Source organism: Terriglobia bacterium (assembly GCA_035712365.1).
Taxonomy (GTDB): Bacteria; Acidobacteriota; Terriglobia; order UBA7540; family UBA7540; genus SCRD01.
Genome location: DASTAW010000041.1, coordinates 1 through 115,343 on the forward strand (window position 1 = coordinate 1; position 115,343 = coordinate 115,343).

The 115,343-nt window shown below is 58.3% G+C and carries 102 protein-coding genes and 1 other RNA gene (1 of these 103 running past the window's edge); 52 read left to right on the plus strand and 51 right to left on the minus strand.

What is annotated here, in order from left to right; translation table 11 throughout:
* Positions 1-765, plus strand: a 765-nt coding sequence (locus VFQ24_12860) for an Ig domain-containing protein (GenBank protein HET9179240.1), incomplete at its 5' end; no start/stop codon positions are given.
* A 489-nt stretch (positions 766-1,254) separates the two neighbouring features.
* Here VFQ24_12860 and VFQ24_12865 read toward each other — a convergent pair.
* From VFQ24_12865 to VFQ24_12890, 6 genes are all read right to left on the minus strand, one after another.
* Positions 1,255-1,866 (minus strand): OmpH family outer membrane protein, encoded by a 612-nt coding sequence (locus VFQ24_12865; GenBank protein HET9179241.1) that lies wholly within the window; start codon positions 1,864-1,866, stop codon positions 1,255-1,257.
* 71 nt (positions 1,867-1,937) lie between these two features.
* Positions 1,938-4,997: an outer membrane protein assembly factor BamA gene (gene bamA, locus VFQ24_12870; GenBank protein ID HET9179242.1), complete on the minus strand. Its 3,060-nt coding sequence runs from the start codon at positions 4,995-4,997 to the stop codon at positions 1,938-1,940.
* Positions 4,998-5,185: 188 nt separating this feature from the next.
* A complete protein-coding gene (locus tag VFQ24_12875; protein ID HET9179243.1) occupies positions 5,186-7,624 on the minus strand; it encodes an ATP-dependent Clp protease ATP-binding subunit in 2,439 nt (812 codons plus the stop codon).
* 62 nt (positions 7,625-7,686) lie between these two features.
* Positions 7,687-8,373, minus strand: coding sequence for an ABC transporter ATP-binding protein (locus tag VFQ24_12880; protein HET9179244.1), 687 nt, complete (start codon positions 8,371-8,373; stop codon positions 7,687-7,689).
* Positions 8,374-8,593: 220 nt separating this feature from the next.
* A complete protein-coding gene (locus VFQ24_12885; protein HET9179245.1) occupies positions 8,594-11,095 on the minus strand; it encodes an ABC transporter permease in 2,502 nt (833 codons plus the stop codon).
* Positions 11,096-11,466: 371 nt separating this feature from the next.
* Entirely contained in the window at positions 11,467-12,696 is a 1,230-nt protein-coding gene (locus VFQ24_12890; protein ID HET9179246.1) for an ABC transporter permease, read from the minus strand.
* 253 nt (positions 12,697-12,949) lie between these two features.
* Here VFQ24_12890 and VFQ24_12895 point away from each other — a divergent pair, with 253 nt between their 5' ends.
* Both VFQ24_12895 and VFQ24_12900 read left to right on the plus strand, forming a co-directional pair.
* Positions 12,950-13,417, plus strand: a complete 468-nt coding sequence (locus tag VFQ24_12895; GenBank protein ID HET9179247.1) for a DUF4142 domain-containing protein — start codon at positions 12,950-12,952, stop codon at positions 13,415-13,417.
* 32 nt (positions 13,418-13,449) lie between these two features.
* Positions 13,450-13,989: a hypothetical protein gene (locus VFQ24_12900; protein HET9179248.1), complete on the plus strand. Its 540-nt coding sequence runs from the start codon at positions 13,450-13,452 to the stop codon at positions 13,987-13,989.
* Between the two features lie 432 nt (positions 13,990-14,421).
* Here the strand turns inward: VFQ24_12900 and lysS are convergent, their stop codons facing one another.
* A complete protein-coding gene (gene lysS / locus VFQ24_12905) occupies positions 14,422-15,993 on the minus strand; it encodes a lysine--tRNA ligase (protein ID HET9179249.1) in 1,572 nt (523 codons plus the stop codon).
* 354 nt (positions 15,994-16,347) lie between these two features.
* Between lysS and VFQ24_12910 the strand changes: the two genes are divergently transcribed.
* Complete coding sequence (locus tag VFQ24_12910) at positions 16,348-17,085, plus strand: hypothetical protein (protein ID HET9179250.1); 738 nt, start codon at positions 16,348-16,350, stop codon at positions 17,083-17,085.
* A gap of 152 nt (positions 17,086-17,237) precedes the next feature.
* Here VFQ24_12910 and VFQ24_12915 read toward each other — a convergent pair whose 3' ends face one another.
* The 8 genes from VFQ24_12915 to rimP form a co-directional block, all read right to left on the minus strand.
* Complete coding sequence (locus VFQ24_12915) at positions 17,238-18,284, minus strand: 6-phosphofructokinase (protein HET9179251.1); 1,047 nt, start codon at positions 18,282-18,284, stop codon at positions 17,238-17,240.
* Positions 18,285-18,486: 202 nt separating this feature from the next.
* Entirely contained in the window at positions 18,487-19,101 is a 615-nt protein-coding gene (locus VFQ24_12920) for a hypothetical protein (protein HET9179252.1), read from the minus strand.
* 129 nt (positions 19,102-19,230) lie between these two features.
* Positions 19,231-20,148 carry a tRNA pseudouridine(55) synthase TruB gene (gene truB, locus VFQ24_12925; GenBank protein ID HET9179253.1) on the minus strand — a complete coding sequence of 306 codons (918 nt, stop codon included), beginning with the start codon at positions 20,146-20,148 and terminating at the stop codon, positions 19,231-19,233.
* An 81-nt stretch (positions 20,149-20,229) separates the two neighbouring features.
* A complete protein-coding gene (gene rbfA / locus VFQ24_12930) occupies positions 20,230-20,583 on the minus strand; it encodes a 30S ribosome-binding factor RbfA (GenBank protein HET9179254.1) in 354 nt (117 codons plus the stop codon).
* Positions 20,584-20,622: 39 nt separating this feature from the next.
* The gene (locus VFQ24_12935) at positions 20,623-20,901 is read right to left on the minus strand and encodes a DUF503 domain-containing protein (GenBank protein ID HET9179255.1); all 279 of its coding nucleotides are present in this window, start codon (positions 20,899-20,901) and stop codon (positions 20,623-20,625) included.
* 17 nt (positions 20,902-20,918) lie between these two features.
* Complete coding sequence (gene infB, locus VFQ24_12940; protein ID HET9179256.1) at positions 20,919-23,552, minus strand: translation initiation factor IF-2; 2,634 nt, start codon at positions 23,550-23,552, stop codon at positions 20,919-20,921.
* 85 nt (positions 23,553-23,637) lie between these two features.
* A complete protein-coding gene (nusA, locus tag VFQ24_12945; GenBank protein ID HET9179257.1) occupies positions 23,638-25,209 on the minus strand; it encodes a transcription termination factor NusA in 1,572 nt (523 codons plus the stop codon).
* An 84-nt stretch (positions 25,210-25,293) separates the two neighbouring features.
* Positions 25,294-25,827 carry a ribosome maturation factor RimP gene (gene rimP / locus VFQ24_12950; protein ID HET9179258.1) on the minus strand — a complete coding sequence of 178 codons (534 nt, stop codon included), beginning with the start codon at positions 25,825-25,827 and terminating at the stop codon, positions 25,294-25,296.
* A 396-nt stretch (positions 25,828-26,223) separates the two neighbouring features.
* Between rimP and VFQ24_12955 the strand changes: the two genes are divergently transcribed.
* On the plus strand, positions 26,224-26,844 hold the full coding sequence (locus tag VFQ24_12955) for a class I SAM-dependent methyltransferase (GenBank protein ID HET9179259.1): 621 nt from the start codon (positions 26,224-26,226) through the stop codon (positions 26,842-26,844).
* A gap of 248 nt (positions 26,845-27,092) precedes the next feature.
* Here the strand turns inward: VFQ24_12955 and VFQ24_12960 are convergent, their stop codons facing one another.
* The gene (locus tag VFQ24_12960; GenBank protein ID HET9179260.1) at positions 27,093-27,311 is read right to left on the minus strand and encodes a hypothetical protein; all 219 of its coding nucleotides are present in this window, start codon (positions 27,309-27,311) and stop codon (positions 27,093-27,095) included.
* 353 nt (positions 27,312-27,664) lie between these two features.
* Here VFQ24_12960 and VFQ24_12965 point away from each other — a divergent pair, with 353 nt between their 5' ends.
* From VFQ24_12965 to VFQ24_12985, 5 genes are all read left to right on the plus strand, one after another.
* Positions 27,665-27,805, plus strand: a complete 141-nt coding sequence (locus VFQ24_12965; GenBank protein HET9179261.1) for a hypothetical protein — start codon at positions 27,665-27,667, stop codon at positions 27,803-27,805.
* Between the two features lie 102 nt (positions 27,806-27,907).
* A complete protein-coding gene (locus tag VFQ24_12970) occupies positions 27,908-28,879 on the plus strand; it encodes a sugar kinase (protein HET9179262.1) in 972 nt (323 codons plus the stop codon).
* 78 nt (positions 28,880-28,957) lie between these two features.
* Complete coding sequence (locus VFQ24_12975; protein ID HET9179263.1) at positions 28,958-29,818, plus strand: class I SAM-dependent methyltransferase; 861 nt, start codon at positions 28,958-28,960, stop codon at positions 29,816-29,818.
* A 206-nt stretch (positions 29,819-30,024) separates the two neighbouring features.
* The gene (locus tag VFQ24_12980; protein ID HET9179264.1) at positions 30,025-30,969 is read left to right on the plus strand and encodes a hypothetical protein; all 945 of its coding nucleotides are present in this window, start codon (positions 30,025-30,027) and stop codon (positions 30,967-30,969) included.
* A gap of 95 nt (positions 30,970-31,064) precedes the next feature.
* Positions 31,065-31,889, plus strand: a complete 825-nt coding sequence (locus VFQ24_12985; GenBank protein HET9179265.1) for a transporter — start codon at positions 31,065-31,067, stop codon at positions 31,887-31,889.
* Between the two features lie 211 nt (positions 31,890-32,100).
* Here VFQ24_12985 and VFQ24_12990 read toward each other — a convergent pair whose 3' ends face one another.
* From VFQ24_12990 to VFQ24_13005, 4 genes are all read right to left on the minus strand, one after another.
* Positions 32,101-32,787 carry a hypothetical protein gene (locus VFQ24_12990; protein ID HET9179266.1) on the minus strand — a complete coding sequence of 229 codons (687 nt, stop codon included), beginning with the start codon at positions 32,785-32,787 and terminating at the stop codon, positions 32,101-32,103.
* Positions 32,788-33,080: 293 nt separating this feature from the next.
* Positions 33,081-34,931, minus strand: coding sequence for a peptide-N4-asparagine amidase (locus VFQ24_12995; protein HET9179267.1), 1,851 nt, complete (start codon positions 34,929-34,931; stop codon positions 33,081-33,083).
* Positions 34,932-35,272: 341 nt separating this feature from the next.
* On the minus strand, positions 35,273-36,424 hold the full coding sequence (locus VFQ24_13000) for a carboxypeptidase-like regulatory domain-containing protein (GenBank protein ID HET9179268.1): 1,152 nt from the start codon (positions 36,422-36,424) through the stop codon (positions 35,273-35,275).
* A gap of 196 nt (positions 36,425-36,620) precedes the next feature.
* On the minus strand, positions 36,621-37,337 hold the full coding sequence (locus tag VFQ24_13005) for an SAM-dependent methyltransferase (protein ID HET9179269.1): 717 nt from the start codon (positions 37,335-37,337) through the stop codon (positions 36,621-36,623).
* A 108-nt stretch (positions 37,338-37,445) separates the two neighbouring features.
* On the opposite strand from VFQ24_13005, the gene VFQ24_13010 reads away from it, so the two are divergent.
* Entirely contained in the window at positions 37,446-39,335 is a 1,890-nt protein-coding gene (locus tag VFQ24_13010) for a CocE/NonD family hydrolase (GenBank protein HET9179270.1), read from the plus strand.
* A gap of 606 nt (positions 39,336-39,941) precedes the next feature.
* On the opposite strand, the gene VFQ24_13015 is transcribed toward VFQ24_13010, so the two are convergent.
* From VFQ24_13015 to VFQ24_13025, 3 genes are all read right to left on the minus strand, one after another.
* Entirely contained in the window at positions 39,942-40,328 is a 387-nt protein-coding gene (locus VFQ24_13015; GenBank protein ID HET9179271.1) for a hypothetical protein, read from the minus strand.
* A gap of 521 nt (positions 40,329-40,849) precedes the next feature.
* Positions 40,850-41,236, minus strand: coding sequence for a hypothetical protein (locus tag VFQ24_13020; protein ID HET9179272.1), 387 nt, complete (start codon positions 41,234-41,236; stop codon positions 40,850-40,852).
* Positions 41,237-41,264: 28 nt separating this feature from the next.
* Entirely contained in the window at positions 41,265-41,729 is a 465-nt protein-coding gene (locus VFQ24_13025) for a hypothetical protein (protein HET9179273.1), read from the minus strand.
* 685 nt (positions 41,730-42,414) lie between these two features.
* Here VFQ24_13025 and VFQ24_13030 point away from each other — a divergent pair.
* Positions 42,415-42,630 (plus strand): hypothetical protein, encoded by a 216-nt coding sequence (locus VFQ24_13030; protein HET9179274.1) that lies wholly within the window; start codon positions 42,415-42,417, stop codon positions 42,628-42,630.
* A gap of 309 nt (positions 42,631-42,939) precedes the next feature.
* On the opposite strand, the gene VFQ24_13035 is transcribed toward VFQ24_13030, so the two are convergent.
* The gene (locus tag VFQ24_13035) at positions 42,940-43,362 is read right to left on the minus strand and encodes a hypothetical protein (GenBank protein HET9179275.1); all 423 of its coding nucleotides are present in this window, start codon (positions 43,360-43,362) and stop codon (positions 42,940-42,942) included.
* 210 nt (positions 43,363-43,572) lie between these two features.
* Between VFQ24_13035 and VFQ24_13040 the strand changes: the two genes are divergently transcribed.
* The 3 genes from VFQ24_13040 (at position 43,573) to VFQ24_13050 (ending at position 45,487) form a co-directional block, all read left to right on the plus strand.
* Positions 43,573-44,085, plus strand: coding sequence for a hypothetical protein (locus tag VFQ24_13040; GenBank protein HET9179276.1), 513 nt, complete (start codon positions 43,573-43,575; stop codon positions 44,083-44,085).
* A gap of 315 nt (positions 44,086-44,400) precedes the next feature.
* Positions 44,401-45,030 carry a hypothetical protein gene (locus VFQ24_13045; GenBank protein HET9179277.1) on the plus strand — a complete coding sequence of 210 codons (630 nt, stop codon included), beginning with the start codon at positions 44,401-44,403 and terminating at the stop codon, positions 45,028-45,030.
* 1 nt (position 45,031) lies between these two features.
* A complete protein-coding gene (locus VFQ24_13050) occupies positions 45,032-45,487 on the plus strand; it encodes a type II toxin-antitoxin system VapC family toxin (protein HET9179278.1) in 456 nt (151 codons plus the stop codon).
* 77 nt (positions 45,488-45,564) lie between these two features.
* Here the strand turns inward: VFQ24_13050 and clpB are convergent, their stop codons facing one another.
* The 3 genes from clpB to VFQ24_13065 form a co-directional block, all read right to left on the minus strand.
* On the minus strand, positions 45,565-48,201 hold the full coding sequence (clpB, locus tag VFQ24_13055; protein HET9179279.1) for an ATP-dependent chaperone ClpB: 2,637 nt from the start codon (positions 48,199-48,201) through the stop codon (positions 45,565-45,567).
* Positions 48,202-48,415: 214 nt separating this feature from the next.
* Complete coding sequence (locus VFQ24_13060; protein ID HET9179280.1) at positions 48,416-48,865, minus strand: Hsp20/alpha crystallin family protein; 450 nt, start codon at positions 48,863-48,865, stop codon at positions 48,416-48,418.
* A gap of 97 nt (positions 48,866-48,962) precedes the next feature.
* Positions 48,963-49,445, minus strand: a complete 483-nt coding sequence (locus VFQ24_13065) for an Hsp20/alpha crystallin family protein (protein ID HET9179281.1) — start codon at positions 49,443-49,445, stop codon at positions 48,963-48,965.
* Between the two features lie 336 nt (positions 49,446-49,781).
* Between VFQ24_13065 and VFQ24_13070 the strand changes: the two genes are divergently transcribed.
* Together VFQ24_13070 and VFQ24_13075 are read left to right on the plus strand one after the other, a co-directional pair.
* Complete coding sequence (locus tag VFQ24_13070; protein HET9179282.1) at positions 49,782-50,396, plus strand: peroxiredoxin; 615 nt, start codon at positions 49,782-49,784, stop codon at positions 50,394-50,396.
* 56 nt (positions 50,397-50,452) lie between these two features.
* Positions 50,453-50,926, plus strand: a complete 474-nt coding sequence (locus tag VFQ24_13075; GenBank protein ID HET9179283.1) for a peroxiredoxin — start codon at positions 50,453-50,455, stop codon at positions 50,924-50,926.
* A 46-nt stretch (positions 50,927-50,972) separates the two neighbouring features.
* On the opposite strand, the gene VFQ24_13080 is transcribed toward VFQ24_13075, so the two are convergent.
* The 4 genes from VFQ24_13080 to VFQ24_13095 all read right to left on the minus strand — a co-directional run bounded on the left by VFQ24_13080 (position 50,973) and on the right by VFQ24_13095 (position 55,977).
* Positions 50,973-52,157, minus strand: a complete 1,185-nt coding sequence (locus VFQ24_13080; GenBank protein ID HET9179284.1) for a hypothetical protein — start codon at positions 52,155-52,157, stop codon at positions 50,973-50,975.
* A 54-nt stretch (positions 52,158-52,211) separates the two neighbouring features.
* Complete coding sequence (dcd, locus tag VFQ24_13085; GenBank protein ID HET9179285.1) at positions 52,212-52,769, minus strand: dCTP deaminase; 558 nt, start codon at positions 52,767-52,769, stop codon at positions 52,212-52,214.
* The gene (locus tag VFQ24_13090) at positions 52,770-53,012 is read right to left on the minus strand and encodes a hypothetical protein (protein ID HET9179286.1); all 243 of its coding nucleotides are present in this window, start codon (positions 53,010-53,012) and stop codon (positions 52,770-52,772) included.
* Between the two features lie 187 nt (positions 53,013-53,199).
* The gene (locus VFQ24_13095) at positions 53,200-55,977 is read right to left on the minus strand and encodes a UPF0182 family protein (GenBank protein ID HET9179287.1); all 2,778 of its coding nucleotides are present in this window, start codon (positions 55,975-55,977) and stop codon (positions 53,200-53,202) included.
* Between the two features lie 164 nt (positions 55,978-56,141).
* Here VFQ24_13095 and VFQ24_13100 point away from each other — a divergent pair, with 164 nt between their 5' ends.
* Both VFQ24_13100 and VFQ24_13105 read left to right on the plus strand, forming a co-directional pair.
* Positions 56,142-56,519, plus strand: coding sequence for a BlaI/MecI/CopY family transcriptional regulator (locus tag VFQ24_13100; GenBank protein ID HET9179288.1), 378 nt, complete (start codon positions 56,142-56,144; stop codon positions 56,517-56,519).
* Positions 56,516-59,110, plus strand: coding sequence for a TonB family protein (locus VFQ24_13105; protein ID HET9179289.1), 2,595 nt, complete (start codon positions 56,516-56,518; stop codon positions 59,108-59,110). Before VFQ24_13100 ends, VFQ24_13105 begins: the two co-directional genes overlap by 4 nt.
* Before the next feature lie 25 nt (positions 59,111-59,135).
* Here the strand turns inward: VFQ24_13105 and queF are convergent, their stop codons facing one another.
* Positions 59,136-59,543: a preQ(1) synthase gene (gene queF, locus VFQ24_13110; protein HET9179290.1), complete on the minus strand. Its 408-nt coding sequence runs from the start codon at positions 59,541-59,543 to the stop codon at positions 59,136-59,138.
* A gap of 333 nt (positions 59,544-59,876) precedes the next feature.
* Here queF and dnaK point away from each other — a divergent pair, with 333 nt between their 5' ends.
* From dnaK to VFQ24_13160, 10 genes are all read left to right on the plus strand, one after another.
* Positions 59,877-61,826 (plus strand): molecular chaperone DnaK, encoded by a 1,950-nt coding sequence (gene dnaK, locus VFQ24_13115; GenBank protein HET9179291.1) that lies wholly within the window; start codon positions 59,877-59,879, stop codon positions 61,824-61,826.
* Positions 61,827-61,889: 63 nt separating this feature from the next.
* Positions 61,890-62,114, plus strand: coding sequence for a hypothetical protein (locus VFQ24_13120; protein ID HET9179292.1), 225 nt, complete (start codon positions 61,890-61,892; stop codon positions 62,112-62,114).
* Between the two features lie 172 nt (positions 62,115-62,286).
* Positions 62,287-63,483 (plus strand): molecular chaperone DnaJ, encoded by a 1,197-nt coding sequence (gene dnaJ, locus VFQ24_13125; GenBank protein ID HET9179293.1) that lies wholly within the window; start codon positions 62,287-62,289, stop codon positions 63,481-63,483.
* 37 nt (positions 63,484-63,520) lie between these two features.
* Positions 63,521-63,919 carry a helix-turn-helix transcriptional regulator gene (locus VFQ24_13130; GenBank protein ID HET9179294.1) on the plus strand — a complete coding sequence of 133 codons (399 nt, stop codon included), beginning with the start codon at positions 63,521-63,523 and terminating at the stop codon, positions 63,917-63,919.
* A gap of 133 nt (positions 63,920-64,052) precedes the next feature.
* Positions 64,053-64,835, plus strand: coding sequence for an ATP-binding protein (locus tag VFQ24_13135; protein ID HET9179295.1), 783 nt, complete (start codon positions 64,053-64,055; stop codon positions 64,833-64,835).
* A 110-nt stretch (positions 64,836-64,945) separates the two neighbouring features.
* Entirely contained in the window at positions 64,946-67,006 is a 2,061-nt protein-coding gene (locus VFQ24_13140) for a 30S ribosomal protein S1 (GenBank protein HET9179296.1), read from the plus strand.
* An 89-nt stretch (positions 67,007-67,095) separates the two neighbouring features.
* Entirely contained in the window at positions 67,096-67,461 is a 366-nt protein-coding gene (locus tag VFQ24_13145; GenBank protein HET9179297.1) for an HU family DNA-binding protein, read from the plus strand.
* Between the two features lie 25 nt (positions 67,462-67,486).
* Complete coding sequence (locus tag VFQ24_13150; protein HET9179298.1) at positions 67,487-67,975, plus strand: HIT domain-containing protein; 489 nt, start codon at positions 67,487-67,489, stop codon at positions 67,973-67,975.
* A 194-nt stretch (positions 67,976-68,169) separates the two neighbouring features.
* Positions 68,170-69,303 carry a UvrB/UvrC motif-containing protein gene (locus tag VFQ24_13155; protein ID HET9179299.1) on the plus strand — a complete coding sequence of 378 codons (1,134 nt, stop codon included), beginning with the start codon at positions 68,170-68,172 and terminating at the stop codon, positions 69,301-69,303.
* A gap of 134 nt (positions 69,304-69,437) precedes the next feature.
* Positions 69,438-71,876, plus strand: coding sequence for a PBP1A family penicillin-binding protein (locus VFQ24_13160; protein HET9179300.1), 2,439 nt, complete (start codon positions 69,438-69,440; stop codon positions 71,874-71,876).
* A gap of 42 nt (positions 71,877-71,918) precedes the next feature.
* Here the strand turns inward: VFQ24_13160 and thiL are convergent, their stop codons facing one another.
* Positions 71,919-72,938 carry a thiamine-phosphate kinase gene (gene thiL, locus VFQ24_13165; protein ID HET9179301.1) on the minus strand — a complete coding sequence of 340 codons (1,020 nt, stop codon included), beginning with the start codon at positions 72,936-72,938 and terminating at the stop codon, positions 71,919-71,921.
* 125 nt (positions 72,939-73,063) lie between these two features.
* Here thiL and VFQ24_13170 point away from each other — a divergent pair, with 125 nt between their 5' ends.
* From VFQ24_13170 to VFQ24_13185, 4 genes are all read left to right on the plus strand, one after another.
* Positions 73,064-75,316, plus strand: a complete 2,253-nt coding sequence (locus VFQ24_13170) for an alpha/beta fold hydrolase (protein HET9179302.1) — start codon at positions 73,064-73,066, stop codon at positions 75,314-75,316.
* Between the two features lie 162 nt (positions 75,317-75,478).
* Positions 75,479-76,363, plus strand: coding sequence for a M23 family metallopeptidase (locus VFQ24_13175; GenBank protein ID HET9179303.1), 885 nt, complete (start codon positions 75,479-75,481; stop codon positions 76,361-76,363).
* Between the two features lie 229 nt (positions 76,364-76,592).
* The gene (locus tag VFQ24_13180; protein HET9179304.1) at positions 76,593-77,111 is read left to right on the plus strand and encodes an MEDS domain-containing protein; all 519 of its coding nucleotides are present in this window, start codon (positions 76,593-76,595) and stop codon (positions 77,109-77,111) included.
* Between the two features lie 58 nt (positions 77,112-77,169).
* Positions 77,170-77,994 (plus strand): SDR family oxidoreductase, encoded by an 825-nt coding sequence (locus VFQ24_13185; GenBank protein ID HET9179305.1) that lies wholly within the window; start codon positions 77,170-77,172, stop codon positions 77,992-77,994.
* 199 nt (positions 77,995-78,193) lie between these two features.
* Here the strand turns inward: VFQ24_13185 and VFQ24_13190 are convergent, their stop codons facing one another.
* From VFQ24_13190 to VFQ24_13255, 14 genes are all read right to left on the minus strand, one after another.
* The gene (locus VFQ24_13190) at positions 78,194-79,231 is read right to left on the minus strand and encodes a matrixin family metalloprotease (GenBank protein ID HET9179306.1); all 1,038 of its coding nucleotides are present in this window, start codon (positions 79,229-79,231) and stop codon (positions 78,194-78,196) included.
* 71 nt (positions 79,232-79,302) lie between these two features.
* Positions 79,303-80,136 (minus strand): hypothetical protein, encoded by an 834-nt coding sequence (locus VFQ24_13195; GenBank protein HET9179307.1) that lies wholly within the window; start codon positions 80,134-80,136, stop codon positions 79,303-79,305.
* Between the two features lie 10 nt (positions 80,137-80,146).
* Positions 80,147-80,992, minus strand: a complete 846-nt coding sequence (locus VFQ24_13200; protein HET9179308.1) for a hypothetical protein — start codon at positions 80,990-80,992, stop codon at positions 80,147-80,149.
* A gap of 338 nt (positions 80,993-81,330) precedes the next feature.
* Entirely contained in the window at positions 81,331-81,525 is a 195-nt protein-coding gene (locus VFQ24_13205; protein ID HET9179309.1) for a hypothetical protein, read from the minus strand.
* A 379-nt stretch (positions 81,526-81,904) separates the two neighbouring features.
* Positions 81,905-82,816 (minus strand): hypothetical protein, encoded by a 912-nt coding sequence (locus tag VFQ24_13210; GenBank protein HET9179310.1) that lies wholly within the window; start codon positions 82,814-82,816, stop codon positions 81,905-81,907.
* Positions 82,779-83,366, minus strand: coding sequence for a hypothetical protein (locus VFQ24_13215; protein ID HET9179311.1), 588 nt, complete (start codon positions 83,364-83,366; stop codon positions 82,779-82,781). Before VFQ24_13215 ends, VFQ24_13210 begins: the two co-directional genes overlap by 38 nt.
* The gene (gene pilO / locus VFQ24_13220; GenBank protein HET9179312.1) at positions 83,363-83,911 is read right to left on the minus strand and encodes a type 4a pilus biogenesis protein PilO; all 549 of its coding nucleotides are present in this window, start codon (positions 83,909-83,911) and stop codon (positions 83,363-83,365) included. The genes VFQ24_13215 and pilO overlap by 4 nt, the downstream gene beginning before the upstream one ends.
* A gap of 7 nt (positions 83,912-83,918) precedes the next feature.
* Positions 83,919-84,509, minus strand: a complete 591-nt coding sequence (locus VFQ24_13225) for a hypothetical protein (protein HET9179313.1) — start codon at positions 84,507-84,509, stop codon at positions 83,919-83,921.
* A gap of 2 nt (positions 84,510-84,511) precedes the next feature.
* On the minus strand, positions 84,512-85,420 hold the full coding sequence (locus tag VFQ24_13230) for a hypothetical protein (GenBank protein HET9179314.1): 909 nt from the start codon (positions 85,418-85,420) through the stop codon (positions 84,512-84,514).
* A gap of 82 nt (positions 85,421-85,502) precedes the next feature.
* Positions 85,503-87,125, minus strand: a complete 1,623-nt coding sequence (locus VFQ24_13235) for a GspE/PulE family protein (protein HET9179315.1) — start codon at positions 87,123-87,125, stop codon at positions 85,503-85,505.
* Positions 87,125-88,330 carry a type II secretion system F family protein gene (locus VFQ24_13240; GenBank protein ID HET9179316.1) on the minus strand — a complete coding sequence of 402 codons (1,206 nt, stop codon included), beginning with the start codon at positions 88,328-88,330 and terminating at the stop codon, positions 87,125-87,127. Before VFQ24_13240 ends, VFQ24_13235 begins: the two co-directional genes overlap by 1 nt.
* A 2-nt stretch (positions 88,331-88,332) precedes the next feature.
* Positions 88,333-88,776, minus strand: coding sequence for a prepilin-type N-terminal cleavage/methylation domain-containing protein (locus tag VFQ24_13245; GenBank protein HET9179317.1), 444 nt, complete (start codon positions 88,774-88,776; stop codon positions 88,333-88,335).
* Positions 88,763-89,248 (minus strand): type II secretion system protein, encoded by a 486-nt coding sequence (locus tag VFQ24_13250; GenBank protein HET9179318.1) that lies wholly within the window; start codon positions 89,246-89,248, stop codon positions 88,763-88,765. The genes VFQ24_13245 and VFQ24_13250 overlap by 14 nt, the downstream gene beginning before the upstream one ends.
* Positions 89,249-89,253: 5 nt before the next feature.
* Entirely contained in the window at positions 89,254-91,059 is a 1,806-nt protein-coding gene (locus VFQ24_13255; protein HET9179319.1) for a secretin N-terminal domain-containing protein, read from the minus strand.
* A gap of 182 nt (positions 91,060-91,241) precedes the next feature.
* On the opposite strand from VFQ24_13255, the gene VFQ24_13260 reads away from it, so the two are divergent.
* A complete protein-coding gene (locus VFQ24_13260; GenBank protein HET9179320.1) occupies positions 91,242-91,424 on the plus strand; it encodes a DUF1059 domain-containing protein in 183 nt (60 codons plus the stop codon).
* Between the two features lie 118 nt (positions 91,425-91,542).
* Here VFQ24_13260 and VFQ24_13265 read toward each other — a convergent pair whose 3' ends face one another.
* Positions 91,543-91,752: a hypothetical protein gene (locus VFQ24_13265; GenBank protein HET9179321.1), complete on the minus strand. Its 210-nt coding sequence runs from the start codon at positions 91,750-91,752 to the stop codon at positions 91,543-91,545.
* 528 nt (positions 91,753-92,280) lie between these two features.
* Here VFQ24_13265 and VFQ24_13270 point away from each other — a divergent pair.
* The 9 genes from VFQ24_13270 (at position 92,281) to VFQ24_13310 (ending at position 99,413) form a co-directional block, all read left to right on the plus strand.
* Positions 92,281-92,724, plus strand: a complete 444-nt coding sequence (locus tag VFQ24_13270) for a cytochrome c maturation protein CcmE (GenBank protein ID HET9179322.1) — start codon at positions 92,281-92,283, stop codon at positions 92,722-92,724.
* Between the two features lie 92 nt (positions 92,725-92,816).
* Positions 92,817-94,841 (plus strand): heme lyase CcmF/NrfE family subunit, encoded by a 2,025-nt coding sequence (locus VFQ24_13275; GenBank protein ID HET9179323.1) that lies wholly within the window; start codon positions 92,817-92,819, stop codon positions 94,839-94,841.
* On the plus strand, positions 94,831-95,310 hold the full coding sequence (locus tag VFQ24_13280; GenBank protein HET9179324.1) for a cytochrome c-type biogenesis protein CcmH: 480 nt from the start codon (positions 94,831-94,833) through the stop codon (positions 95,308-95,310). The genes VFQ24_13275 and VFQ24_13280 overlap by 11 nt, the downstream gene beginning before the upstream one ends.
* A 42-nt stretch (positions 95,311-95,352) precedes the next feature.
* Positions 95,353-95,805 (plus strand): hypothetical protein, encoded by a 453-nt coding sequence (locus VFQ24_13285; GenBank protein ID HET9179325.1) that lies wholly within the window; start codon positions 95,353-95,355, stop codon positions 95,803-95,805.
* A gap of 58 nt (positions 95,806-95,863) precedes the next feature.
* Positions 95,864-97,114 carry a carboxypeptidase-like regulatory domain-containing protein gene (locus tag VFQ24_13290; GenBank protein HET9179326.1) on the plus strand — a complete coding sequence of 417 codons (1,251 nt, stop codon included), beginning with the start codon at positions 95,864-95,866 and terminating at the stop codon, positions 97,112-97,114.
* Positions 97,089-97,823, plus strand: a complete 735-nt coding sequence (gene ccmA, locus VFQ24_13295) for a heme ABC exporter ATP-binding protein CcmA (GenBank protein ID HET9179327.1) — start codon at positions 97,089-97,091, stop codon at positions 97,821-97,823. Before VFQ24_13290 ends, ccmA begins: the two co-directional genes overlap by 26 nt.
* The gene (locus tag VFQ24_13300) at positions 97,816-98,493 is read left to right on the plus strand and encodes a heme exporter protein CcmB (protein HET9179328.1); all 678 of its coding nucleotides are present in this window, start codon (positions 97,816-97,818) and stop codon (positions 98,491-98,493) included. Before ccmA ends, VFQ24_13300 begins: the two co-directional genes overlap by 8 nt.
* Positions 98,494-98,541: 48 nt before the next feature.
* Entirely contained in the window at positions 98,542-99,240 is a 699-nt protein-coding gene (gene ccsA, locus VFQ24_13305; protein ID HET9179329.1) for a cytochrome c biogenesis protein CcsA, read from the plus strand.
* A gap of 2 nt (positions 99,241-99,242) precedes the next feature.
* The gene (locus tag VFQ24_13310) at positions 99,243-99,413 is read left to right on the plus strand and encodes a CcmD family protein (protein HET9179330.1); all 171 of its coding nucleotides are present in this window, start codon (positions 99,243-99,245) and stop codon (positions 99,411-99,413) included.
* Between the two features lie 190 nt (positions 99,414-99,603).
* On the opposite strand, the gene VFQ24_13315 is transcribed toward VFQ24_13310, so the two are convergent.
* Positions 99,604-100,335 (minus strand): hypothetical protein, encoded by a 732-nt coding sequence (locus tag VFQ24_13315; GenBank protein HET9179331.1) that lies wholly within the window; start codon positions 100,333-100,335, stop codon positions 99,604-99,606.
* 310 nt (positions 100,336-100,645) lie between these two features.
* Between VFQ24_13315 and ffs the strand changes: the two genes are divergently transcribed.
* The 4 genes from ffs to recR all read left to right on the plus strand — a co-directional run bounded on the left by ffs (position 100,646) and on the right by recR (position 103,537).
* Positions 100,646-100,744: signal recognition particle sRNA small type (gene ffs / locus VFQ24_13320), an RNA gene on the plus strand.
* Positions 100,745-100,832: 88 nt separating this feature from the next.
* On the plus strand, positions 100,833-102,581 hold the full coding sequence (dnaX, locus tag VFQ24_13325) for a DNA polymerase III subunit gamma/tau (protein HET9179332.1): 1,749 nt from the start codon (positions 100,833-100,835) through the stop codon (positions 102,579-102,581).
* A gap of 3 nt (positions 102,582-102,584) precedes the next feature.
* Entirely contained in the window at positions 102,585-102,899 is a 315-nt protein-coding gene (locus VFQ24_13330; protein HET9179333.1) for a YbaB/EbfC family nucleoid-associated protein, read from the plus strand.
* A 38-nt stretch (positions 102,900-102,937) separates the two neighbouring features.
* The gene (gene recR / locus VFQ24_13335; GenBank protein HET9179334.1) at positions 102,938-103,537 is read left to right on the plus strand and encodes a recombination mediator RecR; all 600 of its coding nucleotides are present in this window, start codon (positions 102,938-102,940) and stop codon (positions 103,535-103,537) included.
* Positions 103,538-103,640: 103 nt separating this feature from the next.
* Here recR and VFQ24_13340 read toward each other — a convergent pair whose 3' ends face one another.
* Positions 103,641-104,690: a 2-oxoacid:ferredoxin oxidoreductase subunit beta gene (locus tag VFQ24_13340; GenBank protein ID HET9179335.1), complete on the minus strand. Its 1,050-nt coding sequence runs from the start codon at positions 104,688-104,690 to the stop codon at positions 103,641-103,643.
* Between the two features lie 2 nt (positions 104,691-104,692).
* Positions 104,693-106,540 carry a 2-oxoacid:acceptor oxidoreductase subunit alpha gene (locus VFQ24_13345; GenBank protein HET9179336.1) on the minus strand — a complete coding sequence of 616 codons (1,848 nt, stop codon included), beginning with the start codon at positions 106,538-106,540 and terminating at the stop codon, positions 104,693-104,695.
* 627 nt (positions 106,541-107,167) lie between these two features.
* Here VFQ24_13345 and VFQ24_13350 point away from each other — a divergent pair.
* The 5 genes from VFQ24_13350 to VFQ24_13370 form a co-directional block, all read left to right on the plus strand.
* Entirely contained in the window at positions 107,168-109,831 is a 2,664-nt protein-coding gene (locus VFQ24_13350) for an AMP-binding protein (GenBank protein ID HET9179337.1), read from the plus strand.
* Between the two features lie 68 nt (positions 109,832-109,899).
* Positions 109,900-111,771 carry a SpoIVB peptidase S55 domain-containing protein gene (locus VFQ24_13355; GenBank protein ID HET9179338.1) on the plus strand — a complete coding sequence of 624 codons (1,872 nt, stop codon included), beginning with the start codon at positions 109,900-109,902 and terminating at the stop codon, positions 111,769-111,771.
* Positions 111,772-111,830: 59 nt separating this feature from the next.
* Positions 111,831-114,119, plus strand: coding sequence for a hypothetical protein (locus tag VFQ24_13360; protein HET9179339.1), 2,289 nt, complete (start codon positions 111,831-111,833; stop codon positions 114,117-114,119).
* A 147-nt stretch (positions 114,120-114,266) separates the two neighbouring features.
* Complete coding sequence (locus tag VFQ24_13365; GenBank protein HET9179340.1) at positions 114,267-114,905, plus strand: sigma-70 family RNA polymerase sigma factor; 639 nt, start codon at positions 114,267-114,269, stop codon at positions 114,903-114,905.
* A gap of 4 nt (positions 114,906-114,909) precedes the next feature.
* Positions 114,910-115,343, plus strand: partial view of an anti-sigma factor gene (locus tag VFQ24_13370; protein HET9179341.1) — the 5' portion only. 265 nt of this gene lie beyond the right edge of the window; only the first 434 of its 699 coding nucleotides appear in the window; its start codon is at positions 114,910-114,912; its stop codon lies beyond the right edge, outside the window.

Genomic DNA, 115,343 nt, shown 5'->3' on the forward strand with positions numbered 1-115,343 from the left:
GGTTCCTATACCTGGTCGATCAGCGCTGGCAGTCTGCCGGCAGGGTTGACCCTGAATACCTCGACGGGCGCCATCACCGGCACGCCTACCACCGCAGGCACCAGCAACTTTACCGCCAAGGTGACTGACTCGAACTCCCGGACCGCCACCCAGAACCTGAGCATCACGGTCAATGCCGCGCTGTCGATAACGACTACTTCCTTGCCCAGCGGCACCGTGGGGACGGCCTACAGCTCGACGCTTGCGGCCACCGGCGGCACGGGTTCCTATACCTGGTCGATCAGCGCTGGCAGTCTGCCGGCAGGGTTGACCCTGAATACCTCGACGGGCGCCATCACCGGCACGCCTACCACCGCAGGCACCAGCAACTTTACCGCCAAGGTGACTGACTCGAATTCCCGGACCGCCACCCAGAACCTGAGCATCACAATCAATGCCGCGCTTTCCGGTGACTTCTCGATGAGCGCGTCGCCGGGCAATCTGACATTGAAGAATGGCCAGAGCGGGAGCTACACGGTCAGCGTGAGCCCATCGGGTGGCTTTACAGGTTTGGTTGACCTCACCGTGTCCGGATGTCCCAACAATACGACGTGCACCTTCCTCTCCTCAAAAGTGAACATAACCGGAACGAGTGGAGTATCAAGCCAGCTCGCGGTGGCCAACAATGGAGCGGCGCGTACCAGCAGCACATTGACAATTACTGGAAAGAGCGAAGCCAACCCGAATCTTATGCACTCAGTGTCCGTGAACCTGAGAACCCGCTAACGTAAGAGTGGCGGCGCTGACGGACCAGACCAGTCCGGCGGAGAGGACAATTCTTCTTCAACCTTCAGCGCCGCAGCCCTTTTGCCGACTTCCGACGATAGCCCGGCAAGTGAAATGCTGCGCGGCCAAAAATGTCCACGCAGATCGCGGTCGCTTTTATCGCGCGGTTCGGGCCGCGGGTGCTTCACCGCCGTTTGAGCGCTGAAATCCACCTCGCGGTGGTTGTGGCAGGTTGCCCCGAATAACTTCCGAAGCGTAGGTTCCCTCAAAGGGCGACCATCACCTGCAGTGCCATCAACACAATGGAAATCGAGTGCTGGTAGAGGCCAGAACCGGGTGGCCCGGCATTCTTTGCCACCAAAACAAAAACCCCAGCCTCCATCGCTCTCTTACAACAGCAAAGCGATGAAGGCAGGGGTTAATGCTGGTAGTCGCCGGCCTGATTGGGCGATGAAGGCTGCCCGGGACGCGAACGATTCCCCCTCATACTCAGGGATTGGGCTTGGGCGGAGCCTTGGGCGCGACCGATGAACCGGAAGCGCCCGGGGACGTCGAGGCCCCCTCCGCAGGATGCGAGGAGTCATAGAGCTTGACGATCTCCGGCGTGATATCAACCCCCTTCGCGGCATAATAAACAGGCACCTGGCTGCCATCGATCACCAGCGCGTAGCCGTGCGCTGAGGCGTACTGGTCGATCACTTTCACCATCTTTTGCCCCAGGTCCCGCATAACCGTGTCGCGATCGTACTGGAAGGATGATTGCGCATCCTGCTCCAGACGTTGCAGGACGGTCTGCTTCTCCTGAAGATCGTGCTGCATCCGGCGCTGTTCATCGGCGCTCAAGGTTGTCATCTGCTTCTGCAGTTGTTGCTGCAGGTTCTGCACGTCGTCCTGCCGCTGGTTGATTTCCGTCTCACGCGGCTGGTATTTCTTCTGAAGGTCCTGCAATGCCTGTTTCCCTTCAGCAGTGCCGATAATGGCCTGCTGGATGTCAACGACGGCAACTTTGTCGCCCGCCGCCGCTGGGCCTTGCGCCCTCAGAAACATCGGATAGACCGCCAGGGTCATCGCCACCATCAACAACCATACGCGATTTCTCATTCTTGCGTACTCCTTTACCATCAATAAAAACTCCGATTTATCTTGCCACTGTCCCCCGAACAGCTGTCAAGCTAAAAAGTTCTCGCCACCGTAAACCCAAGCCGCGTCTTGCGCTCTTCGTACCGGAAGCTCTGGAAGAACGGCAATGCCCCAAGATACGTCGGCGTGTTCGGGAAGAGCGCCTGAATGTCTGCTGACGTTTGCGGCGGCGTAATCACATCATTCAGCCGCAGCAGGTTGTAACCGTAATAAAGCCGAAACGGAATGTTAAAGTGCGGCACGATGACCTGCAGCTCTATCCCCGCTGAACTGCGCGGCTGATAGTTGGTTCCCGCGGCCAATTGCAATCGGGTTGGAGGATTGAAGAACGGGAACTGCTGCGTCAGGGACGTCAGGGCGTTGGGCCGCAAATTCAGCTCGTCCTTGTGCCAGATGAAGTCCATACCCGCGTCAAAGAACGGAGCCACTGCCACAGGGCCAATGATCGGTATCCGGTATTCAAAGTTTGTATACCACTGCGTGTCGCCCCCCGGAAAAATAACGGTGTTCACCGGAAAACTCGTGGATGAACCGCAGGCCCCGGTGGGCTTCCCATCTGACCCCAGGGCAGGTATGACGTTGCCGGTGGCGTCGCGATTGCACACTGACCCGACGGTGGGGAAGAAAGCGACCGGACTGATCGAATAGATATCGAAGCCGCGGATGTCGTTTTCGCCGCCCATGTAGAACCGCGCAAATGGCGGCGGAACTTTGCCGTCGTATCCGCTGATCGTAGAGGCCGTAAGGTGCAAAGCCAGCGTGTTACGGCCGTGATTTATAGGGTGGTAATACTTGAAGTCAAGAGTCGGCGTGATCGTGTTGACATTGCCGCCCAGCACGCTGCCCGCAAACTGCAATGATGCATAGATGGACTTCCCGTAATGCGGTTCAAGATAATTCGGTCCGACTGTGTTGTAGGTACAGGTCGGCATGATCGAACTCGTCTTGATTCCCGTCAGCGAATTGGGTCCCTGGGTTATGTTCTGAAAGTTGAGGGCCTTGAAGTACTGCTGCGAGGCCAGACTGAAGGTCTCCAGGCTGCTGGTTGAAAAACTGTAGGTCAGTCCCACGCGCGCAAAATGCCGGCGAAGTGGATTGCTAATGAATGCTGTGAAGCCCGTGGAGTTTTGCGCGAAATTCTGGAACGAAGTGGCTCCAAACGCCGAAGCCAGCGCCGTCTGGCTGACGCCGGAAAATATGCTGGTCTGCTGAAGCTGATTGAAATTGATGTCACTCTTGAAGACAGTGAACCCGGTGGTAATGGGGCGGTCCATCAGATAGGGCTCCGTGAACCCAAACGTGTAGAGCTTTTCATACTGCCCTGTCTGCACTCCCACGCTCAGGGTTTCGCCCAGCCCCATGAAATTGTTGGTGGAATAATTAAACCCGAAGAAGTTGCCGGCAAAACCGCTGACGCCTCCCGAGAAGCCGATCGAGTTGCGCCCCTTCTCGTGGACCTTCAGGTCGATATCAACGGTATGGTTTTTGGCGTTCTGGGTGATCGTATAATCTTCTTTCTTGATTTCCTGGAAAAATCCAAGCTGGTTCACCTTCAGGATGCTCAGGTCCCAGTACCGCGTGTTAAACATCTCGCCTTCGTTCACCAGCAGTTCGCGCCGGACCACTTTGTCGCGAGTTTTCGTATTGCCCGAAAACTCGATGCGATGAATGTAAAACTGGCGTCCTTCGTCAAAATCGAAGGTCAGGTTGACCTCATGGCGGCTTCGGTTGGGTTCGGGGTCTGGAGTGGCGACAAAGTTGATGTAACCGAACTCGCCGTATAGCTTGGTGAGATTGTCAATCGCCTTGCGCATCTTCGAAACGTCAAAGATGTCACCGGATTTCATGCCCAGTATGGGCATCAGTTGCTGCGTCTTGAAAAGCTTATTGCCCCGGATGTTGAACTTCCCCAGCCTGTACTGCTGCCCTTCCTCCACCGGAATCGTAACATCCACGGCTTTGCCATGACCCCAGCTCCAGAAGAAAAATGGCCAGTGGTGGGCCGTATCCTTCATCTTGACCACCGGCTCTCCAGGCAGCGCGTAAAAATATCCGTGATTCTGATACAATTCGCGCACTTTTTCGAGGTCATACAGCACCTGGTCGTGATCGTAGGTCTTGTGAAACCAGTAAAAAAACGGAGGAGCTCCGCCGGGCCGTGACAACTTCATCTGGCGCACCAGTTCGCCATTCCGGAAAACTGTGTTGCCGGTGAAGTGGATGCTGCCAATCTTTACTTTGGGACCTTCATTCACAATGAAAGTGAGCGCTACCGAGTTCGGAGGAATATTGCGCGTGCGGTGCCGGACGGTCGCAAACTGCCGCCCATGGGCGCCCAGCATCTCCTGGAGAACGACTTCCGCCCGCTTGATGACCACGGGGTCGTACTGCGAATCCATCGTCAAGCCGACCTTCTGCTTCTGGAAAGCATCCAGCACGTCGGATTGTTCCACCGAATGGAGTCCTTTGTAGGTGATCGCCCGGATCAGTTTCTTTTCGCGGACGTAGAAGACAACAATTTTGCCGGTCTTTCCGTCCTGGACCTCCAGCCGGATGTCATCGAAATAGCCGGTGTTCCACAGAGCCATATAGTCGCGCTCGAGCGAACTCTCGTTATAGACATCACCCGGGCGCGTAAAAATCTGAGACTGCAGCCGCGAAGAAGGAATGCGCCGGTTGCCCCGGAATTCGACACGTTCAATCAGCACCTGCTGCTGGGGCCTGGCCGGTTGGCCCTGCTCCTTGGGCGCCGGTTTTCCGGGCGTAGGCGCCGGCGGGGTTGTCAGTTGAGGATTGGTCAACTGGGGAGTGGTAAGTTGGGGCGTCGTGAGTTGCGGTTGCTGGGGCTTCGCGGGAGCCGGATTAGGAGGTTGCTGCTTTTCCTGGCCCTGCTGTCCTTTTTCCTGCCCTTGCTGTTGTTTCTCCTGGGCTTGTTGCTGTTCACTCGGGGCAGGTGAAGGCGTCTGGTTTTCCTGGCCCTGAGATGGTGGACCCTGGGCCCGGAGCCCGCCCCCCGCCAAAATGAGAACCAGAACTGCGGCTGCCAGCGTCGCACCGGCGGGCTGGTCCTGCCTTTTACGCCTACCTGTCAACAGCCTCAAGAAACAGCCTTTCCCCCGCGCTCCGATGTGAGAGCTTAAGCATCTCCGATGCAGCAAACTCCCCTAAAGTTGGCTGGCATTTCCCACGCCGGGGGAAGCCGGCCGACAAGCTATTGTATCTGAGGATGCGTTGGATTATCAGGTTACTCGCGGATTCCCCTGCCCCCGAAGGAGTCGCTCTAGTGAGAAAGTGGCGTGGCCGAAACCAGCTTGTCATTCACAGGGCGATAATACAGAGATTCATTCTCTACGACAACCTCCAAAACCGCCGGAGGCTGGATTTCACCCTGAATCAGGGCTTCCGAGAGCGGGTCCTCGATGTATTTCTGTAACGCCCGCCGCAACGGCCGGGCCCCGTATGACCGATCTGAACACGTCTTCTCCAGTATCCACTTTCCGGCTTCGGGGGAAAGGGTCAGGGAGAGGTTCCTCTGCGCCAGATGCTGGTTCATGTTGTTGACCAGCAGATCGAGGATCTGTAGCATGTCATTGTCGTTCAAGGCATTAAAGATAATGATTTCGTCGAGCCGGTTCAGGAACTCCGGATTGAACAGCCGTTTGACCTCGCCCATAACCAGGTCGCCCAGCTTTTTGTCCGTTGCCCCCTCCGTCGCTGACTGGAAGCCCAGATTCGAGCGCCGCTCCAGATACCTGGCCCCGATATTCGAGGTCATGATAATAATGGTGTTCTTGAAGTCGACCGTATTTCCCAGCCCGTCCGTCAACTGCCCGTCTTCAAAAACCTGGAGAAGAATATTGAAGATGTCGGGGTGGGCTTTCTCAATTTCGTCCAGCAGGATCAGCGAATAGGGTGAACGCCGCACCCGCTCCGTCAACTGCCCGCCTTCCTCGTACCCCACGTAGCCCGGAGGCGAGCCAATCAGCTTGGACACGGAGTGCTTTTCCATAAACTCCGACATGTCGAAACGTATCAGCACCCGCTCGCTGTTGAACAGGATCGCTGCCAGCGACCTTGCCATTTCCGTTTTCCCGACGCCCGTGGGCCCTAGGAAGAGGAACGAACCCACCGGCCTGCCGGGGGGCTTCAGCCCGGCCCGTGAACGGCGGATGGCCCTTGCCAGCGCCGCAACCGCCGAATCCTGGCTGATGATGCGCTTGTGCAGCTCATCTTCCAGCCGTAGAAGCTTGGTCATCTCCTCTTCTTTGATCGAGCTGACAGGAATGCCCGTCCAGCGCGCGACAACGTCTTCAATGTCCGCCTTGGAAACCGAGCCGGTCGCCGTTTCATCGATGTTGTACTTTTCGCGCAGCAGCCGCAGGTTCTCGCGCTCCTTGCGCTCTTCGTCGGAATAAAAACGCGCCTTCTCAAATTCGTGGTTCGCGATGGCGTTTTCCATCCTGTGGACTACAAACTTGATCCGCTTCTGGACCTCGGTCATTTCTTCCGGCAGGGTGCTCTGGCGCAACTTGACGCGCGCCCCCGCTTCGTCGATCAGGTCAACGGCCTTGTCGGGCAGGAAGCGGTCGGGAATGTACCGGCTGGAGAGGTACACGGAATTCGTAATGGCTTCGTCCCCATACGTCACCGCATGGAACTTCTCGTAGCGTTCCTTGATGCCGAACAGAATCTTGATGGTCTGCCCCTCGTCCGGAGGCGGGACCTTGACCGCCTGGAACCGCCTTTCGAGTGAGCGGTCCCGCTCAATGGACTTCCGGAACTCGGCCGGAGTCGTCGCGCCGATGCATTGGATTTCGCCCCGCGAAAGGGCCGGCTTGAGAATGTTGGCCGCGTCAAGTGAACCTTCGGCCGAGCCCGCGCCGACCAGCGTGTGGAGTTCGTCAATAAAGATGATGGCGTTCTGCGCCTCCATCAATTCTTTCATGATGGTCTTCAGGCGCTCCTCAAACTGTCCGCGATACTTGGTGCCCGCCACAATCAGCGACAGATCAAGGGCCAGAATCCGTTTGTCGGAAAGGAAGGATGGAACGTCTCCTTCGGCGATGCGTTCCGCCAGGCCCTCAACAATAGCCGTTTTGCCAACACCCGGCTCTCCGATCAACACAGGATTGTTTTTCGTTCGGCGGCAGAGAATCTGGATGACGCGCTCGACCTCATTTTCCCGGCCGACCAAAGGATCAAGCTGATTTTCCATCGCTGCCTGGGTCAGGTCGCGGCTGAATTCGGAAAGCAACGAAGTCTCTTTGGCACGGTTCGCAGAAACCTTTTCGCTCTGTGTACGGCTCAACTCTTCCCGTAGCGTGGACAACCGGAGCCCGCGCTCGTGGAGAATCTCCGCCGCAAACGATTTGTCCTCCCGGAGAAGACCCAGCAGAAGATGTTCGGTTCCGATGTGTTTATGGGCCAGGCGCTCGGCTTCTTCGGCGGCGTAGGCAAGCACGCGCTTGCATTCCTGGCTGAGAGGCAGCTCAACGGACGTTGACACTTTTTCCCGAACGGGAATGTGTCCCTCTACCTGCTTGCGAATGGATTCAATGGATGCGTGGGAACGCAAGAAGCGGTTGGTGAGCGCTTTGTCTTCACGCAGCAAACCGAGCAGCAGGTGTTCGGTTTCGATATAGGGGCTTCCAAACTGGCTGGCCTCATATCGGGCAAAGAAAATAACACGCCGGGCTTTTTCTGTGTATCTCTCGAACATAGCTCCTCAGTTTTTCTATAGACCCTGCCCCCTGACTTCATCATATGCCAAAAAGCAGGTTTTCAGTTAAACCGTGGAACTACCACCTCGGTCAGTTGGCCGTCTTCCAGACGCAACGTCCGAGCCGCGCGCTGCGCGAGTTCCATATTGTGCGTGGCCAGCACCGAAGTCAACCCATGGATCCGGTGCAACCGTTCGAGCAGATCCATCACATGCTCCGCGGTCCGGTGATCCAGGTTTCCCGTCGGCTCATCCGCCAGCAGCAACGCTGGCTTGTTGACTAGCGCCCTTGCCAGCGCCACTCGCTGCTGCTCTCCGCCTGAAAGCTCACCGGTTCGGCGTCCCAGGGCATTTTCCAGACCCACCTCCGCCAGAAGTTCCCTGGCGTGACCCCGTGCCTTCTCGAAACCATTTCCGGCGATGAGCTGGGGCAGCATTACATTTTCCAGCGCGCTGAATTCTGGCAGCAAATGATGCATTTGCCAGACAAAACCAATTCGCCGATTCCTATAGTCTGCCTGCTCCTCAAAGCTGAGCTCGGCTAACCTCTTCCCTCCAAAGTATATCTCACCTCTCGTCGGAGTGTCCAGCGCGGCGAGTAGATGCAGCAGCGTCGTCTTGCCGGAGCCCGACCTTCCAACCAGCGCCAGCAGCTCTCCCTGTTCCACTTTCAAGCTGAGGCCATTAAATACAACCACTTCCTGCTCGCCAGAGCGAAAAATCTTGGTCAGGTTTTCAACGCGCAGCATCGAGCCTCAAATTCCAATCCCGAGGCTAACATTAACACAAAACCGCCCCCAGGCAATCACCGTTCGCCTTGATTACCATTCTGTAGCGGCGGCTTTACGCCGCCATTTCCAGGCGAGGCGGTTCGCTCGTGGCACGGCCATCTTGGTCCCGCCCAGGCGGGAGCGGGACGCCCGTGCCACGTCTGCATTGGCGGCTGGGTGTGGCGCGCTAAACGCGCCGCTACTCATATCGTAAGGCCACCATGGGATCAACTTTGGCGGCGCGACGGGCAGGGATGTAACAGGCCGCCAGCGCCACGGCAATCAGAATCGCCGAGACAGCGATGAACGTGGGCGGATCGGTGGGTTTGACGCCGTAGAGCAGGCTTGACAGAAATCGCATGAGCGCGAGCGCTCCGGCAATGCCGATGACGACACCAATCAACGCCAGCTTCAGCCCCTGCCCGACAACCATCTTTAACACGTCGCTCTTCTCCGCCCCCAGCGCCATGCGGATGCCGATTTCTCGCTGCCGCTGCGCCACGGAATACGCCAGCAGTCCGTAGATTCCCAGGCAAACCAGCAGTGCGGCTGCGATGCCAAACAGCGAAGCAAGCACCGCCGTTTCACGATCACCGGAAATGCTGTTATGAACCTCTTCGCTTAGCGTATCGGCAGACCCGACAGGCAGCGAGGGATCGATCGACGTCACTGTTTTCTGAACCGGCACGATTGTGGATCGGGCCGGCATTCGGGTGCGGGCATAGAGCACGAAAGACTGAGCATAGCGGAGATCAGTCATGAGGCCGTAGACCTCGGGACGAACCGGCTCTCGCAACGAGCGATACTTCGCGTCATTCACTACGCCAATGATTTGGCTCTGCGCACGGGCCGGGTCACCCACTCTGCCCGAACCGATTAGTTTGCCAATGGGGTCGGTGTTCGGGAAAAACTGCCGTGCGAGAGTCTGGTTCACAATCACCTTAGCCGGTTCCGTATGCTTTTCCTCCGGCTCGTCATTTGGCGTAAAGTTTCGACCGGCAAGGAACTGCATTCCCATCGTGCTGAAGTAACCTGGCGAGACATCGTTGACGTTGGTGTTCAGATAGTCGGCGCCCGTGATCTGCTGCCCCGCCGGGGCGAGTCCCATGACAATTCCGTGCCCGCGCATCACGCCCACGCGGGCAGCGCCCGCAGAAACGACGCCGGGCATCTCTCCCACGCGGGCTAGCAGTGACTTCAGCAGATTCGGTTGCACGTTCTGGCCCGTCAAATTCACCGTGAAGGTCACCACATGGTTTGGTTCGAAACCGGGGTCAGTTCGGGCCAGATTCCGAAAAGTGCGTACAAACAGTCCCGCTGCCGTGAGCAGGGCGACGCATAGCGCAGTTTGGAGGACGATCAGGGCCTGCCGGCCGCGCAGCCGCGCACTGGCGCGAGACCCGCGAAGCACGGTGTCGAGGTTCGTTCTGGAATTTGCCATCGCTGGAGCCAGGCCGAAAAACAGAGTCGCCGCCATGGCGAGAACCAGCGAAAAGAGAAAGACAACGGCGCTAATGTGAGCATCGAGCGATACGGGCATGGGCCAACCCAGAAGGTCATGGATCGTGGGCAGTTGCCCAGCCGCAATAGGCATAGCCAACCATCCCATCAGCAATCCCCCGGCAGCGCCCATTGCCGTGATCAGCGAACTTTCAGTAAGCATCTGGCGCGCCAGTCGCAGACGCGTTGCGCCCACCGCCAGCCGAACGGCTATTTCCTGCTGGCGTGCGGCATTTCGGGCCAGCAGCAGTCCGGCAATATTTGCACACACGATCAGGAAGAGAAGCCCGACAGAGGCCATCAGCAATTTGAAAACGTCACCGAACTGGCTGCGAACAACTGAAACGCCATGCCCCAGCGGTTCGAGCCAGATGTGGTCCTGAATATCCTTCGAAACTACTTTCGGAGGCAGCTTTAAGACATGTTCATCATAATCCTTCATTACCGGGGTCGAGATCGCCTGGCACTCGGCCTGGGCGGTCTCGGGTTTGACGCCGGGCTTTAAGCGCGCCGCCAATTCAAACCACACCATCTCGATGTTTGTTTGAACCCCGGTGCCCTCCGAGAATAGAGTGGGGAATGCGCGCAATGGAATCCAGAGGTCAGGAGCGGTATCGAGACTTAGACCGCCAAACCCGGGCAGCATGACGCCTAGAACAGCGAAATGCTCGCCATTCACGATGATCGTCCGGCCTTTTACGACATTCGGCTCACCCGCAAAGCGCCGCCTCCAGAAGTTGTAGCTCAGCAGGGCGGGAGGAGACCCCGGCTCTTCGGCGGCATCGGAAGGCGTCAGCACGCGGCCATGTAAGGCCCGCACGCCTAGGGCGTCGAAGAATCCGGGGATCACGGCTTCCAGGGAAACCTCTTCTGCCGGTCCGGGATCGCTCATTGCGAAATGGTAGCCGCCGACCTCTCCAAAGACAGAGTCGAAGCTCTTCGCACGATCATGTAAGGCCCGGAAGTAGGCCAGCGGAAAATCACTGTGGCTCCCGATTTTTGATTCGTGATACACAAGCCTCACCAACTGTCCAGGTTGCCGCACGGGCAGCGGCCTTAGAAACACCGCGTCAAACAGGCTGAATATCACCGTGCTTGCGCCAATGCCGAGCGCGAGTGTCAGCACGGCAACCGCCGTGAATCCCGGGTTGCGGCGGAGCTGGCGCAGGCCGTACTTCAAATCCTGTAGCAGGGTGTTCATTCGCCTCCCAAATTACAAGATACGAATTACTAATTACTGGCACAACGGAAATTATGAATTCTGAAAGATGAAAGAAAGAAACTGATGCGCGCGCATCTTCTTCACATAGCCGGCCCAGGCTGCGGCTATTTCATACTTCATAATTTATAATTCATAATTCTTCTTCAATCATTCAATCACAAATCAGAAATGGCTCGCTAAGCGCGCCGCCGGGTAACTCGTAATTTGTAATTCGTAATTTCTTGTTCCACTGCACCGCAAGCAAAAGGCCGCAGACTGCAAAAACGGCAGTCTGCGCTACCAAGCTTCGTTTCAATCATCAATCGCAACTCGCTCGATCACAAATCAGAGATGGCGCGGTAAACGCGCCGCTACTCGTAACGAAGAATTTCCGCCGAGTCCAGCCGTGCGGCCGAAAAAGAAGGGTAGAAGGCCGCAAGAAAGCTGATGGCCACGACCGCCACACCGATCCACAGGCCATCCCAGGGGCGCGGGATAAACGGCACGAATGACAATCCGTAAACGTCGGCCTGCAAGGGAACCAACTGATAAGCCTCTCCCAGCCAGGAGCCGCCGTACCCCAGCACCAGGCCAAGAATTGTGCCCAGGCAGGCAATCAGAATTCCGTGGAGCGTGAAGACGGTCCAGATTTGCCTGTTCCTCGCTCCCATCGACTTCAGCACGGCGATGTCGCGGTTCTTGTCCATCACCATCATGGCCAGCGTAATAAAAATGTTGAGAGCCGCCACCAGCACGATCAGGCCGATGGTCAGGATGGTAACCAGCCTTTCGAGTTTGAGCGCGCTGAAGAGCGCGTGATTCTGGTCCACCCAGGTGGTGGTGTCAAACCCAGGGCCGGCGGCCTTCTGGATGGTCTCTGCCACCGCGTCAACCTTGTAAACATCGTCGAGCTTGAACTCAATCACGGAGACAACGTTCTTCAAATCGAAAAGGCGCTGAGCAGCGTCCAGATTGGTAAAGGCCCATTGAGCGTCAAAGTCGTAAAAACCTGAATCAAATATGCCCACGACGCGAAAGTGCCGATACTTCGGCACAACTTCGAACGGTGTGAGCGTGCCCTGAGGGCTGGTGACCATCACCGTGTCCCCAACCGAGGCTCCGAGATTTTTGGCCAGTTCCTTTCCGATAATGATCGGGTCCGCGTCGGGAAATGTCTCCGAAAGTCCGTCGAGAGATCCCGAAGAAAGGTGATGGAGCAGGTCACCGACCTTCAGCTCGCGTTCAACATCAACCCCTTTAATCATCACGCCGCCGGACCGTTGACGATTGGAAATCAGGGCCTGTTCATAGAGGGCCGGCGCCGCGGCAACCACGTGCGGCAGATTTGAGAGGCGCCGGGTCAGCGCTTCATAATGCTGGATGCCGTCATTCTGCGAACGAATCAGATTCACATTGGCGGTGGCGCCAAGCAGCTTGCCCTGCAGTTCCTGGCGAAAGCCATTGTTGATGGCCAGCGCGATCACCAGCGCGGCCACACCCGCCGTCACTCCGACCACGGAGATGGCTGTCACTACTGAAATGGCAGCCTGTCGCCGCTTCGCCTTCAGATATCGCAATGCAACAAATAATTCAAACCTCATAGTCCAGAGTTATTATTAGATGATATCGGGTGAAAAGGAAATCTGAAACGCGGGCCGGCCACGGGCTCACCCCTTCATAGATGCGCCAGCCCCGAATCAGTGACTTCGCATGCCATTGCGACTAAAGTTTGCCCTCAAACGTGTCGTCATCGCCGTGCTGGTCACTGCCGGGGTTTTGGCTGCATATTTGAGGGCAGGAAGAACACAAACGCGGCAGCCCATCCCGGTCGTGGGCTCACGGCAGAACGTTAGCATGGAAACGGAGCTTCTGTCGGCCATGCACTCAGCCGACCAGATAGAGATCAGGGCCGGCGAGCTGGCACGGTCAAGGGGGACGATCGGCGAGATACGCAACTTCGGGGTTCTCCTCATGCGCGATCACAGTGAAGCCGACAAGCGCATCCAGAGCGCGGCCAACCAGCAGCACATACGCTTGACAGAGTGGCTGGCCGAGACCCCCGAAGAACAGCACAACATCGAAATGCTCCAACAGGCGCTCGCAGAGTTGGAGTCACTCGACGGGCCGAAGTTCGACAGCACGTTCATCGAGTTCACTGACGAAATCCAGTACAGGCTGCGGCAGACGTTGCAACGTGGCACTCTGCAAGTGAAGTCGTCGCCGGTCAAGGCGCTCATCAGCAAGGAAATTCCCATCCTGCAACAGCACGAATTTCTGTGTAGCTGGTGCCGTGATCACTGCTTGAATCTCAAACTACGTTGATCTACGTGCGGGGCGAACAAGCCGGGGAAGACATGGCAGAAGAAAGCAACATTTCCACCAGAGCGGTACTGCGGGGAGGCATCGCGGGCGGAGTCATCGCCGGCCTACCGATGTTGGCATTTGCGATGGTGCATGCGGAGATCACGGGCGCAGGTTTCTCGAGCCCACTGCGATGGATCGCGGCGTCCCTTGGCGATGTATGCGCATTGATCATGGCCGGTGAAGCAAGGGGCAGCACCAGTACGCCGGGTGTGCTGTTCACGGGTGCGATCATTCACCTTTTGTTTTCGGCGGGCTGGGGCATTGTCTTTGTCAGGCTTTTTCCGCGACTTCGCGGCATCGCCGCATTGGGCGTGGGGCTTTTGTACGGCGTTGGGGTGTGGGTGGTGATGACGTGGGGCGTACTCACGTGGCTGGATCGGCCCATGTATGATCGAGTGCAGCTCGTGGCTGGGGCGTTTTTTATGCAGCACTTAGTATATGGAGGATGCCTTGCTCTGGCACCCTGCCTTGCGCGCCGGTGGCCCGGCAAAGGTCCAGTCAACCCCAGTCTGACGCTCCGACTAAACTAAAATCCAATCCAGGATTAAGTGAAAGTCGTCATGACTGTCGCTGATTATGCCCAAGCCAAGACGTGCTCGGAAATAGGACAGGCCGAAACACTCCCTAGCAGGCTGATCAAAAATGGGCCTAATTAAGAAAAAACGATCGCGGCTGGCGCAGATGCTCGCTGTTTAGCATCTGCAGTCTCGCGAAGCGAGAGGTTATTGTCCGCCGAAGTCTGGCCCTACGGGAATCGCAGGCAAAAACCCGGCGGTTCGCCAGCGCTCGAATCGCGACTGACCGGCTGGTCAGCCTATATACGACTGAACAACCAGCCGGAGACGAACGAAATCAGCCCACGGTGGGCGCCTCTCTCGCCGTGTGGCCTCTGTCAATTTGCGGGAGAGATAAGAGCCGCGAGCCTCAACAGCGGGCGATCGCGCTGCTCCCTCTTCAACTCTTCAGGCCGAAGATTTTTCGGGGCGCAGCAGAGGGAACAGGATCACGTCGCGGATGGAATGCGAATTGGTCAGGAGCATGGTCAGGCGGTCGATGCCGATCCCTTCCCCGCCCGTCGGAGGCATTCCATAGCTGAGCGCGCGGATATAGTCCTCATCGATGGCGTGCGCCGTCAAGTCTCCGCGTTCCCGCAAAAGCTGCTGATACTCAAAACGGTCGCGCTGCTCGGCAGGGTCGTTGAGTTCGCTGAAGGCGTTGGCGATTTCCATGCCGGCTACGAAAAGCTCGAACCGCTCGACAAAATTGGGATCGTCGGGCTTTTGCTTGGACAGCGGCGAAACTTCAAGCGGAAAATCGACAATAAAAGTCGGCTGGATCAGCTCGTGCTCCGCCACGGCCTCGAATAGTTCCTGTAGGGCCGCCCCCGGCGCCAGGCCTTCAGGCGTGGCAAGGGTCGCATACCGCCCGGCCGAATTTTCCGCAAAGCTGTTATAGGTCTTCGCCCATTCGAGAATCGCTTTCGGCTGGGCCAGGCCTTCGACCGAAGGCCCTCCATCGGCCGAAGGCCCTCCATCGGCCTCCTTCGGCCAATAACGGACAATGGCCTCCTTCATGGTGAAGCGCTGGAATTTTTCAAACGTAATATGGTGTTCACCGTAATCAAACTCGAGCGAGCCCACAACAGCCCTGGCCACGTGCTGCATCAGGTGCTCCGTCATGTCCATCATGTCGCGGTAATCTGCATAAGCCTGATAAAACTCCAGCATCGTGAACTCCGGATTGTGCTGGGTAGAAATTCCCTCGTTGCGGAAGTTCCGGTTGACTTCGTAAACGCGGTCGAGCCCTCCCACAATCAGGCGCTTCAAGTAGAGCTCCGGCGCGATTCGCAAATAGAGATTCATATCCAGGGTGTTGTGATGGGTCACAAACGGACGAGCCATGGCGCCGCCAGCCATCGGCTGCATCATCGGTGTCTCGACTTCAACATACCCGTGCGACTCCAGGAACTCCCGCAATGCCTTGATCAGCCGTGAGCGCCGCTCAAAAACGCGCCGGGCTTCTTCATTGACCATCAGGTCCAGGTACCGCTGGCGGTAACGGATTTCAACGTCGGTGAGGCCGTGCCATTTTTCCGGCAACGGGAGAAGGGCTTTGGCAAGAAAATGGAGGTGCTCGGCGTGTACCGTCAGTTCGCCAGTGCGGGTCCGGAACAGATAGCCTTCCACGCCAATCACGTCGCCCAGGTCAAGCAGCTTGTAAAGCTCAAAATCGCGTTCGCCAACGGCGTCCAAGCGCACATAGATCTGCAGTCGCGATCCTTCCCCTTGCAGGTGCGCAAAGCCGGCCTTGCCGTGAGGCCGGATCGTCATAACGCGGCCGGCAACCCTTACCGGGACTTTATTCGCAGCCAATTCCTCGGCCGACTGAGCAGAGTATTGTTCCAGAATCTGCGGAATGGTATGGCTGATACCGAATTTTCTTGGGTAGGGCTCAAAGCCCAGGCCGATAATGGACTTCAGTTTTTTTTCTCGCTGAAGGACCAGGTCCTGGCTCTCATTGTTCGATATTGACAAGATCGTTAACCCCGGCTTCCGGAGCGGTCATGCAGTGCAGTCGCGGCCCCGTCGTAGCTTTCTCAGCAGGAATCGTGACAAAGCAAATCCAATCTTACACCCCAGCCAGTCGATCGCTGACGCAATCGTTCACCGCCTAACACGCAGTATCTTGAAAACAGGCATTATAGGTGCCAGTCCAAAAACGTGTCAAGGATGGAGGCCCGCCGTCAAAACTCATCCGCCCTATTGCCGGTTAACTGGGAAATTAATAGTTAGCCGGATAGATTCCGCAATTCAACAAAGAATTTTTAAAAGAATAGGCTACTTTGCTCTTGAAAAATTCCACGAGTTCACCTATATTGGGGAACGCTTATGGTGTGGATTTTCGAATTCGGAATTCTTTTGGTGGTCGCGGCGGTACTTCGCAGGGCCCTCCATCTGGGGAAAACGCCGGCCCCCAGGCAGCCCGGTCCGCGGTTTCGACGACCCGCCAACAACTCCTTGTGTTCGCCTCTGGTTTCAGAAATCGACGCCCATGCTTCCATTCTTGGTGTGGCGCTCAACGACGCCATCGACGAACTAGCTTCCGGGAAAACTGAGATGGCCCGCTGCATGCTTGGCGTATTCAGCAGCGAGCGGGAGCGACTGGTTGAGCTGGTTATTGATTTGCAAAATCTCTCGCTCAAGTACCTCCCAACGGTCCAGGATCCCATAGAAGGAAGGACCCTTGACCCTGAGTCTTTCCGGTCAGCGCCGGTCAGCGAATTCCTCAAACGCCACAATGTTCTGGAGCAGTTTGTCTTTCGTTCGAAGCTGCGCTTCCAATTGCAACTGCGGCTCCTGCGGCGCGCAACTGCGCTGCTCAACGAGAGCATTGAAGAAAGTATAGGCAATCCAGCACAAGGTACTGCCGGATTCGGCGGGACACTTGCTCAGCTTGACCTGTACTTCCATGATCTCGACTTGTTGAGCAAGGAAACCCTTCTGGGCTTCAGCGCGGAATTGGCCAGCCTTCCCGAGGATGTGCTGGAAGAGGTGAGCGCCGAAATCGCGGCCCTGACCAACCGCAACACCGTGCTGATCCCTCTCGCGTCCGCTGTCCAGCGCTAAGCCGCAAATCCCCTTCAACGCAGCATTCGAGCCGGAAAACTCCTGATGCGGTCCGGCAGGGGCAACCGGCCAGCTCTGACAACAGTTAATCCGGGAGCATCGCACCGGCGAGAACACCGTGACGCCCCCAGGGAACGCGCCTGCGCCCGTCGCTATCCGTAGAAGATTTCCGCCGTCTCGATCAGTTCCTTATCCACAAACTTCAGCTTGGTCATCGCGTCCTTTAGCGGGATGTCCTCGATCTTGTTCCCCCTCAGACAGACCATCGTTCCATATTTACCCTCATGGATGAGGTCAACGGCCTTCACGCCGTACCGGGTGCCGAGCACGCGGTCAAAAGCCGTCGGCGACCCTCCCCGCTGAGTATGGCCGAGGACGGTTACACGGGTCTCATAACCTGTCCGCTTTTCAATTTCGTTGGCGATCACTTCCCCGACTCCGCCCAGGTGAACGTGGCCAAACTGGTCGAGCTTCTGGTTTTTCGTCACAACTTCTTCAACGCCTTCCAACTTGAAGCCTTCAGCCACCACGATAATAGAAAACAGCCGGCCTCTCGAGTGCCGTTTCTGGATGATTTGGCAAATTTCGTCTATGGTCATCGGTTGCTCCGGAATCAGAATGCAATCAGCACCCCCGGCCAGGCCTCCGGTCACCGCGATCCAGCCTGTGTGCCGGCCCATGACTTCGACAACCATCACACGCTGATGCGACTCGGCAGTGGTGTGAAGGCGGTCAATGGCTTCCGTCACGATCGAAACAGCGGTGTCAAAACCGAACGTCTGGTCAGTCCCTTCGACGTCATTATCTATCGTCTTGGGCACGCCTACGACCTTCATCCCATCCGCGGCAAGTTGTCGCGCCACGCCCAGCGTATCCTCGCCGCCGATCGCGATCAGATAATCGATGCTGAACTTTTCCATGTTGGTCTGCAATGCCTTTCGGTCCTCCTCTTTCTTCAGAGGGTTCGTCCTGGAGGTCCCCAGAATGGTCCCGCCACGGGGCAGAATCCCCGAAACCTTCATCAGGTCTAGCGGCTCTATAGTGCCCTTCACAAGGCCCAGCCATCCGTTCTTGATTCCGTATACTTCGTAATTCAGCATGAGGGCGCGGCGGACCACCGCGCGAATCACGGCGTTTAATCCGGGGCAATCCCCGCCTCCGGTTAGAATTCCAATTCTTCCATGACCGTCTGTAGTCATTTCTTCGTTCTCTCCCGATATAAATATGTAGATGCAGGGCAGCAGCAGACCACGCGTGCCTGGCCGTACCGCCCTGCATCCCGTTGAATGCAGAGTCTGTGACTAAAACACTCGAATCTATCAGGAAAGCGGTGTCTCGGTCAAATGATACGTCCTCGTTCGCGACCGCGCAAAAATCGCCGGGGAGCTTGGTTGATAAGGGCTAATGCACAAAATATTCCCGCGCTATAAACAAGAGGCCCACGATGATCAGGAGAGTATTCGCCGCAACAAACAGCAACTTGCTGAACCTCCTGTGCGCTCCTGCCCCCCAGGCCATCAGCCATACGGAAAAAAACGATGCGCCGTAATAGCCGGCTAAACTGCCCACGAAAAACGGCAGAATATGCCAATTACCAACCACCCGGCCTTCGGCGATAATCGGACCTGCCACCGCCAGCCAGTAGACCCACGTTCCCGGATAGCTGGCTTCGACCAGGGTTGCGAGTGTGAGGCTGCTGTAGCTCAGGTTCCACGAGCATCCTTTCTTCTCGGCGTCCGTCCCGCCGTCTCCCCACAACAAATAGGCTCCAAACCCTGCCAATGCCGCCCCGCCCGCATACCCAGTGTAATGGGCGATGCCTCGCGGGATGACTTGAAAGAAGAAAAAGGTGATCAGGAAGAAAACCGAATCGATCAGCGTGGTAGGACCAACCAGTACCCACGCTGCCCGCCCCCAGCGCTTGAGCGTCATCTGCGTCAACGCGATCAGATGCAGGGGAGTGGGAATGAGTCCTCCGACTACTCCCATCCCCAGTCCCAGCAGGAACAGTTGCATATCACTCTCGCAGAACCCTGCCCTGGGGAAAACAGAAACGAAACCAGAATTGCAGCAGCCAGCCGTATGGCCGGACAGGGACGGCGAAGGCCAGTGGTGCTTCCCACAAGGCAATACGGGATAGCCGGACTATACCAGGACGAGGTCAGGATGATAGATGCTGCCTGAAACATGTCGCGCCACGGCGATCAGGCGGTGGTCCGGGTTCATAATCTTAAGGAGAGAAACGGCCTGGGCCCTTCCCCCACCCCGTCCAAAGCGGTCCGTTTGCGCCAACTCAAACTTATGACCGTGGCGGACGCTGCTCTCCTCTCTGCCACGCACGATCAGTTCCGGGCAATCGGGCAAGAGCGCCTCGAGCGAAATGAGGCAGCTTTCCGCTTTCTGCTCACGGACGGCTTCTTCCAGCGCCTCCAGCGTCAGCGATTGCTGCAGCGTAAACTCTGCCACTGCCGTGCGCCGCAAGCTTTCCAGATGGGCGCCGCACCCGAGCCTTTGCCCGATATCGTGAGCAAGGGACCGGACGTATGTACCGCCGGAACATTCCACCGCCAGGCGAGCGCGCTGTCCATCGAATGACTGCAATTCCAGCGCGTAAACTTCCACTTCCACCGGCTCGAGTTGCACCGGCTTTTTCTGTCGCGCCAACTCGTATGCCCGTGTCCCTCCAACCCGCTTGGCGGAAAACGGGGGCGGCGTCTGCATCAACCTGCCCGTGAATTCCCGGAGCAGTTTCTCAAGGGCTTCTGCTTCCACAGTCACTGCGAGCTTCTCAGACGTTGGTGTTCCCGTGCCGTCATAGGTGTCTGTGGAAACACCGAGCAGTACCGTGCCCTCGTAGGCTTTGCGGGATTTAAGGTAGAACTGCGCAAAGCGGGTCGCTTTACCCACGGAAAGCGGCAGAACGCCGGTGGCGAAAGGGTCCAGCGTTCCAAAGTGCCCGATCTGGCGAATCCCCAGCAAGCGGCGCGCGCGAGCTACGACGTCGTGGGACGTCATGTCCGGGGGCTTGTCAATAACCAGAACGCCGGCGATTTGCTGGTCCATAAAAATCGAAGCGGCGCGCGCAGACTGAGTTTCTATGCCCGGCGTGGTATGCCGGTCCTCCGCTTGGCGGCTTCTCGATGCTTATCGGTTCTTGTTGGCCTGGGCGAGCAGGGATTCAATCCTGAGCATGTCCTCGGCGCTGTGGTCAAGCGCAAAAATGAGTTCCGGAACACGCCGCAGCCTCAATCTCAGGCCGAGTTCATGCCGAAGGTACCCGGTGGCTGAGCGAAGCCCATCCAGCGTCCCTACCTGAACTCCCGTTTCACCCTTGACGGAAACCCAGATGTGAGCAGTCCGCAAATCCGGCCGCAAATCAACATGCGTGACGTTGGTGAAGCCTATCCGGGGGTCCTTCAATTCCAGCTCAATCATCTCGGTCAGTTCTTCGCGAATCTGGTCCTGCAGTCTCGTCTGGCGTCGTCCGGGAACCGTCATGGCAAAGCCTTGCACAAACCCGTTTGCAGGCGGCCACTCCTAAAAGAATTCGATGTCATGGCGGACATCATCTCCCAGAATTCGCTCAGACTCGTGGACGACGTCCCGAAAAACTGCATCCAAAAGCTGTTGGCTATCAGAAATGGAAACAACACCGAGCGTCGCAACCTGCCAAACGTCACGATGGTCCAGTTCCGCCACCGCAACATTGAACCTGGAGCGGAGGCGGTCGCGGACTTTGCGCAGGACTGCACGTTTCTCCTTGAGTGAGTGCGAATACGGCAGATGGATTTCGAGGGTAAGAAGGCCGACTGGCATTCTGGCCGGTCACCTCGTCAGGCTATGGCGGGCTCCATCACGCGCTCGACCGTGTACGCTTCCAGCACGTCCCCGACTTTGATGTCGTTAAAGTTCTCGACCGAAATACCGCATTCCGTGCCGAACCTCACTTCAGGGACGTCTTCCTTATAGCGCCGGACAGACCGAACACGGCCTTCGTGGACCACCACGTTGTCCCGCAGCACCCGGACGCGGGACTCCCGCGTGACCTTCCCTTCCTGAACGTAACACCCGGCAATCGTCCCAACTTTGGAGATGCGAAAAGTGTCGCGCACCTCCGCCCGGCCCTGCGTGACCTCTTTGAACACGGCCGAGAGAAGCCCGGACATGGCCTTCTTGATTTCTTCCACGACTTCGTAAATCACCGTGTGCAGGCGAATATCTACATTCTCAAGCTGCGCCAGGTCATTGGCCTTACGCTCGGGCCGCACATTGAACCCGACGATCACGGCGTTCGAGGCCGAGGCCAGCAGGACGTCCGTTTCTGTGATGGCTCCGACTCCCGCATGGATGACCTTGGACTTGACTCTGTCATTGCCCAGCTTGCTCAGCGTATCGGCGAGAACTTCCACCGACCCCTGAACGTCGGCCTTGATGATCAGCGCCAGTTCCTTCACTTCGCCCGCCGCCATCTGCTCGTGCAACTGCTCAAGGGTAAGCCGCGCGCTCTTCGCCAGCGCAGCTTCGCGAAGCTTCGTCTGCCGGTGCGTGGAGATCTGGCGGGCTTTCGCCGTATCCTCAATGGACTGCAGACGGTCGCCGGCCTGGGGAACATCTTCCAGACCCAGAATTTCCACGGGTGTGCTCGGGGGCGCTTCTATCACCGGCTGTCCACGATCATTGAACATGGCGCGGATCTTTCCGTAAATGGCGCCTACGATAAACGAATCAGCGACGCGCAGCGTCCCGTTCTGGACAATCACCGTCGCCACCGGGCCCCGGCCCTTATCCAGCTTGGCTTCAAGAACTGTGCCGGAAGCAAGACGGGCGGGATTGGCCTTCAGCGCCTGCATATCGGCCACCAGCAGAATCATCTCGAGCAAAAGTTCCAGGTTCTTCCGCTGCTTTGCAGAAACTTCCACCGTTACGGTGTCTCCACCCCAATCCTCCGGGCTAAGGCCGCGGTCAGCCAGTTGTTTCTTGACCCGGTCCGGCATGGCTTCCGGTTTATCAATCTTGTTGATGGCCACCACAATGGGGACCTGGGCGGCACGGGCGTGGTTGATGGCTTCCAGAGTCTGGGGCATCACGCCGTCATCGGCGGCAACCACCAGCACCACAATGTCTGTCACCTTGGCTCCGCGGGCGCGCATCAGGGTGAAGGCTTCGTGGCCCGGCGTGTCGAGGAAAACGACCTTGCGGCCCTGCGTCTCAACCTGGTAGGCGCCGATGTGCTGCGTAATCCCTCCCGCTTCACCGGAAGCAACTTTCGTCTCGCGGATCGCGTCCAGCAGCGAGGTCTTGCCGTGATCGACGTGCCCCATCACAGTGACAACCGGCGCCCGCGGCAACAGGTCTTCCTTCCGGTCTTCTTCCTCATTTTCGCGAAAGACTTCTTCTTCAAAGCTGATGACTTTGACTTCCGCGCCAAAGTTCCGGGCAATCTCGGTGGCCGTTTCGCTGTCGAGCGTCTGGTTGATTGTGGCGAAGATCCCTTTTTCCAGCAGCCTCTTCAAAACATCCCTGGCGCGGACTTCCAGCTTCTCAGAGAGTTCCTTGATGCTTACCCCTTCCGTGATGGTGATGGTGCGGGTAATCTGGATCTCTTCGGGCGCCGCAGACGGGGGCGGAGCGGTTGAGTGCCGTTCCATTTTCGGCACCACGATCTTCTTCCGCCCGACAGATCTCACGGTGGTCGCGGCGCCAGGTGCGGGCCGGGCGGTCGGGTGCATCGGGCGAGGCTCGCCGGGCCGGCGCAAGCCGTGGGTGCGGGTGGGCACAGCCTTCGGCAGTCCGGCAGTGGGATAGATGGGCTGTTTGGAGGCCGGTAACTGCGCAGGCCGGGCCGTCTTGGCAGATCTGGCTTCGGGAGCGGCCGGAGCCGCCTCCGGCGGTCTAGCAGGAATTTTGACCGCCAGCGGAGTCAAAGGTCTGGCCTTTTGAACGGGAGGCTCAGAAATTTTCGCAGCCGGCCTGGCAACTCCCGCCCGGGCAGGAACGCCTTGAACAGGCGATCCAGGTGCAACAGCAGACGGTGCCGTGCGTTCTGGCGGCGCCGTGGGTTCGGCCGGCGCCGCTTGTTCAGCCGAGGGGCGAGCAGCCGGGCGGGGCGCTACCGTTTTCCGCGCGGCGGCCTTGATTTCTGCAATCGACTTGGTAAATGACTGGCGGGAAACGGGTGGTTCAACATGCTTCGGAAGCTCTTCAGCAGCGGCGGGCGCAGAGGCGTTGGCGTCTACTGGAGCCGGCTCTTCGTTAGCTGGGGCAGACCTTTCTTCTTTCGGAGCGGTCGCCTTAGCGGGCACTTCACCGCCCCGGAAGTACGCACGCACCTTCTCCGCCGTGTCATCCTCGAGCGCACTGGAGTGCGACTTCTTTTCGGTGATGCCGACCTTTGGGAGACTGTCAAGGATAGCCCGGCTCTTCACTTCCAGTTCCCTTGCCAGCTCATTGACTCGGATACTGCCCATTTCACCTCTTTCCGAGAAACTCTACGCCGTTAAGCCCCGGGGGACGCGACTTTGGCGCCCACCCGAAGCATGACCGGCCACGATGTCAACCTCGTTCTTCGTCTTCCTTCGTTTCCTGGACTTTTCCTCCATCGGCAGACTCGTCGTACTCCGGCGTTTCTTCTTCGGGGGTTTCGGCCCTGGCCGCAGACTCGCCCGTTTCTTCAACAGTCTCGGCCGAAGTCACTTGGCCAGCTTCCTCCGCCTCGGTGGATTCCACGGCTTCTTCCGCCGGTTCGGCTGCCGCAGCAGCCTGCTCAAAGGTTTCAGGAGCTGTCTCTACGGTTTCGGGAGTCGTCAGTAGTTCCGGGACCGCTTCTTCTTCCTCCATGGCAGCCTGCTCAATCGCCTGCTGGCCCTTTTCAAAGTAGTCGGTAACGACGCGCCGGATTCGCTCAATCGTCTTGTCGCCGATACCCTGAATCTGCATCAAGTCTTCAGGGGTCATCTGAGCCAGTTGCTCAACCGTCTCGATGCTGGCCGCGCGAAGCCTTTCCAGCGTCTTCTCGCCCAAGCCTTCCAGATTTGCAATGGGGGCGCCGCGCAGGGCCATGGCGGCCATCTGCGACTCAATCTCCTGCCGCTTTTCTTCTTCGCTCTTGATGTCGATCTGCCAACCCAGCAGCTTGGCGGCCAGACGAACGTTTTGCCCTTTTTTGCCAATGGCCAGTGAAAGCTGCGAATCGTCAACAATAACTTCCAGATGCTTCTGCTCGAGGTCCACGATCGAAACGTGATTGATCTTGGCAGGGCTCAGCGCGTTTGCGGCAAAGGCTACCGGATCTTCGTTGTATTCGATGATGTCGATCTTTTCTCCGCGCAGCTCGCGAATCACCGATTGCACTCGCATACCCTTCATTCCAACGCAGGCGCCCACGCAGTCCACGTCCGGATCACGCGAGTACACGGCCACCTTGGTCCGTTCGCCCGATTCGCGGGCAATGGCCTTGATCACAACCGTGCTGTCGTAGATTTCCGGCACTTCCATTTCAAAGAGTTTCCGCACCAGATTGGAATCAGCCCGGGAAGCGATCACCTGCGGCCCGCGCGCGGCCCTGTCCACCAGAGTGATCACTGCGCGCACGCGGTCGCCGATCTGGTAGGTCTCCAGCTTCGACTGCTCGCGCCGGGGCATGCGGGCTTCGGTCCGCCCCAGGTCCAGGATGACGTCGGGACCTTCCATGCGTTTGACCGTGCAGTTGATGAGCTCGCCGATCCTCTGGCTGTATTCCGCGTAGACCGTGTCCCGCTCAGCCTCGCGTACCTTCTGGAATATAACCTGCTTGGCCGTCTGTGCTGCGATGCGGCCCAGCACGTCAGTGGCCTTTGGAATTTTCACCTGGGACTCGACGGTTATCTCGGGATTCAGTTTGAGAGCTTCTGTGAGCGAAATTTCATGGTCCGGGTCGGCAACCTGATCCACAACCTTCTTAACCGCGCACACTTCCACGTGGCCGGTCTCTTTGTTAAAGTGCGACTCCAGGTCTTCAACGGTTTTGTAATACTTGCGGGTCGCCACCAGGATGGCGTCCTCGACCGCGGCGACTACGATCTCGGGGTCGATGCCCTTCTCCCGGCTCAACTGGTCAATGGTTTGAAAGAGAAGACTGGTCGTCACAATTATCCTCCAGCTTGCCTGCTCCTCACCGGCTCAAGGCCTGGCCAGAGCACAACCGAACCGCCGAGACAACTCATTCCCCGGCTACAGCTCAGGAAGCAGCCTGGCTTTCGAAATGTTTGAAAGCTCAAATTCCGCAACCTGATCGCCGTCGAGGCCCAACTGAACTCGGCCATCACTGAATCCCACCAGCCTGCCTTCAAAAACCTTTTTCTCCTCAAGCGGTTCGCGGAGCACGATCCGTGCCCGGCGCCCCGCGAAGTAACGGTACTCGCGCGGCTTCACCAACTGGCGATCCAGCCCGGGCGACGACACCTCGAGCAGGTAACTACTCGGGAATGGGTCTTCAACATCAAGGATAGCACTCAACTGCTCGCTGACCAGAGCGCAATCCCCGTGGCTAACTCCGCCAGGCTTGTCAATGTAGACCCGCAACAGCGGGTTCGACCTTCCCCCTTTGAGCTCCACATCAATGAGCGTCAAGCCCTCGCTGGCGGCCACGCGCTCGGCGATGGCTTCGATCTTTTCCAGATCAACGATCATTCGTAAGGTGCGGGTGGATTCGCCGTAAGTTGAGAGGCCGGCGGCCAGCCAACGGGCAACCCTGCCTCCCAACAAAAAAGTGGGCTTACGCCCACCGCAACCGCTCTCTAATAAATTATAGACCCTCGACCACAGCAACGCAAGCGAGCGAGGCAGTAGAGTTGCTGATGATTATCGAAACATGTGAGAGTGATCGAGGTAAATCCGGCCCGCGACTTACCAACTCAATGGGCAAAACGGCTGAAGAATCGCATCAATCCCGCTTCCTTATACTTGCCGCTTTTCCCGCAACTAATCTGCCGTGCGCGGCGAACTCCCCTGATACACGTTTTCCCTGAGACAGCCCTGAAATCCATCGAGCGATACCACACTGACCCAGTTGAAGTCAACGGCCTGGAATCTCGGTGACTTTACAAATTGCCATGGTTGCCAAACCCTCGAAAAGGTATAATCCCACCCGCTGAGGTTCTCATGAAAACCAGACGGCATCTGCTGCTGATTGCCCTGTTGCTTTCAGCCATTGCCCTCCCTGTCTGCGGGCAGGACTACAAGGAGGAGTCTGGCCGCCTGGCCCAACTGCTCAACTGGCATGCAGGCAGCGTGGTGGCGGAAATTGGCGCCGGCGCGGGCGAGATGACCCTCGACGCGGCGGCGCGCGTGGGACCTGCCGGGCATGTTTACTCGAACGAGTTGAGCAAAGAGAAGCTGGCGCACCTGAAGGAATTGGCGGCCGGAGAGAGGGACCACAATATCACGGTGCTTGAAGGCTCGCAGTCAGGAACCAACCTGCCTCCTGAGTGCTGCGACTCAATTTACATGCGGCGCGTGTATCACCACTTTACCGAGCCGCAACAGATGGACGCCAGTCTGTTCCAATCGCTCAAGCCCGGCGGAATGCTGGCCGTGATCGACTTTCCTCCGCGCACCGGGCTGCCGCCGGTGGAAGGCGTCCCCGCCAACCGTGGCGGGCATGGCATACCGAAAAAAGTCCTCATCCAGGAACTGACTGCCGCGGGGTTCGAGCTCGTTTCCCAGCCCGCCGACTGGCCCAATGACAACTACTGCGTCATCTTTCGCAGGCCTGAAAGATAGCGCACCGCCCGCTTCGTACGTTCGGATAAAATTGTGGTCCTGTGCGAGTGAAATTCGAGCCAATGCAACGTGACAGCGGCGACATGCACCAGCGAGATCCCGGGCCGCAGTTCTGGTTTTAATGAAAAGGTGCTCACATGCGGGCGACGGTCCGACGATTCTACGGTCGAATGCTCGCCGTTGAAGCGCCCTTGCGAAAGCTGGCGCGACAGAAACTCAGCACGAGTTTCCGCCCGGCAATGGCGGGATCATCTCCCTGGCGTTAGAAAACCCTTCACTGCCTCCGCAACCGTCGGCCATCCAGACTCGACCGATGCAGCGAATACGGCGCCTGCAATGAATAGCGCCAGCACGATCCACAGACCGAGGCCGCGCGGTTTTTTGTCCCACCACTTCTTTTTGGACAGCGGGTCCGGAGCCCCATGAATAAGGATCAAACCGCCTGATTTTTCCAGCCGGATCGCCATTTTCCCCTCCTGCTGCGAGGACGAAACAGTCCACATCAGAGAACCACCCGGGGAGGCCTGCGATGGTCTCCCGGTGGAGCAACCCTCTTCCCCCGGTATGTTCGATAGTAATCTTTGCGCCCGGCAATGCAATCCAGAGGGTACGGGATAGACGCACCCTCCAATGCCTGAATTCGGTGAGGTTATCACCTGATTGAAACCTCCAGGCCCGCCCTGAATTCCCGCGGCGCAGCGACCGGCGCTTGGGTGGCAGCCGAAGCCCGGCGCCCGGCTTGAGCTGTGAGACGGCAACGTGGGAAGGCCGGAGACAGGGCCGGCATAAGATCGCCAGTTGCGGTGGTAAACTAGCCGCTATGGCTTTGGCTCCAATCCGCCTTGGAACGTCAAGCTGGACCGGCGAGGGATGGCTGGGCAAGGCGATGCACTCAGTGGGCCGCCATCCCGGCCAGCAGACGCTTGATTTCGCCGAAAACGGCGGGCCACGGCAAGAGTAGCAGGGGCGCGACATTGCAGGACCTGCAATCTGGACTGTCCGCGCGCCTCAGAAAGCGGAAGTTTTACCCGGGCCTGTAAGGTCCTGACCTGGGGCAAGCCAAATGGCGGAAATCGTTACCTTCGGAGAATTGCTGATCGAGTTTGTCGCAACGCGAACGGGGCAGACATTCGATTCGCCTGGAACGTTTGAGGGCCCGTTCGCCAGCGGCGCTCCGGCCATCTTTGCAGATCAGGCCGCCCTGCAAGGCGCATCGGCCGCCATCGCCGGCTGCGTGGGCCAGGACGTTTTCGGCGAGGCCATCCTGCGTCGCCTGGCAGCAGACGGCGTTTCCCTCACCTGCGTTGCGCGCAGCGCGGACCGGCCCACCGGCACCGCCTTCGTCGCTTATCGAGCCGACGGCGAGCGGCAGTTTGTTTTCAACATTGAGCAGAGCGCCGCTGGGCTGCTGGACGCGAGCGGCATCCACCCTCCGTTGTTCGAAGGCTGCCGCTGGCTTCACATTATGGGATCATCCCTTTACAATGCTGGCGCCATACGCGCGGCCCGGGCAGCCACCGGGGAGGCCCGGCGGCATGGGTGCAAGATCAGCTTTGATCCAAACATCCGCCCGGAGCTGACCGGCCCGCCCGAGGCGCAGCAGGCGCTTCGGCAGACGCTGGAAACCTGCGACCTGTTTCTGCCCAGTGAAGCTGATTTGCGATTCTTTCATCCGAATCTCGCAAGCGAGGATCTCATCCGCCAGATGCTCGATCGGCCGTCGCTGGAAGCGGTGGTCCTGAAGCGCGGCGCCGCAGGAAGCCTGTATGTCAGCCGCAAGCAGCGCATTGAAGCGCGCGCTTTCGAGGTGACCGAAGTCGACCCAACGGGCGCCGGCGACTGCTTCTGCGGCACGTTTCTCGCCGGCCTCGTGCGCGGCCTGCCCGTTCAGCAGGCGCTCGTTCGCGCCAATGCCGCCGGGGCTGTGGCCGTGCTCAAGCGCGGACCCATGGAAGGCAACAGTTCAAAGGAACAACTGGATCGTTTTATCGCGGCGCGTTCATCGAGCCTCCCGCCGATGCTGGCGAGCCGGTAGTAGCTGCTTGAGGCGGCAGGCGTTATAATGCAACACGCCGGCCGGTGGAGCCACACGCGTGGCCTGCGGGATTATGAAATGAGCCTGATTCGCAAAGAGATCGAGGACCATTATTTAGAAGTGCAGGAGTCGGAGCGCCTGTCGTCGGGAGTTGGCGAGCTGGAACGCCTTCGCACCGAAGCGATCCTGACGGCGCACTTGCCTCCGCCACCTGCCGTAATTTACGACGTCGGGGGCGCCGCTGGAGTCTATGCGTTTCCCCTGGCGGAACGGGGATACACCGTCCACCTGGTCGATCCCGTGGAGCTGCACTTGAAACAGGCGCAGGCGCGCGCTTCAGCCTCAGGCTTGTCGCTGGCATCGATCACTTTGGGCGATGCCCTGCTGCTGGGAGCAACTTCTCTCTCGGCCGACGCGGTCCTCCTCTTTGGGCCAATCTATCATCTGATTGACACAGCGGAGCGGCATGAGGCCCTTCGCGAAGCTTTCCGCATCCTCAAGCCTGGCGGAGTCATGTTCGCCGCCGCAGTCTCTCGCTTCGCCTCTCTGATCGACGGATACGTGGAGGGCTTTTTGCAGGACCCCGATTTCCGAAAGATCGTCGTCACAGACCTTGCCTCCGGCCAGCATCGCAACCCGACAGGCAATTCTGCCTATTTCACGACCTCGTACTTTCATCGCCCCGAGGAACTGGCTGCGGAGGTCGCTGAAGCTGGCTTCCAAAACACAAGGGTGCTCGCCGTCGAAGGTCCTGTTTGGAGCGCGGCCCGGTTCAACAAGACCTGGAAAGATGAAGTCCAGCGCAAGACCCTCATGGAGTTCCTGGCGAAGGTTGAGCAGGAGCCCTCCATCCGAGGGGCCAGCGCCCACCTGGTTGCCGTCGCCGAGCGGCCGAAATTAGAGGGAAGCGGCGCTCCCATGGCTCGGGGCGTTTCCTGACGAACCGAGGACCTCGTAACCGGAATTCATCGCCAAACCGACAGGAAGTGGATCGTCTTCCGCTCCAATATGGACGACTGGTATGAAGCATGAGGCGGTCATCAATGTTCAGGGTGCTGCCGATCAGGTTGCACACGCCTCGCCCGGCGGGCGCCGGTTAGTGCCGACTTTTGACCGAGGAATCCCGGGTCGTGAGGAGGACCATCATGAAGCGCAGTTCGCTGCTGAATGTTGGCATCGCCACCTGCACCTTCGCCCTACTGATGACCGGCCACGCTCAACAATCTTCCGCAGATAATCCATGCAAGGCCGAAAGCCACTGGGCAATCGGCATTTATGCGGGACCTTCCCCGCTGCGGCTGTCACCGCAGCCGAAAACGGACGATCCGGTGCTGACAGCAGACCACGTGCATGATCTGAAGAATGCCGATACTCTTGCGCATCCCTTCATTGTGATCGAGGGCTCGCACTACTACATGTTCTTCACCACGAAGTATTTGAAGACGGAAGAAAGCGGCATAGGACTGGGAGAAAGCGACAATGGCCGGGTGTGGCACTACAAGCATCTCGTCATCAAGGAGCCGTATACGCTGGCTTATCCGGACGTATTCAAGTGGCGGAATGACTACTACATGGTTGTGGAATCCTACACCCAGACGTTCGTCCGTCTATACAAGGCGACGGCGTTTCCCGACAAGTGGGAGTATCAAAAAAACCTGCTGACGGGCGACCATTTCATCTCCCCGACGCTGGTACGGTACAAGAACATGTGGTGGATGTTCACCGGCGTGCCGGGAAACGCCTCGCTTCGCCTCTTTTATGCGCGGGACTTCAGGGGACCATGGACCGAGCACCCCATGAGCCCTCTGATCAAGAACGACCTGCATACCGCGCGGCCTGCCGGCAGGCCGTTCATCCTGAATGGAAAACTCTATCGCCTGGGGATGGATTGTTTGCCGGTCTACGGATACCAGGTGCGCGCTTTCGAAGTTACCGACATCAGCACGACAACGTACGCGGAGCAGATGGTTGAAACTCCTGTGGTGAAAGCCTCTGGGCATGGGTGGAACGCCGAGTCGATGCACCATGTTGACGCCCACCAGATCGGCAGGAACCAGTGGATCGCCGCAGTCGATGCGCTTGGTTACTGATCCCGCGAATGCAATGCCAGGACGCACCTTTCGATTCATGCAGCAATGGGGTCTCGCTCTGTGCGATCACCCGCTTAATAATGATGAGAGTAAGCATGAGCTTCAGTCCAAGCTGCGCCGTCCTGCTGCTATGCCTCCTGGCGCCCGCGGGCCTCGCCGCTCAATGCGCAAGCGCGCCGCGGGGAGAAATTCGTGCCAACCCCGACCGGCCCACGGTGGCCGACCCTGCCGACATCACCGAGTATGGCGTGCTGGAAATCGAGTACGGTTGGAACCACTCGTGGCTGGGCCAGCAAACGCATGGAGACGATTTTGGCGCTCTATTGAAATTCTCGGCCCTCTGCGATCTCGAAATCCGCTGGAGCCCGGACACCGTGGTCAGCCAGGGCGGCAATACTGGTTTCGGCGATAATTGGATCGGCGCGCAGTATCGTTTCCATCACCAGAGCCACAGGGCGCCTTCAATGGCAGCGAGCTACATGGTGAAGATTCCCAGCGCCAGCGCCGCTCAGGGCCTCGGGACGGGCCGGGTGGACCAACAGATCAAGTTTCTCGCCAGCAAGGACTTCGGGTCCACGCACTTCGACTTCAACGCCAGCGCGCTGGTCATAGGGCGCCCGGCAGGCGGCGGGCGTGATACCGCTGCTGAGATCGATCTTTCTTTTTCCCACCCGCTATGGAGACATCTGGCATTAACAGGGGAAGTCTACGGTGACACGCGCTTGAGTCGTTCCGTCCCCGGGTACACTTCGACACTGTGGGCGCTGACTTATAGTCTGACGCCCCGCCTGGTTGTAGATGCAGGGATGGATACGGCAGTGACGCCCAACGCCCCGTTTCGCAAACGCTTTTTCATGGGGTTTGTTTATTCCCTGGGTGAACTCTACCCCGGCCTGCGGCGGGGCCTTCAGCGCAGGTGATGTAGAGGATGGCGCCGGGAAGCGGTTGCTCCGCGCAGCAGGTGCAGGCGGCAGAATGAGATTGCTGGCGGCAAATAATCGCGCGCCGCAGCCTCACATCGTCCGAGCGGGCCGCCGTGCGGGATGGGCCGGTTGCCGCAGGGAACAGGCCAAGCCTCGCGGCAAGGGGCCCCTGCAAAATCGGCTGGCGGGGAAGTTCGCTCGCATCAAATCAGCGCCTGAAGTTGCCGTTAATGCTCTGGCCGTTCAGGCGGCCGTCCACGCTGATGTATTCAACTTCATTCCGGTCAGGATTCAGCCTGAAAGTAGCCCTCCCGCTTGCTGGCCCGCGGTCTGAACGGTCGATCTGCATCACGTATTCACGGTCTCCGGCCTGCTGCGTCACGAGGCCGTAGAAGTTGATCTTGAAATCATGTTCGCCGCTCAGCGCTACGGTGACCTGCTGGTCTTCTGTGTTCACCCAGCCGCGGGTGATCCGAACTGAGCTGCCCGCACCGTTGAAGTCACCACGTCCGGAGGTGTCAACGTTGACACTCGGATAATCCACCGCCGGACGCTGGTTCCATCGGCCGCGATTTCCCGCGCCCATTCCGAAGCGGGACCGATTGCCGGAAGTCTCGTTATATTGCCCCGACACAGCGCGGACGAGCTCGCCGGTGGCAGTGTTGAACTCACAGTAGCCGTTGCTGTCGCGCCCGCGCCGCGCGCTCCAGTTCACAATGCGATTTTGGTTGGCCGTGAAAGGGCCAAGTTGTGCAGCCACGTCCAACTGAGAAATATTCAGTTGGTTGGCCACAGCCTGCTGGCATTCCGGGACATATCCATACTGGGCAATAGCGAAACTGGGCAATAGCAGAATCGAAAAGACGGGAATCCATCGTGAAAAAATCAGCCTCATTCGATGCCTCCAGTAGCAGTTTGCTGAAAAACTCCCTGTGCCAAGTCATCCTGGTCCCGTTCGTCCTCCTCTTGCGAACGGCCCTGGTCCCGCGATGCTGGAGAAGGGTCTCACGATAAACTCCGCGAAGGACCTGCCTTTTCATTTCGAGCAAGATACAGCAGATGCTTCTCCCGCTTCGCGGGATCAGCATGACGGGTTGCCTTTTTCAGCGACCGGCTAGAGCCACTGGTAACATGAAACCCTGCCGAAGTAAAGGAGCATTCGTCATCGTCACAGGCATTCTGCCGAGGTCAGTGCTTCACATTTTTGCGCCAACCGAAGCTGTTGGGAGCTCCGGTTGGACGCACGAACCAGTGCATCGGCTTCCCATTGCAACCCTTGCCTTCGGTAAAGCTGCTGACCTTGCCTCCCTGCGCTTCCAGTTCCGCCTTGTAGCAATCGCCCAGCGAGTCACTGAAGGCAAATGTCTGTGTGCTGGTCTGATTTCGATTGCCGGAGAGTCCCACGTGCCCCGCGTTGAAGTTGAAGTTCACCTCATCCGTCGCATCGCGTACATTGTTCACGCCCGCGGTGTAGGGCGGAAGCCCGGCCTCGCGCTGCTCGATGTGCTTGTTGTAAACCTGGTGCAGATGGACCGTCTGGCTGCGGCTGCGGTCGGAATTGGAACGGCGAAGCATGTTGGACGTAAGCGAGTAATCGAGGGACCGCGTGACGGCCCGTCCGGTGGAACCTCCGATAGTGCTGGTGCTCGAGCCCGAGACGCGACCCGATTGCTCCGTCAAGTGGCGCGTGGCCTGCGCCTCGGCAGTGGAGAATTTCTGGTTGTTGTTGAAAGCGAGGTGCTGCTCCACGCGCGTATCGACGCGCCCCGCGGGCGTGTTCACGTAACCTTCGATCAGGTAGCTCTGGTCGGCGCTTGTCAGCACGTTTCCGTTCACCTTGCTGGGGTCGGGACCGAGTGAGCTGGTGACACGAGGCTCAAGCGAGGCGCCCTTCAGTGTGTTGCGAGTAACGGCGCCGCCGGTGTGCCCGGCCTTCGCATTGCGATAGACCAGCAACGCTGCGCCCACCGAGAAATAGTGGTTTGAGCCCAGCACACGCACCGCAACCGAATGCTCGGCCCCGTCACTCATCAGGCCCGCGAATGGAGCGAGGTCAAGCCGGTAGGGGATAAAGTTCAGGGTCTGCACGCCTGGGGTAGGCCGCCACAGGTAGGGATCGATCCCGCCGGTGTAAACCCACGGGAAGACGGGAGCCAGTCCCGCCGGCTGCCCGTCCACCAGCACTTCCACTTCGCGGTAGCTTCCGCCGCTGCAGGCGCGCGGACGCCTGGGCGCACCCTTGTATCCGCGCCGCATGGCGAAGGCCATGGTTTGCTGGATGTATTTGTCGGGCAGGCAGGTGTACCAGAACTCGTCGTGGAACTGGCTTTGCGCGAACTCGTCCAGGTAGACGCGCTCGGTGTTGCGCGGAAAAGTGATCTTGCGCGCAAGCTGGTCGTTGCCAGTTTGCAGGTTGGCTGGTTCATTGGTTGCGTTCAGCGCATAGACGGCATCGGGCGTGCGGGGCGCGGGATGATCGGCGTCGGCAGGGTAGAAATGGATCCGCGCGCTCGCATGGATCACGCTGGCCCGTTGTGTGTCCACCCAGTTGTTGATAAGCGCCGCCCCCTTGCCGGGCGAGCGTAGCAGGCTGGAATAATCCGTGAGGTCTCGCTCCACTTGCCAGTGGGGGCCAAGTTCGGGCGAAGGTTCTTGCGTGGTGCCGAAGTAGATGCTGACACCGCCGAGCCAGATGGACGCGGTGCGGTCGTACTGATGGCCCGGATCGACGGAGAAATCGGCCTGGAGCACCACTTTGGCCCACGGCCCTTTGCAGTTGGCGGGTGGCTCATAGCTGAACGTGTGTGGCACGGAATCCATACGCGTGTTCTCGCCGGCCGGGCCGAAATCTTCTTTGGGAAATAACTGCACCACGCACGGCTTTGTGGACGGCGCCGGGAGAGCCGGGTCGGCAATGGAAACATTCTGCGAACCAACTGCCGGCTTACTCTGTGCGCTGAGCGCGCGGCCCACGGGTAAAATGATTGCGATCACGGCCAGCCACTTGAAGGCCTGCCGGCCAGGAAAGTTCTGAAACATGCCATCAACTCCCTTCTGGAATGGCTGTGGAAAATTTCCGTTCAGTCGGCTTTCGCACGGGTCGGTATGAAGCTAAAGATTGTCTTCAACCGGTGAATTCAATTTCGTTTGAACATCTGCGGCCGAACCTGTCCATTCAAACACGCGGAGAGGGCCGCGTCCAGAATAAATTGCCGTCGGCCACACAAGTCAACGAAGGGAACGGGGCCCCAAGCCCAGCCGCGGTCCTTAAGAGTGGGCGATTAAACGGGGCGCGAGTGAACAGTTTCCGCGCCGCCGGCGCCGCAGTGGTCTGGTAAGACGGCGGGAGATGGCCGGCTGCGCCCAGCAGAAAGAAAGGATCAGTTTCCGGCGGGTTGGGATGCCGAAACGGGCGGCGCCAATTTGGGAATGATAAATTCCTGAATAACGTTGATGACGGCATCCGAGCCAATCCCGATCAGAGTATTCCTGACGAGCAGCGTCACACCACTGCGATTTTGCGCCGGGTAGTAGAGATTTGCGATACCGCCCGCGGCCAGGTTTCCAATGAAAGACGAGTACGCAGGCTGCCAGCGTCCGTTATCGCCTTTCCAGATAACCGCCCGGGTGACCGCATACACAAATCTCGATTGCCAGCTTCCAGTGCCCTTGTAAAAGTAACGCGGGTCCTGCTTCAGGAGCGAAGGCAGCGCGGCGCTTCCGATCATCGTGCCAATGGCACTGTCGGCATAGGCGGCGCCGAAGCGTTTGGCATACCCTGCCGTTCCCTGCCCGAAGCCGCTGTAGGTGTTCAGGTCCTGCTGAACTCCCGCGACGGCCGCAGTCACTCCAAGGTTGACCGGATCGAGAATGGACTTTGCCGCCAGCCGGAATTTTTGTCTGGGGCTTAGAGGAGCAGAGTCCTTAAAGTATGAGACGTAGAAGTTGGGAAAGACGGCAAGCACACGCTGCTTCTCTTCGATTTCCAACTGATATTTCGCCACTTCGGCCGGTGGCGGCGTGACTGTCACTTGAGTCACAACAGGGGGCAAGCCCAGTACAATCGGCGGCGCGGTATAAGCTTCTCCCGGCTGCAGGGTCCCGGATACCGTCTGCGAGGTGAACCCCGGAGCGGTGATCGCGAGCTCGAAACGCCCGGAGCTGAGTCCGGTAAACGCGAATCCTCCGTTGTCGTCGCAAGTCGCCTGGCGGGTCAGGGACCGATCGAGGAGCATAAGCTTCACCTGAGCGCCAGCGATGCCGTGTCCAATCTGGTCGGCCACGGTCCCGGTGATGCTCCCCGTTAAGACTCCCGGGGGCTGTGAGGGAGTTGATGCTGATGTCTGAGGAGTTAGCGGCAGCGACGTTTGTGCTTCGGGAGGGGCTACGGCCTGCTGGGACATTGCCCCCGCTGGAAATCCGCAAATGAAAACCCACAAGGTAAGCCAGGTGAGAACACGGGCGGCAGAGAGCAATCTCATGCTGGGACGGGCCAGGGGCTTCCTGATGGGCTCGTTCATCCTCAAATTCACAATGGACACTCCGTGGCCGTCCCTCTTCTCTACCCAACGGGTCAGAGCAGAGCCCCCTTCGTTTAATCCTAACATCTTCCGCTTGGATGCCATGCGCTTCACAAGCGTTCACTTCTGGCGAAATTTAATTTGCCATGTGCTTCGGTGCGGACGCCAACAGGTCTTTTGAGCGGGAGGCGACGGCCAGGGCCGGGGGTTATTCGCGGTTTCCCGGTGGGAGGGGCGGGCAGACGCGGAGCATTTCATTGCCACCTTTTTGGAATTCATAGGGAACGCGCCGGATTTCACAGGTGTAGCCTTCAGCCCGCAGCAGCTTGATGAGCGGCGCAACATGCGCAGACTGCGAGTTGCTAAAGTTGGGGAGCAGTGGGAAAATGCGGGTTTCGCGGGCGACGCGACAAAGCTCGCGAATTGAATCGAAGTGAAATTCCAACGAGAGCAGGTGCGAGTAGGTGAAGAGCAAATGGGAACACAGCGCCAGATCGAATTCGGCGTCACGGAAAGGAAGCGAAGGGAGCTGAGCAGCACGATACCGGCCCTCGGCGACGCCGACGGAAAGGTCGGCGAGAAACATCTTCATCGCATCCATGCGGGTCCGGCCAAGGTGTTCGGGCGATTTTATCTCTCGCCACACAAAATTCTCGGCGGCTTCCAACGTCTTCTTCATTACCGTTTCATACGTTGCGTCGATGCGGCCGGAAATTTCTTCGCGGGAGAATTCATAGATCGGGTCACAGGACACGACCTTGCGGCCGCGTCCATGCATCTCGGCGTTGAAGCTTGCCGGTCCGCCACCGCAATCAAGGATCCGTGAAGAAAGGTCGCCTTCCGCGAGGTCGAACATGCGGATGTATTCATCGAGCGAACGGCCCCAGGGGATAATCTGCTCCAGATTAGTACCTGCGCATCCCATCCGGCGATCGCCTCCGCACGCGGTCCCATAACTATATCGTAAAGTTTGCTGATGCACGACCGGGCAGGCTTGCCCTTGCCGCAGTGACAATTCGATGGAGGATGCCTGATGCCTGCGAAATCATTTCGGACTGCGTCTGCTCTGCTCTTTGCCGCGATCTTAGTTACTTGTGCCCTGTCTTTGGTCCTGGCCCGAGCCGCCGAGGACGCGCCCGATGTCCATCAGATGTTCACCAGAATGGACGTGATGATTCCCATGCGCGACGGCGTTCGCCTGCACACGGAAATCTACGTGCCGAGGAACGCAACGGCCCCCCTGCCGTTTATTTTTGAACGCACGCCGTACGGCCTGAGCGACGACGATCAGGGTTACAGCCGAAAACTCGAGGGATACAAGGAGCTTATTCGCGACGGGTACATTTTTGTGTTCCAAGACATTCGCGGGCGGTACAAGTCCGAAGGGAAATTCGTGATGATGCGCCCGCCGCGCGATCACAGCGACCCCAAGGCCATCGACGAAAGCACGGACACCTATGACACCATCGACTGGCTGCTCAAGCACGTTTCCAACAACAGTGGCCGCGTAGGCATTCTGGGCGTCTCTTACGGCGGATGGCTCACTACCATGGCGCTGATTGACCCGCACCCGGCGCTCAAGGCCGTCTCTGAACAGGCTTCACCCGCCGACATGTTCCTGGGCGACGACTTCCACCACAACGGGGCCTTCCGGTTGAGCTATGGATTTTTCTATGCCGTCATGATGGAGACCGGGAAGACCAACTTCCACTTCAACTTTGACCGCCACGACGTTTACGAATGGTACCTGCTCGACCTCGGTCCGCTTTCGAATGCCAACCCCAAGTACCTGCACGACTCGATTCCCACCTGGAACGACTATGTCGCGCACCCCAACTACGACGCGTTCTGGCAGAAGCAGGCCGTGACGCCCTACGTGGCAAAGCTGAACCTGACGGTCCCCAATCTGAACGTGACCGGCTGGTGGGACCAGGAAGATTTCTACGGCGCTGTCACTATTTACGAGGCGCTCGAGAAGCGCGACACCAACCATCTGAACTACCTGGTTGCGGGTCCCTGGAACCATGGCGGGTGGTCGCACGGTCCCGGCCGAACTCTGGGCCCACTTAATTTCGACAGCGACACAAGCCAGTACTTTCGCGAGAAGGTCGAGGCGGCATGGTTCGCCCACTGGCTGAAGGACGAAGGTCCTCTGCCTTTCAAGGAAGCGTTGACTTTCCAGACCGGGTCAAACCAGTGGCAGGCCTATGACCACTGGCCGCCCGCGCAAAACGTCACGGACCGCAAACTCTACGTCCATGCCGGCAGGGAGTTGTCATTCGACCCGCCGGGCGCCGCGGACGAGGACCCCGGCTTCGATAGTTACATCTCCGATCCCGCAAACCCCGTCCCCTATCGCGCCCGTCCCATGGACCCCACCTACCCTTGCGGCGACTGGTGTACGTGGCTATTGCAGGACCAGCGCTTTGCCAGCTTTCGTCCTGACACGCTCACCTGGGAGAGCAAGCCTCTTACGGAAGACGTTTCTGTCGCCGGAGACATTGTTGCTCACCTCTTCGTCTCCACCACGGGCGCGGACAGCGACTACATCGCCAAGCTGATCGATGTTTATCCGGAAGACTATCCGAAAGACCCCAAACTGAACGGCTATCAACTGATGATCGCCAACGACGTGTTTCGCGCCCGCTTCCGCAACAGCTTCGTCCACCCGGAGCCGATGACGCCCAACCAGGTGACGCCCATTACCATCGATCTCCACACCAACAACCACCGGTTTCTGAAAGGCCACCGCATCATGGTGCAGGTCCAGAGCACCTGGTTTCCGGTGATTGACCGCAACCCTCAGACCTGGGCGCCGAATATCTTCAAGGCTACGGCGGCCGATTTCAAGAAGGCCATAGAGCGCGTCTACCACACCAGCCGCTACCCCACGCATATTGAGGTTCCGGTGGTTGGGCCCTGAGGAAGCATCACAACGCGCGCCGCCGATGGGAGCCAGAAGTCAGGAGTCAGAAGCGGGTCGCGCATCCGCGCTGGGAACGATCTATGCGGATATTGTTCTGCGTTCAGCCTCCACCCTTTGCACTTATTATTCGCGCCACCGATTTCGGACTTCTGGCTTCTGGCTCCTGTTCTTGCGCCGTTCCGGGGCTCCTGGGGGAGGGCCTCTAATGCCGCCTTCGCGCAGGGATGAAATAAAGGATCTGGCCGGAGGGGCCGAGGGCAGTCACAGACGCACTCACGGGAGTGTGAAAGTCAAAGACACCTGGCTCCTCCGGGAATATTTGCACTTTGTCACACGTCGTCATTAACTGTCAAATGAATTTGGTCAGGACCGCGGCCTTCTTATAACGTGGTGTTGTTTGACTGGCAGGGACCTGTGCGGGACTGGAAATTGAGGATGGAAGGATGAAGAGCGGGTGTGGTTTGAGAGCGGCGGCGGGTATCGTGCCGCTCAAAGACCTTCACAACGCGCCGGACTGGCCCAGACGTCCTGCGCGTTCCCGATCACGCCAGGGCAACGGTGCCACGTGCGCTGGGCCGAAGCGCAGAGCTGCGACGCACTGAACTAGCAGGGCTGCGTTTCGCGCACTGATGCATATCGGTAGCCGGCAAGCCCGAGATGGCATCCGGGAAGACCGCTGAAGAGATATCTCTCAACCAGGGGCGGTGTTTCGGGGCCATTCACCTCTGCCACAATCGTCAGCATCCTTCCCGTCATGCTGGACTGGATTTTACCAACCCCGTGAACGTCGCCCCTGGGCATCTCCCCTGGACACTGCATATCGAGTATCACGGCGTCGTACTGCTCACGCTCCGCGATGGCTGCCACGGCACGCCCCCCTCCGTCCTGCGGATTCTCCAGGGCGAGGTTTCTCATCAGGTAAAAAAGGTTTCGGATCGAAACATCGTCGGTCAGCACCAGGACCTCGCGGTGCAGCGGTACGGAACACATAAACCTAATTCCTTTCACAACCGGATTGACCTGGGTTGAAAGCCGGCCCGCGCAGGCGGACCGGCGCTCCATCTAGCCCCGCCAGCCTCGCATCGATCGAGGCCGGCAATCTCGATGCAGTGATTTGCCCGCAGGCCACGCGCCGGACATCCTTGAACCACCTCTGTCCGATTTCGTCGCGCTTCGCTCTGCGTTCCAAATCCCCCTCCCCCTGCTGCATCGGAGGTCATTCTAAGTGTCCGCCCCTTGCGAGGCAATGTAACTTTGGTACCAATACTTGCAGGGCTATGGAGTGCGGCCGCTTGCCGCCGCTTTGCGTGCAACCCGTTCGGCTGCGCCCCAATTTCCGGCCTTTCCACAAGGCGAACGGCCGGCGAAAGGCAGGTGCAACCTTTCACACTCCCAAGACCGCTTGGCGATAGGTAATCGGAATTACAACGCACTACACTAGTTTCTCTCCCGCTGTCAGGAATGACCGCCGGAGATCAGGAAAAGCTTGCGATGAAGACCGAAACTTTGAGCTACGACAAGCGCCGCGGCTGGGGCGCTTCGTAACGATGGCTGATCAGCCAGAGGAGCGCTCCCGGGAGGCCCTTCAGGATGTATCGTTCGAGCAGGTCAAGGCTTTTCGGTCCGTTGACCTCTACCCCGACAACCAGCAGCTTCCCTACCCTCCCGGCCCGGATCTCGCCGATGCCACGCATCTCTTCCCCTCTCCTCCGGTTCGAGCCCCGCGCGTCAAGGACCACGGCATCAAACCGCTTTTCATCCAGCATCGCCATCAGGACCTTGCCACTCCCGCTAAGAGCGTCTTCGCGGTCAAGATTTTCCAGCAGGCTGCGCAGGTTGTGGATGGACGGCCCGTCGTTGAGGACCAGGATTTTTCGGTGTAACGATACGGGAACCATAGGGAACGCCTTTCGAGCTCGAATCGGTTCAGCCTTCAATATTGGCCTGAGCGGTGGAGAGCGAAGTGACGTTCACCCGCTCTCCCAGTGAATTCGCAAAATACTGGAGGACCGAGGCCAGCCTCAACACGCCCTCTCGCTGGCTGAGGTTGAGGGCCTGGCGGATGGTCAGACTGTACAGCAAAAGATGGAAATAAAGCTCCAAAAGCCTTTGGGTGCGGGCAAGACCTCGCCGCGAGGGACCACCATTCCTCAGCAGATACCGCAGGGTGATGAAATCGCACTTGAGCGCGAAACGCGTCTGCGCGTAATCGAGCGGGCTGCGCGAGGAAACGGAATCCCAAAGCTGCGGGTATTCCAGGCGGAAGGCCTCGACAATTGGTTTGAAGTAGGCCTGGCTGAACTCCCGGCGCAGAGCTTTTTCGCAGATGGTCTGAACGTAGAACAGGAGCAGGGCGCTGGCCATCACCAGCACCAGAACGGACATTAGCACTTTCCCCTCCACCAGGCAACGCACTGGCACTCGTCGCCTATGACCTATTGTCACGCCGAGATAAACATCGGACAATCTGACTTTGGTTCCTGCACTATCCCCAAAAAGTTCTATTTGCACGTTGGGCACCCGGCCGGGAAGCGAATCCCAGCCACAGGATCCCCTGGCGCTGCCACGCACCGCCCTGACTCTGCTTTCCGCCTTCCGCCGTCCGCCTATTGCCCTGGTCAGCCACGCGCGTGGGCACGACTCTTCCTTAGAGGGTCGGAGGTTCAGCTCCGACATTGATCAGTGGCCCTCCAGCCAGGCGGCTTCAGCCGCTGGAGCATCGTCGTCGGTTTTCGCCGATAATTTTGCTTGACTTTTGTTGGCTAGCATGGTAGCCTTTTCTGTATGTGCAGGAGGCGGGCGGCGGCCCGTAGCGCAGGCCCTTGCGGCCTGCGGGGCTTATCTCAAAAGAGCAAAAGCCGCAACGGGCAAGCCGAGCGTGGCGCTTATACCTTGATGGCATCTAGTGGCTGCGAGGCTCGATGGCGGTTTCGCTTCTGAAGGGCGCTTCTTCTGACCTGGATTCCGTTGACGGAGCAGCAGCGGGAATCCTGACCGTGTACGCCGCGCCAAGCCGGAGGCGGAAGGCTAGATAGCTGACTTATTGGGGACAAATGGGACAGTAAAAAGATGTTTTTTGAAAAACAAACCGGAGAAGCTGCTGAAAACAAAAGATCGGCATCCAAAAACAAACCGGAACGAACCGGAAAACAAAGCGGAGAAGTTGTTGAAAATACGTAGCAGCAGAAAAACAAACCGGAACGAACCTAAAAACGAAGCGGGCCATGTTGTTGAAAACACATCGTACCAAGAAATTCGGCGCATCAACCCAATTGGCGCCCGGCAGGGCTAGCGTGCTTGCCTTTGAGCCGTTCCGTTAACGCAGATGGGTCCTCCCGATTTTGCGCCTTGGTGGCTTCGCCTGAGCTTGCTGCCGGGAGAATGAAAACACCCTCACGCCAAGGCGCGGAGGCGCAAGGAAAGCGGCGTGAATGAAAGAGGCCAAAATCAAGTTCGCGCAGTCCATGGCAGGGACTGGGCACAATTTCCCAACAGACCTATAACGGAACACCTCGGGAAAATGACGGGGCACGCGCGCGAAAACAGAGGTTTGCCCTTGGCGAGGACCGGAAATAGGCTCCCCTGGGTTGATGCGGCCTGCTTACCTGGCGACGCCCAGCAGAGGCTGGTAAAAAAAAGGCGGCCGATTATTTCTAACATTACAGACCGGTCGGTAGCGGGCGATCAGGTCGCTCTCAATCCAGCGGCGCTGCGCAGCATTGAGGAGGGGCGTGGGGCAGAATGCCACGTAGGTCCTGGCGGCTCCGCCTGCTTCTCTGGCCCATTCGTCCAGGTGCTCGTGGGTCGCTGTGACGCGCTGGTGGAAGTTGCTGGACTCGCCAAAATAGATCGCACGGAATGGCTGTGGCCGGCATGAAGCATCCGGCGCCAGCACCGCGTAAATACCGGAGGAGACGGGCGGAATGGCCAGAGCAAACGGCGCGGGTTCCGTGAACGTCCGATTGTTGAATCGGATACCTGGGTGCGGCAGTGAGTACGGCTTGATCCAGCCTGTAACCCTCATTAAGACCTCCGGCGCGATTGTAGCACAATATATTGGGTCGCCCCAACGATAAAAATCCATATATTGTAGGCGACTTTTAGTTCACTCCCACGATGGGTGGAGTTCAATTTGACCGGCAAAGACGGCCAAGGGCCGCGCCAGCGAACCCGCTTGTCACATCTATTAACTCATCTTATAATTCCCTAACGAGGGGGTAAACAAGGGGGAAGTATGACAGCACAATTTCACTGGAGCGAGGCCGATTACGTTTCCGCGCAGAAGATCTGGCTGAGGCGCCATCCCTGGGAACACTTGCGAGCATACTGGTTTCCGGTGGTCGTCGCGGCGCTTTCGGCCGCCATCGTAGTCTTCAGACCCGCATCGGGGCTGAGAGGCATGCTGGGCGTCGCGCTGGCTCTGCTCCTGTTTGGCTTCAGTGCCCTAAGGACGCGATGGCGCTGGCATCGGCATTTTCAGCAGACGCCCCTGTGGCACGACGCCGTCAATGCCAGGGTTGACCAGCACGGAGTCAGCCTGCAAAGCGAGAGCTATAACGTTCACCACTCCTGGGGTGAGTGCTCGGACATCTACGAGGCCGCCGGCATTATCATCTTCGAAGCAGCAAACCAGAATTTTGTCTTTCTTCCCAAAAGGGAAATGAGCCGCGCCCAGCTTCTCGACCTCAAATCCGCCATCATGACCTATGCGCGTGTGCAACCCCGCCTGGCCAGCGAAACTGCGTAACCCGGTTGGCAGGAGCATCGCTCTCTGCGAGATCGCAGACGCCGCAGGGCGAGCTTTCCCTCCAGCCACGGAACGTGCTCGCAAGCTGGAACCGCAGCAATTGCAGGAGAGGAATGCATCCGCCCGAGGTCGATCGGAAAATCTAATGAGCGGGAGCTGGCCGGGAGATCTAGCAAGGGCGGCCTCGGACCTGAGCATATTCACCCGTAGATTTCCCTTGACAGCGATGCCACTTATAATATATATATAGCTGGTGAGTATAGTAGAGCGGCCACACACCGCCTAAACTAAATTTATAGAAATTAGGAGATCTACATGAAAATCGTTAAGGACATCGAAGAGCAGGTTGCGGAGAAGGTTTCTAATGCGTTAGCAGAGTTGGATTTAATGCCAGATGGCTATCACTGTGAGGTCCGCCTTCATGGCAGGAAACGAGACAAAAGGCGGAGCGCGGCATTCGAGAAAAATTGGTCCCCTGATACGGATTCCATTCAGATTCGCTTTCAGCGAACGGCCGAGCACGTCAAGCGGGGGACATCTGCGCCTTCAATCGTGCGTGCCGAGCAATCCCGCCCGTTCCCGACGGATCCTCTTTCCGACCTAATTCGCACACTCGATCACGCCGAATCCCGGCCTGGATACAAGTTCGTCTCTCTGAAGTGGTTCCGTGATACGGCTTTGCTGGATGAAGGGTTCGCATGGGCCGGTGACTATTCTGCAAGGCAGATGACCCTGCGCGAAGCCATCGACAAGCGGTTGATCCTTACGAACAGAGTAGAAAACCCGAAGTCTCCGCAATTCCCCGTCACGGCGATACGGCTGAATCGCCTTATGCCGGAAGTGAAGTCAATTCTCGGGAGCGCTGAGAGCATAGTGTCTGATTTCCAGCCGTTACCTATTCGCGGCGAGAACTTGTCCCAGACTGTTCTACGCGACAGGCGTTAAATTGGCGCTTTACTATCTGGAGACAAGCGCGCTGGTCAAGCTGTACGTGCTGGAGCCGGGCACCGAGCGGCTGCTGCGGATTGCATCAGATGTATCGGAGAACCGTCTTGCGGTACTGGCTCTGTCTGTGGTCGAAACGCGTTCCGCAATCAGACGGCGGGAACGCGCCGGGGACATTGATTCGAAGGCGGCGAAGCTCATCCTGGACCGATTTGAGCAGCATATGGAAAGCCGGTTCCTGAGGCAGGCAGTGAGTGATGTTGTGCTCGATGGCGCATTGGAGATGATCGATCGGTATGCACTGCGCGCCTATGACGCAATTCAATTGGCCGGTTGTTTGGCCCTTAAGGCAACGGCCGGGTCGGATTCCCCGATATTTGTCTGCGCCGACCAGCAATTGATCGAGGCCGCCCGGTCCGAGCTACTTACTGTTCTCGATCCTGGCGCCTCTGCTTAGATCAGCTGCAACGAATGGGCGGGTTCTCCAGCCTCTATCCGGTATTAAGTCAGAGAAACGCTCAGACATGGTTGCCCCTATCTCCGCGCGGCTTTGGCCTTGGCGGGTGTAAAGGTCATCTCGCCCTTTTTCGGGTCGGCGCCCACCTCGATGGCTTCGCCGGCCTTGACTTGGCCCTCCAGGATTTTGAGCGCCAGCGGGTCCTGGATGAGGCGCTGGATGGCGCGCTTGAGCGGCCGCGCTCCGAACTGTGGGTCGTAGCCGCGCTCAAAAAGCAACTCGCGCGCCGCAGGCGTGAGTTCGATGGTGAGCTTGCGGTCTGCCAGCAACCCGCGCAGATGGCTGAGTTGCAGGTCAATGATCTTGGTGATCTGCTCCTTGCCGAGCGGATTAAAGATCACAACTTCATCCACGCGGTTCAGGAATTCCGGTCGAAAATTATCCAGCAGCGAAGCCCGAATGCGCTGTTTGAGATCTTCCGAGAGCTTGCCGGTCTCGCCGCCCGCTCCGGTCATCGCTTCGTGGATCATATGGCTGCCGATGTTGCTGGTCATAATGATGACCGTGTTCTTAAAGTCCACCGTGCGGCCCTTGCCGTCGGTCAGCCGGCCCTCGTCGAGAATCTGCAGGAAGATGTTGAACACGTCCGCGTGCGCCTTCTCGATTTCGTCAAACAGAAGGACCGAGTACGGACGCCGCCGCACCTGCTCGGTGAGCTGGCCGCCTTCTTCGTAACCCACGTAACCCGGCGGAGCGCCGATCAGCCGCGCTACGGCGTGCTTCTCCATGTACTCAGACATGTCGATGCGGAGCATGGCTTTCTCATCATCGAACAGAAACTCGGCCAGCGCCCGCGCCAGTTCCGTCTTGCCCACGCCCGTGGGCCCCAGGAAAATGAAACTGCCGATGGGGCGGTTCGGGTCGGAAAGGCCCGCCCGGCTGCGGCGCACGGCGTTGGCCACCAGGTTCAGCGCTTCTTCCTGGCCCACCACGCGCAGCCGCAGGCGGTCTTCCATGCTCACCAGCTTGGCCAATTCGCCCTCCAGCATCTTCGAGACAGGAATGCCCGTCCACTTGGAAACCACGCGGGCCACGTCCTCTTCGTCCACTTCTTCCTTCAGCATGCGCCCGCCTTTTTCCTTGCCTTCGAGTTCGGCGTTGGTCGCGGCAAGCTGCTTTTGGAGCGTCACAAGCTGGCCGTAGCGAATTTCGGCAGCTTTGTTCAGATCGCCTTCGCGAGTGGCGCGCTGCTCTTCCACCTTGGCCTGCTCGATTTCCGACTTCAACTGGCGGATGCGGGTGATGATTTCCTTCTCGGCCCTCCAGCGCAGCTTCAGACGGTCCGACTCCTCGCGCAGGTGCGCGAGTTCTGCTTCCAGCTTCTCGAGGCGCTCGCGCGAAGCAGAATCATCTTCCTTCTTCAGCGCCTGCTTTTCAATTTCCAGTTGCGTGATGCGCCGTTCGATCTGGTCGATCTCCGACGGCATCGAGTCGATTTCAATTCGCAGGCTGGAAGCCGCTTCGTCAATCAGGTCGATGGCCTTATCCGGCAGAAAACGGTCGGTAATGTAGCGGTTCGAAAGCACCGCGGCAGCGACGATCGCCGAGTCCTTGATTCGCACGCCGTGATGAACTTCATAGCGTTCCTTCAGGCCGCGCAGGATGGCGATGGTGTCTTCCACACTCGGCTGGCCCACCAGCACCGGCTGGAAGCGCCGCTCGAGCGCAGCGTCTTTTTCGATATGCTTCTTGTATTCGTTCAGCGTGGTGGCGCCGATGCAACGCAATTCTCCGCGCGCCAGCGCCGGCTTCAGCATGTTGGAAGCGTCAATCGCGCCCTCGGCCGCGCCCGCGCCCACCAGGGTGTGAAGCTCGTCGATGAAAAGAATGACTTGCCCGCTGGACTCTTCGATCTCCTTCAGCACAGCCTTGAGGCGGTCTTCGAATTCGCCGCGATATTTTGACCCGGCTACCAATGCGCCCAGATCGAGCGCCACAATACGCTTTGACTTCAAGGACTCAGGCACGTCGCCCGCTACGATGCGCTGCGCAATGCCTTCCACAATGGCCGTTTTGCCCACGCCAGGCTCGCCGATCAGCACCGGGTTGTTCTTGGTGCGACGCGAAAGCACCTGAATCACGCGGCGGATTTCATCGTCGCGGCCAATGACCGGATCGAGCTTGCCGCGCCGGGCCAGGTCCGTCAGGTCGCGCGCATAGCGTTCCAGCGCCTGGTATTTCGCTTCAGGGTTCTGGTCCGTAACGCGCTGCGAACCGCGAATGGCCACCAGCGCCTTCAATATGGCGTCATGCGTTACGCCCAGGCGATTAAGGATTGCGCCCGCCGCGTCGCTCTTCTTCCTCGCCAGCGCCAGCAACAGGTGCTCGGTGGACACAAACTCATCCTTAAATTGCTCGGTCTCTTTTGCCGCCTGCTCCAGCACATCCTTGAGCGCCGGAGAAAGATAATGGTCCGCCGTCCCGCCCACCTTGGGCAGGCGCTCGATCGCCTTCTCCACTTCCTGGCTTACGACCGAGGGCGCCACGCCCAGCCGCTCAAGAATTGCGGGCACAATCCCTTCCGGCTGTTCGAGCAGCGCCAGCAGTAAATGGACGGATTCCAGTTGCTGGTTGCCGAAACGGCCCGCGACGTCCTGCGTGTTCTGTAAGGCTTCCTGGGCCTTAATGGTGAACTTGTCAAATCGAGTTGCCATATCCATTCCTTCTTAAGATTGATGTAACCTTAAAACCTGGCGCGCCGGCCCCCCCGTCAACGTGTTCTCTACATTATGCTCCGACAAAACAGGCTTTGCAGGCTGCTGAAAAACAAAATCCGGGCTGGCCGGCATCCGCCTGCCAACCCGGAGAAAATCCCGCCGGCACCCTTGCCGCCGACAGAGGGCCGCGGAGGCTTGCGCCTCATCGCCGTCATTTGGCGATGCTGATTTTGATCTTCTTCGCTTTTGCCTCTTCCTTCTTGGGCATGGTCAGTGTCAGGACGCCGTCCTTGAACTCCGCCTGCACCTTATCCGCATCCACGGAGGCCGGTAATTCGAAGCTCCGCGCAAAGCTGCCGTACGCTCGCTCCACGTGATGGTAGCTTTCTTCCTTCACTTCTTTTTCGTACTTGCGCTCGCCCTTCAGATAAAGCGTACCTTCGTGCACGGTGGCTTCAACGTCCTTGGGATCGACGCCGGGCAGTTCCGCCGTCAGCACAACGTTCTGCTCGGTCTCGTAGATATCCACCGAAGGAACCCATGCGCCCGACCGAATCCCTTCACTTCCCATGAACCGTCCCATCGTCTCATTGAAGAGCCGGTTGAGACGGTCCTGGGTTGTAACTAAATCACGAAAAGGTTCCCATCGTACGATTGGCATTTTATTCATACCTCCTTCACTTGACTCTTGATACTTCGTTATTGGCCTGGCCCGTTGCGGGCCGGCTGATTCCATTTGCCGGTTCCAGTCGCGGTTCTCAGGCCTTTGAAACGGCGATCTTGATCGACTTCGGTTTCGCTGCTTCGCGCTTGGGCATGGTCAGGGTCAGAACCCCATCCTGGTATTCCGCCTTCACCCTGTCCGAGTCAATCGAATTTGGAAGCGAAAAGCTTCGCGTAAACGTTCCGTATGGCCGCTCAACCCGGTGGAGGTTCTCCTCCTTGGCATCCTTCTCGAACTTCCTCTCGCCTTTCAGATAGAGAGTGCCGCCTTCGACCCGGATTTCCACGTCATCAGGATTGATTCCCGGCAGCTCCGCCTTCAGCACCAGGCTGCTCTCAGTCTCACAAATGTCTACAGGCGGTACCCAGGTCTGCAGCCAAGCCTTCTTCTGATCGCCGAAAGCCCGGGCAAAGGTTTCGTTGAAAAGCTGGTTGAAATGGTCGTGTGTCGAAACGAGATCACGAAATGGTTCCCTTGGATAATAAGCATCTCTGGCCCACCTCCTCACTTTTATCATTAGTCTGCTTGAATAATAAAAGCTTAGTGTCGCATTGTCAAGTATTTTATTAAGCTTCTTTTGCAGTAGTTTACACGAACATTTGAGAAGACAAGCACAACGTGTATGCCATTTCCACCTCCGGCCAAGCCCTCGGCCCTATTAGATGATGGCAGGTTGTTGTCCGCCGCAACTTTGGGTGATTTTCATATTGTCTAGATCGACGGGAAGTCGTCGTTGCGCGTGGTTTCTGCGGCTTGCCTGGTGGAATTGCGCTAAGTGACCATGCGCAGGCGGCAAATTCGTGATAAACTCGTCACCATCTTCACCAAAATTGGGCGTGGGGAGGTTAAAACGATGAAGCGGAATTTCAAAGCGGCGGTCGCACTGTTGGTTCTTGCGCTGGTGGTCCCCATCTTGAGCCAATGTTCGTCGGTCGAAACGTCAGCCACCGCTGAACCGGAAGCAAAAGCAACGGCGAACGCTCCGGAGGCTGCTGCACTAAAGGTTGGAGATAAGGCGCCCGACTTTACCCTGCCGGACCAGAATGGCAAGCCCTACAGCTTAAGCCAGTTCGAAGGCAAAGGAAACGTGGTGCTGGCCTTTTACGTTCTGGCGTTCACAGGTGGTTGAACGAAGGAATTACAGGCGTATCAGGCTGATCTCGCCAAATTCAAACAGACAAATACTCAGGTTTTAGGTATCAGCGTGGACAGTTCGCCAGCTAACAGGGCATTCGCCAAGGAGATCGGCGTCACTTTCCCGCTGCTCAGTGATTTCAACCGGACAGTTTCCAAGGAATACGGGATCCTCAATGCCCAGCATGGTTTTGCCAACCGCACCACTTTCGTGGTGGACAAGCAGGGCACCATTACGCACATAGACAAAAATAGCGAAGCGCTGGACCCGACCGGCGCCCACGATGCTTGTAGTCTGATCGCGCACCGGGAAGCCGAGAAGCAAAAGAAGTAAAGGCTTCAATCGCGGCATGCCGATGTTGGTGCGCCTGCTCACGGCAAAAAGCCAGGATGGTATTGAACTGCGGAGGCGCGGCGCCAGATTTTGAACTGCCGGACCACACGGGCCGAGTGGTTCGGCTCCGCGATTTCCGGGGCCGGCACAGCGTCATTCTGGCTTTCTACGTCTATGCCAGCACGCCGGGGTGAGCTCAGGAGCTTAAGGCATACCAGGATGGTCTTGCCGATTTCGAACGATCGGGCGCCCAGGTACTGGGCATTAGTGTCAACAATCCGGAGGCCAACCGCAGTTTCGCGAAGAAGCTGGGCTTAACATATCCGCTGCTTTGCGATACGCAGAAGAAGGTCTGCCGGCGGTACGGCGTGCTCGGCTTTTGGCGAGTTGCTAAACGCACGACCTTTGTTATAGACCCCGAGGGCATCATCCGCCACATTGACCGTGGCAGCGAGGCAATGGATCCCACCCGCGCCTGCCGGGCCTGCACTCTACAAATGCCCCCCGTCCAGACTGAAAAATCAGATTGATTCCGCTCGTGCGAACGACAGCAGTTAGAACGACTTCAAGATGAGTCTACCTGGCGGCCGGGGCCGTGATGTCGAACTCAATGACGGCGCTGTTGGTGGTCGCCGGAGCTGAAGCGGACGTAGCCGTAACGATCACGGTATCGCGCGTGTAGGCCGGGGTGCCGGCTGGTATCCTCAGCTCGACTGGAACCTCGCGCGATTCGCCGCCGCCAAGAGACACAACCTGTGGTTCCTGCCTGGTGAGAAAGCTTTTGGTGTCAACTGCCTGAATTCGGAACTCGCGCGCGGCGCCCGCATTGCGAATCTTGAAACGCATCGGAACGGTCTTCCCGGCGGGGATATCTTCGAGACCCAGATCGAGAGGCGTTACCTCGACCGTCTCGGCGTGGAATAACGGCGAAAACACCCGTTCAAAAGAATGGCCGCTCTTGTCGTCTCCAGTCACGGCCAGGCGAAACGGGGTTGCGGGCAGACTGAGTTCTCCCAGGTATTCGCTTTCGTCATTGCCGGGCGAATCGGCTTTCAACGTAACCGGCTGCAGCGTGGTGGCTTCAGGCGAGACCAGATGGAATTGCACATTCCGGGTCTTGCCGCTCAATTCCACCCGCAGCATAGCCGCCTCGCCCGCAACCGGCTGGCCGGAAATCCTAAAATAGCCCTCATGGCCGGGTCGCCCGGCAAGGTGAACAAACTCGGCATCGACCATAAAAATACCGCTGACGCCGCTGGCTTCGAGCCAGAACCGCCCCTTGCCGCTGACTCGCACATGCCATTTGCCAGGCGCTGGAGGCGCGATCCTGACAATGCCGCCGCAGTTGAGAGAAGTAATCTCGGCCCCGGGCGTTCCGCTCGTCACTTCCTTCCCGTTCGGATCCATGACGGCCAGTTTCGCTCCCGCAGTATCAAAGGAAAGTGAAAAGACCAGGCGCTGCACAGTGGAATCCACCGGCACCACAAAATCGTGGACTTCCGACAGTTCTCCCCGCGCCCAAAGCAGCGTCACGTGATTGGAGCGGGTCAGTTCGCCCACCAGCACGAAGGATTTCGCCACTTCATCCGGGGCGAGGAACAGCGGCTGCCCTCCTGACTCTTCTGCGGCACGGATGTAGGTGGGGTCGGCCGGGCCGCAAACCCCGGGACCGTAGCGGATGGGGGATTTTCGCTGTTGCTGCGCGAGAACCGGCAAGCAACAGGCGAGGAATACAACCGAGCAGAATTGTAACAGTCGCATGGCGGTTGTTGACCAGGCGGCAAAAGGGTGGCGTCAGAGACGCCGCACGCCTACTTACTTTTTCGCTTGTGCCTGGAACTGGCCCGCATAACCCTTCTCGGGGGTGCCCAGTGTCAGGTCGAAAATAAGTTGGCAGACCGGCATACCGGGAATTAGTTTCACTTTCAGTGAGCCGTGATTGCAAATTTCGAGCTGAATTGGACCTTTGAATCCGGCGTGGATCGTAGGCGCTGTAACATGAATGCCGATACCTAATCTCGATAGGGAGCTCTTGCCTTCCACCCGCGCCGCAAGGCGTCCGCAGATAGGTAACTCCACAGTTTCTTCCGTCCAACCCAGCAGAAAGCTTCCTGGGTTAACAACGTAGCCCTCAGGGCCTATTTCCTTGGCGTCCGAATAGTTCTTTGCAAAATCGCTGAACCTGTATCCATCTGTGGCCGGACAAACGATCTGGTCAACTCCCTGGACGGGCTCTTTCCTCCACACGCGGATGAATTTTGATAAACCGAGATCCAGGCTTGTAGAACTGTAGGCAAGCTCGTTAGGAAGGGGATCGATGAGGATTTGTTTGTTTTCAATCGCTGCTTGTATCTCGCGGTCTGTAAGGACCATTTATCCCTCGATAGATGACTCTTTTACCCACATTCGCCAGCGGCCCGACGCGCTTTCCCGAGGGAGCTCCACCAAAACTTCCCCCGAGCGCCTTCCTATTTCGGAAGCTATCAGCTTGTTGCCGCTGATATTTTCATTTGACACGAAAACCTCCTCAAGTTTGCCATCCGCCGATTCGATGCGCGCGATTTTCTCGGTCGGCATCAATCCTTCCACTATGTCGCAATTCAATTTCGTGGTCATTGAGGTACCCCTTTCTAATTTGCTTTTTGTTCGCCTTGTAATTTATATCATAATTGTCCAGATATGCCGCGATAAATTTTAGCTTCCTTGTCAAGTATGTGTGCCGTTTCCGCGACGGCGAACCGTTCAGTTAATCAAGTTCAAATCTGCCGAAACATGCGTGCGCCTTCCCCTGAGTGCAGGGCGACTATTTGGACTGTGCTGCCAGCTGATTGAGTGTCTGGCCGAGTTTCTTGATTTCGTTGCCGTAACCCGCCCAATCGCCCTGTTTCAACAATTGCAGGGCGTGCTGGTATTCCTGGTTCGCCTGCCGCGTGAGCGCCCTGAACTGTTCCAGATCGGCCGCCGGGGCAGCTACGGGCGCAGACGTTGCGTTGGTGACGAGTTTTTCTCCCTCAACCTTGGGCTTCAGTGTGGGAAGCGTCTGGGCCAGTTGGGTGGAGATGCTGGCGCCGAAAATCTGGCTGAGCGCGTCATCGAGCGAGGGAGACATCACGACCTGGTCGGAGTAAGCCACGATCACACGCTTCAACTGTGGCAGCGCGCCGCCGGATTGCGCCGCCAGGTAAAGCGGCTCGATATACATGACGGCGTTGGCGACTGGAATCACCAGCAGGGTACCGCGGATGACGGACGATCCCGCCTGGCCCCACAGCGTGAGCTGCTGGGAAATGGTGGGGTCCTGGTCGATGCGCGATTCAATCTGCTGCGGGCCGTAAACCAGCTTCTGCTTGGGGAAAGTGAACACGGTGACCTTGCCATAATTCGGAGCGTCACAGCGGGCGGCCATCCAGGCAATCATGTTGTTCTTCCGCGCCGGCGTAAACGGCACCATCAGGATGAACTCTTCCTTGTTTCCAACTTCCGGCAACCTCATGATGGTGTAATAGGGAGTCATGGGAGCGGCCGGGCCGCGGGCGGCGCTGCGGGCCACCCGCCACAAATCTTCCTTATTAAAGAAGACGCGCGGGTCCGTCATGTGGAAGAGGGCGAACTTGGCGGCCTGCACGCTGAAAAAAGCTTCCGGGTAGCGGATGTGCGCGCGGAGGTCCTGTGGCATTTCGCTGAGCGGTTGGAACACGCCTGGGAAAATCCGGGAATAGACCTGAATGAGGGGATCGGTGGGATCGGCGACGTAATATTTCACCTCGCCCGTGTAGGCGCTGATGGTTGCCTTCACCGAATTGCGGATGTAATTCCCCATCTGGTCGGTCGGGTCAGAATAGGGATAGCGGTCGGAAGTGGTATAGCCGTCGAGCATCCAGTAGAGCGAGCCATCATCCGCCACCACCATATACGGGTCAGAATCAAACTGGAGAAAAGGCGTCAGACGCCGGGCGCGATCGAGGATCTGCCGATAGATCATCACGCGGCTGTTGTTCTTGATGTCGCTCGAAAACAGGATGTTCTTTTGGGCGAATTTCAGCGTAAAAAGCAACCGCCGCCAGATGTTGTTGACGGGAATTCCACCGGTGCCGCTGTAAGTGCAGTAGACATCGTGGTCGCCCGCCGGATAATCGAACTCCTGCTGGCCGGTATCCACAAAGCAGTAATTGTTCGGCACCTCGCCGTAGTAAATCTCAGGCCGTTTGATGGTGATGGGAACGGAGGAAATCGGCGGCACGTCCTTGATGAAAAACACCGGCAGGCCGTCGGAAGTGTACTCATTCACCGGGCCCATACAGATGCCGTAACCGTGCGTGTAAATAATATGCTCATTGATCCAGTTGCGACTGGGCAGACTGGAAGTGGACAGCTCGCGCGGAGAGAGAGAAACCTGGCGGTACACGCCGCCGATGTGGTAACGGTCGTTGTCGATATTGACAAAATCGTAGTAGGTGCGGATCTCCTGAAGCTGCCCGAAGGTGGTGAGCAGCGGCTTGTGGTCCCACAGCCGGACGTTCCGCATGGTAGCTTCATTCTTCATGACGTCGGCCGCCGTCAGGTCGCTCGCGGCGGTAAAGTGGTGCTCCCGGAAGCGATCAAGCGCGTAGGCCTTGCGCGTAAACTCGATTGCGTTCGCGATAAAGGGCCTTTCCTTGTCCAGCTCATTCGGCGTCACCACAAAATGCTGGACGATGCCGGGATAAACGTTGACGCCCACAATCCCCACCAGCACCAGCCCCGCAATGCTATACAAGGCGGGCCGGATGCGCCCGCGAACAGCGCCGTAGGCAAGCGCCAATGCCGTCACTACGCAGAGCGCCAGCATGAGCTTGAGCACGGGCAGCGTGGCGTGGACGTCTGTGTACGACGCGCCGTAAATAAGGCCGCGCGATGAATAAAGCAGCCCGTACATGGCCAGCCGCGCCCGATAGGCCAGCAGCAGGAACAGCAGCGTCCCCAGCACCATCAGGTGCGAGCGCGCCCCCGGCGCCACGCTCGGGCCGCGCGGCGTTACCCATACGCCGCCTTCCAGCAGATAAACCACCGCGGCGCCGAGCAGGCAGAAAATCACGATCACCAGTCCCAGGTGATAGAGGAACCAGATGTAATCCAGATGGAACAGGTAAAAGCCCAGGTCGATGTGAAAGATCGGATCGGCCTGGTTCATGGGGACCGAGTGCTCGGCCAGCAGGTAGTCCTGCCAATGGAGCGCCGCCCATTGTCCCACTGCATAACCCACCAGCAGCACGCCCAGCCACACTACCCAGCGGAAGGCTTCGGCAAAGCGATCGAGCCCGGGCAGTTCGATGGCTCCGTGGAAAACGCGGTAACCGTAACGCGCCGCCACGGCACGGGCAATATAAACGTTGGCGCCCACCAAGACGATGAAAGCGATGCCGCCCACACCGCTCAGTCCGATCTGGGAAAACAGAATATTTTTATAGATAACGCGGTAACCCTCAGCGCCAAACCAAATCCAGTCCACCAGCAGGTTGACGCCATCGGTGAATAATGGGGCGACGACAACGAGAAGAAGGATTCCTGCAACGATGTAGCGTTGAATGCGGTCTTGTTTCAAGCGATTTCTCCGCCGATATCTTCACACACGAGGGGCCTTGTGTCAAAAAGCTTGCCACGGGTCGGGGTGACGTCTTAAGGCTGAACACCCAAACCTCGGTGGGCGGAGGTTTGCAAATCAAAAACTTCTTGACAATACTAATTTATTAGTACTACTGTTTGCGTATGAGAACACCCAGCCGCACCCTTACCGGGCAGGAACTGGAAATTATGAAGGTGGTCTGGGAACTCCGCCACGCGACTGTTCGTGACGTTTATGAAAAGCTGCGCGAACAGCGTCCCATCGCCTACACCACCGTCATGACCATGATGAATATTCTGGAGCAGAAGGGCTTCCTGACGAAGCGCCCCGCGGAAGGCCGCGCTTACATTTACCAGTCGGCGCGCCCACGCAAGCAGGTGATCCGCAGCATGGTGCGCGAATTTGTGGATCGGGTCTTCAACGGCTCCGCCGAGCCGCTGATGGTGCAACTTGTGGAGGACCGCCACCTCTCGCGCGAAGAGGTCGAAAAGATCGTCCGAGCCATCGAGGAGGGCCGGTGAGCTATCAACCCTTGTGGCTTAGGGACCTTGCGGCATACAGCATTCAGGCGGCCATGCTCGTTGGAGTGGGGGCCGTCATGGCCAGCCTGCTGCGGCTTCGCGTGCCCCAGGTGCGCCTCGCCTACTGGCAGGCGCTGCTGGCTGCGTGCGTCTTTTTGCCTTTGCTCCAACCGTGGCGGCCGGAAATTCTGGAATCATCTGGAACAGCATTGAGCGACGTGACATTCGCTGCACCTGCCGCCGCCGCGCCATTGGGCCCGTCACTTGCGGAAGTTGTCCTCTGGCTGATCTGCATCGGCATTGTCGTCCGATTGGTGTGGATGGCGCTCGGGTTCGGGCGGTTGTGGCTTTACCGCCGGCACGCCGAGCGAATGCGGCAGACGCCCGAATCGGTTGGGGAAGCACAGCGTCTTGTGCCCGTTTCTCCGGCTTTCTTTCTTTCCCGGCAGATTCCGACGCCAGCAACGTTCGGGTTCTTTCGGCCGGCGGTCCTCTTCCCCGCCCGCTTTCTGCAGATGGAACCTGCTATGCAGAAGGCCGTAGCCCTGCACGAACTGCTGCACGTGGAGCGGCGCGACTGGTTGTGGAACATGCTTGAAGAAATAGTCCTCACGCTGCTCTGGTTTCACCTGCCGCTGTGGTGGGTGGTGCGCAGCGCTCGCCTCAGCCGCGAACAGGTGGTGGATGCGGAAGCCGTCCGGCGAAGCCACGAGCGGCGGTCTTATCTGAAAGCGTTGCTCGAGATGGCGGGACAGAAATGGCTGGCCGAAAGCCTGCCCGCTCCCCTGTTTCTGCGCGAAAACCAACTCGCCGAACGCGTGGCGCTGATGATGAAGGAGGTACACATGTCTCGCACAAGATTGATGGTCTCGATCTTGACGGCCGCGGCAACCCTGCTGATGGCAGGAGTGACAATGGTGTGGGCGTTTCCTCTTAAAACGTCGGCTCCGCAAGCGGAGTCGCCCGCTACGGCATCCCAACCAGCCGAGAATGGCGACGGGACCAATCAGTATCAAGGCAAGGACTACAAATTTTTCGGCAAGGTCTACAAGGTTGGGGGCGACGTGGAAGCGCCCGTGCCAATTTACAAGCCGGAACCCCCTTACACGCCTGAGGCAAAGAAAGCGCACCTCAGCGGCCCGGTAGTTCTGTGGGCGATCATCGATACGAAGGGCGAAGTCGCCGAGACGAAGGAACAGTCAAAACCTCTAGGGCGCGGCTTGGATGAAAACGCCCTCAAGACGGTTCGCACCTGGAAATTCAAACCTGCAATGCGCCATGGCGTTCCCGTACCGGCCAAGGTGATGGTCGAGGTCTATTTCAGATACTTCAATGGCGACAAGCCGGATGCTGGCTCCCAGAAAGCTGATCCCGCATCTGATCCACCGGCCCAGGGCAATAAGAGCGCCTCCACGAACACAGAGAGCAACTACAAGGTTGATGTCAACCAGGACGAAATCCTGCGCCAGATCGATGAGGCCATGAAGCACGCCCAGATGGTGCAGGACTCAGGAGTGAAAATTGATCAGGCAAAGATTCAGGAACAGATCGACCAGGCCATGAAGCAACTAAAGCTGGCGGAAGCCGCGGCTCCCAAGATCGACGAGGCGAAGGTTAAGGAGCAGATCGACCAGGCCATGAAACAGATCCAAATGTCGCAGGACCTCGCTCCAAAGATCGATCAGGAAAAGCTTCAGGAACAAATTAACCAGGCCATGAAGCAGATCGAGAAAATGAACTCACCCGAAATGCGCCAGCACATGCAGGAGCAGATGGAGCAACTCAATAAAATGAACACGCCCGAGATGCGTCGGCAGATAGAAGAGGCCACGAAGCGCGTGCAGCAGCTCAACACACCAGAAATGCGCCAACACCTGCAGGAGCAAATGGACCAGCTCAAGAAAATGAATACTCCGGAAATGAGGCAACGGCTCAAGCAGGCCATGGAGCAAGCGATGATGGCCCAGGAATCTGCGCAGAAAATGAACAAGGATGAAATCGAGCGCCAGCTCGAACAGGCCAAGAAGGAAGCTCAGGACGCCAGAGAAGAAGCTCAAAAGGCGCGGCAACGCGCGATGAAGGACGCTCAAGCCGCCAGGGAGGAAGCTCAAAAGGCAAGGCAGAAAGCAATGGAGGCCCGGCGGGAAGCCGAGGAGCAACGAAAAGCAGCCAAGCCAAGACCGTCTGCGGAACCCAAGCCAGTTCCTGCTCCGCCGAAAGAAGCTGCGCCTGCGCCGCCTGCGCCTCCCGCCTCGCCAGCAACTCCCGCTCCGCCGGCGCCCCCAAAGACGCCTGAATCAGCCGGTATCGTCCGTGGGGTGCCAGGCGGGGTGGTGGGCGGCGTACCGGGCGGGATCGTCGGCGGAGTGCCAGGTGGAGTGGTGGGTGGCGTGCCGGGCGGCAAGGTCACCGGCGTTCAGGGAGATATAGTGAAAGGCGTTGATGGGGGACTTGCCATCGGCGTGCCCGGGGGGATCTCCGGCAGCGTAATCACCGCCCCCAAACCGCCCGTCCCGCCTTCAACATCACCCAAAGAAGAGGCGCCGTCTCCACCTGCATCACCAGCCCCATCTTCCTCGCCTCCGAATTGATCCTTTTCAACAGCGTGAGACAGCATCAACCCGATTTGCGCGGATACCGGGCCTCAACCGTGGTGTGCATGCCACCGCGTGTGGTGAACTCTCCTCGAACAACCGCCCACCTGGGCCGGCACGCCTGGGCAACATCATCCAGGATGCGATTCACTGCATTCTCGTAGAAAATACCCAAGTTGCGGTAGGCGAGGATGTAGTATTTGAGCGATTTGAGTTCAGCGCAGAGTTTGTCGGGCAGGTAACGGATGGTGATTGTGCCAAAATCGGGCAGATGCGTGCGCGGACAGATCGAAGTATATTCTGGGATTGTGATGGTGATTTCATACCCTCGATAATTGTTCTCCCATGTCTCAATCTCCGGCATATCTGCGCGAACGCCTGAAGCGGCGTGTTCTGGCCTATACTCCCGCGTGGTCTTCTTTTTGGGCATCTGAAGCGTCTCCTGTCGAAAATACTGCGGTTAAGCCATTAGCTTACTACACGATGAGGCGTTGCGGCGCACAGGGTTGCGAAGGCCAGGAATTTCAGGGTAGCTCTGCTGTCGCTTGAACGGTTAAGCCGCTCAGCTTTCAGGAACCTTGAAGCAGGTAAGCCTTTAGATACGTGTCCGTTACAAATCCACATTGACAATGGCACACTAAGACTTTATTATATGGTGAAACTAAATTACGGACTCTGCATCTAAGGCTCTATGTAGAGATATAGGTGGGGCTTTTGAAGGACTTAGCCAGGCCTTTCAAGTTCCTCAACGGAGGCATTAGCGATGGCAAAGATAATAGGCATTGATCTAGGCACGACCAACTCGGTCGTCGCGGTGATGGAGGGTGGTGAGCCCAAGGTCATCACGAATCCGGAAGGTGGCCGCACGACACCGTCGGTGGTGGCGTTTACCAAGAGCGGCGAGCGACTGGTGGGCCAGGTGGCCAAACGCCAGGCAATCACGAACCCGGAAAACACCGTCTATTCGATCAAACGATTTATGGGGCGCCGTTACAACGAGATCCAGAATGAGATCAAGACGGTTCCCTACAAAGTGGTTGCGGCCACCAACGGCGACTGCCGTGTGGTGGCGCAGGGCAAAGAGTATTCTCCGCCGGAAATTTCGGCGATGATCCTGCAAAAAATGCGGGATGCGGCGGAACAGTATCTGGGGGAAAGCGTCACCCAGGCGGTGGTGACAGTCCCGGCGTATTTCAATGACAGCCAGCGGCAGGCCACCAAAGACGCGGGCAAGATTGCCGGCCTTGACGTGCTGCGGATTGTAAACGAGCCGACGGCGGCTGCGCTGGCATACGGCCTGGACAAAAAGAAGGACGAGACCATCGCGGTTTACGACTTTGGCGGCGGAACATTTGACATCTCGATCCTCGAGGTCGGCGAAGGCGTGGTTGAGGTGAAATCGACCAACGGCGACACCCATCTGGGCGGCGACGACATTGACAAGCGTGTGATTGACTGGATTGTGGAGGAGTTCCGCAAAGACCAGGGAATCGATCTCTCGAAGGACCGCATGGCGCTGCAAAGGCTAAAGGAAGCGGCTGAAAAGGCCAAGATGGAGCTGTCCACGGTGCTGGAGACGGAAATCAATCTGCCGTTTATCACCGCGGACGCTTCCGGACCCAAACACCTGAGCCTAAAGCTTACACGGGCGCGCTTTGAACAAATGTGCGAAGACATTTTCCAGCGTTCGGTGGGCCCAGTGAAGGAGGCCCTGAAGGATGCCGGTGTTGAGCCAAGCAAGATCGATGAAGTGGTGCTGGTGGGCGGGTCGACGCGTATCCCCCGTGTCCAGAAGATCGTGAAGGACCTGTTCGATGGAAAAGAGCCCCATAAGGGCGTCAATCCGGACGAAGTTGTGGCCATCGGCGCTGCCGTGCAGGCCGGCGTGCTGGGCGGCGAGGTGAAAGACCTGTTGCTGCTCGACGTGACTCCTCTGACGCTGGGCCTTGAAACTCTGGGCGGAGTGATGACTCCACTGATTCAACGCAATACGACGATTCCGACACGGAAGACCGAGACGTTCTCGACAGCGGCGGACAACCAGCCATCGGTTGAAATCCACGTGCTCCAGGGTGAGCGCCCCAGCGCCAAAGACAACCGGACGCTTGGCAAGTTCCAGTTGGTTGGAATTCCCCCTGCGCAGCGTGGCATTCCGCAGATTGAAGTAACATTCGACATCGACGCTAACGGAATTCTGAACGTATCTGCGAAAGACACCGGCACTGGTCGCGAGCAGAAGATCACCATCACCTCTTCCAGCGGCCTTTCCAAGGACGAGGTGGAGCGAATGAAGCAGGAAGCGGACCTCCACGCCGATGAAGATCGCCGCTACAAAGACGAAGTGGAGGTGAAAAACCGGGCCGATTCGCTCGTTTACTCCGTGGAGAAAACACTGAAGGACAACCGCGACAAGATTTCAGAAGCGGATGCCAGGAACATCGAGGCGGCGGTTGACGACGCCAAGAAGTCCATTCAGGAAGGCAAGCTGGAAGCCATCAATGCGGCCGTAGAACGGCTGACCCAGGCATCTCACAAGCTGGCCGAGGCCATGTACAAGCAGCAGGCTGGCACGTCTGCTCCGCCCCCGCCGGGAGGTGAAGCCGGTTCAGGGCAGGCCAGCGCGGCCGGCGGAACCAGTGAAGACAAGTCCAGAGACGGAGGTGAAGTGATCGACGCTGAAGTTGTGGAGGGAGAAGACAAGAACAAGAAGTAATCACGATATCAAATGCCGCATCTAAGCAAGTAAGGGCGATCAGGGGCGGAAAGGGGCGATCCAATGGAACAACAAGTACAACAACAGCAGGAACAGGCTGTGGGACACCGGGCCCAGGTGGACATCGAGTGCCCAACTTGCCATGCCAGGCATTTCATGGAGGTCCAGATCGATAGCCCGATGCTCAATTCCCGCGCGGCGGAAGAAATCCGGCGACAGTTGCAAGCCTGGATTGCCTCCCGCTGCCCCGACCATTTGGGGCCCATACTCAAGACGAGCATGAATTGATGCGGGTATTTCCGGCTGAGGCGTGGCTGGAGCGCAGGACAGACTACCGGTCCAACTCCAGCCTCTGAGCCAGTCCATTTGGCCCCTGATTTTTCATCAAATTTCCTTCCACAGAAAAGCTACTGCCGCAGTCATCAGCGTGGCGGGGCAGCCTTACCAGAGGGGAATAAGCATGCCGGCGGGAACCAAACAGAAGGATTATTATGGCGATTTGGGAGTAGACCGCGCCGCCAAGGCTGACCAGATCCGGAAAGCTTACCGTCGGCTTGCCAGAAAGCACCATCCTGATGTGAACCCAGGTAATAAGCAGGCGGAAGAAAAATTCAAAGAAATCCAGGAAGCGTACAACGTTCTCAGCGACGAAAAAAAACGGAAGATTTACGATCAGTATGGATTCTACTCCGATAATATTCCAGCCGACGCTTACGAGGCTTATGCGAGAGGCCCCGTGGAGGACGCCAAAAATGGTCCGCGCGTCGATTTCTCCGGCTTCGATTTCTCTGATTTCACTCCCCAGGAAGAGCGCCCGGCGGGGTTTGGTTCAACTTTTCGCGACATCTTCTCCCAAATTTTCACGCGCGGAGGCGAAGGCCCGGAAGCCGCGGCGGGGCCGGCTCGCGGGCGAGACATCGAGCACCACATGCACCTGGGCTTCTGGGACGCGATACGAGGAACCCAGGTCCGGATTACCATCGGCAGGGAAGAAGTTTGCGCCGCCTGCAACGGTAAGGGAACCCAGGCAGGCCCGGCGGTGACCTGCCCGGCCTGCGGCGGCAGCGGAAAAGTCCAGCGGACCGCGGGGGCAATGCGCTTTTCGACGACCTGTCCGCAGTGCGGCGGCACAGGACGGCAACAGAGCCCCTGCCCCTCATGCAAAGGAACGGGACATATCCGCAAGCCGGAGACGTTTGACGTGAGAATCCCGCCGGGTGTCGACTCGGGATCGCGGGTCCGCGTACCGGGAAAGGGCAACGCTGGCGCTAACGGCGGACCGCCGGGCGACCTGTATATTCTGACCGACGTCGAGCCTCATCCATATTTCGAACGCAAGGGAGATAACTTTTACGTCAAGGTGCCGATCAGCGTCACCGAGGCCGCGCTGGGCACAAAAGTTGAGGTGCCAACCATCGACGGGCCCACGACCATTCGGATTCCTCCCGGCACTCAGGGCGGACAAAAGCTCCGCATCCGCGGGAAAGGCGCGCCCTCGCTGCGGGCGAGTCAGCGCGGCGATCAGTTCGTGGAAGTTGAGATCAAGATCCCGCGAGTGGCCGACGAGCGCAGCAAGGAAATCCTGAAAGAACTTGACCGGCTGAATCCGTCAGATCTTCGCAGCGACTTGCGGAAGTACTTCAAGGTCCCGATGTAGAGGCGGGCTGCCCGGATGCGGGCAGTCTGAAAAATTCATGGCAAAACGAGGCAGAAAACCCCGGGGCAAAGCAGGCTACATGATCAGCGCCGTGGCGGAAATGTATAGCATCCATCCGCAGACGCTGCGCCTTTACGAGCGCGAAGGTCTGCTGATTCCTTCGCGGAGTGAAGGCAACACGCGTTTTTATACTGGTGAGGACCTGGAGGCGCTCGAAACCATTCTGAGCCTGACCCGTGACCTGGGCGTCAACCTGGCAGGTGTGGAAATCATTTTGAACATGCGAAAACGCATGGAGGAAATGGGAAAAGAAATGCAGGAGTTCGTCAAATATGTGGAGAAGGAAGTTATCACCCGAACCGGCGAGCCCCCCGAAGAGATGCAGAACGCGCTTGTCCGGGTCATCCCGCCTTACCTGATCCGGATGCGCCGCTGAAACGAAAGCCTTGCTGTGCAACCCGCGACGAAGCCTTCAGCGCCAAGCCGGGTCCGGAACTTTAACCACGCCCCAGGTCTTATTCCCTTCCGGTTTTCCCCCAAGTGATTTAGAATCGGCTAAAGGTTATTCAATGGCCAGAAAAGACTGCCCTCACTGCGAAGGGACCGGCTGGAGGCCGGTCGAGACCGACGGAGTCAGGCGTGTGGCGCGGTGCGAGTGCGAAAAGTCTCAACGTTACGATTCGTTGCTGAAATCGGCCCAAATCCCGCGCCGGTACGAGCACTGCAATTTGGAAAATTTTGACGTCCGCAAGGACTCGCGCACACGCGAGCCTAATCCCAGCCTGGACGCTGCCAGGATGTATTCGAAAAAACTGGTGCAGGAATATCCCACGGACTTCGGCTTGTTGTTCGTGGGACCTACAGGCGTGGGCAAGACCCACCTGGGCGTCGCAGTGTTGCGCGGCCTGATGGAAAAGAAAGGCGTTCCGTGCCTGTATTATGACTTTCTCAAACTGCTGAAGGACATCCGGGACAGCTACAATCCGGTTTCGCACACTTCTGAAATGCGAGTGCTGGGACCGGTTCTGGACGTGGAAGTACTGATGCTGGACGATCTGGGCGCCTTTGACCCCACTGATTGGGTCCGCGAGACCCTTACTCACATCGTCAATTCGCGGTACAACGAAAAAAGAGTTACACTGATCACCACAACACTTGCATCCGGGAATTCAAAGCGGCGGGAAGTCCGCGCGCCATCCGGCGATCCTATCCCGGATGTGGACCGCTCGCTGGCGCAGTTGGGCCCCACGCTTTCGTCGCGGCTCTATGAGATGTGCAAGGTGGTTGAAATCAAGTCGGATGATTACCGCAAAGGCATCAAACAGAAAGGCGTCCGGTTCGAGACTGAATAAAGCTGAGCAGTAAACAGTTGCAGTAACTTGGTTTGACTTCGCTTTTCGGGGGACGGTAAAATACAGTCTCAGTCGGAGTTGCGTCGGGGCATGGGCAGGGAGGTAAGTCAATGTCGTCCCAAGAGAAAGACCTCAACTCGGGTGAGTTCATTGCCTCACCGGAGGCGCAGAGCGGCGGGGAGGCTGCTGTGCGCAGGGATACGGCTGAATCTGCCGACAACCCGCTCCAGGCCCAACCCAAAGAAGACGATCTGCAAGCACTGGCGGTGAATGATGGCAACGGTGCCAGCAATTCTTCCGTCAAGTACGAAGCCGCGCCTGATGCCGGGGCGGCGGACATAACTGCACCCGCTGAAAACGGCCATCCATCGGCGTCTGAAGCCGAAGCGCCAACCCTTGCCGCCAGTACGGGACACGATCTTGAACTGTCTGCGGCCGATGCCGAACCCGAGGACCAAATGCTTGGAATGGCCGAGGTAGAGGGCCTGATGGAGAGCATGGAAGCGGCTCCCACTCTTTCCGTAGGCGAGATCGTCCAGGGCCATATTGTGAATATCACCGGCGAGGAAGTGGTGGTTGACCTGGGCTTGAAATTCGAAGCCGTCATCCCCCGCATCGAGTTCGCAGCCGCGGATGGCGAAATCAATGCTGAACCCGGCCAGACCGTCAGAGTCATGGTTGAAAAGTTCGATGAGCTGACAGGAACGGCAGTGGTGTCGCGCCGCAGGGCAGTTCAGGAAGATTTGTGGGAAGAAATTGAACGCGCCTTCTATGAAGAAAAGCCCATTCACGGGCGCGTGGTCCAGCGGGTCAAAGGCGGCCTCGAAGTCAACATCGGTGTCCATGCTTTTATGCCGGCCTCGCAGGCTGACCTGAAACCCCATCCAACGCTCGACGAGTGGATAGGCCAGGAAATCGATTGCAAAGTCATCAAGCTGAATCGCAAACGCGACAATGTTGTGGTCAGCCGCCGAAAAGCTCTGGAGGAAGAAAATAACCAGAGAAAGGCCCTGCTGCTGGAACACCTTGTTGAAGGTGCGGTCCTGAAAGGCCGCGTGAAAAACCTGACGGATTATGGAGCGTTCGTGGACCTCGGAGGCATCGACGGCCTGCTGCACATGACCGACATTTCATGGACGCGTGTGGCGCATCCTTCTGAGGTGGTGCAGCCAGGGCAGGAAGTGGAAGTGAAAGTCCTCAAATTTGACCGGGAGAAGGAGCGGGTTTCTCTGGGGATGAAACAACTGGCGCCTGACCCATGGGAAGCTGCCACTTCGCAGTTTCACGTTGGCGACCACGTCACCGGGAAAGTTGTAACTGTGACCGATTACGGCGCCTTCGTGGAACTACAGCCGGGAGTCGAGGGGTTGATCCACATCTCCGAAATGAGCTGGACCAGGCGGCTGCGACACCCTTCGAAGATTTTGAAGCCCGGCGACATGGCAGAAGTGGCCATCCTGGATATTAATCCCGAGCAGCGGCGAATATCACTGAGCCTGCGGCAAGCGTTGCCCGATCCCTGGGAAGGCCTCAGCGAGCGAATGGGCGCGGGGACCGTGGTCAAGGGCCGCGTCCGGCATTTTACGGACTTCGGGGCTTTTATCGAAGTGGAAGAAGGCGTGGACGGACTGGTCCACGTTTCGAATCTTTCCTGGACGCGGAATGTGAAACATCCTTCCGAAATGCTGCGCAAGGGCCAGGAAATTGAGGCCGTTGTTCTGAACGTGGACACGGAAAACCGGCGCCTTTCGCTGGGGCTGAAACAGCTCCAGCCCGACGCCTGGGAAAGTTTCTTTGCCAAAACCAGCGTGGGTGACACGGTGCGGGCCAAAGTCACGCGGCGGACTTCTTTCGGGGTCTTTGCCGAAATCGAAGAAGGCATCGAAGGGCTTTGTCACGTTTCGGAAATCGAAAACAGCCATCGTGGCAACGATGCAGGAATACCCAAAGTTGGTGATGAGCTGGAGTTTCGTGTCGTCCGGCTGAATCCGGAAGAAAAAAAGATCAGCCTGAGTCTGAGGGCCGAAAACTGGAAACCAACCCGCGAGCGGGAGAAAGCTCCCGAACCCGTAGGGCTTTCCAGAATGGCCGAAGCGTTCTCTTCTGCGGGTATCACGACCCCCGCCATGGCGCGCGCGAGCGCATCGGGGGATCGAAGTAATTCGCACTAGAAGTAACCGGTGGTGAAACCCCTCCGGAGGGGACCGATAGCCGCCGGTTGGGGATGCCCGGGTCAAAATTTTAGCCTGAGGAGTCGAGCATGACCAAAGCTGACTTGATCGAAGACGTTGCTCGAAAGACAGAATTGAGCCGCAAGGATTCTGAGGTGATCGTCGATACCATTTTCGAGGGTATCGTCAAGTCCCTGCGCGGCGGAGATAAGATTGAAATTCGCGGGTTTGGAAGCTTCAGGACGCGGCACCGGAACTCTCGGGTGGGAAGAAATCCGAAGACCGGCGAGCGCGTGGAGGTTCCCGCCAAAGATATCCCATACTTTAAGCCCAGCAAAGAGTTGAAGGACCTGGTCAACAGTGGCCACGAAGCGCCACAGCCGATTCCAGCAGCTTCGACGGCAGAGCAGCCGGCGAGCGAGGCGCCTTCCAAGCCGTCCTTTCCTGTTGAGTAACTCTTCCAGCAGCAGGTCTAGATCAATGGACTATTTGTGGACCCCGTGGCGGTTTCAGTACGTCAGCGCGGGAGCCCGGAACCAGGAGTGTATCTTCTGCGAAAGGGCATCTGCCGACCCCGCAGGCGACAGGGAGCACCTCGTCCTTTACCGGGGCCGTTCGAACTTTGTCATGCTGAACCTTTACCCCTATACGGTGGGTCACGCGATGATTGTTCCCTATACCCATGTGGCGGAGCTGGTTGATGTCCGGTCTGAAATACTGGCAGAGATGATGACGCTGGCCCAGCAGTTCCAGCAAGCACTCAAGGATGTCTACCGTCCGGAAGGTTATAACCTGGGGTTGAACATGGGACGTTGCGCGGGGGCCGGCGTCGAGCACCACGTCCATCTGCACATCCTCCCGCGATGGATCGGGGATTCAAATTTTATGACCGTGGTGGGAGAAACACGCGTTGAGCCGGAGGACCTTACCTCGACCTATGACAAGCTGGCCGGCCATTTCCAAAGATAGGTCTCGGCCGGGCCGTGCGCGCGCTCCCGAATTTCCAGCCGTATCTCAGGACCTCCGAATCTGTTCCGAGCCACAGCCAGATGTTCCTTTCGGCAAGCATCCCAGCGCATCGGCGCCGGCCATCGCCGAAGGCTGACCGGCCTTGACCGGCTTTTGCTCGCAACTTAAAATCGGTTCAAGTGCCGGTAAGAATCATGCGACTTGAAAACTCGCTGGAGTTCGACGCCAGTGCGGAAGGCGGTCCGTTTTTCGAGCAATTCGAACGCCGGCCCGGCGTGTTTGCGCTCTTTGCGGATTCGAGCGCTGGGCCTGGCGCTGCGCCGTACATAGGCCGCAGCCGCGACCTGCAACGGCGGCTGACACGGCTTCTGCGAAAACCTGAAGGCAATTCCAGGTTCTTGAATCTTCGAGAAATCACCCGCCGGATCGAATATCAATATGCCGGGTCGGGTTTCGAGATGCAGTGGCTAATCTACGAACTTAATCGCGACTATTATCCGCGCCAATACCGTGCGCGCTTGAGGTTGAAGGCCCCGGCGATGCTCAAGCTCAATCTCCGAAACCGGTTTCCGCGCCTCTACCCCACCCGGCGCATCGCAAACGACGGCTCGCTCTATTACGGTCCATTCCCTTCCCGTGCGGGCGCCGAACGGTTTGCGGGAGAATTTCTCGATCTGTTCAAGATCCGCCGTTGCGTTGAGGACCTCGTTCCCGATCCCGCCCATCCCGGATGCATCTACTCGCAGATGCACATGTGCATGGCCCCGTGCTTCCAGGGTTGCAGCGACGGGGAGTACCAGAAGGAAGTGGAACGCGTCATCGAGGTCCTGGACGGCGAGGGCCAGTCGTTGACGCGTGGCCTGCAGGCCCAACGAGACCAGGCTTCCGATAATCTCGACTTCGAGCATGCCGCGCAACTGCATCGCAAAGTTGAAAGAATCCGCGACGCATTAACACTTAGGCCGGAGCCGGTCCGGAACGTAAACCAACTTCACGCGGCCCTCGTTTTGCCCGCCGCCCTGCCCAGGACCGTTTGCTTTTTTCTGATGTGCTCGGGCAAGCTGCACGGGCCCGGCTATCTCGAACTGGGAGAGAACGTCTCTTCGCCGCTTTCGCTCGACGAACGTTTTCGCCAGCTATTTGATGGCCTGCTCAGCCATGCAGAAGATTTGCCCGGCGCATCTTCCTGGGAGCATCTGACCCTGTTCGCCCGGTGGTACTACAGCAGTTTCCGGCAGGGTGAAGTCGTGATGCTTTCCTCACCGTCCCAGATTCCGCACGCAAGGCTAATCCGCATCTGCCGCAAAATGGTTTCCCCCGCCTCCTGATGCCCGGTATTGCCACGGGCGTGCTGCGCGATGGCCAAGGGCGGCACGTCCGCGGAACGAAAAGGCTGTGCTGCATCTTCGTTTGACTGGCCTCAGGAGTGGCCCTAGAATTGGGTGTTGAGGCAAGCACCCCTATGGATGGTCGCCAACCGCAGCCTCCGAAGACCCGCATTCCCGGGGGCGTAGCACCGCTGCTGGGAAGTCGAAGGTTCCTTGGCCAGGTCGTTCTAGTCATTCTGGTGGTTCTCGCCGCCGGAGCCGGCGTTCTGGGGGGACTTCTCTTCGTCTATTCGTCTGACCTGCCGCAGGTTCGACAGCTCGAGGATTACCGGCCTGACGTCATGACGGAAGTTTTTGCTGATGACGGCACGCCCATCGCGCGCTTTGCGATGCAACACCGCGTGCTGGTGACCTACGACCAGATTCCTCCTCTCATGCGCAACGCCGTTATTTCCGTCGAAGATCGTAATTTCGAGAGTCACTGGGGGATCGACGTTTTCAGAACGGTCCGGGCTGCAATCACGGACATTCTGGAGTTGCGCTACGCTCAGGGCGCCAGCACCTTGACACAGCAATTGGCCCGCATGCTCTTCCTGACCCCCGAAAAAAGCCCTCGGCGTAAGATCCAGGAAGCTCTGCTGGCCATTCAAATTGAACGCCGGTTTACAAAGCCGCAAATTTTTACCATGTATGCGAACCAGGTTCCCATGGGTTACGGGAACTACGGTTTCGCTGCGGCTGCTGAGTTCTACTTTGGGAAAAGCCTGCAGCAGCTCACGCTTCCGGAGGCTGCCGTTCTTGCCGGCATGGCCCGCGGTCCCATCTACTGGCCGATTCTTCATCCGCGCTATGCGCTGTTTCGCCGTAATGAAGTGTTGAAGGCCATGCTGAGCAATGACAAAATCAGCAAGCCTGAGTATCAGGCGGCCATCAAAATGCCTCTGGACCTGCACGTGCGAAGCTGGCATGAGAACATCGCTCCTTATTTCGTTGAGGACATCCGGCAGTTTCTCCAGAAGAAGTATGGACTGGAGGCGGTACAGCAGAAGGGTCTGCGAGTTTACACGACCCTCAACATCCCCATGCAGCGTGCGGCCCAGGAGTGCCTCAGGAATGGGTTGCGTGCTGACGATAAGCGGCGTGGATGGCGAGGTCCAGAGCGCAACATTTTGAAAAGCCCTGTCCGACTGTCAGGCGGCGGGCAGGCAACTCTCAAGAGCTTTGAGGACCCCGACTGGTCTGACCCGCTGGAGGCGGGCAACCTGATTCACGGGATTGTCATGTCTGTCAATCCGCGCTATGCGGAGGTGCGATTTGCCAACCTGACGGCGCAGATCAAACCTGCCGATTTCAAATGGACACGGCGGACGGACCCTCGCCAGGTGTTCAGCCCGGGCGATGTGGACTTGTTCAAGATCGAGGAAGCTAAGGGCGCCACCGCCCACGCCACGCTTGACCAGACGCCTGACGTTCAAGGCGCAATACTGGCCATCAACAACTCGACGGGCGAAATTAAGGCGATGGTGGGCGGCTACGACTACGAAGAAAGCCAGTTTAACCGGGCGGTACAGGCTTACCGCCAGGTAGGATCATCGTTCAAAGTATACGTCTACGCGCAGGCCCTGCTGGACGGCATTGGGCCTTTCGATACCATCATGGATACTCCAGTGACTTTCCCCAGCGCAGCCGGCCTGTGGGCGCCCCACAACTATGACGGTAAGTTTGACGGGAGCATGTCGCTGCTGCACGCGCTGGCGCTGTCAAAAAACGTCCCGGCGGTTAAGCTGCTTGCCAAGGTAGGCATCGATAATGTCATTAAGCTTTGCCGCAGGTTCGGTATAGAATCGCGGCTCGTTCCCAACCTGCCCCTGGCTCTCGGTGCTTCTGACCTGACGCTCCTGGAACACACTTCGGCCTTTTCAACTTTTCCCGACGACGGCGTTCACATCGCCCCGCGTGAAATTCTCCGGGTTACCGATTACAACGGCCGGGTGATCGACGAATTCCCTCCCCAGGTGAGCGATGTGTTGCCCGCCGGAATTGCGCGCATCGAAACTTCGATGCTGCGAGAGGTTTTCAATTCAGGAACGGCAATTGCCAGCAGACCGCTGGCGATGAAGTATGACCTGGCAGGCAAGACCGGGACCACCAACGACTTTACGGACGCCTGGTTTATGGGATTTTCGCCCTCAATCACCGCAGGCGTCTGGGTTGGATTTGATGATCATCGTCCCTTGGGGCGCGGGGAGGAAGGCTCACGCGTCGCACTGCCCATCTGGTCGGACTTCATGGCCCAAGTCCTCAAGGATAAGCCGGTGGAGCGATTTCCGGGCTCGCCGCTGCTGTCAACTCCAGAACAGGTGCAGCAAATTCTGGCCAGCGCAGGATCGGGCAATGTGCTGGCCGGTGATTCGAATCTCAGCGCGTTTGCAGCAAGCCTCTCGGAGTCACGACCCGTGTCCTCCATCCAGCAGGTCCCGGCCACGGCCAGACCAGTTGCCAATCCATTCCCGGCCCCTCGGCCCCCGGCCTTGATAACTCCCGACCCGCCGCCCGCGACACATGCCAACTAGCTTCCTAACCTCCTGTCTGGTACCGCTGTACTCAGTGCGACGTCACTTTGAGAAATGGTCATAGCCTGCTGGCGCAAAAGGCGAGGCGCCCCCGTTTTCGTGCACCAACAGGAGTTCTCGTGAGCGGCAGATCCTGCCGATACAGTGGAGCGGAACGCCACACTGCCTTCGCGGTACCTTCGCCAGCCTCACCTTCGGAACTGCGAAGAGCAATTCGTAGTCCTCGCCCCCGTTGAGAGCAAGCGCCAGGGAGCGTGTCGGTGAAATTGCGGACAGCCGAGGGATGCGCCAGGCGTCGATCTTTGCGCCGGTTCTGCTGGCCTCGCAAAGGCGTCCCAGATCCGTTGAAAGCCCGTCACTGATGTCCATCATCGCCGAGGGGATGCCGCTTTGCTGAAGCCAATGCCCGAGCTCGCAGCGCGGCTCCGGGTAAAGGTGAGCTTTCACGGCGGTCGCGGCTTCCGAATTCTCCCGTTGGGATCTTCGGGCCTGCTTGTGGTGTCTTGCTTGCCGCTTCAAAATCTCGAGCCCGTGGGCTGATTGCCCCAGTCTGCCGCTGACAAAGATCAGGTCACCGGGACGCGCTCCGGAACGCAGCAGTCCCCTTCCGCGAGCGAGTTCACCCGTGAGCACCACGTCGACCATCGCCGTCTGGTTCACAACCGATGTGTCGCCGCCAATCAGTTCCACGTGGTAACGCGCAGCAAGGTCCAGCACCCCTCGGTAGAATTCTCCAATCCAGGCCCGCGAAACAGAACGCGGAAAGGCCACGGAAATCAGCGCAAACCGCGGGATACCTCCCATGGCTGCAATGTCGCTCAGAGAGCGCGCGAGCGCGCGGTGGCCAATGGATCTGGCCGGATGCAGGCCGGTGGTGAAATGGACATCCTCGATCGAGAGATCAGCCGTCAGGACCAAATCACGGCCACTTCTGACCCGGACCAGGGCCGCGTCATCACCGATGCCCATTCTGACCAGCGGCGACTTTGCTGAAGCCAGGCTGCGAAGCCACCGCACAAATTCGCCTTCCGATTGAAAGTTCATCTCCGCTGTAGTATACATTCAGGCTTGCTTCCCAGCCGCTTCGTTTGAGGCACGGTTTGCGCGCAAAAAACCGTGGTCTGCCATGAGCTGTCTGGCTCGTCGCACACCCGGATGCCCGGCTTCTGACTACCTGGAGGACCCTTATGATCACGCGCCGGAAGTTTATTCAGTCCAACCTGCTGGGGCTAACATTGCCCCTTGCCGGTTTGGAGGGCCCCGCCGCCGTCGCCGGGCCCATGAGCGGGCCAGCAGCTTCACAGGCGCCTGGCGAGGCCGGGCGTGACTATTGGAATGACTGGCCGGAGTACATGATTTCCCATATGAACGAAGCGCGCGCGCAGCGGCTGGCGCAACTTCGGGCACTGCGCAGCGAGGCCGATGTCCACGCCCGCATTGAGAGGGTCCGCTCCACGGTCTGGAAACTTATTGGCGGCCCTTTTGAAAAGACTCCTTTGAACCCGCGCATTACCGGAACCATTGATCGCGGAGCATATCGGGTCGAAAAGGTTATTTTTGAAAGCCACCCTGGAGTTTATGTCACTTCCAATCTGTACATTCCAAGTGGCCGCAAGGGGCCCTTCCCGGCAGTTCTTGCGCCCCTCGGGCATACGACGAACGGGAAGGCATACCGCAACTACGCGTATGTGTACCAGACTTTGGCGCGAAAGGGGTACATGGTGCTGGCTTTCGATCCTTTCGGCCAGGGCGAGCGATACCAGTATCTTGACCCGCGAACCGGAAAACCCCTCTACGGCCCGACCGGTGAGCATTCACAGGCCGGACGCCCCATGCTGCTTTTCGGTTCAACTTTCGCGCAGTATCGCGCGTGGGATGCCATCAGGGCCCTCGATTACCTTCTTTCGCGCCCCGAAGTTGATCCCAACAAGATCGGGCTGACCGGCCAATCCGGCGGCGCTACTATGACAATGTATCTCTGCGCGCTTGAGCCGAGAGTCAGGGTCGCCGTGGAAGTCGATGGAAACTCTGAGGACCTCGCCGGACCCTCCTACGCGCCGCCTGGCGCGGTGGCCGACGCAGAGCAGAACTTGATCTTCAGCCTGCCTGAAGGCATTGACCGCGGAGACCTTCTGCTGGCTTTTGCCCCCAAACCCCTGCTCATGATCTATACGCCGATCGATCGCGGGGCCACTTATTCGCCAACCTACATCGAAGGGACAAAGGAAGTCTACCAGGAAGTCCAAGCTGCCTATCAAATCCTTGGGGCGGCCGAAAAGGCCGGCCTTTTCGCGACCTCGCTGCCACACGATTATGACTTTTTCAGCCGCCAGGCCGCTTATGGATGGTTCAACCGCTGGCTCGGTCAGGAGGATTGGGGAACCGAAGAAGCGGAATTTGATGAGGCAGCTCCGAGCGAATTGGACTGCACAACCACGGGACAAGTACTCACCTCCCTGGGCGGACGCACGGTGGTGCAACTGAACTCCGATCGGCTCAATGAAATAGCCCCGGCCAATTCCCCAGCAAGCACACTCAGCGACGCCGAGGCTTTCCGTCAGAACGCCAGGAACACACTTCGGAGCCTGCTCGCCCTGCCTTCGGAAAAAAGCCAGCTCGATTCCGTCACACTCACTTCCCACTCGCGCAAGGGCGTGCAAATCGAGGAGGTCGTTTTCCGATCGGAACCGGCCATTCGAGTGACCGGTTGGTTTCTTAAACCCGTTCAAGCCCCCGGTCCGGTTCCCACCATCCTTCACGTGTCCGAGAGAGGTAAGGAAGATTCTCCCGAAGAGGAAGGAGAGTTGGTTCGCCTGGCACAGAAGGGATTTGCAGTCTGTTCAGTCGATTTACGGGGTCTCGGTTTCTCCATTCCTCGACCCGCAGCCGCAGGCCCGGTTTTTTACCATGGGGACAATCTTCAGGAGGATTACGCGTGGGCAGGCTTCACGCTCGGCAAACCAGTCCTCGGACAGCGCGTTTGGGACTGCCTCCGCTGCCTCGATTATCTGGAATCGAGACCGGACGTCGATCGTACTCGGATCCACGGGCTTGGAGAGCAGGGCGGAGCCATTGCCTTGCTGATGGCCGCAGCTCTGGACGATCGTATATCATCCTTAATGCTTGATTCTATTACCGCTACATACCGATCATTGGTGGAGGCAATGACTTACTCGCTCGAACTGGCCTGGTTCCTCTACGGAATCCTGAAGCACTTCGACCTGCCCGACCAGGTTGCTGTATTGGCGCCCAGGCCATGTTGGATTCTGAACGCCACGGGACCAGAAGGTCTGCCGCTGCCGGAGACCCAACTGGCCACCATCTATCGCGGTGCGCTTGCGGTTTATCGACAAAGAAACGCCGAGGAACGGTTACGATTATTAGTCCACCAAGCCTATGAAAAGTCGAAAGTAGTTGACAATTGGCTGAAAGCCGCGTAGGTTGCCTGTCTTACATGTTCTTACGCGGTTGACAAGCCTGCCCTCAGCCAAATAGAATGAGGCAGTTGCTCTCCTGGACGGCCTTTGGGGACGCTGCCCTTCAAAAAAGGGATGTGGGAAGGCGCCCAAGATTCTACGAAAGGCTAGTGGTGTTTCACGCGCATGAACAACAAGTTCTACACTCTCCTCATCACGTCCGGCGCCCATGGTAGAGTCCGAAAAATTCAACTTCCTTTCTATATTGTCCCCATAGTCCTTGTCCTCAGCGTTGTTGGTGTTATGATGCTGGCCGGACTGGCTACCAGTTACGCGCGAATGCTGATCAAAGTGTCGAACTACAACGCCGTCCGGAGCGAGCGCGAGTCGTTGAAGCAGCAATTCCAAACTCTTGAAAGCAAAGTCAGCCGCGCCAATGTCAAACTGAACTCGCTTCAAACACTTGCCGCCGAGGTGGCGGTGACCTACGGGTTCCGAAATGGATCCCACCAGCAAATTGCGCCTGATCTGCTGAACCTCGCCCGGCAATCCAGCGTCACCGGCGCGGCCAACGCCTACAACACGCTGTACGCATTGAACGCCATCAGGACTGTGAGCCTCAACGGCACAGGCGGCAGAATCAGCGCCAGCGCGTTCCCCGGCATGATCGATGACCCGGACGCCATCCCGGCGATCTGGCCAGTCCGGGGAAGACTGACCGCCGGATTCGGCCAGAGGATGGATCCCTTCAGCGGTGAGGATGCCTTCCATCCAGGCGTGGATATTGCTGACGGTTTCGGTACGGACATCGTGGCGACCGGCGACGGCCTGGTGATTGAGGCTGAGCCCGACGCAGGCTACGGCAGAAGCATTATGGTTGACCACGGCGACGGCATCACCACTCTCTATGCCCACCTCAGCAGGATTTTCGTAGTGGTTGGAGAAGAGGTCAAGCAGGGGGAGATCATCGGCGCAATCGGCATGAGCGGCCGAACGACGGGGCCTCATCTCCACTACGAAGTTCGAATCCACGGCACGCCCGTGAATCCGGGGCGTTTCCTTCGGGAATAAAAGCATTCTCCATGATATTGCCGGTGGGGCGAGACAGGTCGGCTGGATTTGAGTGGCGGCCGCCTGCCCCACAATGGCCACCAACCAGGCCACGGTGCCGTTGACGCTTGACCTGCTCGAACGGCACCAATCCAGTGAAAAATAGCGGAAACCTTGCCGGTCTCGCTGAAAACCGCATTGACAGCGGGGCTGGTTTTACAGCATCATAGATGTATTAGGGATTGTACGAATGGGCGCTGAATTACGACCAGAACCTTCGGCCAATTCTTGCCGCTTATTAATAAGAAAGAAACCTGGCCCTCGTGAGATCATACAGTTTGTGGTGGGCGGCATTGAAATTGGCCAGCAAATCGTAGTGCTGGCGGGACCCGCGTGGCTCAAGGAGCTTGCTCGAATCCTGGGTGAGCACGGGCTGCGCCCTGAGACCCTTATCCGAAACAGCCGCCTGGTGTTTTTGACCGCCCCCGATTGTCTCTCCCGCTTCGCCAAAATGGACCCCTGCAAGCGGCCGATCATCCGCCGGAATGGATCGATGGTGCGATGGGTCTCCGACTGGTCGTGGGCGTACCGCGCCGAAGCCGACCCCGCAACGATTCTACGCTACCAGTGCCGGATCCACGATTGTATCCACTCGCTTGCCGATATGTCGATCTGCACGGTCCACTGTGAAAAGATGGAGCGCAGTTCCATGCTGGCGGTCCTGGCCCAGCACCGGCGCGCAACTCGCGCGACCGACCGCCCCGATTAAGTTTTTCATCCACGGTATCCAATTCAGACGGTCCTGAACCGGATGAAGAGGTAGAGGCATGTCCAGGTGGCTGGAAGGCCGAATTGCGGTCGTGACGGGGGCCGCCCGCGGGATTGGGCGCGCCACGGCGGACTTGTTTGCGCGCGAAGGCGCCCGCGTCGTGTTGAATGATATGGATGAACAACAACTGGCGCGGGCGGTTGAAAGCATTCGTCGTGCCGGCGGCGCTGCGCAGCCGTTTGCGGGGGAGGTGACCGCACCGGGATTTCCGGAAGACCTCCTCGAAGCCTCGTTCGAGGTCTTCGGCATTCCTGACATCCTGGTCAACAACGCCGGGATCACCTGGGATGGAGCGATTCACAAGATGTCTGATGAGCAGTGGCACTCGGTGATTGATATCCACCTCACTGCGACCTTCAGGATCCTCCGCGTGCTCGGAGCAGCGATGCGCGAAGCCGCCAAACAGGAGATCGCAGAGCGCGGAGCCGCCCGCGCCAGAAAAGTGGTCAACATCAGTTCCACTTCCGGCACGCGGGGCAATTTTGGCCAGGCTAACTATGCCGCGGCCAAGGCGGGCATCGTCGGCCTCACCCGGACCCTGGCGCGCGAGTGGGGACCCGTGAATATCCAGGTGAACGCCGCAGCGTTCGGCCTGATTGACACCCGCCTGACGGCCCCGAAAGAGGACGGTGAGAGCATTCAATGGCAGCATGATGAAATCAAGCTCGGCATCCCCGCCAGGATGCGCGAAGCGGCCATCCATGCCATCCCCATGGGCCGTCCGGGAACTCCGGAGGAGGCGGCTGGAGTCGTCTTCTTCCTGGCCTCGCCGCTCGCGAATTACGTTTCCGGGCAGGTCGTTGAAGTGACGGGCGGGTTATAAGCGCCTGGGAGCACCCCCGCGCGTTTGCCGGCCGAATCTGCCGTGATCCCCGTCCCTCCGTTTAAGGCCAGGAGTGGCTGTGCTACTTATCCCGCACCCACAGCCAGGAGTGGCTGTGCTACGTTCGCTCCGTAGCGCCGGCACTCTTGCCGGTGTTGGGGTCGTTCCACCACAGTCGACACGATCATCCCGTAACAGGCTAATGGTAGCGGCCCGTGTAGCTGGTGAGATTCTGGGGCGCATTTTTACATCCCGAATCAGCATACCCACACTCCCACCCGGAAAAGTTGTCAATGGACAGCACACCGGAATCCGAATTGCCGGCCAGGGGCAGGGCCAGAACGTAGTAAAGTCCCGGAGGAACTCCAGTCAGCGTATACGTCCCATTCGGCGTCGTCAGGCCATCGATCACGGCATTGCCGGTATTGGCATCGACGGCCACCACATGCGCGCCAAAAATACCGGACCCGCTCAGGGTAACGTGTCCGGAAACGACTCCCGTCGCCGTGGCAAAATTGGCGCTGGGGTAGAGGAAAGAAATCCCGATGGCGTCGTCGGCTGCAAGTTGCGTCTGCTGGCCTGCGGCAGTGGAATCGCCGTAGGGAAACATCACGGTGTGGCCAATCCCGCTGTGGTCGAGACCCAGCATGTGGCCCTCCTCGTGAGTCGCCACCGATTGCAGGCTGAAAGTTCCCGAAGGTGGCGTGAGCGAGGTCGTGAAGTTCACGCTGGGATTGAATTCCATGTCGGCGCCCCCGATGCAATCATCAAAGTTGCATACCTTGGCTGTCCCGCCGTTGCACTGGTACTGGAAGGGCCCGGATGTTCCGGGCTGCCGCGTAACGGTTGCAACCTCTGTAAAGGCGATCGTCCCGGTCGAGAAATCGCTGCTCGTCGTGTCGGAAAACCCAATCACGTTCTTGCAGTCGTTGAAAACAGGCATGGTCAGCGTGGACGTCCCCGCAAATTGCGCGGACACAGTGGTCAGGTCCTGCCCGGCAACCGTGGCATTTGTCCACGTGGTGAAACCTGCTGTAAGCGATTGCTGAATGCAGGTGGCGGAGCCGGAGGTGGGTGAGCAGCCCGGCGTCGCGACGTTGCTCTTAGGCGTATCGGGGTTCAGCATCCAGGCCAGAGGCATGGAATTCCAGCGGGCCACAACGGGAACGGGCGCGGTCACTGTGCCAAGGTTGTCCTGAAACGGGTTATAGCCGAATAGCAGGACGGCGGAAAACATCGCGGCTGCGGCCGCTGCGCATGCCGCTATCCGTCTTATTCGACGTGCACCTTGTTCCAGACTCATTGATTTCACCTCGTCTGAATCATCATGGACTGGCCCTTCAGGCCTTCCGCTTCCGGGACCTCGCTGACGGCAGAGAGATGGGCCTGGCTGCCGCGCAGGGAAACGGAATTCCAGTAGATTACCCATTTCGTCCCTGCGCGCTGCGCATTGCCAACCACCTGGCTGCCGGCGGGGATGACCAACGCTTTGCTGGGAAACAGGTCAGAAGTTGTCCTGGCCACGACGACAGCCTGCCCCGCGCCCTGAAACTCGGTCGAGACGATGACCACTGGCAACAAGGTCCCGACGGGGATGAGGATCGGCGCTGCAATGGCGCTCGAAATCGTCATCTGGAATTCCCCAAGGGAAGGAGACTGGCTCAGTGTCGCGGCCTCGCTCCCGGTGGTGAGCGCGCCGAGCGGGAGATTTACGTGAAGCTCTGCCCGGTTTCTTTCCCGATAAACTCGAAAAGCGCCCTGCATCATGCCCACGGTGTGGAAAGTCTCGTTGCTGCCCGTCACCGGTTCCAGAAACAGGACGTATTGCGTCTGGGGCCTTAAAGATGCCGATCCGGGCACGTGTACGTGAACGTTGCCGACTGTCCCGCCCGGTTGCTCGATAATAATCGTCGCGGGAGGCTGCCCCTTAAGGGCCTTCTCAACCTGCACGGTGGTGTAGGTCATGATGCGGGTGTGGCTGGTATTCACACGAGCTGTCTGAGCGATGACTTCGCCCTGCACGATGACGCTGGATGCCTGCACAAGCTGGCGCAGACTCATCCGCACCAGCGATGTCGCGCCGGCCTGCGGCGCCAGCCAGAAAACCAATACGACGGCAAGAGGCATCGCCCGAAGCTTCATAAGATTTCACTCAAGGTGTAATGTCCACTGCGCCGGCAAAGGAAGTAAATTCATTGCCCGAATTTCTCACCACCAGGTTTCGTGGCCCTGGCGCCGCTCCAGGAAGTACGGCAACCTGGAAATAGACCGCAGGGGTGCCATCATTCGTCGTTTGGAACTGACCGTCGAGAGGCGGGGTAACCACCACATCGGTCCCACTTCCGCTTGTACAGTCGGCGCCGCTGCCGCTGATGCAGTATTCCGTGCCGGGTCGGATTCCGAAACCCGCAACGAACAGGAAGACGGTCTGGCCTTGCGAAATCTCAGTCCCCGTGCTGCCAGCCGAACAGCTCAGTTGGGTCGCCGTGGTCTGCGTACACTGGCCGACGGCCAGGATCGACAGTCCGGTAAGCGTTACGGTAGCGGATGCCGACTTCAAGCTCTCGGCCTGGCTGGTGGCGGTCACGGTTACCGAATCGACAGAGTTCAGGGCCGGCACCGTGACATCAGTGTTCTGGAGGTTGCTTCCGGCGTTGACCGTAACAAGCTGGGCGGCGGATGCTGCGGATACTGCGGCGGCCGCTGGAGCGCTATAAAGCCCGGAACTCGAAACGGAGCCAATCTGGCTGCTGCTACTGCCGGCGGAACTGGATACGCTCCAGGTGACGGCGGTGTTTCCGGCGCCGGCCACTGTCGCCTTGAACTGCTGGGCGGCGCCATAACCCACGGTTGAGCTGGCAGGCGAGATAGTGACGCTCACGTTCGACGGAGGCGGGCTTGTCGAACCGTTGTTATCGCCGCTGCCGCCACCGCATCCCGCAGCCGCTAAGGCCAGGAGGACCGCTCCCGCAAGCCCAACCCTTCCGCTGGATCTCATAGTTTCCCGCTCGCACGCCAGGCAGCCAGAGACGCTTATCATCAGCTCCCTGGCGTAAGCGAAGCCTGTCTTGATAGCCCCCCGCCGGCGCTCTGGCCCAAAGTATTATATCGGAGCGTCAAGCCAGCAGCGCCAGCATGGCCTCAATCATTGACTCGATACCCATGGGCTCGGGTGGCAGGGGAACCTGAATGGATGTTCCCCAAGGGCGTGCTCAGGGTTGCAGGCGGCGCTGCTGAAGGTTGAATTAAGCATGAGAGGTCGGATTGACGATCTAATGTTTTCAATAACATGGCCCGCTTCGTTTTCCGGTTCGTTCCGGTTTGTTTTTTCCACAGCTACGTGTTTTCAATAACTTCTCCGCTTTGTTTTAGGTTCGTTTCCGGTTCGTTTTTTGGCAATTTTCCTTTGTTTTCAACAACCTCTCCGGTTCGTTTTTCAAAAAACGTGTTTTTTTGTCCCATTTGCCTCAAAACCAGCGCGAAAAATGGCTTTTTGAGGACTGCAAAAATTCGCGCGTTACTGACACGCATTCGTCACCCGCCACTGCGAAAACCGCCGGGCCAACCATGGATCGTGCGCTACAAACACCGCGTTTCATTCCCTGATCCTGCGCCTAAACCTTCGCTGTTGAACAAGGCTACCACAGCTAGCCTACTAAGTCAAGCAAAATCGGCGGGAGGGGAGGGGCTGGAAGTCAGGAATCAGAAGCCAGAAGTCAGGAGCGGCGGCGGGTCAGCACTGTAGATTTTGCCGATGATTGCTTCAGCGGCTGAAGCCCGCTGGATCGCGGAGTCTGACAAGTGTCGGAGTTGAAGATCCGAACTCCCGGGGAAGGAAGATCGTGGCATCACAATAGCCCTTAAATTTTGGGGACTGTCCTTTTTCCCTTTGCGGCGCCAGGGCACGCCGTCACTGATTGGAATTGCCGCCAAACATCGAGCCGGGCTGGGAGGGCTGGCCGGGCTGGCTGGGATTGAGGTGGAACCCTCCGTCTGAATTCGGCTGCGGTCCGTTCCCGGGCGGTTGAGATTGTCCGGGCTGCCCTCCAATGACGGGAATAGCGCCTGCGCCCGCCCTGATGGGTGCGCCGGGAGCGCCCGGGATGCCCAAAAATTCCCATAGGTCGTATTCGGTGCGCTTGTCGAAAGTGGCGATTGACTGGTGGTTGCTGGTGCTGGCAACGCCGACGATGAAGGCCCCCATGATCTGGTTCTGGCCAAAAAATGAAGAGTTATTGGGTGACTGCTGGCCCGGGGTGGAATTCTGCCCGGAGTTTGGCAGGGAAAAGCTTCCCATGCTGAAGCCGCCCTGTTGAGAACTTCCCTGGCCCGTCTGGGGGTTGATTTGCGTCCCGGTAGATTCAGGCTGCGAACCTGTGCTGCCGTTGTTGTCGCCCAGCGGCTTGTTCTGCTGCTTGCCGGGCGGCGCAAGGACCTTGGAATCGAGGATTACACCGGAGGCCGTGGCATGGATAAAGCGCCACTTGCCGCTGCGTGTCATGGGGTCCGGGTAAGCCTGGCGCAAAAAGCTGAGGTTGTTGGTGTGGAGAAGTTCCTTCACCGAGGTGGGATAACGCTTGAACTGCTCATGGAAAAGTATAATGGCGCGGGCATACTGTTCGCCGCGAAAGATCAGCTCCTTTTCCTTCTCCCGCTGGCCCTCAACATAAATGCTGGGCAGCGCCGCCGCCAGAGAGATGAGCAGCAGCGTGGCCATCATCATCACGATCAGCAGGATATAGCCCGCTTCCGGGCCGTCCCTGCGCGGGCGCCGGACGCGCGGCCTACTGGACCACCGGGATGGGCAATTGAGCTTTTTCACCTGAAGCTCCGTCCTGGACCTCAACGTTAGTCGAAGTAATCTTGAGGATTCTGAACCGGTTCGAGAGAAGATCGCCATCGTGGACGACGTAAACCTCGTCATTATCCATCAGATAGGCTTCCGGCCCCGCGCCGCCTCTTTCGGAGTACCCGATGGCCCGCAACGGGATGGGCGGCGGCCCCGCGGTTGTGCTGGCCGTCATGGCGCCACCGCCAGCGGCCCGGGCGGCCTGCGTGGCTTTCTGAGCAGGGGTGAGCGGCGGCGCGCCGAAATTAAAAGGATTGCGGCTGAGGTCCGGGAGCGCTTTCGGCCGGTACTCGTCCAGCGGCCGCACTTGCATTGGGGAAGCGGATTTTTGGGAAGCGGTTGCCTTCCTGGCGGTGTCCGTTTGCGGCGTGGGCTTCGGGACCTGCGCGGAACCGGCTGTGACTGATTGCGCGCCTTCGGCAGGATTGCCCCTGAATTCCGAGATCAGCTTGAAAACCAGAAACACGCAGAGCACTGCCAGGGCGGCAATTCCGATCTTTTCGACGTTCTTACGGTTCTTCATGGCGTCAAATAGAGGACCCCGCCAACCCGCAGATTGACCGTGCTTCCCTGCCCTGCCGCGAATGAGAAGTTTCTGACCAGAATAAGGTCGTCCGTTGTTTCGAGCGAATGCGCAAAATTCAGCAGATTTGAAAACGGGCCTTCCACCGAGACATCCAGGCCCAGTTGATCAAACGGTTCGCCCTTTGCCGAGCTCAGCTTATAGCTGACATTGTCCAGTTGTACGCCGCTCTTCACGGTGAGCGCCGTGACCAGGCGCAAAGCGTCTGAAAAAACCCGCTGCCGCGACGGAACATGGTCACTGAGATAATCCTTCAGCTTGACGTTCGCGGCGGGGAGGTCTGCCTGAAACTTTTCGAGTCGCGCCACATTGGCCTTCTCGAGTTGCAACCGCCGCAATGTTTGATTGTAGGCATCCTCAGCCTGGAGGGCGCTTGCCCGCTGCGGCCGGACCACTCCAAAGTAGACGGCCAGGTCTATGGCGACCACCGCGACGGCGGCGGTTTCAAGAATCCGGAAGATTTTCTTTCGACGCTCTCTTCTCATGCTGAAATCAGTTGCCTGATGGCGATGCTAATCCAACGTATTTTGCCGTACAGACCAATGCCATTTCCTGCGGGCCGCCGCCGCTTCCGCCCCGAACACCCTGGCTCTTGATGAGCACATCACTGAAGTCCTTCGACCCTTCCAGGTTGGACAGGAACGTTTCAATGGCCTGCGTGTCCTTTCCCATTACGACAAACTGCACTTCCGGCTTCTCCGCCGATGCGGAGGCAAGGGCAAGGCCACTCAGGCGGGCGGCAGGAGGCAGCAAGCTGCTGACCTTCGATGTGAGGTCCGTAAGCGAAAACTGCCTTTGGCTGATCAATTCATTTACGAATTCGGTCTTCTGGACCAGGGTCCTGTACTCAGGGCGGTCAAGCTGGCGGCGCAGGTCCGCTTCCTTTGATCTCAAGGCGGCTTCCTGCGTCTCGAGGCCCGCGAGCGACTTTTCCGCCCGGTGCGCCCGGCCGATATAACGGAGGGATGAACCCGCAAACCAGAGCAGCACAAGCAGAGCTATGACCAGCGTGGGAACGGCCCAGGCAAGCGCATAGCGCTCACGGCGTTCAGAAGCAACGGCAAGATTGAAATAAACTTTCATGATTAAGCTGCATTCACCAGCAGTCCCGAGACCGTGGCGCCGAACTCATTAAAAATCTGTCCTTCTTCTTCCGTAAGTTTCATTCGGACGGGCAGGCCGTGCGAAACGACGCTGCCAACCTTCCGTCCCAGTCTCTTTTCAAGGTCAGTGATCCAAGTCCGGGGCACAGCCGGGCGCGCGCAGATCGAGACCCGGCTGATTTCGAGCTTGAGGTGGTCAACCGAAGCAGCCAGGGTCCGAGTGGCCTCCTCGGCAACCGCCTCCAACTCGCCGTCCAGTGATTTTCCATGCATCGGCTGGTTTCTCCACAGCCGGATTTGCCCGCCTTTGGCGACAACCGCCGTCAGGTAGCTGGGGGAAACGCTCAGCAGCATTTCGCCCCCCTCGGCGTTTTCGTTGAGCAGGGGCAGCAGCGCCGCCGTGGCCGGCAGCACCAGATTAACATCGCCATTCAGAGTGTTTAGAACGGATTCATACTCCGCCAGCACCGGCTTGCGCACAGCCATAACCACCGCTTCCAGACCTTCCGGCTCTTTTGGCGCAACCTCGAAGCTGAGGCGGGCCTCTTCCAGCGGAAAGGGCAGCAAAGGCTTCATCTTCCACCGCACCAGCGACGCCTGCTCCTTGTGGTCGGAGGGCAGCGTCTGAAATTCCAGAATGCTCACGCGCACCGCCGCGTCGGGCAGCAACAGACCGAATGGCCCCCTCTCCGTGCCGAGAGCGCTTGCCACGCCGCGCGCTTTTCGAGCAACTTCGTCCATCTTCACGAAGTTGGGACGGCCCAGAACAGGCGCCAGCGCGCCGGCATCGAGCGCTCCCACGGCCACGCTGGCTACCCTGCGGAATGACCTGAAGATACGCGCGCCCAGAATATATTCCGGCTGGAACTCAAAGACGGTTGCGGGCAGCACAATCTTCCGCTTCGCGGGGGCGCGGAACGGCCTCGGCTTCCCGGCAGGATTTTTTCCAGATAAAAAGTGGCCCAGTGATGATTTATTCGACAAATGTGACCTTATTGATTTCCTTCAGTGTTGTGACTCCCTGGCGGACCTTGTCGACCGCGGCCTCGCGCAATGTCTTCATACCCTCGTCGCGGGCCGCCTGGCGGATCTCCGACGACGGGCGCTTATCCAGAATCAGTTCGCGAATCCTGTCCGAAAGCGCCAGAAGCTCTCCAATGGCGGTCCGGCCGCGGAACCCCGTCTGGCTGCAATGCTGGCAACCTGCTCCTTCGTAGAAAACGACCCCCTGCCAGTTGATGGGATCAATCCCGGACTCTTCAAAAAGCTGGCGGGGAACTTCAACCGGGCGCTTGCACTGCTCGCAAATCATGCGCAGGAGGCGCTGCGCAAGGATGCAATTGAGCGCCGAAACAAAATTGTAGGGTTCCACGCCCATGTTCAAAAACCGGCCCAGTACGTCAACCACGTTGTTAGCGTGGACGGTGGTGAACACCAGGTGCCCGGTCAGGGCCGACTGAATGGCAATCTGCGCGGTCTCGTTGTCGCGGATTTCGCCTACCATGATCTTGTCCGGGTCGTGCCGCAAAATCGACCTCAGCCCGCGGGCAAAGGTGAGCCCCTTTTTCTCGTTCACAGGAATCTGGGTGATGCCGCGAATCTGGTATTCGACCGGGTCTTCAATGGTAATGATCTTGTCTTCATCCGTCTTGATTTCCGACACTGCCGCATAGAGGGTGGTGGTCTTGCCGCTGCCAGTGGGCCCCGTGACCAGCACCATTCCGTAGGGTTCACGGATGAAACGGCGCAGACGTTTGATCTCGCGGTCCGAAAAGCCCAGAATGTCCAGACGAAGCTGGCGAAACTTCTCGTGCAGCGATTCCTTGTCGAGAATACGCAGCACAGCGTCCTCGCCGTGGATGGACGGCATGATGGAGACGCGGAAGTCAATGGGGCGCCCGCGGTAGCTGACTCTGAAACGGCCATCCTGTGGCACGCGCCTTTCAGCAATATCGAGGTCTGCCATCACCTTGATGCGGCTGATCACGTTGGACTGATGCTCGTACGACAGTGGATTCATGGCCTGCTGGAGGGCTCCGTCGATGCGGTATTTCACCACCATCGAGTTGTCACGGCTCTCGAGGTGGATGTCACTGGCGCGCCGTTCCAGCCCCGCAAAAACAATCGAATCCACCAGCCGGATGACCGGGCTGACGTTGTGCTCGCCGACCAGTTGCTCAAGCGAAAGATCTTCATGCCCGTTTTCTTCTTCGCGGATGACGTCCAGGCGAAACTCGACAGTGGCCTCGTCCAGTACGCGCTGCGAGGGATCGGTTTTGCTGAGGAATTCCCTCACCTGACTGGGAGCCGCCACCTTGACCACGAGCTGGCGGTCCAGCCGCATCGCCAATTCGTCCAGGCGGGCCAGATTGGAAGGATCGCCCACGGCAATCGAAAGCTCTCCGTTGCGGGCCTCGATCGGCAGGAACTGGTAATCCAACATCACGTCCAGCGGGATAGACCGCAGCACGTCGGGGTCGGGGCGCAAGTCGCGCAGGTCAACAAACTCGAAGCAGTAACGCTCGGCGGCACGCCGGGCCGTCGCAAGCTCCTCTTCAGGATCGATGACCATTCCGGAAAGCGGATTTTCTTCCATCAATGCACCTGGGCCGCCAGTGAAAACAGCGGCAAATAAAAGGCAACGAGCACAAACAAGACCACAATCGCGATGGCAGCGATCATGATGGGATCCACCATGGCCACCAGCGTCGAAAGGTCGATGTTAACGTCTTCTTCAAAAAACTCAGCAACCGACTCCAGCATATTCGAAAGGGCGCCCGTGGTTTCGCCCACCTCGATCATGTCCAAGGCCATGGGCGGGAAAAAGCCGGTCATGCGGAGGCTTTCACTCAGCGGACGGCCCCCCATCACCTCTATTCTAGCCTTCTCTAGCCCTGCTGCCAGCAGGGGACTCGATACGGACCCTGCGGAGTTCTGCAGGGCGGAAACAATGGGAAGTCCGCCCTGCAGCAAAGTCGAAAGCGTCCGCACGAACTCGGCGACGGAAAATTTGAGGAGCAATTTCCCTGCCACGGGAAGCCGAAACTTCAGCTTGTCCCACTGCAAGCGCGCCGCATGGGAGCGGCCTGCCGCGCGCAGGGCAAGAATGGCAATCACAATCCCGGCCAGCACAAAGACGCCCATCCGTTTGATGGACAAGCCCAGGCTGATGACGAACACGGTCAGGGCCGGCATGGGCACTTGCAGCTCGTTATAGAGCTCAGAAAACCTGGGGATGATGAACGTGTCGATCAGGACGATGAGCCCAGCCAGAAAGATCAGCAGAAAGACCGGATAGATCAGCGCGGAGATAAACTTCTTGCGGAACGAGCGCGCGGTTTTCTGGTAGGTGACGTACTGGCCCAACACCTTGTCCAGGGTGCCGCTGCGCTCCCCGGCCCGAAGCGTGGCGCAATAAATCTTGGGGAACTTTCCCACCGACTCGAAGGCTTCCGAGAGCAGGGCCCCGCCGCGGACCCTTTCCTTCACTTCATCCACCGCCGCCCGAAGACTTTCGCTGCGGCTCTGGCGGGCCAGCATTTCCAGCGATTTTTGCAGCGGCAGGCCTGACTTGGAGAGCGTCATGAACTGCTGATTGAAGATCAGCAGGTCATCCTCTTTGATCTTGCCGCGGCGCGGCGGCCCAACCCGCATGCCGAGAATGGATTTGGGCCGGACGGAAAAAACGTAATATCCCTGCGAGGCCAGCCGTGCGCGCAGTTCCCCTTCGGATGACGCTTCGTGCGTCTCACTGAGGACCTGACCGGCGCCTGTCGCAATTCTGCAAACGAATTCGCCCATGCCTACCAACTGCTGTACGCGGAGCCATCCAGCGATTCCGCGCTGGATCCGCTGTGAACGTCCACCACGCCCGGGACTGTCTGTTCCGGGCTCAAAGGAACTTCTTCAACATCAACTTGCCAGGTCTGGTTGGACCCGGTAAAAGGATCCACCGGCAGCCCTCCTCGCAAATAGCCGGCCTGCACGAGATCGTCGAGCGATTCCGGCGGCTGGTTCTTGTCCAGCGTGTACTGGTCAATCAGCTTTCGCATCGTGAACAGGTCATCGTGCAGCACCGTTTCACGGGCGCGGACGATGGCCACCCGATAGCCCGGAGCGGCCATTGCCGCCAGGATCAGGATCAGCACCAGCACGACCATCAGTTCAATGAGCGTGAAGCCCTTCTTCGCCTCCGCGCCGCCCCGAATGAATGCTGGCGCACGACCGAAAGAACTACCAGTCCGCATAAGGGGTCCCATTCATGCCCACTCCCTGGCTCTTCGAAAAAACGTCAAAAACATCCTGGCCGCCCCAGCTCTGCGAACCCGAGTCGTCCTGCATGGAGCGCATTCCCCAGTCCGCAGTGCCCGTCATCGGATCAACCGGAATCTTTCTGAGGAATTTATACTTGTCCTTGCTGCCTTTCAAGGGGACGCCCTTGACCAGGGTCTCCAGCGTGGGTGGATAGCCAAAGGTATCCATTTCCGTGGGGATCATGCCGCTGTCGGCAAAGTCCTTATACCGGTCGATGGCATTCCGCATGGTCCTGAGGTCCTCTTTCAATTCCGCTTCCTTCTGCCGCCTGACCACAACACCGGCCACAGGCAGAGCGACCGTGGTGAGCAGCAGCATAATCGTCATGGCAGCAATCAACTCCACCAGGGTAAAGCCCGGGGCGGCGCCCTGCAACTTCAACCGATTTCGAACTGAGCGTACCATTAACATTACTGCTGCGGTGTCGTTTCCGAAGGCGGAGGTTCAGGGCTGGGCGAAATGGGCATGGCAGGATGCGCAGGCGCTGAAGTGTTAGGGGTTGATGTAACAGGCTGCGCAGGATTTTGCGTGGCAGCAGATTCCATAGAGGATTCCGGCAGACGGATAATCCGTGGAGTCAGCATGATCAGCACATCCGTTTGCAGCTTTTCGTGTTTGGTGGAGCTGAACAAGTACTTCAGACCTGGGATCTCGCCGAGTCCGGGCACGCCCGAAACCGTCGTCGTGTCCGTGGATTGCAGCAAGCCGCCCAGCACACTGGTTTCTCCTTCTTCTAACCGAATATCGTGCTCAATCTGCCGTTGGCCGAAAGTCGGCTCATTGACGCCGGCGATGCTGACCGACGGCTGCACCGATGAAATCTCAATCTTCGCGTGGATAGCAATCTCGCCGTCGGGCAGCAGGTGCGGCGTCAGGTCCACGTTGACACCGACGTCCTGAAACTGAAATTGCGTGTTGGTGACCAACCCCCCAAATCCCCCGTTTTGGTTCCCTCCCGGTGTCACCGCCGTTGGCAAACCGAAGCTGCCGGTGGCGTAGGGTACCCGGCTTCCGATTCGCAGGGTAGCGGTCTCTCCGTCCGTCACGCGAACCTCGGGATTCTCCATGATGTGGGTTGACGAATCGTTCAGGATAGCCGTGGCAATAGCGCTCGGCACCACCAGTCCATAATTATTTACTCCAAAGTGTCCGCCCAGCGTGGCCGAACTTCCCGGGGCGAATATCGCCGCGCCCTGGAGCCCATTCGTTATCGAACCCGAGGCAGGGTTGACCGTCGCCGGCGTCAGCCCCAGTTCTCGCACCCGGTCAGCGTCAGCTTCAAGCACCGTAACGTCCACCATAATCTCGGCCTTGCCGTGGTCCAGGTCGCGGATCAGGTTAACAGCTTCCTCGACTTTATCAGGTGTGTCGCGGACGATGATGGCGTTGGCGCCTGGATTGTCGATGATCCGCTGAATTCCCAGGATCTGCTTCAAGGCTGTGGTAATCGCCGTCCGGTCGGCAGGCTTGAGTGAGTTGTCCAGATAGACCGTCCTCATCACTTCAGTTTGATAATCGCGCCGGTTGGCTGGATTGTCAGGAACAACCAGGATGGTGTTTGAAGTAACCACTCTCCAGAATGTGTGGGTCTGCAGGGCGAGGATGTGCAGAGCGTTCTCGATGGTTACATTGTTGAGGTCCAGTGAAACCGGTTGGACCTGAAAATCAGACGTGAAAGCAACATTGAGTCCGGCAAGCTTGCAGAGGGTTTCATAAACCCGCTTGCTGTCGGCGCTGATCCGAAAATGAGTTAATGGCTCCGCAGGCAGGGGCTTTAATTCATCGCTTGCAGCTTGCTCCTGGCGCTGGCTGGCCTTGATGGCCTCTTTAAGGTCCTTTTCGCGCTCCTGCCTGGCAGTGATTTGTTTCGACAACAGCCGGGCCAGTTCCTGTTTTGCGGCCTGATTGCTGGGGTCGATGCTGGCGGCCTTCTGGAATTCTCCAATGGCTTCCGGGGTCCGCTGTTGCTCCAGAAGTTTTCTTCCCCGGTCCAGATGATACTGCGATGCCTCCATGCGTGCATGGGTCTCGCGCAGTTGATACTCGGCGTTCGCTGGACGTGATTGCACGGCCCGCTGATAATTGATCAACGCCGTGTCCCAGTCTTTCGTGAGTTCCGCTTTGCGTCCTTTCTGGAAATACACGTTACCAGGTGCACAAGCCATGCAAACAAGCAGACCCGTCAGCGCCGATGCTCTTGCCAACCGCCGCTTCATGAACACTTCCCCACGGGCATCCCAATCATAGGTAGAGTGTATTATCCGCGAAGTAGTTGTCTGAAGCAAGTGAACTGACGCAAAACCCGCCTTATGGACAGGTTTCGAAGGAATTAACCAGTTAGGCAACAGATCGTGCTAGAATTGTGGCTTGGGCACAACAAAGACATAAGGAGGTCGAAGTGGGTAAGGTATTGCGATGTCGTGACTTGGGCACCAACTGCCCCAAGGAAATCCGGGCCGATAACGAAGAAGAACTCATGAAGCTGGCGGCCGAGCACGCCGAAAAAGACCACGGAATCAGTACAGCAAATCTCCCGCCAACGATGGTCCAATTGGTGAAAGCCGCTATCAAAGACGAGTGAATGACGTAAGACCATTCCAACCGCAAATTCCAGACAGGGGCTGTATGCTTGGATCCTACAAAAGGGAAAGCCCCCGCCGGCTGACCGGCAGGGGCTTGATTTCCAATTACGCAGAAGGTTACTGACCCGAAGGTTCTGTTGATTCCATCTTCTTCTTCGACTTCTTTTCCTTCTTCTTGGAAGTGTGCTTCTTCTTCGATTCTTTCTTCGCAGGTGCGGATTGAGGAGCAGATTCAGCGGGAGCTTGCTGTGCGTCCTGCGCGAATGCGGGCATCGACAGGCAAGCAGCAATCGCCAGCGTTGCGAACAGTGTCAAAAGCTTTTTCATACTGGGAGGTTCCTCCTTAGAGATTGGGTCTTGCACTGGTTGCTAAGAGCACGAGTGAGGCCAAACCTGCATGCCCTCAAGCCAGACCGCACCGCGATGATTCGCAAGGGCTTCCAGGACTGCCGGGATTTACACGGGAAAAATGTTCGCCAGTAACGCCCGCTGGTATACGGGTTGGTGCAAACGTATACCAACCCGTGTAGAAGCCTTCTACGTTGGGACCCGCGGTACGTCCAACCAGTTTGGCTTCCACAACCGCCGAAGCTACCTGTAAGAAATGAGGGGCGAGCGAGACCATCAGGTGGTGGCCCAGTTTGGTTGCTGTCTTGTGGCACATCCATCCTGGCCGTGCCATTCCACGGAAGCACGGGCGAGGAGGCCCGTGCCGCGAATCGAACCGGGTCACTACCAACCCTCAAATAACATTGACTAGAATTGTGCGACAGTGCAGAATTAAGGGTTAAAAAACCATCGGAGGACACCCTAGCGGAAAGTGCATGGCGTTGCCCGAGAGGAAGGTCATCGCTCATGGCGAGCAAGAGTAAGAAGCTAAAATTTGGAATCGGGATAGCGATTATCCTAGCCGCGGTGGGCTGGGAGGCAGTGTCCGGGTTCCAACAGTCCAAGACGTATTACGTGACCGTCAAGGAGCTGACCAGCGGCAAATCTGCGCACCAGCACGTGCGTGTGGGGGGCGTTATCGTGCCCGGCTCGATCCACCGGAGCGGGCAGATCCTGACCTTCCGCATCTCCCAGGAAGCCCTGTCGCTCCCTATCACCTATGTTGGCACGGATGCCTTGCCGGACGATTTCAAGGGTGGGGCCAATGCAATTGTCGAAGGGGATTACCAGGCAGACGGCACGTTCCGAGCACAACAGGTCCAGGCGAAGTGCGCTTCCAAATACCAGGCTGCGCCTGCGGCGCCGAAGGAGGCGAACTCGGCATCCAAAGTAGCTTCCTACGGTGAATGAGCATTGAGGTCAACCACTTTTTTTCCCACCGCGATCAACCACCCACCCGAAGCAGCCGTATCGAATTTGGAACAAGGGGGAATTGAGCAGCCATGAATCAAGTCGGAGCTGTCGGACTTATCGCCGCACTGGTATTTGCAATCTACGGGATGATCTCTGGCGCCATCGCCGGAAAATTTCGAAGTCCTCGAATGCTGAAGAGCGCGCAGCGCGCCGTGCTGGGCTTTTTTGCAATGACCACGCTGGCAGTGGTCTCCCTCGAGTACCTTGCGCTCACGAACGACTTCCACAACTCCTACGTCGCATCCCACTCCAGCCTCGCACTCCCCCTGGTCTATAAGATTCCTGTTCTGTGGGCGGGGCAGCAAGGCTCGCTGCTGTTCTGGACCTGGCTGCTCTCGATTTATGTCGCGCTGGCCGTCCTGCTGAACCGCAAGAAGAACCGGCAGTTGATGCCTTACATCATCGCCATCTGCATGGGCGTGGGAACATTCTTCTCTCTGATCACATTCTGGGTTGCAAACCCCTTCGATCAGCTTTCGCTGGCAACAGCAACAGGCATTACACCCTATGCGCCCCCGGATGGAAACGGCATGGCTCCATCCCTGCAATACCATTCGATGGTGATACACCCGCCGATGCTTTATCTCGGTTACGTCGGGATGGCCATCCCGTTTGCCTTTGCCATGTCGGCGCTGCTGACGAAACAACTGGGTGACAACTGGATTCGCGTTACCCGCCGCTGGGTCATGGTGCCCTGGATGTTCCTGGGCACCGGCATCGTGCTGGGCGGACATTGGGCCTACCACGTACTCGGCTGGGGCGGATACTGGGCCTGGGACCCGGTGGAAAACGCCTCGCTGCTGCCGTGGTTGGCGGGCACAGCGTTTCTCCATTCGGTCATGATTCAGGAAAAGCGCGGCATGCTGAAAGTCTGGAACGTGGTCCTGATCATCCTGACTTTCTTCCTGTCCATCTTTGGAACGTTCCTGACCCGCAGCGGCATCATCTCTTCCGTCCACGCATTCGCGCAGTCCAATATAGGCCCATGGTTCTCCGTATTTCTAGCCATCATCGCGGCGTTTTCGCTGACGGCGCTTTTCCTGCGCCTGGACTTCCTGAAAACCGAGAACCGGCTGGACTCTGTCGCCTCGCGCGAAAGCGGATTCCTGTTTAACAACTGGATCTTGCTGGCCGCCGTGCTTGCGGTGCTATGGGGCACTATCTTTCCGATCGTCTCCAAAGCCATTCAGGGCGTCACCGTGACCGTCGGACCGCCTTTCTTCAACAAGGTGATGGTCCCTATCGGATTGCTGCTGTTGTTCCTGACGGGTGCCGGACCGCTGCTGGCCTGGAGGAAAACCTCGTTCCAGAGCATCAAGCGCAATTTCACCGTTCCCCTGATTTTTGCGGCCATAGTGGGCGGAATCCTGTTTTTCGCGGGCGTTCATCGCCTCTACACGTGGATGTCTCTCTTCCTGTGCGCTTTTGTTGCCGCAAGCATCGTCGGCGAGTTTTACAAAGGCGCCCGCACGCGAATGAAATCCACTCGGGAGAATTTTTTTGCCTCCGTCTACAACCTGACCATGCGGAACACGCGCCGTTACGGCGGATACATCGTCCACTTCGGCATCGTTTTAATCTTTGTGGGGTTCGCCGGACAGGCCTTCCGGTTTGAAACGCAGGGGCTGATGGGCCCCGGTGATCTGTTGAGGGCAAAGGATTATCTGCTCCGGTGTGAAAGCATCGACACCGGTCAGAAGGCAAACTACCAATATGAGACCGTTGCGTTGAGTGTGACGAAAGACGGGCACGCCTTGACCGTGATGCATCCGCAAAAACGCTTCTTCCTTGCGGAGCAGGAATCGCTCAGCCATGTTGCGTTGCATTCCACCCTGGCGCAGGACCTTTACGTTGTCATGGCGGGCCAGGACCCGGGTTCGGACAAGGCTATCATCCACGTCATCATCAACCCTCTGGTGCAGTGGGTGTGGATAGGCGGCATCATCGTCCTTCTGGGGACCCTGTTGGCCCTGGTACCGAGCAGCATTGAACGCCAAATGGCCGATCTCCACAAAGGTCGGGAGGAACTTGCCGAAGCGCATCATGTCAGCTAAGCGGCTTGTGAAAATTCTTGTGCTGAGTTTCGCTCTGGTCAATGTGGCCATGGCCGCTCAGAGCTCTGCGGACATTGAGAAGGGCATCGGGGACCAGGTTTACTGCATGTGTGGCGGGTGCGTCACCAGCCTGAACACTTGCCCTATGCAGTTTTGCGAAGTGAAGGAGGGAATGCACTCAATCATACGGGCGGATCTGGAGCAAGGCAAGACAGAGCCGGAGATCCTCCAGGACCTTGTCAACCGCTACGGAGAAAAGGTGCTGGCAGCTCCGCCCGCGCGCGGCTTTAATCTGGCGGCATGGCTCCTTCCGGGCGTAGGACTCCTGATTGGCCTGTTTCTGGCCATCACCGTTGTCCGAAGATGGCGCAGGCCGGCGGCCGAGGCAGCGGCTCCGGCGGGAGCGCCTCCAGTGGATGAAAACATCCTTAGCGCAGTTGAAGAGGAAATGAAGAAGTACGCCGACTGATCTGCTGTTCCCGGTTGACCGTCGAAGGGCGAAGGTAACAAAGTGGAATTGGGAGTTGCAATCCTGCTAGTGATCGGCCTGGCCGTGTTTACGGTCACGCCTTTGCTTGCTCCAGACGGCCCCTCCGAAGACGCCTTGCCCATCGATGTCACACCGCTCGCCGACTTGAAACGCCGCCGGATGGTGGTCTATGAAAACATCAAGGACCTGGAGTTTGAATATAAGGCCGGAAAAGTTTCGAACGAGGATTACAACACCCTCCGGGAAAATCACCTGGCTGAAGCCGCACAGTTGATGCTGGCTTCTCAGGAGCAGGAAGAAATCACGGAACACGATCTGATGATCGAGAGGCAGGTTGCGGAGCGGCGCGCACAGAAGAAGGCTCGGCATCCGGACCCCTACGTCTGCCCTGAATGCGAGTTCGAAAACCCGCTGCCGGTGAAATTCTGCGGGAACTGCGGCAAAGAACTCCCCAAGCGGACTCGTGGAAAGTAGGCGGGCCCGAATTGCCGGTTCGTCCCCGGCGCCTTGCAGAGTGGAATCCTTGCACAAAATGAAAAGAAGAACGACATTTACTGGCCTGATGGTCCTGGCAGTACTCTGCGTGCTTTCAAGTGCTTCCATCCCATGTTTCGCCGTCAGGATTCAGGGGCAGGTCTCGAACGGCACAACCCAGCGGCCGCTGGCGCGCCAGAAGGTGCAGATGATCAGCCCGCGAGGCGGCATGGCTGTGGTGGGTGAAGCCACCACCGACGCAACCGGCCATTTTGCAATCGACGACAGTCAGCTTGGCGCCAACGGGTTTTATCTGATTCAGGCGACCTTCCAGGGCGTGGACTACCACGCGCCGGTGCAGTTCGGTCCCAACGGAGATGCAGTCGTCAACATTACGGCCTATGAATCTACCGGCAAAGAACCTGAGCTTCGAATCCATTCCGCGCGTGTTATTGTTCGCGCGGAAGGCCCGCAGGCGCACATTCAGGAACTCTATGCGGTCGATAACCCGGCCCGGAAAGCTTATACAAATTCCAAGGGGACCTTCAGGTTCCACATCGCACCCGGGGTGGGCAGCCCGACCGTTGCCGCCGTCGGGTTGATGAACATGCCCCTGCCCCAGAACCCTGAGAAGGGGAAGCAGCCAGGCGATTTCTATATCACTTACGCCTTGAAGCCGGGCAGGAATGTGATAATGGTGGCGTATGATGCGGATTACGGTGGGAAGCAGCTTAATCTGGATGACAGCGTTGCGTATCCAATTGCGCAGATGCAGCTCTTTGTGGTTCCCGCTACCCTGACCGTAAACTCCAAGCTGTTCACTGCCGCCGGCCAGGATTCCGAGACTGGCGCGCAGATCTATGAAGCGAGCGATTTGAAGGCCAGCTCCGCGTTCGCAGCACAACTGGCCGGAGAACCCGCAGCGGGCACTGAGGAGGCCGCCGCCGACCAGCCGCAGCAACAAACCCAGGTCAAGACCGTTCCAGATTCGATTACGTCGGTAGGCGTCCCTCTCCTGCTCTGCTTCTTGCTGGTCTTATTGTGGGCGCTGGGAATTCGAGCATCCAAGGAATGGCCCCGCTGGAAAGCCAGGCAACAGGGCAGTCCTGTACAGAAGCAGTTTCGAGCCAGGTTGGACACTTTGATAAACTCCATTGCGGATCTCGACGAACTGTATGCCTCCGGCAAAGTACCGGAAAAGCAATACTGGAAGGAACGCCTGGAACTGAAAGCGAAGGCAGTGGCTATCCTGAAAGCAGGACCTTCCGCGAAATCCAAGCCTTATGTCTCCCGGGGATCACGTCAATAAGCCGGCGCTGGAAGTCCGCAACGTTACGAAGTTCTTTGGCGACCTTGCTGCCCTGAAGGAAGTCACACTGGGCATCCGTTGCGGCGAGTCATCTCTGCTTTACGGCCCGAATGGCGCAGGCAAAACCACTCTTCTGCGCATGCTGGCCTCACTCGCGCGACCCAGTTCCGGCGAGGTCCTCTTTGCCGGCAAAAACATCGAGCATGACGGAGCAGGCGCCAAAGCGGCGATCGGATTTGTTTCGCATGCCACGTTTCTTTATGGAGAGCTGACGGTCCGTGAAAACCTGAGGTTTTTTGGAAGGCTGTTCAGTTTGAGCGATCTTGAAAAGCGCATTGACGCTGCGCTCGAGATATTTGACATGCGGCCGCGTGAGAATGTTTTTGCTCGAGATCTTTCTCGCGGGCTGCAGCAGCGGGCATCGTTGGCGCGCGCCTTTCTCCACGACCCGGACTTTGTTATTCTCGACGAACCGTTCACGGGCCTGGATCATGAGTCGGTGAAGAAGCTCGAGGAGCTGCTTCTGCGCCTGCCGGAACAGGGGAAGGCCCTGCTTTTTTCCACACACGATTTCGAGCAGGGGGCCGCGCTGGCTACACGTCTGATATCGCTCAAGGCGGGCCGCGTTCGCTATAACGGCCCTCTCGGCGAAGCGCCGTTCAAGGCCCTTGGGATCATGCGGGCCAGCGGGCCGGGTGGCGATGAATAGCCTGACCATCATCTGGAGTATTGTGCTCAAAGACCTTCGCGTGGAGTGGAGAAACCGTGAGACTCTGGCCTCCATGTGCGTTTTTGGCCTGCTCATCATCTTCCTTTTCAATTTTGCTTTTGAAACCGCGCGCGAAGAGACGCTGCGGTTGCTGCCAGCCGTGCTGTGGGTGGCGATTGCCTTTGCGGGAGTGCTGGGGTTTAACCGGTCGTTCGCTTCGGAGCGCGAAAACTCCTGCCTGGAAGGCATGACGCTGGCCCCTGTAGACCCCAGCATGATTTTCGTGGGCAAGATGCTGGCCAACCTGCTTTTCCTGGGGATTGCCGAAGTGGTGATGGCGTTCGCAGCCACTCTATGGTTCAACTTTTCTTTTTTGCCGGCCCTCGGCCAGTTGCTGCTGATTGCTTTCTTCGGGACGCTGGGCTACGCGGCGCTCGGGACCATCTTTGGGGCCATCGCAGCCAACACGCGCATGCGTGAAGTGATGCTGACCGTGCTCCAGTTTCCCGTCGCTTTCTGGATTCTGATGCTTTCCATCGACTCGACCAGCAGCGCCATGCGCGGTGATCCGGGCGGCAACTGGGTTGGCGGCGTGGCCAGAGTGGCAGGCATCAGCGTGGTCTTCACGGTTGCCTCATTCCTGCTTTTTGAATACGTTCTGGAGGAGTAGGCTGTTCGATGCGTGGCCGATGAGGATAACGAGTTACAGGGACTTTGAATGATCAGAAAATTTCCATTGCGTCTGCATTCCGCGCTCACATTTGCAGGCCTGGTTGTGGCGCTCTACATGATCTTTCTCTATGCCCCGGAAGAAATGACCATGGGAGAAGTGCAGAGGATCTTCTATATTCACGTTCCCGCGGCCTGGGTATCTTTGATGGGATTCTCGATTATTTTCGTAGCCAGCATCGTCTACCTGTGGAAGCGCGCCCAGTTTGCGGATGAATTGGCCCATGCCACGGCTGAAGTGGGATTCATATTCTGCACCTGCGTGCTGGTGACCGGTCCGTTGTGGGCCAAGCCGGCCTGGGGCATCTGGTGGACGTGGGATCCGCGTCTGACATTGACTTTCCTTCTCTGGCTGCTCTATGTGGCTTACCTAATGCTGAGAAGTTATCTGGTCAACCCCGGGCGGGCGGCCAACCTTTGCGCCGTGGTGGGGATTATCGGTTTCGTGGACGTGCTCATCGATTATATGGCCATCCGGTGGTGGCGGACGCAGCACCCACAGCCGGTTATTCTGGGTGGGCCCGGGTCAGGACTGGATCCCCGCATGCTGGCCACTCTCCTGGTTAGCTTAGGAACATTTACGCTTCTGTTCTTTCTGCTGGTCCGCATTCGCCTGGGCCTGGCGGGGTTACGAAGGGAGCTCAGCGAGATTCGCCGCACTCTGGCTTTTAGAACTTCGGAGGATTAGCCGTGGTTAACAAATACCTCTTTCTGGCATATGCGTTTGTCTGGCTGATTTTCATGCTGTACGCGTGGAACCTGAGCCGGCGGCAGGATCGCCTGAAAAGAGAGCTGGACGAAGTGAAGAACAAGGTTGCCGAATCCACTCCCGCTGCCGCCTCAGGGAATTCAACTTCCTGATCCCCGTCGCACTGCCCCTTCTCCACCTGATGATCGAGGGCCGAACCTCTTCGGTCCGGCAGCCTTTGCGCGCGTCACTGCACTTACTGGGCGGAATGCTGGCACGGCGTCATTGTCCAGGTTCCAAGGCCATAGTTGCAGCAGGGGCGCATGCCTCGTACGCCCCTTCTGCAGAATAAGCCATCCATTCCTATTGCGCAGTGAACGAGGCCGGAGCGGTCAGTTTGAACGTTATTGCGGTTTCGGCCGGAAGTTTAATCTCTTGCTTCCCGGTAGCGTATGCCGCCCCGGTACCGCCCGCTGCTCCGGCCAGGCCCCCGATAGCGGCACCCTTGCCTCCGCCAGCAATTCCCCCGATCAGAGCTCCCACGCCAGCGCCGCCGCCGCCCATTAGAATATTCCGTTTTTTGTGAGATTTCCCGGCGACGCCCCAGGTCTGGGTAGAGACCGAAACCTGCTGGCCCCCGGTCGGAGTGATGGACGTCAGCATCAGGGATATTTCCGCAGGCCGCTTGAGCCGTCCTGAGCTCACCACATTGGTTACACGGCCGCCAACCGAGCTTCCCTGGGGCGCAACGGTAACGCCGTTGACCGCCAGTGGCTCCGCCAGCGTTCCACTAAAAGTGCTGCCAGGAGCCGTCGTGCCCGTATTGAGCCCTGTGGAGAGCAGGATGTGGACTGAAGTGCCGGCGGGAACTGTAACCGTCTTAGGGGCGGCAGCAGCTTGCGCAGCTTCGCCCGATTGCGAAGTTGCGCGCCGATGTTTAAGCGGGCTCGGTTGTGCCGGCTGGCCCGAAGCTGCTGCTGTGCTCTCCTGGGCGGGTTCGGAATTGTCCGTCTGGTTAGTGGCGGATTGGCAGCCAACCATGACAGCGAGTGTGAACGCAATGGCCAGGGTTTGGATCGTTCTTTTGGTGTTCAATTGATTCCTCCAACACAGGCTTGCGGCCTGCTTTGTTTGGCGTCTTTGGCGTCCCCTCCGCATGAGGCCAACTTCCTCATACCGGCTCAGATACTTCACGAAAGGGTAAACAATTGGTCGAAAAAAAGCAAGCACCTGAGGATTTCCTTTGATTCCACAAGCGCTTGCCGGCGCAGTAGGTCATGCGTTATGTTTGCCTCACAATGCTCAGCGCCCAAAGGCATCGACGGATACCGGCTCTGCGTGTTAGGCTAAATGAGTTGCGAATTCCGCTTCGAATCCAGACAAGCGGTTTCATGACATTTTCAGACTTCGGGCCCTGTGCAACGGATGTTCGTGAACCCCGCCAGGTCCGGAAGGAAGCAACGGTAGCGAGCCGCTCTGTGTGCCGCAGATCAACCCGAAGTCTGACCAATGCTCTGGACCAGGGACGCGGACGCCGCCGAGTGAGCTAAGGGTCCCCAAATTATCATCCTCTGGCCTCAACCTCAGTTGTTATGTCTTACCAGGTGATAGCCCGCAAATACCGGCCTCAGGTTTTCGACGACGTTGCCGGGCAGCGTCTGATCACTGACACCCTGAAGAACGCCGTCACCAAGCAGCGGGTGGCGCACGGATACATCTTTTCCGGCGCGCGGGGCGTGGGCAAAACCACCACGGCCCGAATCCTGGCCAAGTCACTCAACTGTATCAAGGGACCGACGGTCACCCCCTGCGGCGAGTGTCCCTCCTGTCAGGAAATCGCGCAGGGAAATTCGGTAGACGTTTTTGAAATCGACGCTGCGTCGAACCGTGGCATCGATGAGATCCGCGAACTGCGAGAAACGGTCCGCTATCTCCCGGCCCGCGATCTTTACAAGATCTTCATCATTGACGAAGCGCATATGCTGACCACCGAGGCATTCAACGCGTTGTTGAAGACCCTGGAAGAGCCGCCGCCGCGGTCGCTGTTCGTCCTTTGCACCACCGAAGCCCACAAGCTGCCGACCACCATCCAGTCGCGCTGCCAGCATTTCTCCTTCCGCCTGCTGGATTACTCAGAAATACTCAACCGGCTGGAGTGGGTGATGAAACAGGAGCAGTTGGATGCCGATGAGGGCGCTTTGAGCGCCGTGGCCGAAGCCGCTGAAGGCAGCCTCCGCGACGCTCTCTCGCTGCTCGATCAGGCCATCGCATCGAGTGCCGAAGGCCTTGAAGAGGCCCACGTTCGGCAGTTGCTGGGCGTGGTTCCGAGCCAGGTCCTTACCGAACTGGTGGAATCCATCGATGCCGGTGACGCGGGAAAGGTCCTCCAGATTGTGGAGCGGGTCGCCTCGGAGGGCTACGAGCTGAACCATTTTTGCGGCGAGTTCACCCGCTACATCCGTAACCTGACGGTTGCCAAAAGCTGCGGAGCGGAAAGTCCTCTGCTTCAACTGCCAGCCAGCCAGCGCGCCGTGCTGGGCGGCCTTTGCGGGCAGTTCAGCGAGGAGGACCTCGCACGCTTCTTTCAGATCCTGGTGCGCACTGAGAACGACATGCGCTATGCGTTGAATCCCCGCTTCCAACTCGAACTTGGATTAATCAAAATGGTCCAGGCCGGCAAGCTGGGACCGCTGGAAAACCTTCTGGCTGAACTGAGCGGGCCCCGTCCGGCGTCATCCGCCCGGCCGGCAACCGGGCCCTCCGCCAGCATGTCTACTTCCGACCCTGCCAGCGGAAGCGGGTCGCAGATCATTCCGCGTTCGGTTTCCCCAGCGCCAATGTCCGCCCGACAGACGGAACCGCCTCGCAAACCGGAGAAATTTTCCGAGCAGGTTGCAAGGCCCGTCAGTTCCCTCCCGCCGCAGGCACCCTCCGCCAAGCCTACGGCGCAAGCTGTGTCATTGGAGGTTCCCGGGGACCCGCGCCTGACCAGGATCAAGAGTCTGGCTTTCGGGCAATCAAAACTTCTGAGCAGTTGCCTTGATCCGGTCTCGGGCTGGCGGTTTGAGGACGGTGAGGTCCGCTTCATTTTCTCGAAGAGCGACTCCTGGGCGGCGGACCTGTTAAACTCGCGCGAGCAGCAGGAAAAGCTCCAGGCGCTGTGCGCGGAGGTGCTGGGGCAACCCGTAAAAATTTGTGTTACACTCGATAGCGAGGAAAGGCTGGGGATCAAGGACCGTCGCAGCGTTCGCGAACGCGCCGAAAGCGACGGAGGGGTTGAAGCGCTGGTAAAGAAATTCCGATGCACCCTGGTTGACGTAATCGATCTGAGCCGGGAGTGATCCATGAAAAACCTTCAACAGGTACAGCAAATGCTTAAGCAGGTCCAGCAGTTCCAGGAACAGCTTCAGAAACAACTGGATGACCTGGTGGTGGAATCTTCCACGGGCGGCGGCATGGTGACCGTCAAGATGAATGGCCAAAAACACCTGGTCGCCGTCCACATCGACCCGGAGGTCTACAAGTCGGGTGACATCGAAATGCTGCAGGACTTGCTGCTGGCTGCCGTCAATGAATCGGCCAGGAAAGTTGATGAGCAAGTTGCCAGCCAGATGGGCTCGCTGGCGGGCGGCCTCAATCTGCCAGGGCTCGGCCTTTAACAGGTTCCTTCCGCGCCACAACTCAGGACATCCGTACAATGAACGAATATGCCGCGCCTCTTGCGCGCCTCATCGATGAATTGAAGCGCCTGCCGGGGATCGGCCAGAAGTCTGCCCAGCGAATCGCGTTCCATCTTGAACGCGCGCCGCGCGAAGACGTTCAGCGGCTGGCCGAATCGCTGCTCGACGCCAAGGACAAGATCCGGCTCTGCAGCGTGTGCAACAATCTGACGGAAGCAGACCCATGCGAATATTGTTCCGATCCCAGGCGTGACCCGGAACTTCTGTGCGTAGTGGAAACTCCCTATAACGTAATTTCGGTTGAAAAGGCGCATGAGTTTCGCGGCCGGTATCACGTGCTGCATGGCGCGCTTTCGCCGCTTCAGGGGATCGGCCCCGAACAACTCAAGCTAAAGAACTTGATCGACCGCCTCAAAGACGGCACGGTGCGTGAAATGATCGTAGCAACCAGCCCGACGGTCGAGGGCGAAGCCACCGCCGTTTACCTGGCCAGGCTGGTCAAGCCGCTGGGAGTCAAAGTCAGCCGCATTGCCATGGGCATCCCCGTCGGCTCAGACCTCGAGTTCGCCGACGAAGTCACCATGCTCCGCGCACTAGAAGGGCGCCGCGAGATGTAGGTCCCGCGGCGGGTTCAAGTTCGAAGGGTTCCGGGCCGCGACAAGCCGGGGGCCATTGATCACGTCCCGGCTAGCGTTCAGCCTCTTGGGCGGCACTGCACGACTATTTCAGGCTGTCCATCACTTCGTCGAGCACTTTCTTTGGCGGGCGCACGGAAGATTCAGGAAGGGTCGCCAGGGGCTCATCGACAAAGTTCAGCAGCTCCATGAAGTTGGGCTTTTGAGTATCCAGATAGAACAGTCCGGTCAAAATTTCTCCCTTTTCGTGCGCTTCCATCAGCACTTTCAGAGTTTCCGTCCGGTTTGTGGGGTCGAAATCAGCATTTAACTTCTTCAGAAACAGCCGGGAACCGTCGTGAAGAGTGATTTCGGTCGTCGTTCCAGGGTCATAGTCAACTGTGATGTCTTCAAAGAAGGGAATATAACTCACCTCCCCCAACGGGGCATCGTGGTCGCGGACGTAGCTATAGCTCTTCGTGGACCCCACGTGATCGTTAAAGGTGACGCAAGGCGAAATTACGTCCAGCATTACGGTTCCGCGATGGCCGAGCGCCCCCTGCAGCAAGGCCATCAGTTGCTTCTTATCGCCGGAGAATGACCGGGCCACGTACGTTGCTCCCAGCATAATGGCAAGCGCGCAGGTATCGATGGGCGGAAGATCGTTGATCACTCCGTTCTTCAATTTTGATCCCAGGTCGGCCGTCGCTGAAAACTGGCCCTTGGTGAGTCCGTAGACCCCGTTATCCTCAATAATGTAAATCATGGGAAGATTGCGGCGCATCAGATGGACAAACTGCCCAACTCCAATGGAAGCCGTATCGCCATCTCCGCTGATGCCGATGGAGATCAGGTTACGGTTGGCCAGCATGGTGCCGGTGGCAATCGACGGCATTCGGCCGTGGACCGAATTGAACCCGTGCGAGCTGGCCAGAAAATAGGCCGGGCTTTTCGAAGAGCATCCGATTCCTGACAGCTTGGCCACGCGGTGCGGTTCAACGCCCAGCTCAAAACACGCCTCGATGATGCGCTCAGAGATGGCGTTGTGGCCGCAGCCGGCGCATAGGGTGCTCTTGTTGCCCTTGTAGTCGGAAGGCTCCAGGCCGATTCGGTTCAATTTTTGCGGCGGGGATGGTGGAACGGCAGTCGTAGACATGATTACTTCTTGCCCTCCCTGGAAATGATTTCGTCCGTTACGCTACGAGCATCGATCGGGAGTCCCTTGTAGTGGCGGATGCTGTGAATTTTGGGAATATCCTCCGCGTCAGACTCGATTCGCAACAGCTCATACACCTGGCCATCGCGATTCTGTTCCACCACATAGACCCGCTGGTGCCGGCGAATAAAGTCCAAGACCTGCTGGGAGAATGGAAACGCGCGAATACGGCAATAACTGACCGGCAATTCGTATTCCTGCCTCAACTGATCGAGCGATTCCACGATGGCCCAGTGCGTTGATCCGTATGCGATGATGCCGATTTCCGTCCCGTCTGATTCCTGAAGCAACGGACCGGGAACGCGCTTTCGCGCCGTTTCAAACTTTTTGGACAGCCGGTCCATGTTGTTCACATAATCTTCCGGCCGCTCGCTATAAATGGCCCGCTCATTGTGTCCGCTTCCGCGGGTAAAATAAGCGGCCCTGGAATGCTTGGTGCCGGGCAGTGTCCGGTAGCCGATGCCATCGCCGTCAACGTCGCGGTAACGCGCGAATCCCCCCAGGCGGTCCAAATCTTCCGCGCTCAGGACTTTGCCACGGTCCATGTGTTTCTTCGGGTAAGGAAATGGGTCGGACATCCAGTTGTTCATGCCCAGGTCAAGATCGCTCATCACGAAGACCGGCGTTTGGAATTCCTCCGCCAGGTCGAATGCCTCGATGGCCATGCTGAAGCATTCTTCCACAGAAGCAGGCATGAGCATCAGGTGCCTTGTGTCGCCATGCGAGAGAAAAGCGTTTTTGAGGATATCGCCCTGTTGCGTACGGGTTGGAAGGCCCGTGGACGGACCGGTGCGCTGGACGTCAAAAATCACCGCCGGAATTTCCGCATAATAGCCCAGGCCGACAAACTCCGCCATGAGAGAAATGCCCGGCCCGGAGGTCGCCGTCATGGCGCGGGCGCCCGCCCACCCGGCTCCCATCACCATGCCGATGGCCGCAAGCTCATCCTCTGCCTGCACGATCGCGAAAGTGGCCTTGCCGGTTTCAGGGTCCATCCGGTAGCGCCGCATGTAACCCGTCAATGATTCCGCAAGCGATGAGGAAGGCGTAATGGGGTACCATGTGCAGACCGTAACACCGGCAAACATCGCGCCGAGCGCGGCGGCAGCGTTGCCATCGATAATGATTTTCCCTCGCGTCGCGTCCATCGGTTCCAGGTAAAATCGTCCGCGTTTGGGAAGGTTCTTTTCAGTGTATTCGTAGCCCACCTGAGCAGCGTTGAAGTTGAGGTCAACGGCACTCGGTTTTTTCCGGAAATGCTGCTCCAGCGCTCCGTGAATCTCTGCCATGGGGATGCCCAGCAGTTTGGCCAGCACCCCGTCATAGATCATGTTCCTGACAAGCTTCCGCAGCTTTGCATTCGGGCAGACCGGGGCCACCAGCACATCAAAAGGCACGGGGTAAAAAATCACGTCATCCCGGAGATGCTGCAGCTTTAACTTCTCATCAAACACCACGCTTGCACCAGGTCCCAGCGATATCACGTCTTCCTCGGCCGTCTCGGGATTCATCGCAACCAGGAAGTCGATCTCCTTGCGCCGGGCGATATAACCGTTCTTCGACGCGCGGATCGTATACCACGTGGGCAGCCCGGCAATGTTCGACGGAAAGAGGTTCTTTCCCGAGACCGGAATCCCCATCCGGAAAATGGACCGCAGCAGGACGGTGTTGGCGCTCTGGCTGCCGGAACCATTCACGGTGGCCACCTGGATACTCAAATCATTGATAACCTTTTCCTGTCGCGAAGAAGTAGCGGCAGCTTCCTTGACGGCGAGGTCAGCAGTTCCCATGAATGTCCTCGATGAAAAATATGGATGGTTTGAAACTAACCTTCATTCCAATTTGCCTTCTACCTCGATTCGGCCCAGTGAGGCCAATAAAAGGGTCGAGCTTCTCGAAGAGGGCTGGGGATGTAAGTCGAATCGTGGCGGGGCCTCTACCTGATTTTCGTCCGGCTCTCTCAGCCAACGCGAGGCTTCGTAAGCTCTCACAGAAATCATAGCACAATTAGGCGACGCGTAAACACCGTCACACCCTGTCAAACCGCATTGCGCAACCACCATCGGTTCCATCCAGCCGGTGGATAAGAATACACCGCAACACCTCATGCCCACAATACCTGAGCTAGTCTTGTCAAGCCTTTCCAGGAGCGTTGTATCAAAGCTCTTTCGAAATGTCACCCTGGTTAACTCATTAAAAATGTCCCCATTGGTGTTGGCGTTTTTTCTTTCTGCGGTTTTATTTTGTCGTTTCTCATGGGCCTTGCACGGAGCGCGGCCGTTCGCGACCGCAGGGCGGGCGGTCTGCGGAAGTCGCCTCCCGCCCATCAAAAACATACAGCTTGACACGGGTCTTCTACTGGTTGCACTTTGCAGATTAGGGAGGTCTTTTCTGTAAATCGCACGCCAGGGGCGGACATGTCGATCTCAGCCGAAGAGAACGTACCGTCGCTCTCCTCCTACATCCTGCGAATGGGGAAGTACAAGGAGCAGACGGCGTTGATCGAACAGGGTGTTTATCGCTCGAATATATACAGCTACGGCCTGGTAGTGCAGCGGGCGTTGGCTTTTTCCGAATGGCTGCGCCGAAGGCGTCTGGGGGCGATGGCTGGGCACGAGGCCCCGCGCGTGGTTTTGTGGGCAATCCCCAGCGCCCGATGGGCTATGGCCTTCTACGGATGCGTCCTGGCAGGGGCAACGGTGGTCCCGGTCGATGCAGGCTTTTCTCCAGAATTTCTAGACCGCATCATCAAACACAGCGGCGCTTCGCTGCTCATCACTGACCGCTCCCGGCAGCGTGCGACAGGGCAGGCTCAAGCGGACGAAATTGAACAGTTCTTTATTCAAGAGATTGATGGAGTGCCTCCGGCCCCGGCACGCGCTGGCCAAGATCTAGCCATCGACGGCGATGCTGTTGCCGAGATCGTGTACACTTCCGGGACAACAGCCGAGCCGCGCGGCGTGATCGTCACGCACGGCAACCTGCTGGCCAATCTTGTGCCGATCGAGCGCGAGATACAGCGGCATGAGAAGCTCAGCATTCCTTTCCGTCCCATTCGGTTTGTCCACCTGATTCCACTCAGCCATCTGTTCGGGCAAGTAACGGCGCTCTTTATTCCGCAGCTTTTGCGGGGCGTGGTCATCTTTCCTGAGAGCCAGTCGCCGGCCATGTTGGCACGCACCATCAAAGACCGGCGCGCGTCTGTTTTAGTCTCCGTGCCGCAGCAGCTCGAAGCGATGGGCGGTTGGGCCAAAGTGCGGCTTGCCGAAGATGGATATGAAGACCCCGACGCAGCGATTGGGCAAGCTGGGAAGGCCCATTGGTCGATTCCCAGGCGCTGGTGGAAGTTTCGCCGCATGCACAGCCGCCTAGGCTGGAAGATGTGGGCCTTTGTGGTGGGCGGAGCGACGCTTCCGGCGGAACTTGAGCAGTTCTGGAACGGGCTGGGATACGCTGTCATCCAGGGTTATGGACTGACGGAAACGGCCCCCGCAATCACCATCACGCACCCATTCAGGATTCGCCGCGGCAGCGTCGGCAAGCCTCTGCCCGGAGTGGAAACTCGCATAGCCGAAGATGGTGAAATTCTCGTGCGAGGAGCCAACATTTCGCCGGGCTATTACCAGGACGCCGAATCGACACGGGAAAGCTTTGCGGGTGGATGGCTGCACACCGGTGACCTGGGCCGATTCGACGAGGACGGCAATCTGCTGTATCTTGGCCGCAAGAAGGACGTGATCGTGACCGCGGAAGGATTAAACGTTTACCCTGACGACGTCGAAAAGGCGCTCCGCAATCACGCCCAGGTCCAGGATGCCGCGGTTGTGGGCAAGGAAGCCGGGATCGGGCCGACGCGTGTCAACCGGACCGTCGTGCACGCCGTGCTGGTGCCGAAGCCGGGCGCAACCGTGAGCGATCTCGAAGGCGCGGTCCAGACAGCGAACGCCATGCTTGAACCCCACCAACGGGTGCGTGGCTTTTCCGTATGGCCGGAGGCTTCCCTGCCCCGGACGCTAAGCACTTCAAAACTTCAACGCAGCACGGTGGCCAGATGGGTAAGCTCCGGGAACGCCGAAGCGAGGCCACCGTCCGCCCGTGCCGGAAAGCCGAGTGACTGGCGAGACTTCCTTGCCCGGCTTGGCGCCCCGATTGAAAGAGCGCAGCCGGAGTCGCGCCTGGCCGAGGATTTGGGGTTGTCTTCGCTTGACCGCGTGGAGCTGCTGACCTGGCTCGAAACGCGCGGCTATTCATTCGACGAACAGGAACTGGCGCGCGCGCAAACGGTGGGAGACATCGAGAAACTTCTTCAGACGACCTCCGCGACTGCCCCGCCGCCCACTGCTTTTCGTCCTTCCGAAAGGACCGGAAGCCTGCCGGAGGTTCAGCAGCCATACGCAACGCACGAAGCTATTCCAAGGATCGCTCGCCCGACCGAGCCTCGCTGGCCCCTTTCGCGCGCTGCTGCGGTCGGTCGAGAGGCGCTTCAGATGCTGCTGGCATTTCCGCTGCTCCGCTATTACGTCAAGACGGTGGTCCATGGAGGCGAAAAGCTACGGCAACTTAGAGGACCCGTGTTGTTTGTGTCAAATCACCAGAGCCTGATTGATCCGCCGGTAATCCTGCGATCGCTTCCACCGCGGATTCGCCGCCGGGTGGCTCCCGCGATGGGAGAAGCTGCGTTGCGCGGCCATTCGAAAGCCGCACTCTTCTGGGCACGTCTGGCGTTTAATGTGTACCTGATTTCAGACGAGCCCAGCCGCGCACAGGAGGCACTGCGGTACGCAGGCAGGTTGGCTGACCGTGGATATTCCACGCTGCTTTTTCCCGAGGGTGAGCGAACCGGGGACGGCCGCCTGCTTCCGTTCCGGCCCGGCGTTGGCGTCATGGCGGAGCGGCTCCAGTTGCCCGTTGTCCCCTTGATGATTCAAGGGCTCTTTCAGATCTGGCCCCGCACGCAGGACCGTCCCCTTCGAGGGAAGGCGCACCTGTGGATTGGCGATTTGATCAAGATGATGCCGGGCGAATCCGCAGGGGATTTTGCACGACGGTTGGAAGACTACTACCGCACGTGGCGCCCCTGAGCTTGCTTGACGTAGCAATTCTGTGTCCCGTAGACTAATTGTTGATTTATTTAAGGTAACGCTTCAATATGCGATTCCGTAAGTGCATCGCCGCCGCGGCGCTCGTGCTGCTGGCAGCTTCCGCTCTCCGGGCCCAAAGCCAGGACCAGTTCTTTCCGCTCAGCGGTATCCGGCCGGGGCTTAAAGGCGTTGGCCGGACGGTGTTCCAGGGCAATAAAGTTCAGGAATTTCAGGTTGAGTTTCTGGGTGTGCTCAAGAACCTTCTGGCGCCGAAGCACGACGTGATCCTGGTGCGCCTGTCGGGCGGGCCGCTGGCCGAGACTGGCGTGATTGCTGGGATGAGTGGAAGTCCGATATACGTTGACGGCAAGCTGGTTGGGGCGGTGGCCCTGGCTTTCCCCTTCGCCAAAGAGGCGATCGCGGGCGTAACGCCCATCCAGGAGATGCTGGACGTAGTTCCCAAGCCGCCGAAGGCTGCCAATGCAGAACAGGCCACCCGCGCGCCTGCGAGCCTGCCCTTCAAGATTGCAGGCACAGCACTCCATCCTGACGGCTCAGCGCGGCTGATTCCCGATGAGGCTCCGGACGCTACAAGCATAAACAACCTGATGAAGCGTCTGCCCCCGGCGAGCAATAATGGCGGGCTCATGGACCTGCTGCTGCCGCTTCGCTTTGGCGGCTTCTCAGCCGAAGCCATGCAGACCTATGCTCCGCTATTCAACCGGATGGGCTTTCAGCCGATGCAAGGGGCGGGGATTTCCAGCAGCCCCGAGGCCCAACAGGCTGGTCCCAAGGGACCCGAGCCGGGAACAATGGTCAGCCTGTCGCTGGTGAGGGGCGATTTGAATCTGAACGTCGACTGCACGGTAACCTATCGGAGGGAAAATGATATTTATGCCTGCGGCCACCGCTTCCTAATGGTGGGGCCAACGAAGATACCTTTCTCCGAGTCGCACGTACTGGCGTCAGTTCCGAGCGTCGCGAGTTCGTTCAAGATCGACGTGCCGGGGCCGGAAGTGGGCACCATTCGGCAGGACCGTTTTGGAGCGGTTTACGGCGTGCTGGGCGAGAGGGCGCCCATGATCCCGGTCCATATCCATTTAGATTCAAGCCTGAATACGAAAACAGATTACAACTTCGACATCGTCGAGCAGTCATTCCTCTCGCCCTTGTTGTTAAACTTGGGCGTTATTTCTACTCTGGGCGGCACGGAGAGAAGCCTGGGGCCTTCCACGCTGGACCTGCAAGGGAACATTTACCTGGAGGGGGGCGAGACCGTCACGGTTGAGGACGTGGCGTCCGGTGAAATCAACACAGCGGCCCTGGCCGGCGCCTCGGTTTCATCCCCGCTCAATTATCTTCTGGGTGGCGATTTCCCAGGCTTGAGGATCCAGCGAATTGACCTGAAGATCGTTTCCAGGGATGAAAAACGCGTGGCCGTCTTGGAGCAGGTCTGGAGCACCAAGTCACAGGTGAGTCCTGGAGACCATATCGAAGTAACCGGGCTGCTGCGCACATCCTCGGGGGAGACGGAGGTCGAGAAAATTCCTGTCGATATTCCGGAAAGCATTAGCGACAAAAGGCTCTCTCTGGTTGTAGGGAGCGGTGCGAGCCTCAACGCAATTCAGAATCGTCTGACCCCCATCGGCACAACTCCGCGCGACCTGCAGCAACTGGTGCGGGCGCTCAACAGGATGCGCAGAAATAATCGACTTTATGCGCTTCTGATGACGCCGCAACGCTCCCTGACCCTGCAGGGCGAAGAGTACCCGTCACCTCCGCCGTCACTTGTGCAGACCTTCCTGGCCGACCCGGCCGTTTCCAACAGCGTCATCTACGGCAATGCTTCGGTTGTTGGTGACTACCAGACGAAGCCGACGCAGTATACGATCGAAGGACAAAAGACACTGTACTTGAACGTGGAAAACGTAGGGAACTGATGGAGCCCCTTATCGTCGCGAAAACGGTGAGGCTTAGAATCCATCCCAAGAGCGTGTTCATGAAATTCATGGCGAAATTGCTTTTACTTGTTCCGATAGTTGCCCTGGTGGCCCCGCTGCCGATTGCGGGCGTGGAAACCTCCACCTGGCAGGTGAGTGACTTCAAAGAATTCCTCAAAGGAAGGCTGACGGGCGTTTCCATCAACATGGATGGCCAACTGGGCCTGGCTCCTCAGGCGAAGATGGTGTTCAACCCCGATGAGGCCCTGGCGCTTTCGCTTGTTGCCGATCGTCAGCACAATATTTATGTCGGCACCGGACACCAGGGCAAAGTTTTTCGGGTAACCGCCGCCGGCAAGTCATCGCTGTTCTTCAAGACCCAGGAGCCTGACGTTTTTGCTCTGGCGGTGGGTCCCGATGGCGACCTCTACGTCGGAAGTTCTCCCGAAGGCAAGATCTACCGGGTTGATGCGGACGGCAAGTCGTCGGTTTTCTATGATCCCAATACCAAGTACATCTGGGCAATGGTGTTCGACTCCGAAGGCCGTCTCTACGTCGCCACGGGCGACCAGGGCCAGATTCTGCAAGTTGACCGGTCAGGCAAGGGCAAAGTTTTCTTTGACAGTAACCAGACCCACATCATGTGCCTGACATTTGACCAACATCACAACCTGCTGGCAGGAAGCGTACCGGATGGGCTGGTCTATCGGATTGCTCCTGACGGCAAGGCATTCGTGATCTATCAGGCGGACCTTCCGGAAATTCACGACCTGGCAGTTGACACGCAGGGAAACATTTACGCCTCAGCCTTGGGGTCGCCGGGACAAAGAGGCGTGCCGATGATGCTGATGCCGCAGACGCCGGAGATGGCCCTCCCGGCGCAGGTTGTCACCGTAACGGCTGATACACAGAATGACGTAGCGGCGGATAACCAGGTGCCTGAGCAAAATCCCGGGAAACCGGCGCCGCCTACGGAAAAGAAACGCGCTGCTCCCAGCTTCATCCGTCCGGGGCCAGGGGTGGCGGCGCCTGGCGGCCTCACTATGCCGCGGGGCAAAGGGGAACTGGTCCGCATTTCTCCCGCCTCGGCCGTCGAGACCCTGTGGAATTCCAACAGCGAAAGCGCCTACGGTTTGGCGGTGGTGGGGAAAAAGATCATCTTTTCCACCGACTCAGATGGCCAGATTTTTGAGCTGGACCCATCACAATTCGGCGAGAACCTCACCCTCCTGACCGAAACGCATGAATCTGTTGCCACGCGACTGATGAGCGAGGAAAACAATCTGTACATTGCCACCAGTAATGTTGCAAAGCTCTTCAGGATGAGTGATACATCAGAGCGCGAAGGGACATACGAATCGCCCGTGAACGACACCAGTTTTATCTCGCGCTGGGGCGTCATCAGTTGGAGAGCCGATGTACCTGCGGGAAGTTCGATTGAACTCTATACGCGGAGCGGAAACTTTAAGCGGCCCGATCAAACCTGGAGCGACTGGGTCGGCCCTTATCGCAACCAGGACGGGAGCCGGATCACCAGCCCGGCGGCCCGCTATGTCCAGTGGAAAGCACTCTTTCGAGGGACGGCGACCGCGCGGCCCTCGCTGGATGAGGTTTCAGTTGCCTATCTAAACCAGAACCTCCCGCCCGAAATCGAATCGTTTAACGTCAGTAACGCCGGTGAGCGGACCAGCACCGGCAGCAGCGTCTCATCTGCAACTGTTTCCGCTGTCAGCGTGACGGCGGTGCCGCAGATCACCTATGCGGACCCGTCGCAGACGGCCCAGAGTACCACAAAGAACCCGGTGACGCTAACCTGGAAGGCGTCAGACCCCAACGGTGACAACCTGGAATATTCCCTCTATCTCAAATCGTCCGATGAAACCAGGTGGCACCTCGTGAAGGACAAGATCAAGGCGAGCAGCTACACCCTGGACCATTCCACACTGGCCGACGGCCAATATACGGCGATGCTGGTCGCGACCGATGACCTGTCAAACCCCCCGGCTACGGCCCGGGAAGATCGGATGTTGAGCACACCGTTCTGGATTGACAATACTCCGCCGGTGGTGAGTGTGGCACACAGCGAAGTCACGGGGAAACACGCGGTGGTCCAGTTCCGGGTCGAAGACACGACCTCGCCGCTGCATAAAGCCCAGAGCTCCGCGGGAGGCAACGGCTGGCACGAGATCAATTCCGATGACGGAATCATCGACTCCCAAATCGAGACCTTTACGGTAAGAACAGGTGATCTCAGCCCTGGCGAGCATGTTATAACCTTGCGGGCCTATGACATGGCGGGAAACGTGGGCGTCGGCAAAGCCATTGTGGAGGTTCCAGGAAGCCAGTAACCCCACTGCCGAGACGGATTTTCGAAACTCGGTCGGGCGGTAAAAAGAAGGCCCCTGACCCCCTTTTGAACTGCACTTTGGAGACAACTCCGATTTTCGTCACCGCATCATAAGATCGAGTCTAGGTGCGGCATCGAGTGTGAACTGTTGAGTCCACAGAAACCTGCGGCGCCACCGGCCGCTACAGAGACTCAGTTGATCGCGCGCGCCCAGCAAGGCGACGAGGAGGCATTCGCAGCGCTCTTCGAGGCCCACAAGAGGCGTGTTTATTCGCTATGCCTTCGCATGCTCGGCAATCCGACGGAAGCGGAAGATCTGACGCAAGAAGCATTTTTGCAGCTTTTTCGAAAGATCAGTACCTTTCGAGGCGAATCTGCCTTTTCCACATGGCTGCATCGCCTGTCGGTGAACGTCGTCTTGATGCACCTGCGGAAAAAGGGGATAAACCAGATTTCGTTGGACGAAACGGAGAATTCTCAGGGAGAACCGGTCAAACGGGATTATGGCGACGACGACCGCCGCCTGGTCGGGTCCATTGACCGCATCGGGATCAACCGGGCCATCGCGGAACTTCCTCCAGGTTACCGGACCGTCTTCATATTGCATGATGTGGAAGGTTATGAACATAATGAAATCGCTGAAATTATGAATTGCTCCATCGGCAACTCGAAGTCTCAACTCCACAAAGCCCGTCTGAAACTTCGCGAGTGGTTCCAGCAGCGTCAGCGGCAACAGGAAAGGAGCTCGCCTGCACAGGTGGCGAGAGAGGCGAGAGAGGAGCAGTAAGGCCATGGCAGAAGAGAGTCAGAAGCAGACGGAAAATTTTGGATGCCAGGAATTTAACGCGTCCCTGGCGGAGTATCTGGAAGGCGAAGCCAGTCTCGATGTTCGTCTCCACGCCGAGCGATGTTCGTCCTGCGGCTCGCTTCTGGATGACCTCGAATTAATCCGGCTTACTGCAAGAGACCTGCCCCTGGAGTCTCCTTCGCCTCGTGTCTGGAGCAACATCAGGTCGGCGCTGGCCCAGGAGGGTGTGATCCGTGAGAGGGCGAAGTTCTGGCAACGATGGATACCCTCGGTCCCGTTCGTACCCCGCACAGCCCCTGCCGCTGTCCTGGCATTTGCCCTGATGCTGGCGGTCATCATGGTTTTTAAGGGTGACATTCAGAACCGTGAAAGCCGGAACCCGGCTGTAACCTCGGCCACCGCTTCGAGCGCGCGCCA

What these genes read in the sequence shown, in the direction of transcription:
- VFQ24_12890 (HET9179246.1), bottom strand. Translation starts at nt 12,696, where the DNA reads ATGAGGTTTGAATTATTTGTTGCATTGCGATATCTGAAGGCGAAGCGG.
- VFQ24_12965 (HET9179261.1), top strand. Translation starts at nt 27,665, where the DNA reads ATGGCTTTGGCTCCAATCCGCCTTGGAACGTCAAGCTGGACCGGCGAG.
- VFQ24_13300 (HET9179328.1), top strand. Translation starts at nt 97,816, where the DNA reads ATGAATAGCCTGACCATCATCTGGAGTATTGTGCTCAAAGACCTTCGC.
- VFQ24_12915 (HET9179251.1), bottom strand. Translation starts at nt 18,284, where the DNA reads ATGACTACAGACGGTCATGGAAGAATTGGAATTCTAACCGGAGGCGGG.
- ccmA (HET9179327.1), top strand. Translation starts at nt 97,089, where the DNA reads ATGTCTCCCGGGGATCACGTCAATAAGCCGGCGCTGGAAGTCCGCAAC.
- VFQ24_13235 (HET9179315.1), bottom strand. Translation starts at nt 87,125, where the DNA reads ATGGAAGAAAATCCGCTTTCCGGAATGGTCATCGATCCTGAAGAGGAG.
- VFQ24_13290 (HET9179326.1), top strand. Translation starts at nt 95,864, where the DNA reads ATGAAAAGAAGAACGACATTTACTGGCCTGATGGTCCTGGCAGTACTC.
- VFQ24_13150 (HET9179298.1), top strand. Translation starts at nt 67,487, where the DNA reads ATGGACTATTTGTGGACCCCGTGGCGGTTTCAGTACGTCAGCGCGGGA.
- thiL (HET9179301.1), bottom strand. Translation starts at nt 72,938, where the DNA reads ATGTATACTACAGCGGAGATGAACTTTCAATCGGAAGGCGAATTTGTG.
- dnaJ (HET9179293.1), top strand. Translation starts at nt 62,287, where the DNA reads ATGCCGGCGGGAACCAAACAGAAGGATTATTATGGCGATTTGGGAGTA.
- clpB (HET9179279.1), bottom strand. Translation starts at nt 48,201, where the DNA reads ATGGCAACTCGATTTGACAAGTTCACCATTAAGGCCCAGGAAGCCTTA.
- VFQ24_13175 (HET9179303.1), top strand. Translation starts at nt 75,479, where the DNA reads ATGAACAACAAGTTCTACACTCTCCTCATCACGTCCGGCGCCCATGGT.
- VFQ24_13020 (HET9179272.1), bottom strand. Translation starts at nt 41,236, where the DNA reads ATGGTTCCCGTATCGTTACACCGAAAAATCCTGGTCCTCAACGACGGG.
- VFQ24_13005 (HET9179269.1), bottom strand. Translation starts at nt 37,337, where the DNA reads ATGGGATGCGCAGGTACTAATCTGGAGCAGATTATCCCCTGGGGCCGT.
- VFQ24_13245 (HET9179317.1), bottom strand. Translation starts at nt 88,776, where the DNA reads ATGCGGACTGGTAGTTCTTTCGGTCGTGCGCCAGCATTCATTCGGGGC.
- VFQ24_13200 (HET9179308.1), bottom strand. Translation starts at nt 80,992, where the DNA reads ATGAGATCCAGCGGAAGGGTTGGGCTTGCGGGAGCGGTCCTCCTGGCC.
- VFQ24_12875 (HET9179243.1), bottom strand. Translation starts at nt 7,624, where the DNA reads ATGTTCGAGAGATACACAGAAAAAGCCCGGCGTGTTATTTTCTTTGCC.
- dnaX (HET9179332.1), top strand. Translation starts at nt 100,833, where the DNA reads ATGTCTTACCAGGTGATAGCCCGCAAATACCGGCCTCAGGTTTTCGAC.
- VFQ24_13145 (HET9179297.1), top strand. Translation starts at nt 67,096, where the DNA reads ATGACCAAAGCTGACTTGATCGAAGACGTTGCTCGAAAGACAGAATTG.
- ccsA (HET9179329.1), top strand. Translation starts at nt 98,542, where the DNA reads ATGATCAGAAAATTTCCATTGCGTCTGCATTCCGCGCTCACATTTGCA.
- queF (HET9179290.1), bottom strand. Translation starts at nt 59,543, where the DNA reads ATGCCCAAAAAGAAGACCACGCGGGAGTATAGGCCAGAACACGCCGCT.
- VFQ24_13350 (HET9179337.1), top strand. Translation starts at nt 107,168, where the DNA reads ATGTCGATCTCAGCCGAAGAGAACGTACCGTCGCTCTCCTCCTACATC.
- VFQ24_13060 (HET9179280.1), bottom strand. Translation starts at nt 48,865, where the DNA reads ATGCCAATCGTACGATGGGAACCTTTTCGTGATTTAGTTACAACCCAG.
- VFQ24_13120 (HET9179292.1), top strand. Translation starts at nt 61,890, where the DNA reads ATGGAACAACAAGTACAACAACAGCAGGAACAGGCTGTGGGACACCGG.
- VFQ24_13010 (HET9179270.1), top strand. Translation starts at nt 37,446, where the DNA reads ATGCCTGCGAAATCATTTCGGACTGCGTCTGCTCTGCTCTTTGCCGCG.
- VFQ24_13100 (HET9179288.1), top strand. Translation starts at nt 56,142, where the DNA reads ATGAGAACACCCAGCCGCACCCTTACCGGGCAGGAACTGGAAATTATG.
- VFQ24_13170 (HET9179302.1), top strand. Translation starts at nt 73,064, where the DNA reads ATGATCACGCGCCGGAAGTTTATTCAGTCCAACCTGCTGGGGCTAACA.
- VFQ24_13190 (HET9179306.1), bottom strand. Translation starts at nt 79,231, where the DNA reads ATGTTTTCCGCCGTCCTGCTATTCGGCTATAACCCGTTTCAGGACAAC.
- VFQ24_13215 (HET9179311.1), bottom strand. Translation starts at nt 83,366, where the DNA reads ATGAAGAACCGTAAGAACGTCGAAAAGATCGGAATTGCCGCCCTGGCA.
- VFQ24_12865 (HET9179241.1), bottom strand. Translation starts at nt 1,866, where the DNA reads ATGAGAAATCGCGTATGGTTGTTGATGGTGGCGATGACCCTGGCGGTC.
- VFQ24_12935 (HET9179255.1), bottom strand. Translation starts at nt 20,901, where the DNA reads ATGCCAGTCGGCCTTCTTACCCTCGAAATCCATCTGCCGTATTCGCAC.
- VFQ24_12990 (HET9179266.1), bottom strand. Translation starts at nt 32,787, where the DNA reads ATGAGGCTGATTTTTTCACGATGGATTCCCGTCTTTTCGATTCTGCTA.
- VFQ24_12885 (HET9179245.1), bottom strand. Translation starts at nt 11,095, where the DNA reads ATGAACACCCTGCTACAGGATTTGAAGTACGGCCTGCGCCAGCTCCGC.
- VFQ24_12960 (HET9179260.1), bottom strand. Translation starts at nt 27,311, where the DNA reads ATGGCGATCCGGCTGGAAAAATCAGGCGGTTTGATCCTTATTCATGGG.
- VFQ24_13330 (HET9179333.1), top strand. Translation starts at nt 102,585, where the DNA reads ATGAAAAACCTTCAACAGGTACAGCAAATGCTTAAGCAGGTCCAGCAG.
- VFQ24_13225 (HET9179313.1), bottom strand. Translation starts at nt 84,509, where the DNA reads ATGAAAGTTTATTTCAATCTTGCCGTTGCTTCTGAACGCCGTGAGCGC.
- VFQ24_13345 (HET9179336.1), bottom strand. Translation starts at nt 106,540, where the DNA reads ATGGGAACTGCTGACCTCGCCGTCAAGGAAGCTGCCGCTACTTCTTCG.
- VFQ24_13240 (HET9179316.1), bottom strand. Translation starts at nt 88,330, where the DNA reads ATGGGCGAATTCGTTTGCAGAATTGCGACAGGCGCCGGTCAGGTCCTC.
- VFQ24_12910 (HET9179250.1), top strand. Translation starts at nt 16,348, where the DNA reads ATGGTGTGGATTTTCGAATTCGGAATTCTTTTGGTGGTCGCGGCGGTA.
- VFQ24_12985 (HET9179265.1), top strand. Translation starts at nt 31,065, where the DNA reads ATGAGCTTCAGTCCAAGCTGCGCCGTCCTGCTGCTATGCCTCCTGGCG.
- VFQ24_13045 (HET9179277.1), top strand. Translation starts at nt 44,401, where the DNA reads ATGAAAATCGTTAAGGACATCGAAGAGCAGGTTGCGGAGAAGGTTTCT.
- VFQ24_13160 (HET9179300.1), top strand. Translation starts at nt 69,438, where the DNA reads ATGGATGGTCGCCAACCGCAGCCTCCGAAGACCCGCATTCCCGGGGGC.
- VFQ24_13185 (HET9179305.1), top strand. Translation starts at nt 77,170, where the DNA reads ATGTCCAGGTGGCTGGAAGGCCGAATTGCGGTCGTGACGGGGGCCGCC.
- VFQ24_12900 (HET9179248.1), top strand. Translation starts at nt 13,450, where the DNA reads ATGGCAGAAGAAAGCAACATTTCCACCAGAGCGGTACTGCGGGGAGGC.
- dnaK (HET9179291.1), top strand. Translation starts at nt 59,877, where the DNA reads ATGGCAAAGATAATAGGCATTGATCTAGGCACGACCAACTCGGTCGTC.
- dcd (HET9179285.1), bottom strand. Translation starts at nt 52,769, where the DNA reads ATGGTCCTTACAGACCGCGAGATACAAGCAGCGATTGAAAACAAACAA.
- VFQ24_13205 (HET9179309.1), bottom strand. Translation starts at nt 81,525, where the DNA reads ATGCGTGTCAGTAACGCGCGAATTTTTGCAGTCCTCAAAAAGCCATTT.
- VFQ24_13270 (HET9179322.1), top strand. Translation starts at nt 92,281, where the DNA reads ATGGCGAGCAAGAGTAAGAAGCTAAAATTTGGAATCGGGATAGCGATT.
- VFQ24_13080 (HET9179284.1), bottom strand. Translation starts at nt 52,157, where the DNA reads ATGCGACTGTTACAATTCTGCTCGGTTGTATTCCTCGCCTGTTGCTTG.
- infB (HET9179256.1), bottom strand. Translation starts at nt 23,552, where the DNA reads ATGGGCAGTATCCGAGTCAATGAGCTGGCAAGGGAACTGGAAGTGAAG.
- VFQ24_13040 (HET9179276.1), top strand. Translation starts at nt 43,573, where the DNA reads ATGACAGCACAATTTCACTGGAGCGAGGCCGATTACGTTTCCGCGCAG.
- VFQ24_12955 (HET9179259.1), top strand. Translation starts at nt 26,224, where the DNA reads ATGAAAACCAGACGGCATCTGCTGCTGATTGCCCTGTTGCTTTCAGCC.
- VFQ24_12995 (HET9179267.1), bottom strand. Translation starts at nt 34,931, where the DNA reads ATGTTTCAGAACTTTCCTGGCCGGCAGGCCTTCAAGTGGCTGGCCGTG.
- VFQ24_12880 (HET9179244.1), bottom strand. Translation starts at nt 8,373, where the DNA reads ATGCTGCGCGTTGAAAACCTGACCAAGATTTTTCGCTCTGGCGAGCAG.
- VFQ24_13140 (HET9179296.1), top strand. Translation starts at nt 64,946, where the DNA reads ATGTCGTCCCAAGAGAAAGACCTCAACTCGGGTGAGTTCATTGCCTCA.
- rbfA (HET9179254.1), bottom strand. Translation starts at nt 20,583, where the DNA reads ATGACGGTTCCCGGACGACGCCAGACGAGACTGCAGGACCAGATTCGC.
- VFQ24_13355 (HET9179338.1), top strand. Translation starts at nt 109,900, where the DNA reads ATGCGATTCCGTAAGTGCATCGCCGCCGCGGCGCTCGTGCTGCTGGCA.
- VFQ24_13250 (HET9179318.1), bottom strand. Translation starts at nt 89,248, where the DNA reads ATGGTACGCTCAGTTCGAAATCGGTTGAAGTTGCAGGGCGCCGCCCCG.
- VFQ24_12895 (HET9179247.1), top strand. Translation starts at nt 12,950, where the DNA reads ATGGAAACGGAGCTTCTGTCGGCCATGCACTCAGCCGACCAGATAGAG.
- VFQ24_13265 (HET9179321.1), bottom strand. Translation starts at nt 91,752, where the DNA reads ATGAAAAAGCTTTTGACACTGTTCGCAACGCTGGCGATTGCTGCTTGC.
- VFQ24_13340 (HET9179335.1), bottom strand. Translation starts at nt 104,690, where the DNA reads ATGTCTACGACTGCCGTTCCACCATCCCCGCCGCAAAAATTGAACCGA.
- VFQ24_13280 (HET9179324.1), top strand. Translation starts at nt 94,831, where the DNA reads ATGTCAGCTAAGCGGCTTGTGAAAATTCTTGTGCTGAGTTTCGCTCTG.
- VFQ24_13065 (HET9179281.1), bottom strand. Translation starts at nt 49,445, where the DNA reads ATGATAAAAGTGAGGAGGTGGGCCAGAGATGCTTATTATCCAAGGGAA.
- VFQ24_12970 (HET9179262.1), top strand. Translation starts at nt 27,908, where the DNA reads ATGGCGGAAATCGTTACCTTCGGAGAATTGCTGATCGAGTTTGTCGCA.
- VFQ24_13275 (HET9179323.1), top strand. Translation starts at nt 92,817, where the DNA reads ATGAATCAAGTCGGAGCTGTCGGACTTATCGCCGCACTGGTATTTGCA.
- VFQ24_12975 (HET9179263.1), top strand. Translation starts at nt 28,958, where the DNA reads ATGAGCCTGATTCGCAAAGAGATCGAGGACCATTATTTAGAAGTGCAG.
- VFQ24_13135 (HET9179295.1), top strand. Translation starts at nt 64,053, where the DNA reads ATGGCCAGAAAAGACTGCCCTCACTGCGAAGGGACCGGCTGGAGGCCG.
- truB (HET9179253.1), bottom strand. Translation starts at nt 20,148, where the DNA reads ATGGACCAGCAAATCGCCGGCGTTCTGGTTATTGACAAGCCCCCGGAC.
- VFQ24_12980 (HET9179264.1), top strand. Translation starts at nt 30,025, where the DNA reads ATGAAGCGCAGTTCGCTGCTGAATGTTGGCATCGCCACCTGCACCTTC.
- VFQ24_12920 (HET9179252.1), bottom strand. Translation starts at nt 19,101, where the DNA reads ATGCAACTGTTCCTGCTGGGACTGGGGATGGGAGTAGTCGGAGGACTC.
- VFQ24_13360 (HET9179339.1), top strand. Translation starts at nt 111,831, where the DNA reads ATGAAATTCATGGCGAAATTGCTTTTACTTGTTCCGATAGTTGCCCTG.
- VFQ24_13180 (HET9179304.1), top strand. Translation starts at nt 76,593, where the DNA reads ATGGGCGCTGAATTACGACCAGAACCTTCGGCCAATTCTTGCCGCTTA.
- VFQ24_13255 (HET9179319.1), bottom strand. Translation starts at nt 91,059, where the DNA reads ATGAAGCGGCGGTTGGCAAGAGCATCGGCGCTGACGGGTCTGCTTGTT.
- VFQ24_13195 (HET9179307.1), bottom strand. Translation starts at nt 80,136, where the DNA reads ATGAAGCTTCGGGCGATGCCTCTTGCCGTCGTATTGGTTTTCTGGCTG.
- VFQ24_13015 (HET9179271.1), bottom strand. Translation starts at nt 40,328, where the DNA reads ATGTGTTCCGTACCGCTGCACCGCGAGGTCCTGGTGCTGACCGACGAT.
- VFQ24_13090 (HET9179286.1), bottom strand. Translation starts at nt 53,012, where the DNA reads ATGACCACGAAATTGAATTGCGACATAGTGGAAGGATTGATGCCGACC.
- pilO (HET9179312.1), bottom strand. Translation starts at nt 83,911, where the DNA reads ATGAGAAGAGAGCGTCGAAAGAAAATCTTCCGGATTCTTGAAACCGCC.
- recR (HET9179334.1), top strand. Translation starts at nt 102,938, where the DNA reads ATGAACGAATATGCCGCGCCTCTTGCGCGCCTCATCGATGAATTGAAG.
- VFQ24_13035 (HET9179275.1), bottom strand. Translation starts at nt 43,362, where the DNA reads ATGAGGGTTACAGGCTGGATCAAGCCGTACTCACTGCCGCACCCAGGT.
- VFQ24_13130 (HET9179294.1), top strand. Translation starts at nt 63,521, where the DNA reads ATGGCAAAACGAGGCAGAAAACCCCGGGGCAAAGCAGGCTACATGATC.
- VFQ24_13155 (HET9179299.1), top strand. Translation starts at nt 68,170, where the DNA reads ATGCGACTTGAAAACTCGCTGGAGTTCGACGCCAGTGCGGAAGGCGGT.